General features: G+C 35.2%; 104 protein-coding genes, 1 tRNA gene and 1 pseudogene (2 of these 106 running past the window's edge). 72 read left to right on the top strand and 34 right to left on the bottom strand.

Features of this window, described 5'->3' with window-relative positions:
- A protein-coding gene (locus CAR_RS08960) for an ABC-F family ATP-binding cassette domain-containing protein (RefSeq protein WP_013711401.1) crosses the window boundary here: on the bottom strand, positions 1-264 show its 5' portion. Its footprint begins 1,683 nt before the window's first position; only the first 264 of its 1,947 coding nucleotides appear in the window; its start codon is at positions 262-264; the stop codon falls past the left edge of the window.
- A gap of 316 nt (positions 265-580) precedes the next feature.
- Between CAR_RS08960 and CAR_RS08955 the strand changes: the two genes are divergently transcribed.
- Positions 581-1,222, top strand: coding sequence for a redox-sensing transcriptional repressor Rex (locus tag CAR_RS08955; RefSeq protein WP_041556509.1), 642 nt, complete (start codon positions 581-583; stop codon positions 1,220-1,222).
- 257 nt (positions 1,223-1,479) lie between these two features.
- Here CAR_RS08955 and CAR_RS08950 read toward each other — a convergent pair whose 3' ends face one another.
- On the bottom strand, positions 1,480-2,130 hold the full coding sequence (locus CAR_RS08950; protein WP_013711398.1) for a CPBP family intramembrane glutamic endopeptidase: 651 nt from the start codon (positions 2,128-2,130) through the stop codon (positions 1,480-1,482).
- Between the two features lie 351 nt (positions 2,131-2,481).
- On the opposite strand from CAR_RS08950, the gene groES reads away from it, so the two are divergent.
- Together groES and groL are read left to right on the top strand one after the other, a co-directional pair.
- The gene (groES, locus tag CAR_RS08945; protein ID WP_013711397.1) at positions 2,482-2,766 is read left to right on the top strand and encodes a co-chaperone GroES; all 285 of its coding nucleotides are present in this window, start codon (positions 2,482-2,484) and stop codon (positions 2,764-2,766) included.
- 52 nt (positions 2,767-2,818) lie between these two features.
- Positions 2,819-4,444: a chaperonin GroEL gene (gene groL / locus CAR_RS08940; RefSeq protein WP_041556508.1), complete on the top strand. Its 1,626-nt coding sequence runs from the start codon at positions 2,819-2,821 to the stop codon at positions 4,442-4,444.
- Between the two features lie 119 nt (positions 4,445-4,563).
- Here the strand turns inward: groL and CAR_RS08935 are convergent, their stop codons facing one another.
- The 4 genes from CAR_RS08935 to CAR_RS08920 all read right to left on the bottom strand — a co-directional run bounded on the left by CAR_RS08935 (position 4,564) and on the right by CAR_RS08920 (position 6,430).
- Positions 4,564-4,875, bottom strand: a complete 312-nt coding sequence (locus CAR_RS08935) for a hypothetical protein (RefSeq protein ID WP_013711395.1) — start codon at positions 4,873-4,875, stop codon at positions 4,564-4,566.
- Positions 4,876-5,139: 264 nt separating this feature from the next.
- On the bottom strand, positions 5,140-5,331 hold the full coding sequence (locus CAR_RS08930; RefSeq protein WP_013711394.1) for a helix-turn-helix transcriptional regulator: 192 nt from the start codon (positions 5,329-5,331) through the stop codon (positions 5,140-5,142).
- A complete protein-coding gene (locus tag CAR_RS08925; protein WP_013711393.1) occupies positions 5,331-5,696 on the bottom strand; it encodes a hypothetical protein in 366 nt (121 codons plus the stop codon). The genes CAR_RS08930 and CAR_RS08925 overlap by 1 nt, the downstream gene beginning before the upstream one ends.
- A gap of 245 nt (positions 5,697-5,941) precedes the next feature.
- Positions 5,942-6,430, bottom strand: a complete 489-nt coding sequence (locus tag CAR_RS08920; protein WP_013711392.1) for a DUF6241 domain-containing protein — start codon at positions 6,428-6,430, stop codon at positions 5,942-5,944.
- Between the two features lie 310 nt (positions 6,431-6,740).
- Here CAR_RS08920 and CAR_RS08915 point away from each other — a divergent pair.
- Positions 6,741-6,824: transfer RNA gene (locus CAR_RS08915), tRNA-Leu, on the top strand.
- Positions 6,825-7,167: 343 nt separating this feature from the next.
- On the opposite strand, the gene CAR_RS08910 is transcribed toward CAR_RS08915, so the two are convergent.
- Entirely contained in the window at positions 7,168-7,821 is a 654-nt protein-coding gene (locus CAR_RS08910) for a DUF4352 domain-containing protein (RefSeq protein ID WP_013711391.1), read from the bottom strand.
- 407 nt (positions 7,822-8,228) lie between these two features.
- Entirely contained in the window at positions 8,229-9,152 is a 924-nt protein-coding gene (locus tag CAR_RS08905; RefSeq protein ID WP_013711390.1) for an AEC family transporter, read from the bottom strand.
- A 208-nt stretch (positions 9,153-9,360) separates the two neighbouring features.
- Between CAR_RS08905 and CAR_RS08900 the strand changes: the two genes are divergently transcribed.
- The 3 genes from CAR_RS08900 to gloA all read left to right on the top strand — a co-directional run bounded on the left by CAR_RS08900 (position 9,361) and on the right by gloA (position 10,757).
- Entirely contained in the window at positions 9,361-9,897 is a 537-nt protein-coding gene (locus CAR_RS08900; RefSeq protein ID WP_013711389.1) for a GNAT family N-acetyltransferase, read from the top strand.
- Between the two features lie 22 nt (positions 9,898-9,919).
- The gene (gene gloA2 / locus CAR_RS08895) at positions 9,920-10,300 is read left to right on the top strand and encodes an SMU1112c/YaeR family gloxylase I-like metalloprotein (protein WP_013711388.1); all 381 of its coding nucleotides are present in this window, start codon (positions 9,920-9,922) and stop codon (positions 10,298-10,300) included.
- Between the two features lie 76 nt (positions 10,301-10,376).
- On the top strand, positions 10,377-10,757 hold the full coding sequence (gene gloA, locus CAR_RS08890) for a lactoylglutathione lyase (RefSeq protein WP_013711387.1): 381 nt from the start codon (positions 10,377-10,379) through the stop codon (positions 10,755-10,757).
- 81 nt (positions 10,758-10,838) lie between these two features.
- Here the strand turns inward: gloA and CAR_RS08885 are convergent, their stop codons facing one another.
- Positions 10,839-11,264 (bottom strand): hypothetical protein, encoded by a 426-nt coding sequence (locus CAR_RS08885; protein WP_013711386.1) that lies wholly within the window; start codon positions 11,262-11,264, stop codon positions 10,839-10,841.
- 575 nt (positions 11,265-11,839) lie between these two features.
- On the opposite strand from CAR_RS08885, the gene CAR_RS08880 reads away from it, so the two are divergent.
- The 3 genes from CAR_RS08880 to CAR_RS08870 all read left to right on the top strand — a co-directional run bounded on the left by CAR_RS08880 (position 11,840) and on the right by CAR_RS08870 (position 15,502).
- Complete coding sequence (locus CAR_RS08880) at positions 11,840-13,117, top strand: alkaline phosphatase family protein (RefSeq protein WP_013711385.1); 1,278 nt, start codon at positions 11,840-11,842, stop codon at positions 13,115-13,117.
- Positions 13,118-13,125: 8 nt separating this feature from the next.
- A complete protein-coding gene (locus CAR_RS08875) occupies positions 13,126-14,400 on the top strand; it encodes an MFS transporter (protein WP_013711384.1) in 1,275 nt (424 codons plus the stop codon).
- A gap of 166 nt (positions 14,401-14,566) precedes the next feature.
- Positions 14,567-15,502: a dipeptidase gene (locus CAR_RS08870; protein ID WP_148229411.1), complete on the top strand. Its 936-nt coding sequence runs from the start codon at positions 14,567-14,569 to the stop codon at positions 15,500-15,502.
- A 71-nt stretch (positions 15,503-15,573) separates the two neighbouring features.
- Here CAR_RS08870 and CAR_RS08865 read toward each other — a convergent pair whose 3' ends face one another.
- Positions 15,574-17,232, bottom strand: coding sequence for a peptide ABC transporter substrate-binding protein (locus tag CAR_RS08865; RefSeq protein ID WP_013711382.1), 1,659 nt, complete (start codon positions 17,230-17,232; stop codon positions 15,574-15,576).
- 202 nt (positions 17,233-17,434) lie between these two features.
- Here CAR_RS08865 and CAR_RS08860 point away from each other — a divergent pair.
- The 3 genes and pseudogenes from CAR_RS08860 to CAR_RS08850 all read left to right on the top strand — a co-directional run.
- Positions 17,435-17,761 (top strand): annotated as a pseudogene (locus CAR_RS08860) (YrhK family protein); the annotation flags it as partial.
- Between the two features lie 286 nt (positions 17,762-18,047).
- Entirely contained in the window at positions 18,048-19,586 is a 1,539-nt protein-coding gene (ptsG, locus tag CAR_RS08855; RefSeq protein WP_013711380.1) for a glucose-specific PTS transporter subunit IIBC, read from the top strand.
- 1 nt (position 19,587) lies between these two features.
- Positions 19,588-20,280, top strand: coding sequence for an N-acetylmannosamine-6-phosphate 2-epimerase (locus tag CAR_RS08850; protein ID WP_041556506.1), 693 nt, complete (start codon positions 19,588-19,590; stop codon positions 20,278-20,280).
- An 89-nt stretch (positions 20,281-20,369) separates the two neighbouring features.
- Here the strand turns inward: CAR_RS08850 and CAR_RS08845 are convergent, their stop codons facing one another.
- Together CAR_RS08845 and CAR_RS08840 are read right to left on the bottom strand one after the other, a co-directional pair.
- Positions 20,370-21,176 (bottom strand): MurR/RpiR family transcriptional regulator, encoded by an 807-nt coding sequence (locus tag CAR_RS08845; RefSeq protein ID WP_013711378.1) that lies wholly within the window; start codon positions 21,174-21,176, stop codon positions 20,370-20,372.
- 119 nt (positions 21,177-21,295) lie between these two features.
- The gene (locus CAR_RS08840; protein ID WP_013711377.1) at positions 21,296-22,165 is read right to left on the bottom strand and encodes an alpha/beta hydrolase; all 870 of its coding nucleotides are present in this window, start codon (positions 22,163-22,165) and stop codon (positions 21,296-21,298) included.
- 179 nt (positions 22,166-22,344) lie between these two features.
- Between CAR_RS08840 and allC the strand changes: the two genes are divergently transcribed.
- The 7 genes from allC to arcC are packed head-to-tail and all read left to right on the top strand — an operon-like array spanning position 22,345 to position 30,383.
- Positions 22,345-23,571: an allantoate deiminase gene (gene allC / locus CAR_RS08835; RefSeq protein WP_041556504.1), complete on the top strand. Its 1,227-nt coding sequence runs from the start codon at positions 22,345-22,347 to the stop codon at positions 23,569-23,571.
- A gap of 18 nt (positions 23,572-23,589) precedes the next feature.
- Positions 23,590-24,375 carry a (S)-ureidoglycine aminohydrolase gene (gene allE, locus CAR_RS08830; RefSeq protein ID WP_041556503.1) on the top strand — a complete coding sequence of 262 codons (786 nt, stop codon included), beginning with the start codon at positions 23,590-23,592 and terminating at the stop codon, positions 24,373-24,375.
- An 11-nt stretch (positions 24,376-24,386) separates the two neighbouring features.
- The gene (gene allD / locus CAR_RS08825; RefSeq protein WP_013711374.1) at positions 24,387-25,457 is read left to right on the top strand and encodes an ureidoglycolate dehydrogenase; all 1,071 of its coding nucleotides are present in this window, start codon (positions 24,387-24,389) and stop codon (positions 25,455-25,457) included.
- 32 nt (positions 25,458-25,489) lie between these two features.
- Entirely contained in the window at positions 25,490-27,253 is a 1,764-nt protein-coding gene (gene fdrA, locus CAR_RS08820; RefSeq protein WP_013711373.1) for an acyl-CoA synthetase FdrA, read from the top strand.
- 15 nt (positions 27,254-27,268) lie between these two features.
- Complete coding sequence (locus CAR_RS08815) at positions 27,269-28,534, top strand: DUF1116 domain-containing protein (protein WP_013711372.1); 1,266 nt, start codon at positions 27,269-27,271, stop codon at positions 28,532-28,534.
- A 35-nt stretch (positions 28,535-28,569) separates the two neighbouring features.
- Positions 28,570-29,427, top strand: a complete 858-nt coding sequence (locus CAR_RS08810; protein WP_013711371.1) for a DUF2877 domain-containing protein — start codon at positions 28,570-28,572, stop codon at positions 29,425-29,427.
- 11 nt (positions 29,428-29,438) lie between these two features.
- Positions 29,439-30,383: a carbamate kinase gene (arcC, locus tag CAR_RS08805; RefSeq protein WP_013711370.1), complete on the top strand. Its 945-nt coding sequence runs from the start codon at positions 29,439-29,441 to the stop codon at positions 30,381-30,383.
- 72 nt (positions 30,384-30,455) lie between these two features.
- On the opposite strand, the gene CAR_RS08800 is transcribed toward arcC, so the two are convergent.
- Positions 30,456-32,084 (bottom strand): PucR family transcriptional regulator, encoded by a 1,629-nt coding sequence (locus CAR_RS08800; RefSeq protein ID WP_013711369.1) that lies wholly within the window; start codon positions 32,082-32,084, stop codon positions 30,456-30,458.
- A 172-nt stretch (positions 32,085-32,256) separates the two neighbouring features.
- On the opposite strand from CAR_RS08800, the gene CAR_RS08795 reads away from it, so the two are divergent.
- The 5 genes from CAR_RS08795 (at position 32,257) to CAR_RS08775 (ending at position 39,485) form a co-directional block, all read left to right on the top strand.
- On the top strand, positions 32,257-33,471 hold the full coding sequence (locus CAR_RS08795; RefSeq protein WP_041556501.1) for a pyridoxal-phosphate-dependent aminotransferase family protein: 1,215 nt from the start codon (positions 32,257-32,259) through the stop codon (positions 33,469-33,471).
- Between the two features lie 250 nt (positions 33,472-33,721).
- Positions 33,722-34,984: an MFS transporter gene (locus tag CAR_RS08790; protein WP_041556499.1), complete on the top strand. Its 1,263-nt coding sequence runs from the start codon at positions 33,722-33,724 to the stop codon at positions 34,982-34,984.
- 129 nt (positions 34,985-35,113) lie between these two features.
- Positions 35,114-36,349 (top strand): dicarboxylate/amino acid:cation symporter, encoded by a 1,236-nt coding sequence (locus CAR_RS08785; RefSeq protein WP_013711366.1) that lies wholly within the window; start codon positions 35,114-35,116, stop codon positions 36,347-36,349.
- Between the two features lie 241 nt (positions 36,350-36,590).
- Positions 36,591-37,964, top strand: a complete 1,374-nt coding sequence (gene allB / locus CAR_RS08780; RefSeq protein ID WP_013711365.1) for an allantoinase AllB — start codon at positions 36,591-36,593, stop codon at positions 37,962-37,964.
- A 198-nt stretch (positions 37,965-38,162) separates the two neighbouring features.
- The gene (locus CAR_RS08775) at positions 38,163-39,485 is read left to right on the top strand and encodes an FAD-dependent oxidoreductase (protein ID WP_013711364.1); all 1,323 of its coding nucleotides are present in this window, start codon (positions 38,163-38,165) and stop codon (positions 39,483-39,485) included.
- Between the two features lie 207 nt (positions 39,486-39,692).
- Here CAR_RS08775 and spx read toward each other — a convergent pair whose 3' ends face one another.
- Positions 39,693-40,097, bottom strand: a complete 405-nt coding sequence (spx, locus tag CAR_RS08770; protein WP_013711363.1) for a transcriptional regulator Spx — start codon at positions 40,095-40,097, stop codon at positions 39,693-39,695.
- 268 nt (positions 40,098-40,365) lie between these two features.
- On the opposite strand from spx, the gene gcvT reads away from it, so the two are divergent.
- The 4 genes from gcvT to gcvPB are packed head-to-tail and all read left to right on the top strand — an operon-like array spanning position 40,366 to position 44,716.
- Complete coding sequence (gene gcvT, locus CAR_RS08765; RefSeq protein ID WP_013711362.1) at positions 40,366-41,478, top strand: glycine cleavage system aminomethyltransferase GcvT; 1,113 nt, start codon at positions 40,366-40,368, stop codon at positions 41,476-41,478.
- Between the two features lie 31 nt (positions 41,479-41,509).
- The gene (gene gcvH / locus CAR_RS08760; RefSeq protein ID WP_013711361.1) at positions 41,510-41,908 is read left to right on the top strand and encodes a glycine cleavage system protein GcvH; all 399 of its coding nucleotides are present in this window, start codon (positions 41,510-41,512) and stop codon (positions 41,906-41,908) included.
- Positions 41,909-41,912: 4 nt separating this feature from the next.
- The gene (gene gcvPA, locus CAR_RS08755; protein ID WP_013711360.1) at positions 41,913-43,259 is read left to right on the top strand and encodes an aminomethyl-transferring glycine dehydrogenase subunit GcvPA; all 1,347 of its coding nucleotides are present in this window, start codon (positions 41,913-41,915) and stop codon (positions 43,257-43,259) included.
- Positions 43,256-44,716: an aminomethyl-transferring glycine dehydrogenase subunit GcvPB gene (gene gcvPB, locus CAR_RS08750; protein WP_013711359.1), complete on the top strand. Its 1,461-nt coding sequence runs from the start codon at positions 43,256-43,258 to the stop codon at positions 44,714-44,716. The genes gcvPA and gcvPB overlap by 4 nt, the downstream gene beginning before the upstream one ends.
- Positions 44,717-44,830: 114 nt before the next feature.
- Here the strand turns inward: gcvPB and CAR_RS08745 are convergent, their stop codons facing one another.
- Together CAR_RS08745 and CAR_RS08740 are read right to left on the bottom strand one after the other, a co-directional pair.
- Positions 44,831-46,195, bottom strand: a complete 1,365-nt coding sequence (locus CAR_RS08745; protein ID WP_013711358.1) for an FAD-binding oxidoreductase — start codon at positions 46,193-46,195, stop codon at positions 44,831-44,833.
- 235 nt (positions 46,196-46,430) lie between these two features.
- Entirely contained in the window at positions 46,431-47,165 is a 735-nt protein-coding gene (locus tag CAR_RS08740; protein ID WP_013711357.1) for a YjjG family noncanonical pyrimidine nucleotidase, read from the bottom strand.
- 126 nt (positions 47,166-47,291) lie between these two features.
- Between CAR_RS08740 and CAR_RS08735 the strand changes: the two genes are divergently transcribed.
- The 5 genes from CAR_RS08735 (at position 47,292) to CAR_RS08715 (ending at position 50,153) form a co-directional block, all read left to right on the top strand.
- Positions 47,292-47,621 (top strand): DUF6054 family protein, encoded by a 330-nt coding sequence (locus tag CAR_RS08735; protein WP_041556497.1) that lies wholly within the window; start codon positions 47,292-47,294, stop codon positions 47,619-47,621.
- 135 nt (positions 47,622-47,756) lie between these two features.
- The gene (locus CAR_RS08730) at positions 47,757-48,404 is read left to right on the top strand and encodes a CAP domain-containing protein (protein ID WP_013711355.1); all 648 of its coding nucleotides are present in this window, start codon (positions 47,757-47,759) and stop codon (positions 48,402-48,404) included.
- 159 nt (positions 48,405-48,563) lie between these two features.
- Positions 48,564-49,148 (top strand): cob(I)yrinic acid a,c-diamide adenosyltransferase, encoded by a 585-nt coding sequence (locus CAR_RS08725; protein ID WP_013711354.1) that lies wholly within the window; start codon positions 48,564-48,566, stop codon positions 49,146-49,148.
- A 47-nt stretch (positions 49,149-49,195) separates the two neighbouring features.
- Positions 49,196-49,615, top strand: a complete 420-nt coding sequence (locus tag CAR_RS08720; protein WP_013711353.1) for a DUF4430 domain-containing protein — start codon at positions 49,196-49,198, stop codon at positions 49,613-49,615.
- On the top strand, positions 49,602-50,153 hold the full coding sequence (locus CAR_RS08715) for a metal ABC transporter permease (RefSeq protein ID WP_013711352.1): 552 nt from the start codon (positions 49,602-49,604) through the stop codon (positions 50,151-50,153). The genes CAR_RS08720 and CAR_RS08715 overlap by 14 nt, the downstream gene beginning before the upstream one ends.
- 67 nt (positions 50,154-50,220) lie before the next feature.
- On the opposite strand, the gene CAR_RS08710 is transcribed toward CAR_RS08715, so the two are convergent.
- Positions 50,221-51,726 (bottom strand): M23 family metallopeptidase, encoded by a 1,506-nt coding sequence (locus tag CAR_RS08710; RefSeq protein ID WP_013711351.1) that lies wholly within the window; start codon positions 51,724-51,726, stop codon positions 50,221-50,223.
- Positions 51,727-52,001: 275 nt separating this feature from the next.
- On the opposite strand from CAR_RS08710, the gene CAR_RS08705 reads away from it, so the two are divergent.
- Together CAR_RS08705 and CAR_RS13400 are read left to right on the top strand one after the other, a co-directional pair.
- The gene (locus CAR_RS08705; protein WP_013711350.1) at positions 52,002-52,901 is read left to right on the top strand and encodes an ROK family protein; all 900 of its coding nucleotides are present in this window, start codon (positions 52,002-52,004) and stop codon (positions 52,899-52,901) included.
- 145 nt (positions 52,902-53,046) lie between these two features.
- Positions 53,047-54,816 (top strand): ammonium transporter, encoded by a 1,770-nt coding sequence (locus CAR_RS13400; RefSeq protein WP_013711349.1) that lies wholly within the window; start codon positions 53,047-53,049, stop codon positions 54,814-54,816.
- Positions 54,817-54,876: 60 nt separating this feature from the next.
- Here CAR_RS13400 and CAR_RS08695 read toward each other — a convergent pair whose 3' ends face one another.
- The 3 genes from CAR_RS08695 to CAR_RS08685 are packed head-to-tail and all read right to left on the bottom strand — an operon-like array spanning position 54,877 to position 57,106.
- Entirely contained in the window at positions 54,877-55,494 is a 618-nt protein-coding gene (locus CAR_RS08695) for a hypothetical protein (protein ID WP_013711348.1), read from the bottom strand.
- Positions 55,494-56,495, bottom strand: a complete 1,002-nt coding sequence (gene floA, locus CAR_RS08690; RefSeq protein WP_013711347.1) for a flotillin-like protein FloA — start codon at positions 56,493-56,495, stop codon at positions 55,494-55,496. Before floA ends, CAR_RS08695 begins: the two co-directional genes overlap by 1 nt.
- Positions 56,492-57,106, bottom strand: coding sequence for an NfeD family protein (locus CAR_RS08685; protein ID WP_443101006.1), 615 nt, complete (start codon positions 57,104-57,106; stop codon positions 56,492-56,494). Before CAR_RS08685 ends, floA begins: the two co-directional genes overlap by 4 nt.
- Positions 57,107-57,600: 494 nt before the next feature.
- On the opposite strand from CAR_RS08685, the gene CAR_RS08680 reads away from it, so the two are divergent.
- From CAR_RS08680 to CAR_RS08645, 9 genes are all read left to right on the top strand, one after another.
- Positions 57,601-58,611, top strand: coding sequence for an FUSC family protein (locus CAR_RS08680; protein ID WP_013711345.1), 1,011 nt, complete (start codon positions 57,601-57,603; stop codon positions 58,609-58,611).
- 260 nt (positions 58,612-58,871) lie between these two features.
- Positions 58,872-60,782 (top strand): 1,4-alpha-glucan branching protein GlgB, encoded by a 1,911-nt coding sequence (glgB, locus tag CAR_RS08675; RefSeq protein ID WP_013711344.1) that lies wholly within the window; start codon positions 58,872-58,874, stop codon positions 60,780-60,782.
- A gap of 54 nt (positions 60,783-60,836) precedes the next feature.
- A complete protein-coding gene (locus CAR_RS08670; RefSeq protein WP_013711343.1) occupies positions 60,837-61,985 on the top strand; it encodes a glucose-1-phosphate adenylyltransferase in 1,149 nt (382 codons plus the stop codon).
- Positions 61,975-63,147 (top strand): glucose-1-phosphate adenylyltransferase subunit GlgD, encoded by a 1,173-nt coding sequence (glgD, locus tag CAR_RS08665; RefSeq protein WP_041556495.1) that lies wholly within the window; start codon positions 61,975-61,977, stop codon positions 63,145-63,147. The genes CAR_RS08670 and glgD overlap by 11 nt, the downstream gene beginning before the upstream one ends.
- A gap of 4 nt (positions 63,148-63,151) precedes the next feature.
- Complete coding sequence (gene glgA, locus CAR_RS08660) at positions 63,152-64,588, top strand: glycogen synthase GlgA (protein WP_041556493.1); 1,437 nt, start codon at positions 63,152-63,154, stop codon at positions 64,586-64,588.
- A 115-nt stretch (positions 64,589-64,703) separates the two neighbouring features.
- Positions 64,704-67,139, top strand: coding sequence for a glycogen/starch/alpha-glucan phosphorylase (locus CAR_RS08655; protein WP_041556491.1), 2,436 nt, complete (start codon positions 64,704-64,706; stop codon positions 67,137-67,139).
- Between the two features lie 43 nt (positions 67,140-67,182).
- The gene (locus CAR_RS13030; RefSeq protein ID WP_013711339.1) at positions 67,183-67,689 is read left to right on the top strand and encodes an amylopullulanase; all 507 of its coding nucleotides are present in this window, start codon (positions 67,183-67,185) and stop codon (positions 67,687-67,689) included.
- A gap of 16 nt (positions 67,690-67,705) precedes the next feature.
- Complete coding sequence (locus CAR_RS08650) at positions 67,706-69,043, top strand: glycoside hydrolase family 13 protein (RefSeq protein WP_013711338.1); 1,338 nt, start codon at positions 67,706-67,708, stop codon at positions 69,041-69,043.
- Between the two features lie 236 nt (positions 69,044-69,279).
- A complete protein-coding gene (locus CAR_RS08645) occupies positions 69,280-70,557 on the top strand; it encodes an NCS2 family permease (protein ID WP_238526685.1) in 1,278 nt (425 codons plus the stop codon).
- 97 nt (positions 70,558-70,654) lie between these two features.
- Here the strand turns inward: CAR_RS08645 and CAR_RS08640 are convergent, their stop codons facing one another.
- Positions 70,655-71,389: a membrane protein gene (locus tag CAR_RS08640; protein WP_013711336.1), complete on the bottom strand. Its 735-nt coding sequence runs from the start codon at positions 71,387-71,389 to the stop codon at positions 70,655-70,657.
- Between the two features lie 134 nt (positions 71,390-71,523).
- On the bottom strand, positions 71,524-72,150 hold the full coding sequence (locus CAR_RS08635; RefSeq protein WP_013711335.1) for a DsbA family oxidoreductase: 627 nt from the start codon (positions 72,148-72,150) through the stop codon (positions 71,524-71,526).
- Positions 72,151-72,337: 187 nt separating this feature from the next.
- On the opposite strand from CAR_RS08635, the gene CAR_RS08630 reads away from it, so the two are divergent.
- Positions 72,338-74,011 carry a peptide ABC transporter substrate-binding protein gene (locus CAR_RS08630; RefSeq protein WP_013711334.1) on the top strand — a complete coding sequence of 558 codons (1,674 nt, stop codon included), beginning with the start codon at positions 72,338-72,340 and terminating at the stop codon, positions 74,009-74,011.
- Between the two features lie 109 nt (positions 74,012-74,120).
- Here the strand turns inward: CAR_RS08630 and CAR_RS08625 are convergent, their stop codons facing one another.
- Both CAR_RS08625 and CAR_RS08620 read right to left on the bottom strand, forming a co-directional pair.
- The gene (locus tag CAR_RS08625; RefSeq protein ID WP_013711333.1) at positions 74,121-74,477 is read right to left on the bottom strand and encodes a hypothetical protein; all 357 of its coding nucleotides are present in this window, start codon (positions 74,475-74,477) and stop codon (positions 74,121-74,123) included.
- A gap of 140 nt (positions 74,478-74,617) precedes the next feature.
- A complete protein-coding gene (locus tag CAR_RS08620; protein WP_148229408.1) occupies positions 74,618-74,992 on the bottom strand; it encodes a DUF4828 domain-containing protein in 375 nt (124 codons plus the stop codon).
- Between the two features lie 317 nt (positions 74,993-75,309).
- On the opposite strand from CAR_RS08620, the gene CAR_RS08615 reads away from it, so the two are divergent.
- Positions 75,310-76,662 (top strand): aspartate kinase, encoded by a 1,353-nt coding sequence (locus CAR_RS08615; protein WP_041556489.1) that lies wholly within the window; start codon positions 75,310-75,312, stop codon positions 76,660-76,662.
- Positions 76,663-77,024: 362 nt separating this feature from the next.
- Here CAR_RS08615 and CAR_RS08610 read toward each other — a convergent pair whose 3' ends face one another.
- Both CAR_RS08610 and CAR_RS08605 read right to left on the bottom strand, forming a co-directional pair.
- Positions 77,025-77,849: an undecaprenyl-diphosphate phosphatase gene (locus CAR_RS08610; protein WP_013711330.1), complete on the bottom strand. Its 825-nt coding sequence runs from the start codon at positions 77,847-77,849 to the stop codon at positions 77,025-77,027.
- Positions 77,850-77,985: 136 nt separating this feature from the next.
- Positions 77,986-78,969, bottom strand: a complete 984-nt coding sequence (locus tag CAR_RS08605; RefSeq protein ID WP_013711329.1) for a YeiH family protein — start codon at positions 78,967-78,969, stop codon at positions 77,986-77,988.
- Positions 78,970-79,148: 179 nt separating this feature from the next.
- Between CAR_RS08605 and CAR_RS08600 the strand changes: the two genes are divergently transcribed.
- The 4 genes from CAR_RS08600 (at position 79,149) to CAR_RS08585 (ending at position 84,674) form a co-directional block, all read left to right on the top strand.
- Positions 79,149-81,305 carry a glycoside hydrolase family 3 N-terminal domain-containing protein gene (locus CAR_RS08600; RefSeq protein ID WP_041556488.1) on the top strand — a complete coding sequence of 719 codons (2,157 nt, stop codon included), beginning with the start codon at positions 79,149-79,151 and terminating at the stop codon, positions 81,303-81,305.
- A 143-nt stretch (positions 81,306-81,448) separates the two neighbouring features.
- Positions 81,449-81,952 carry a PTS sugar transporter subunit IIA gene (locus tag CAR_RS08595; RefSeq protein WP_041556926.1) on the top strand — a complete coding sequence of 168 codons (504 nt, stop codon included), beginning with the start codon at positions 81,449-81,451 and terminating at the stop codon, positions 81,950-81,952.
- Positions 81,953-82,268: 316 nt separating this feature from the next.
- The gene (locus CAR_RS08590) at positions 82,269-82,991 is read left to right on the top strand and encodes an ABC transporter ATP-binding protein (RefSeq protein ID WP_013711326.1); all 723 of its coding nucleotides are present in this window, start codon (positions 82,269-82,271) and stop codon (positions 82,989-82,991) included.
- A 27-nt stretch (positions 82,992-83,018) separates the two neighbouring features.
- Positions 83,019-84,674, top strand: coding sequence for a hypothetical protein (locus CAR_RS08585; RefSeq protein WP_013711325.1), 1,656 nt, complete (start codon positions 83,019-83,021; stop codon positions 84,672-84,674).
- Between the two features lie 59 nt (positions 84,675-84,733).
- On the opposite strand, the gene CAR_RS08580 is transcribed toward CAR_RS08585, so the two are convergent.
- From CAR_RS08580 to CAR_RS08560, 5 genes are all read right to left on the bottom strand, one after another.
- A complete protein-coding gene (locus tag CAR_RS08580) occupies positions 84,734-85,354 on the bottom strand; it encodes a flavin reductase family protein (RefSeq protein WP_013711324.1) in 621 nt (206 codons plus the stop codon).
- A gap of 64 nt (positions 85,355-85,418) precedes the next feature.
- Positions 85,419-86,408, bottom strand: coding sequence for a ring-cleaving dioxygenase (locus CAR_RS08575; RefSeq protein ID WP_013711323.1), 990 nt, complete (start codon positions 86,406-86,408; stop codon positions 85,419-85,421).
- A gap of 1 nt (position 86,409) precedes the next feature.
- On the bottom strand, positions 86,410-87,315 hold the full coding sequence (locus CAR_RS08570; protein WP_013711322.1) for a VOC family protein: 906 nt from the start codon (positions 87,313-87,315) through the stop codon (positions 86,410-86,412).
- 178 nt (positions 87,316-87,493) lie between these two features.
- Positions 87,494-88,552 (bottom strand): lactonase family protein, encoded by a 1,059-nt coding sequence (locus CAR_RS08565; protein ID WP_013711321.1) that lies wholly within the window; start codon positions 88,550-88,552, stop codon positions 87,494-87,496.
- Between the two features lie 129 nt (positions 88,553-88,681).
- The gene (locus CAR_RS08560) at positions 88,682-90,787 is read right to left on the bottom strand and encodes a CDP-glycerol--glycerophosphate glycerophosphotransferase (RefSeq protein ID WP_041556486.1); all 2,106 of its coding nucleotides are present in this window, start codon (positions 90,785-90,787) and stop codon (positions 88,682-88,684) included.
- Between the two features lie 195 nt (positions 90,788-90,982).
- Here CAR_RS08560 and CAR_RS08555 point away from each other — a divergent pair, with 195 nt between their 5' ends.
- On the top strand, positions 90,983-91,351 hold the full coding sequence (locus CAR_RS08555) for a PTS glucitol/sorbitol transporter subunit IIA (protein ID WP_238526684.1): 369 nt from the start codon (positions 90,983-90,985) through the stop codon (positions 91,349-91,351).
- Positions 91,352-91,393: 42 nt separating this feature from the next.
- Positions 91,394-92,599 (top strand): AI-2E family transporter, encoded by a 1,206-nt coding sequence (locus tag CAR_RS08550; RefSeq protein WP_013711318.1) that lies wholly within the window; start codon positions 91,394-91,396, stop codon positions 92,597-92,599.
- Between the two features lie 90 nt (positions 92,600-92,689).
- Here the strand turns inward: CAR_RS08550 and CAR_RS08545 are convergent, their stop codons facing one another.
- Positions 92,690-93,313, bottom strand: coding sequence for an NAD(P)H-dependent oxidoreductase (locus CAR_RS08545; RefSeq protein WP_013711317.1), 624 nt, complete (start codon positions 93,311-93,313; stop codon positions 92,690-92,692).
- A 275-nt stretch (positions 93,314-93,588) separates the two neighbouring features.
- Here CAR_RS08545 and CAR_RS08540 point away from each other — a divergent pair, with 275 nt between their 5' ends.
- The 6 genes from CAR_RS08540 (at position 93,589) to manA (ending at position 101,286) form a co-directional block, all read left to right on the top strand.
- Positions 93,589-95,310: an ABC transporter ATP-binding protein gene (locus tag CAR_RS08540; RefSeq protein WP_013711316.1), complete on the top strand. Its 1,722-nt coding sequence runs from the start codon at positions 93,589-93,591 to the stop codon at positions 95,308-95,310.
- Positions 95,310-97,169, top strand: coding sequence for an ABC transporter ATP-binding protein (locus CAR_RS08535; protein ID WP_013711315.1), 1,860 nt, complete (start codon positions 95,310-95,312; stop codon positions 97,167-97,169). The genes CAR_RS08540 and CAR_RS08535 overlap by 1 nt, the downstream gene beginning before the upstream one ends.
- Positions 97,170-97,280: 111 nt before the next feature.
- The gene (locus tag CAR_RS08530; RefSeq protein WP_013711314.1) at positions 97,281-97,904 is read left to right on the top strand and encodes an MBL fold metallo-hydrolase; all 624 of its coding nucleotides are present in this window, start codon (positions 97,281-97,283) and stop codon (positions 97,902-97,904) included.
- 387 nt (positions 97,905-98,291) lie between these two features.
- On the top strand, positions 98,292-99,146 hold the full coding sequence (locus CAR_RS08525; protein ID WP_013711313.1) for a VOC family protein: 855 nt from the start codon (positions 98,292-98,294) through the stop codon (positions 99,144-99,146).
- Positions 99,147-99,295: 149 nt separating this feature from the next.
- Entirely contained in the window at positions 99,296-100,318 is a 1,023-nt protein-coding gene (locus CAR_RS08520) for a serine hydrolase domain-containing protein (RefSeq protein ID WP_013711312.1), read from the top strand.
- Positions 100,319-100,341: 23 nt separating this feature from the next.
- On the top strand, positions 100,342-101,286 hold the full coding sequence (gene manA, locus CAR_RS08515; RefSeq protein WP_041556921.1) for a mannose-6-phosphate isomerase, class I: 945 nt from the start codon (positions 100,342-100,344) through the stop codon (positions 101,284-101,286).
- Between the two features lie 126 nt (positions 101,287-101,412).
- Here the strand turns inward: manA and CAR_RS08510 are convergent, their stop codons facing one another.
- The gene (locus CAR_RS08510; RefSeq protein ID WP_013711310.1) at positions 101,413-102,090 is read right to left on the bottom strand and encodes a type 1 glutamine amidotransferase; all 678 of its coding nucleotides are present in this window, start codon (positions 102,088-102,090) and stop codon (positions 101,413-101,415) included.
- A gap of 1 nt (position 102,091) precedes the next feature.
- A complete protein-coding gene (locus CAR_RS08505) occupies positions 102,092-103,441 on the bottom strand; it encodes a MurT ligase domain-containing protein (RefSeq protein WP_041556484.1) in 1,350 nt (449 codons plus the stop codon).
- Between the two features lie 240 nt (positions 103,442-103,681).
- Between CAR_RS08505 and CAR_RS08500 the strand changes: the two genes are divergently transcribed.
- From CAR_RS08500 to atpD, 13 genes are all read left to right on the top strand, one after another.
- Complete coding sequence (locus CAR_RS08500; protein ID WP_013711308.1) at positions 103,682-104,263, top strand: thymidine kinase; 582 nt, start codon at positions 103,682-103,684, stop codon at positions 104,261-104,263.
- Positions 104,264-104,335: 72 nt separating this feature from the next.
- Positions 104,336-105,412 carry a peptide chain release factor 1 gene (gene prfA, locus CAR_RS08495; protein ID WP_013711307.1) on the top strand — a complete coding sequence of 359 codons (1,077 nt, stop codon included), beginning with the start codon at positions 104,336-104,338 and terminating at the stop codon, positions 105,410-105,412.
- Positions 105,402-106,250 carry a peptide chain release factor N(5)-glutamine methyltransferase gene (gene prmC, locus CAR_RS08490; RefSeq protein ID WP_013711306.1) on the top strand — a complete coding sequence of 283 codons (849 nt, stop codon included), beginning with the start codon at positions 105,402-105,404 and terminating at the stop codon, positions 106,248-106,250. The genes prfA and prmC overlap by 11 nt, the downstream gene beginning before the upstream one ends.
- Positions 106,251-106,310: 60 nt before the next feature.
- Entirely contained in the window at positions 106,311-107,330 is a 1,020-nt protein-coding gene (locus CAR_RS08485; RefSeq protein ID WP_041556920.1) for an L-threonylcarbamoyladenylate synthase, read from the top strand.
- A 65-nt stretch (positions 107,331-107,395) separates the two neighbouring features.
- Positions 107,396-108,637 carry a serine hydroxymethyltransferase gene (glyA, locus tag CAR_RS08480; RefSeq protein WP_041556482.1) on the top strand — a complete coding sequence of 414 codons (1,242 nt, stop codon included), beginning with the start codon at positions 107,396-107,398 and terminating at the stop codon, positions 108,635-108,637.
- Between the two features lie 136 nt (positions 108,638-108,773).
- Entirely contained in the window at positions 108,774-109,403 is a 630-nt protein-coding gene (gene upp / locus CAR_RS08475; protein ID WP_013711303.1) for a uracil phosphoribosyltransferase, read from the top strand.
- A 754-nt stretch (positions 109,404-110,157) separates the two neighbouring features.
- Positions 110,158-110,901: a F0F1 ATP synthase subunit A gene (atpB, locus tag CAR_RS08470; protein WP_041556481.1), complete on the top strand. Its 744-nt coding sequence runs from the start codon at positions 110,158-110,160 to the stop codon at positions 110,899-110,901.
- An 84-nt stretch (positions 110,902-110,985) separates the two neighbouring features.
- Complete coding sequence (gene atpE / locus CAR_RS08465; RefSeq protein ID WP_013711301.1) at positions 110,986-111,198, top strand: F0F1 ATP synthase subunit C; 213 nt, start codon at positions 110,986-110,988, stop codon at positions 111,196-111,198.
- Between the two features lie 107 nt (positions 111,199-111,305).
- A complete protein-coding gene (gene atpF, locus CAR_RS08460) occupies positions 111,306-111,821 on the top strand; it encodes a F0F1 ATP synthase subunit B (protein ID WP_013711300.1) in 516 nt (171 codons plus the stop codon).
- On the top strand, positions 111,808-112,350 hold the full coding sequence (gene atpH, locus CAR_RS08455) for an ATP synthase F1 subunit delta (protein ID WP_041556480.1): 543 nt from the start codon (positions 111,808-111,810) through the stop codon (positions 112,348-112,350). Before atpF ends, atpH begins: the two co-directional genes overlap by 14 nt.
- 24 nt (positions 112,351-112,374) lie before the next feature.
- Complete coding sequence (gene atpA, locus CAR_RS08450) at positions 112,375-113,922, top strand: F0F1 ATP synthase subunit alpha (RefSeq protein WP_013711298.1); 1,548 nt, start codon at positions 112,375-112,377, stop codon at positions 113,920-113,922.
- Positions 113,923-113,937: 15 nt separating this feature from the next.
- Positions 113,938-114,852, top strand: coding sequence for a F0F1 ATP synthase subunit gamma (locus CAR_RS08445; RefSeq protein ID WP_013711297.1), 915 nt, complete (start codon positions 113,938-113,940; stop codon positions 114,850-114,852).
- A gap of 20 nt (positions 114,853-114,872) precedes the next feature.
- On the top strand, positions 114,873-115,343 hold the beginning of the coding sequence (gene atpD / locus CAR_RS08440; RefSeq protein WP_013711296.1) for a F0F1 ATP synthase subunit beta. It continues 936 nt past the right edge of the window; the window shows 471 of its 1,407 coding nt (coding positions 1-471); its start codon is at positions 114,873-114,875; its stop codon lies off the right edge, out of view.

Below are 115,343 nucleotides of genomic sequence, written 5' to 3'. Positions count from 1 at the left end.
TAACATTTCATCCCAAATGCTTTTTTCAGAAGATAAACCAGTATTTTGAGCTAAATAGCCAATGGTCACTTGTTTTCCTTTGACAATCTTTCCGGCATCAGGCTGCTCGATATCTGCAATCATTTTTAGAAGTGTTGATTTTCCTGTACCATTTCTACCCACCAATGCAATGCGTGAGTTATCTTGAATCTCTAAATAAATATTTTCAAACAACACATCTGCTCCAAAATAACGAGCAACATGTTGCGCTTGTAATAGAATCATAGTTTTGGTCCTCATTTCATCATTCTCAATAATAGTTTAGCACATATCGAGGTCAAGGGAAATTACAATCCAATAAATGCTAACTTTTTAGAAGCGGCTTCACAATCTTTCTTGTGAATTTTGATAAGATGATAAATAGAGCGAAAAATGCTTATTATTATTTTTTGAAATTAGTGGTAGTATTAAAACTAAAAAATGATATAATAAGAACGTTCACTAAAAAAAGATTGTGAAGAAAAAGATATAGCGATTTGCTTGTGAAAAGAAACAACAAATCAATCAAGAAAGTAGACTAATGACTGATGGAGGAAAAAGAATGGTAGAGAAGAAAATACCCAATGCAACGGCTAGGCGATTGCCGATATATTATCGCTATTTGCGATTCTTACATGATTCCGGAAAAGTACGTGTTTCTTCAACAGAATTGAGCGACGCTATTAAAGTGGATAGTGCAACAATTCGAAGAGACTTCTCTTATTTTGGTGCTTTAGGAAAAAGAGGATACGGATACGATGTTGAAGATTTAATGAATTTCTTTAGCAAAACACTTAAACAAGACCGATTAACCAATGTTGCCTTAATCGGAGTAGGGAATTTAGGACATGCTTTATTGAATTACAACTTTCATCAAAGCAACAACATGCGAATAAGTGCAGCTTTTGATATAAATGAAGAAATTGTTGGCACTATTTTAAGTGGTGTTCCTATTTATCATATGAATGATATGGTTGAACAATTGAAAATTCAACAGATAGAAATTGTGATCATCACTATTCCATCAGATGTAGCACAAGCAACTGTAGATAGTTTAGTTGAAGCAAATGTAAGAGGAATTTTGAATTTTACTCCTATTAGAATATCTGTACCAGACAATGTGAGAGTTCAAAACGTTGATTTGACAAATGAACTGCAAACATTGATTTATTTCTTAGATCATTACAAACCAGAAAATGAGTAAAAAAAGAGCCCAAACCGTTTATGGTTTGGGTCCTTTTTTTATTTTAAAGTATACTTCAAGTATTTTTGAAGCTCTAACGAAATAACTTGTAGAAAAAACGACATAAAGGACAGAAAAAAATGTCCAACCGGCATCCTGTACAGAACTGATCGCAAACCAGATGAATACTCCTGACATCAAGTAAGTAAAAACAATTTGCATTATAAAATTACGTTTATTTATCAAGTGAAAATTCCTTTCTAACACTTAGCACATACTTATAATAAATTTACTAATATAACTACTGTGTTCATAATAATATGGGTGATAATGGGAGTGGCAATATTTTTAGTTTTACTATATAGAAAACAAAAGACAAAAGCCATAGCAGAGTACAATAAAATATGTCCATCAAAATGCATGAAAGCAAAGATAAGAGAACTGATCACCGCAGCACCTATTCCACCAGTGAGATCATATAAAAAACCAAAAATAACTTTTCTGAAGACAAATTCTTCCATAATTGGTCCCATAATAGAGACAACAATTATGTAAATTGGATAATTATCAACGAACACTAGTATATTTTGAGTATTAACAGAATCTATTGGAATTCCTAATAGTAAAATTTCAATTAAATTTGCGATGTATTGAGCGAGTAGCACCAGAGGGATTCCGGCAATACCCCAATAGATAACACTCTTTCTAGGTAATGATGGGCTTAATGTCAAAGAATTTCGTATGGTAGATTTTCGATTAAGTAAGAGCATAACTGCTGCGCCTAAAGTAAAACTAAAAATCGTCCCATAAACGGAAGCTTCAGTCTGTAAATTTTTTGGAGCTAGGGAAATAATGATGACCGGTAAAAATTGAGCAATTAAATAAAATAAAATAATTAAAATCGATGTGTGACTCGTAAGTTTCTTCATATAATTAAAACCTTCTTTTTTTTCGAGATAGTGTACACTCGTTTATATACAGTTTAGTAGATAGCGACCATAGTATCTAATAGAAAAAAATTCTAATAAAGAAGCCGACTCTAATCTATGTAAACTGAAAATAACTTCGCTTTTCAGTATAACATAAAAGGTGTAAAAAGGGGTATAGCAATAGATGGCACCGAATCCTTTTCAATATAACGATTCCTACTTAAAAAGGAATAGAAATCAAGATGAAAATTCTTGCAATCTTTTTTATATTTGTTATTATAAAGAAGTAGTTTAGCACTTGATATGTTTGAGTGCTAAAAATGAAGAAATAATTTAGATGGAGGGATTTACGTGTTAAAACCATTAGGAGATCGTGTCATCATTGAAGTTGCTAAAGAAGAAGAAAAAACAATCAGTGGTATTGTTTTACCGGGTTCAGCTCAAGAAAAACCTCAAACAGGTTCTGTAATAGCTGTTGGGGAAGGTCGCGTTTTAGAAAACGGATCGACATTAGCTTTGTCAGTTAAAGTAGGCGACACCGTATTATTTGAAAAATACGCTGGAACAGAAGTGAAGTACGACGGAAAAGAATATTTAGTGGTCAAAGAGCACGATATCGTTGCAGTCATAGATTAATCAGATAAATAAAAACAAATGAACAAACTAAATGGATGAGGTGAAGGAAAAAATGGCAAAAGATATTAAATTTTCTGAAGATGCACGTGCATCAATGCTACGCGGAGTAGATATTTTAGCAGATATTGTTAAAGTAACATTAGGACCCAAAGGAAGAAATGTTGTTTTAGAAAAATCTTACGGCTCACCACTTATTACAAACGATGGAGTTACAATCGCAAAAGAAATTGAATTAGAAGATCATTTTGAGAATATGGGAGCACAACTTGTTTCAGAAGTTGCTTCTAAAACAAATGATATTGCTGGAGATGGTACTACAACAGCAACTGTTTTAACTCAAGCTATCGTTCGCGAAGGATTGAAAAATGTAACAGCTGGAGCTAATCCAGTTGGGATTCGCCGCGGAATCGAAATGGCAACAAGAGTTGCTGTAGAAGAATTGCTTGCTATTTCTAAAAAAGTAGACTCAAAAGAATCAATTGCACAAATTGCTGCTATTTCTTCAGGAAGCAATGAAACAGGAGAATTGGTTGCAGAAGCAATGGAACGCGTTGGAACAGATGGCGTTATTACAATTGAAGAATCTAAAGGAATCGAAACAGAATTAGGTGTAGTTGAAGGAATGCAATTTGATCGTGGTTACCTTTCTCAATACATGGTAACAGATAACGATAAAATGGAAGCAAACTTAGAAAACCCTTATATTTTGATTACCGATAAAAAAATCTCAAATATTCAAGAAGTTCTTCCTTTATTGGAACAAATTTTACAACAAGGACGTCCATTGTTGATCATTGCTGATGATGTTGATGGAGAAGCTCTTCCAACATTAGTATTGAATAAATTACGTGGAACATTTAATGTTGTAGCAGTTAAAGCTCCAGGATTTGGTGATCGTCGTAAAGCTATGCTTGAAGATATTGCTATCTTAACTGGCGGAACAGTTATTACTGAAGATTTAGGTCTTGAATTGAAAGATACTGAAATCAGTCAATTAGGACATGCAAGTAAAGTAGTTGTGACGAAAGATGCTACTACAATCGTTGAAGGAGCTGGCTCAAAAGAGTCTATTGAACACCGTGTAGCCTTGCTTAAAGCTCAAGCAGCAGAAACAACTTCTGAATTTGATAAAGAAAAATTACAAGAACGTCTAGCTAAACTTTCTGGCGGAGTTGCAGTTATCAAAGTTGGAGCTGCTACTGAAACAGAATTGAAAGAACGTAAATTACGTATTGAAGATGCTTTAAATGCAGCTCGTGCAGCTGTTGAAGAAGGAATCGTTTCTGGTGGTGGAACAGCTTTAATCAATGTTCAACGTAAAGTATCAGAAATTGAAGCAACAGGCGATGAAGCAACAGGTGTGAAAATTGTGATTCGTGCTCTTGAAGAACCTGTTCGTCAAATCGTGACAAATGCCGGTCTTGAAGGATCTGTAATTGTTGAAAAACTAAAAAGCGTAGACTTAGGCGTAGGATACAACGCAGCTACTGATGAATGGGTAGACATGATTGATGCTGGGATCATTGACCCAACTAAAGTAACTCGTTCGGCTTTGCAAAATGCAGCTAGTGTTGCAGCATTATTGTTAACAACTGAAGCAGTTGTTGCAAACCAACCAAAACCTGACGCTCCAATGGGCGGAATGGGAATGGATCCTGGAATGGGCGGCATGATGTAAGCTCATTATCTTGAGACTTAAACAGAAATTAAATTACACAAAAAAAGAGTTCTGACAAATGTCAGAACTCTTTTTATATGCAGATGGTGACTCCATTAAACTATTTTAAAAATATATCGTTATTCGAATTCTAGATCATTCATCATTTCATCTAAGTTTTCCAAAGCTTCATTCTTTTCAAAAAATTCAATCCAAGCTTGATAAGGGTCAGAAGACTTAGTGTTAATCGTTGTTTTGAATTTATCATAGATACTTCTAACGATATCTGTCCACATTCTATTAACTGCTCGTTCTAATTTTGCTTCATTCCATCTTTTTGCGGGTGCTCTTCTGCCATTACGTCTAATTTGATCATCCATAGCTTTTTCAAAAAATATACTTTTACTTCCCAAATTAGCGTCTAGATACGCTTCGAACTCTTTAAAATCCAATTATATCACCTTTCTAAAACTCGTTTTTTAAACCTTCATACCTAGTTCTGATTATCTATCTATCAGAGAATTTAATAGCGGCCTCTGTCGCTAAAATTAATTTCTTCAATCCTTTGCAACTTTCTCAACTGGGATAGTAGGTACCTTTAATCATACCATAAAGCATAAAGCAATAGAAAGCTACCGGGAAATAAAAGCGTCTGATAGACAGAATAATTAAAGGAGTATTACTCCAGACTGAATATCTATGAGAAACTATTCTATTCAGTCTGGAGTAAAGAGCTTATCAACTTCGGTGTTCAGTATTTTAGATAATGAAAAGGCCAATTGTAGAGTAGGGTCATATTTATTGTTTTCGATAGCATTGACAGTTTGGCGGGTTACATTACAGGCTTTTGCTAAGTCAGCTTGTGTCAGCCCTTTATCTTTACGTAATTGTTCAATTTTATTTTGCATTAGTCTCCGCCTGCTTTTCTCTTGTTGATAAATAAGCAGATTCCTAAGACACTCATCATTGCAGAGACTACACTAATAGAAGGATTAGAAGCTGCTATTCCAAAATGAAGTAGGTTCCAAAGACTAGTTAGTTGATTTACATTAGCAGCAGTTACAATAAGTTGTAGGATGTAATAGCTGAGATAAAAAATGAGCAGTATACTAAAAGCATGAGCTGTGCTGCGTAGAACAATAAATTTTTGGCGTTCATCTTTTGACTTGAAGTAGGCATAGTAAACGGCGTAAGCACCATAAATGGATGAGACCCATAGGACTAAAGTTAAAAGTACAAAAGAGATAAAATAACCAAATTGACCGATATTCATAATAATTCCTCCTTAAATGATATGTCAAATACTTTTTACATTTTATAGTTCAAACTATAAATAATTTTTTTTGTAATGTCAAAAGTTTTTGACTTTTAATCATCAAAGAATATCTTACGATTACATAAGTGTATGTTTACTTGATGATTTAGTATGTTTAACTACGCTACTATTTTGCCGTTTTAATCAAAGGAGTATAAAAGTAATAGAATAAGGTAAAAAAATAAGCCGGAAATTAATCCGACTTAAAAGTTATTTTCAACAAATAATTGTTCTTCCTCCGTGGTTAACAATCGTTTTGCTTTCCCGATTGAACCGTCTTGTGCACGCCATATCTTATTATGTACTTCAACTGCGTTTGAAAAGTCGCCATCTTTCCATGTAGTCAAGACTTCACGGTAATAGTCTTCGTCGTCATATTCATTTTCATCTAATAAAGATAGCATCATAGTAATATTTTCTTCGTTTGCTTCTAGTGCGCCCCATTTGTCATTAGCATATACTTTTTGGTGCGTCATATCATGAATTCTCTGCATGAATCCCGCTTCATTGTTTTTATATGGTTCGTCGTCAACAATTGCCAATGGTTGTGGTTCTGCTTCGGATTCTTTCGTTAGGTGACGCGCTGATTCCTCTACTAAGTTCTCTCTTGCGTTTTCAATCATTGGAAAGGATACAAACACCATTCCGCCTATCGCAAGTGCTACGACTATGCCGATTATAATTTTTTTCAAATCAATATCCTCCTTGTATGTTATGTATACCAATTAGATTTTGGTTCGGTCTATTCATCATAAAACAAAAATAGAAAAGGCGCAATCCTCTCAATAACACACTTTATTATTACTCTACTAAATAACTTCAAATGCAAAAGACGATAATATCGCAAAACGTGAGTAAGTATTCATTATTGGTAAGTGGAAAGAAAGAGGAATAAAAAAATATGTTTAGCCAGGATATTGGCGGGATCTTTTACAAAAAAGAGATTTCAACAAACCTTTACAATTGATTAATGCATTGATATAATAGTCTTTGTGATCATAAGCGGTCGTGGCGGAATGGTAGACGCGCCAGCTTGAGGGGCTGGTCAGGGTAACCCTGGTGGAAGTTCGACTCTTCTCGGCCGCATTGATATATCAAGGTTTATAAGGCCTCTAAGAAGTGTGTAACTTCTTGAATGCCTATTTTTTTGGAAAAGTTCCGATAAAGTTCCGACTTAGAATTTTTTTATCTATTTGGGTGTTAATTGAAACAGTTTGTTCCATTTTGAAAATATTTTGGTGTTTTGTTTTAGTAGTTTTCATTATTTTTTATTACCCTTTTGATAGCCGGGTGGGGCTTACAAAAAGAGCATGGTTTCAACATCTCTTTTATGCTAATATAAAAGTAAGAAAAAAAGGCCTTTAGTAGGGTCCATAACTGTTGCACCACTCAAACTTTGGTCGGGGAGAGTGGTGCTTTTTTTATTTTGTTATTGTAAGTTAATCAATTCAGTTTCGGTACTCCAGAAACCAGTTGCTACTTGTAATTGTTTTGATGAAGATTCGATTACAGCATCCGATACGTCGAATACAACCTTACCATCCATTGTCAAATCAGGATTAATTGATTCTAAAAAGAAAGAGTTGGTTTCATTGGCGTAAATACCAGCTGTAGCATCAGACTCATATGTTTTACCGTCATTTAAAAGTGTGAAAAAGTCATCACTAACAGTTAAAGCTTCAGAACCATTATTTGTAACAGAGATATCGATAATTAAGTAAGTTCCTTTTGAATTCTCACCAAATTCTCCACCAACATTAGTTGCCGTTTGTATATCTTTAACTACATACGTAACATCTCCAACACTTACTTCTTCTCCGACTGCATAAGCTTCAACGGCTGGTGCGGCTTCTTCTTCAGCTGGAGCAGATTCTTCTGTAGTAGCTTCAGTTGTTTCTACTTTTTTCTCGCTAGGTACTGCAGCAGCATTGCTCTCAGCGACTTCGTCTTCGCCACCCATACTACCAAAAGCACCTATAAGGATAACTACAACTGCCCAAAACCAAACTTTTTTGTAAAAAGGTTTCTTGATTTTACCTTTAACCTCGTTACCATTTTCGTCAAACAATCTTTTTTTCGCCATTTTTTATTCCTCCAATGTATATATATTTTTTATTATCCCTAATGATTGGCAACCAATAGGGGTAACTTAATTATATCTTTAATATTTAATAACGCTATGCTTTTTTTCTATATTACTAAATGCTGTATGTATTGAATAATGGATTATTTACGACAACTAAAAAATAGATTGATAATTTATATTTCTATGAGTAAATTATAAAGCTGATTAAACCAATTAAATATAGGTATTAAAATTAATTGAGAGTATTTAAAATCTACAAAATCAGCTTAAGGGATGTTGGGAGTATCTTTCGGGGAAGTTCGACTCTTCTCGGCCGCATTAAATAAAATACGTTATTACATATCGAGAAAGAAGCAACATTAAGAAGATATTCTTCTCAATGTTGCTTCTTTCTCGATACCATTTTAGTTCATTGAAAATGCAAATTCAGCAATTTGTAGGACCATAGGCATACTGATGATGGAAAGCAAAGTAGATAAAACCACTAAGCGCGCGCCATATTCATAATCTCCACCATAAAGTTGAGAGAATAAAGCCGTGTTTACAGCGATAGGAGCAGAAGTTGCAATGGCTAGTACAAAAAAGACTAAATAGTTATCTAAAGGCAATAGCCATAACACAAAGATACTGATAAGTGGAGACAGAATCAAAGATAAGAAAGTAGTCCAATAAGCTCGTGGATGAGTAAATACATCCATTAATTTAGACTGCGCCACATAACTGCCTAATAAAATCATAGCTAATGGCGTATTTAAATCTGCAATAGTAAAAAGAGAATCACTTAAAATAGTTGGCAGTTGTATTTGCAGTAAATAAAAAATCAATCCAGTAAGTGAGCCTAATGTTGCCGGGTTTAATAAAGCGTGCTTAGGAGTGATTAAAGAGTTATCTCCTGAAATAATATAAATGCCGTAAGTTCGTTGTAAAATATTTGTCACAGCACTATAAGCAGACACAAAAAAAACTCCTTCATAACCAAGAACGGCCAGAACTAGTGGAATCCCAATAAATCCTGCATTTGTAAAGGTTGTCGCATAGCGGTCTGTTCGAGACGCTTTACGTAGAAAAAAATAATTTACTAAAATACGCATTGCCATTAATAAGATTGTAATGGCGATTGTTGCTAAAAACCATTTAAATTGAGTAGAATCATATGATTGCTGAAAAGACATAAATAAAAGTACAGGTGTAATGAAATTTGCTAGCATGTTAGCAATTTGTTTTGTACCAGAGACATTTAGGACATTTTTTTTTACAAGTATGTACCCAAAAAAAATAAGAACAAACATACTGCCTAATTGTTGTAAAATAATGTTACTGATAGTCAATTGAGCATATCCCTCCTTATAAAAAGTAAACTATATGAAGTATACCGTAAATCATTCTGTTACGGCAAAAAAATGTTTCAACCTAAAGCACAGTAAGCTCGTGACAAATGAGTTATTTAGTGCTAATTTAGAATAGCCAAGAAAGTACAGCTGAGTATGGGGAAGAGCTGGATACTTTATTAGGGAATTAGAATAGAGGAGCAAAAGTATGAGATCGATTAAAGTTGAAAAATCTTCAGATCTTGAAGAGGTTCGTATTGAATTAGCAACTGCTGAAGATGTGGATGAAATTGTTGCAATTTGTACACAAGGGTATGCTTGTAACGCTGAAGCTGTAAGAGACAAACAAAAAGTACAAGAAAAAGTTGAAGAATACTATAATCCTAAAAGAATCCTGAATGAAATTGAAGAAGTATCGGCTAAATGGAGTGGATGGATCGTTGCTCGATTAGACGGAAAGGTAATTGGCGTTATCGGCGGCGGAATCGTTGATTCTAAAGTGGGGAAAGTTTTTGTTTTGTACATCGATGTTGATCATTTGAGAAAAGGTATCGGAACGCGTTTAGTAAATCATTTAACACAAATGCAGCAATTATTAGGAAACAATACTCAATTGGTTAGTTTTCTTAAGTCTGATAAAGAGAGTATTCAGTTTTATGAAGCACTTGGATTTCGTTATCTTCAAGATATTGAGGATAATAAGAACGTAGAATTTACTAGTATTGAAATGATTCGCGATATTTAAAAATTAATGGGAGGAGTGCTGTATGAATATTAAGAGCATTCATCATGTGGCAATCATTGCATCTGACTACAAAAAATCAAAACAGTTTTATACTGAAATTTTAGGTTTAGAAATCATACGAGAAAATTACCGTTCAGAGCGGGATTCGTACAAATTAGATTTAAAGTTAGGGAATAGTGAAATTGAACTGTTTTCCTTTCCTTATCCAACAAAGCGGCCAACTCAACCAGAAGCCGCAGGTTTAAGACATTTATGTTTTTATGTAGACGATTTTGACGAAGCCATTCAATCTTTGAATGAAAAAGGTGTTGAAACAGAGCCCGTTCGCATAGATGAGTACACGGGTGGAAGATTTACATTTTTTAAAGATCCGGATAATTTGCCATTGGAATTACATGAATGACTTATTTTTTGAACTCTTTATAAAAATGTATTAAGATAAGGAAGTACGAATGATCGTAATGAGAGGATGAAAATAAATGGCAAAAAAAATGTTGCACACTTGTGTGCGTGTGAAAGATTTAGAAAAATCAATGGACTTTTATACAACTGTATTAGGGTTTAAAGAAGTGAAGAGATTAGATTTTTCAGAACTTAAATTTACATTAGTTTATCTAGCTTTGGATGGAGATGACTATGAATTGGAATTGACGTATAATTATGATCAAGAAGAAGCTTATACCCTTGGAAATGGATATGGTCACATTGCAATTGCTGTGGATGATTTAGCCGCAACACAAAAAGAGTATAAAGCTAGTGGTTATGAAGTTACTGATTTAAAAGCTCTCCCAGATAATGCAGCAAATTTCTTTTTTATTACAGATCCAGATGGTTATAAAATCGAAGTTATTCAAAACTAGAATCAAACAATTTACTTTTAACTAAATTAAGGATAAAAAAAACGATTTCTAGACAATAAAGTCTAAAAATCGTTTTTTATGTTACTTAGATTCCTTAAAACCAAAGCGTTCAATTAATCGTTCCAGATTTTCTTTATGCCAAGGACAATCGGCAACTTCTTTAGGAACTTTGTATTTTTTTATGCGATCATCGGTAGCAGTAGCGTCGTTGTACTGAATTAGTAGGTTATAGAAATTGGATTGCTTTTTGAAATAAATAGATTTAACTTCTGTTAAAGGAACTTGGGCATAATCGCCTTCAATAGGAGTCATAGAATCTTTTTCAATTGGCAATATAACGAATTCTTTTTCAGCAAAATTCAGGTAAATTTTTTCAGTTTCATTCTTACCTAACAATGTAGCATACCATTTTCGATTCCGAGTTTTTCTTTCAACCAAAATGGTATCACCTGTTTTTGCATCTAAGCCGTGACGTTGTAGATAATTTATAATGACTTCTTCTTTCATAAAAAGGCCTCCTTAAATTAAAGTCTTGCCTAGGAATGAGAAAAACTCTTCTAGTGAATCAACCCTATTATAGAACAGCTTTTTTGTTAGTACCAATGATATGCATGGTGAGCGTCAAGAGAAAGGTCTGAGGAAGTCACAAAGGTGATAAAATCGCTTTTGTTCTAGTGCAGTAAAGAAAATTAAACTTTTTTGATACTTCCATGAATAAATAGTTGAAAACAACTTGTGTTTAGTGAATAAACATGGTAAAGTACATACATGCGATGAGTTGACCTCCAATCAGGTGACTTCGGTCATTTCGCTGCGGCGACAAGTGATTGGAACTTTAGACAGGGCACAACCGTACTTCGGTACAACTGCAAGATGCAGGTGTTTGGACCCCTCTGTTTTGTGGAATTCACGGGACCTATTTATGCAAATGAATACTGTCGGAAAAAACACTGATTTTATCAGTGTTTTTTTTTTATGTAAAAATAGATAAAATTTAAAATTCTTTACTTAAAAATAACACGGATCCTCTTTCTCAAAAAGTATGGTTGTGGGATAATAGATTAATCAAGGGGGAAGAATGAATGAAGAAACAACGTCTGTACATGATTTCTTTAGATGCTTTTGGTGCAAAAGATTTAGAATATGCCCAAACGCTTCCAACATTTAAGTATTTATTGGATCGAAGTGCAAGAGTAGAAAAAGTAGAAACGGTTTATCCATCTTTAACCTATATGGCTCATACGTCAATTATCACAGGGGTGTACCCTAATAAACATGGCATTACAAATAATACATATATACAACCAAAAAGAAAATCACCAGATTGGCACTGGTATGCCAAAGATATCAAAGTTCCAACTTTATTTGATGTTGCTCATGAAGCAGGATATACGATTGCTTCTTTTTTATGGCCGGTTACTGGTCGGAACAAAGCCATAAAGTTTAATTTAACTGAAATTTTCGCCAATCGTCCTTGGCAGTCACAAGCACTTATCTCTTTGTGGTCGTCTTCACCAAAATTTGTTTTAGATTTAGAGCGTAAGTTTGGAAAGACTCGTAAAGGTATTCAGCAACCAGAATTAGATCATTTTTTAACAGCTGGAATTGTAGACACGATTCACTCTAAAAACCCTGATTTAATGGCGATACATCTAGTTGACTTAGATAGTACAAGACATCATTTTGGTGTAAATTCCCAAGAAGCAAAAGCTGCTATTAGACGCATGGATGATCATTTGAATCAAATCGTTACCGCTATGAAAGAAAAAGGAATCTTTGAAGAAACAGTTTTAGCAGTATTTGGAGACCACTACCAACTAGACACACACACAGTGGTTAGACTAAATCAACTATTCAAAGAACAAGGCTGGCTAAAAGAAACTAAAGATGGACTGATCCAAGAATGGGATGTTTTAGCTAAGGGTGCTGATGGTTCTTGTTATATTTATACAAAATCAGAAGTAGATTTAGCTGAAGTACGCCAAATATTAACGCAACATTTGGACCAAATCGAAACGATTTATACTCAAGAAGAAGCCACTCGTTTAGGAGCAGATGAGACTTGCAGCTTTTTAATTGAAGCAAAAAAAGGGTATTACTTTATCAATGACAGCAATGGCCCTTTTATAGAAGAAATCAAAGCTGATAAATCAACACCTTTTCATAAAGGCACTCATGGGTATAGTCCTAAAAAAGAAAACTATGAAACAACATTATTTATTTCTGGACCAGGTATAAATGCTGAGGCACGAATACCAGTAGCTCATTTGATCGATGAAGGCCCAACTTTTTTACATGCAATGGGATTGGAATTTCCACAGGCTGTTGATGGAAAGGTTTTAGGGGAATTATTTAATTAATTAGTGAGGTGAGAGCAGTGGAAATAGGAAAAGAACGGTTTAAATACACAAAAATAGAAAAAAGTTGGATTTTACAAGATTGGGCTAACTCAGCCTATTCGATTATGATTACTACAGCTGTTTTTCCGTTGTTCTTCAAAGCAGTTTCTGAAGGAGCAGGTGTGAGTGCGGTAAATTCAACTGCTTATTTAGGGTATGCTAATGCAATTGGAACCTTAGTCGTTTCGCTGTTAGCTCCTATATTAGGTGCAATTGCTGATTATAAAGGTTACCGAAATCCAATGTTTTCTTTAGCTACAGGATTGGGCATTATTGCGACATTTAGTTTTGCGTTTATTCCAGATGAAAACTGGTTGTTATTATTGATTATTTACTCAGTATCTTCGATTGGTTTTGGTGCTGCCAACATTTTTTACGATGCATCTTTAATTGATTCTACAACATTAAATCGAATGGATCGTGTTTCTAGTGCAGGATATGGGTGGGGTTATATTGGTAGTTCCATTCCATTTGTTATTTTTATTTTCTTTCAATTAACCCAAATTCTTCCTATTTCACAAACTGCTCTTATTAAAGGTGGATTTGCAGCAACGGCTCTTTGGTGGTTGATATTTACCATTCCTTATTGGAAAAATGTCGAACAAACAACGTATATAAATAAACAACCACATGTTGTTAAAAATAGTTTTTTAAGATTGTGGGAAACACTTAGGAATATACGTCAGTATCGCAATGTCTTTTTATTTTTAATTGCCTATTTTTTCTATATTGATGGAGTAGGAACTATTTTTCAAATGGCAACCGCTATCGGATCAGACGTCGGACTAATGGCCAATGATTTGATCGTGGTGATGATGATCTGTCAATTTGTAGCATTCCCATTTTCTATTTTATATGGAGTATTAGCGGGTAGATTTGGCAATAAAAAAATGATTTATGTAGGAATAGCTACCTATACGTTTATTTGTATCTTTGCGTTATCGTTAGATTCTTTATTAACGTTTATTATATTAGCGGTTCTTGTAGGAACTGCTCAAGGTGGGGTTCAATCGCTTAGTCGTTCTTTATTTGGCCAGTTGATCCCTAAAGAAAATGCAAATGAATTCTTTGGTTTTTATAATATTTTCGGTAAATTTGCAGCAGTTGTCGGACCACTTTTAGTTGGAATCATCTCTCAAATAACGGGGAATTCTTTAAATGGGGTATTTGCATTGATCATTCTCTTTATTATTGGAGGATCCGTTCTTTATTTTGTGGAAGAACCTGTTCGTGAAATAAATTAAATAAGAGTAGCTAATGTTATTTTTGAAACAATCATAATCGATACAAATGATTTTAGACAGTCACTTTAGCTGTTTAAAATCATTTTTTATATTGCACTTCTATTATGGTTAAAGTATGATGAGAAAATATAAGATGAGTGCGTAAAAGCGGAAAGTAGGAATTCATTTGAATAGTATTGATATGCATTGTGATGTTCTTTATAAGATGCAAGTGAACCAAGGTAACTTAGATTTTAAAGATTCAAATCAATTAGAAGTAAATCTTAAACGTTTGAAAGAAGGAAAGGTTAAAGTTCAGGCTTTTGCTATTTTTATTGAACCAAGTTTGCCATCTGATCAGCAATTTGCAGCGGTTTTAGAACAAATTTCATTCTATCAAAATGACGTAATTGCTAAACATCCTGAAATAAAACAAATAAAAAAATGGTCGGATATTCATGAGTTGAAAGAAAATGAAATAGGATCATTTCTCACTCTTGAGGGTGTGTCTTCTATTGGTAATGATTTGGATAAGTTAGAGTATTTATTGGATGCTGGAATACTATCAGTAGGATTGACTTGGAATCCAGCTAATCTAGCAGCTGATGGAGTTGGAGAGCCAAGAGGTGGTGGATTAACAACATTTGGTTTTGAAATCGTCAAACGCTTGAATGAGCGGAAAGTCTTTACTGATGTTTCTCATCTAAGCGTTCAAGGATTTTGGGACGTTATGAAACATGCAAATTACCCCATTGCTACTCATTCTAATGTTTTATCTTTATGTAGTCATGTGCGGAATTTAAATGAGGATCAGATCAAAGCAATGGTTGAACGTGATGCAATGATTCATGTCATTTTTAATCCAACATTTACTATTGAAGACGGAGAAAATAATCCAGTAACAATAGCAGATTTGATTCCTCATGTTGAACGGTTAGTGGAACTAGGCGCCGTTAACAATATCGGTTTCGGTTCAGATTTTGACGGCATTAGTACGTACATTGAAGGGTTGTCGCATGCTGGAGAAACCCAAAATTTTATACAAGCATTACTTGAAAGGTTTACCGAAGAAGAAGTTCAGGGGTTTGCTTCTAAAAACTTCTTGAACCACTTACCAAAATAAAAAAGTTCAACAGCAAGAAAAATAGCTGTTGAACTTTTTTGATAGATATATGATCAAACTAAATTAATAAATTAGTCGATAATATATGCATCTTTATAGCTATATCTAGCGCCTACTGAATTGATGTTTACATTTTTAATTTTTGGATTTCGCAACATGGCTTCACCCTTTTGGTACAAGGGAATAAGTGCCGCATCGTCTAAAGCAATTTGATGAGCTTTCAACATGTCAGCCCATCTTAAACTAGGCTCATTCGCATGAATTCCTTTGGCGTCATCAATTAATTGATCTACTTTTTCATTTGAATAGCCTCCATTGTTATAAGAAGACGTACTATATAAAACATCTAACATGATCATTGGATCTGAAACATATCCGCTCCAACCAGATGAAATTAAATCAAAATCACCTGCTGCAGCTTTAGCTAGTCGAGCGCTGAAGGGAACATTTAAGAGGGTAATGTTTACACCTTCTAAATTATTCTGTATTTCTCCTTGAAGGTATTCCATAACACGCTTACTTGTTTCATCATCATCCCCAAGTAGTTCCAATTCAATCGTATCTACTCCGAGTTCAGCTTTAGCTTCTTCTACTAACTTTTGGGCTTCAGGCAGATCATAAGTATAAAAATCTCCGGCTTCTTCAGCAAATTCAGTACCTGATTCAGGATTTTTAACAAAATGATCTGGAACCAATCCATTGATTGGTAAAGAACCATTATTTAGGACGACTGAAGTCAATTCTTCACGGTTAATAGCAAGTGCTAGTGCTTTTCTGAAGGTTTCATTTTTTAAATAGGGGTTGTCCGTTTGATTGACTTCTAAGTAGTTGGTTCTTGAAAAGTACTCAACTGTGTAACTAGGATTTTTTTGAAATTGTTTAGCGTACTCACCAGACAATAACGCATTATCAACATCACCTTTTTCAAATAAGTTTACTCCAGTGGACACATCTTTGATTACTTGATTCGTGATTTTAGTTAAGTGAACATTTTCTGCATCCCAATAAGCTGGATTTTTTTCATAATTCCAACTTTCATCCAATCCATTATCCCATTCAGATAACAAGAAAGGACCATTTGTTAGAGTGGTCTCGCTGCTGGTGCCGTATTGATTACCAGCATTTCTAACAAATGCTTCATTTTGTGGGAAAAACGAAACAAATGACATAAGAGAAGGGAAATAAGCAATAGGTGTTTCAAGTGTGACTTCTAAAGTTGTATCATCTAATGCTTTAACTCCAAGTTCTTCAAGCGGCAGTTGTTCAGCCATGATGTCAGAAGCATTCTTTATATCTTCAAATAAGTACGCATAAGCTGCACCAGAAGTGGGGTCAACATTTCTACGCCACGAAAACACAAAGTCATGTGCAGTAACGGGTTCGCCATTTGACCATTTAGCATCGTTTCTTAGATGAAAGGTATAGGTTAATCCATCTTCTGAAATATCTTCACTTTCAGCTAAGGCAGGGATAGGCTTATTATTTTCATCTAACCGATAGAGTCCTTCGATAAATTGATTAACGCCAGCAAAAGTAATATTTTCAGCAACCAAAACAGTGTCTGTTGTCGCTAATTCACTTTCGACAGTTAAGTGCATGACTTGTTCAGCATCAAGTATAGCCTCTGCTGATTCTTTCTTTTCACCAAGTTTTTCGTTTGATCCGCAAGCACTTAAAAAAATTAATAAGGTAAAAAATATCAAGTGGGATGTTTGTTTCTTTGTATTCATAATTATTTCCTCCAAAATTTTCTTAAACAGTTTATTTCTCAACTTATCAATTTTAGTACTAGAATAAAAAACGTGCAAGTTCTCATTATTCAATAGGCATTTTTTAATGACATAGGTTACTGATTCATTTTTTTTGAAAGGTGATTCGGAATTTTGTATACTATCTATTATACAAACATGAAAAAAGCGAGGATAAGCCAACATGCCAAAAATAGAACGGAAAAAACATGACGTTATTCCTGACAAAGAAGAAGATATTGAAATCAAAACTGGACGTTTTCGCTTGTATTTTCAAAATCGATACACACTGATATCATTAACAAATGATATCTTAACAGGTATCTTTTATATGATTGGAAGTTTAGCGACACTAACACCTATTCCAGATGTTTATGGAACCTATCTTTATCTCATCGGTGGATTTTTTCTAACTGCGCGACCAATTCTAAAAATTTTCCATAATGTCTTTATTTACGACGATGAAAAACTAGCTCAAAAAGAAGAGCAAGAAGCAAAAGAAAAAGAAGCAAAAGAAAATGACCCAGAAGAAGAGCAAGAATACAATGAAGAGTATTACGGTAGAGATAATGATCAAGAATATGAAGATAAAGAGCAACAACTTGATGAAAAGTAAATAAATAAAAGGTTGAGCACTGATGTGAAATTTAAAAGTGCTCAATCTTTTTTTTGTTATTAACATTGATAGAAAGGTATTTTTCGTTTTATGGAAATATTTTCTTTTAAATTACATTGACGAAAATGTTTTCATAGTATAAACTAACAATAAATCAAAAAGAGAAGAGGAGAATAAGAAAATGAAAACGTTTTTTGAGAAAGCTCAGCAATTTGGAAAATCCTTTATGCTGCCAATCGCAATTTTACCTGCTGCAGGATTACTTTTAGGAATCGGAGGATCATTATCTAATCCCAATACAGTTAGTGCTTATCCTGTTTTAGATGTAGCTTGGTTACAAGCGATCTTTACAATTATGAGTAGCGCTGGGAATATTGTTTTTAGTAATTTACCCGTTATATTTGCGGTAGGGGTAGCAATAGGGTTAGCAAGATCAGACAAAGGAACAGCAGCATTAGCAGCATTGATTGGCTACTTGGTCATGCACTCAACAATAAATGCTATTTTGACTATTACTGGATCATTAGCTTTAGATAATCTTGCCGCTGTTGGTCAAGGAAGCACATTAGGTATTCAAACACTTGAAACAGGAGTATTTGGTGGGATTATTGTTGGGATCTTAGCAAGTTATTTACACAATCGCTTTAATAAAATTGAATTGCCAACCTATCTTGGATTCTTTGGTGGTTCGCGTTTTGTTCCAATCATTACGTCATTTTCAGCAATTATTTTAGGCGCTATTATGTACTTTGTATGGCCTGTATTCCAAGGGTTGATTACAAATGTAGGAGATGTGGTTAATGCTACTGGTTATTTAGGAACATTCCTATACGGATTTATCTTACGAATGCTTGGACCTGTTGGATTGCATCATATTTTTTATCTTCCTTTTTGGCAAACAGCTGTTGGAGGAACAATGGAAATTGGTGGAGAACTTGTTCAAGGAACACAAAATATTTTCTTTGCACAATTAGCTGATCCAGCAACACAAGAATTCTTTAGCGGAACAGCACGCTTTATGTCAGGACGTTTTATCACAATGATGTTTGGTCTAGTTGGTGCAGCATTTGCCATCTATAGAACAGCAAAACCAGAAAATAAAAAAGTAGTTGGAGGGTTGATGTTGTCAGCTGCTTTAACATCCTTTTTAACAGGAATCACAGAACCGCTTGAATTCTCATTTTTATTTATAGCACCTGCATTATATGTTGTGCATGCCGTGTTCGACGGTCTTGCATTTATGTTAGCGCATATCTTTGAAATTACAATTGGACAAACTTTCTCAGGTGGATTTATTGACTTTATCTTATTCGGAGTCTTGCAAGGAAATGAACGAACAAACTGGATTATGGTTGTAGTTATTGGGGTAGTTTGGTTCTTCTTATATTACTTTACATTTACATTCCTAATTAAGAAATTCAACTTCCAAACACCTGGTAGAACAGATAAAATAGAAGTTGCTGGCAATAAAACTAAAGTAGAAGGTCGTGCACTAGATATTATTAATGGTCTTGGTGGCGAAGAAAACTTAGTGAATGTTGACAACTGTGCAACAAGATTACGTGTTACAGTTAAGGACGAGACTTTAGTTAATGAAGAATTATTAAAAGAAACTGGAAGCCAAGGATTGATCAAAAGAGGAAATGGAATTCAGGTCGTTTATGGTCCACAAGTGTCGGTTATAAAAAATGAAATTGAAGAAATGTTAGGAGACGAATAAAATGAATATGTTAGATAAAGTAAAATCGGAATTAATTGTTTCTTGCCAAGCGTTGGATAATGAACCTTTGCATAGCTCATATATTATGGGAAGAATGGCAGTTGCTGCTGAAGAAGGCGGAGCAAAAGGAATTCGTTCAAATTCAAAAGAAGATATTATTGAAATTAAGAAAAATACTGAGTTGCCAGTTATCGGAATTGTAAAAAGAGATTATGATGATTCAGAAGTTTTTATCACGGCAACGATGAAAGAAATCGATGAATTGGCTGAATCTAAATGCGATATGATAGCTTTAGATGCTACAAGTCGTGTTAGACCAAATGGCGAAACACTTGAGTCATTTGTTCAAGCTATCCATGCAAAATACCCTTCAATTTTATTAATGGCTGATACAGCAACTATTGATGAAGCGATTGAAGCAGAACGATTAGGCTTTGATTGTGTCTCTACTACTTTAATGGGGTATACTAAGGAATCACAAGGTGACAATATTGCGGATAATGATTTTGAACGCTTAAAGATCATTTTAGAATCCGTGAAAGTTCCTGTCATTGCTGAAGGCCACATAGATACACCTGAGAAAGCTAAGAGATGTAAAGAGCTTGGTGTTCATTCTATCGTTGTAGGGAGCGCAATCACTCGTCCTCAATTGATTACGGCTGAGTTTGTTGGAAAAATGAAAGAAGTAAAGTAGAAGTATAAATTAAAAAGTTAGCAAGTTAGTGGGATTAATGCCACTAACTTGCTAACTTTTTTGATTTTAGTTGAACTACCAGCATCTTTTTAATGTGAGTCTAAAGCAGATAACGTTTTTTTGCGGTTATTTTTATAAGATTTATTTTCTAACAAGACATAGCACAATACATCTAAAATAAAATGAATCGGCAATTGGCTATTAATAAATTGATCATCTGGAATAGATGTTCGACCCGAAGCAAATAATACTTGATCGGCAATATTTGTTAAAGGAGTGTGATTTTGATTGGTAATGACAAAAACGGTAGCATGTTCTTTTTTTGCTATCGTACAGGCATCAATGACAGCTTGTGTTTGTCCATAATTCGAAATAGCTATCATCAAATCATATTTTTTTAACAATACGGCATCCATTAACATCATATGCGGATCGGTTACTACATCAACGATCAATCCCATTCTAACTAACCGATACTTTAATTCCATAGCACTCAATCCAGAATTACCCACTCCACAAATTAAAATTTTATTGGAAAGATGAATCGCTTCCACAAAATCAGTAATTTGTTGCGTTTCAATCAGTTGAGATGCAGAGTTGATCAATTGTGTGTAATAGCTGGCAATTTTAACAGGTACTTGTAAGGGCGCTGGGTGTTCACCTAATTCTTGAGTTACAAATGTTTTAAATTCACTAAAATTTCGATAGTGTAATTTTGAACAAAAACGAGAAATAGTAGCATTGGAGGTCTCTGTTAAACGCGAAAGATCTTTAATATTCCAAGACTCCACATCATTTTTGTGTTCCAGTATAAATGCAGCTACTTGTTTCTCTTTTTTTGATAGTAGTGGATAATTTTGATTGATTCGATTAGAAAGATCAAGATTGTTTGCCATAAGTAAAATAACCTGCCTCTAAGTCTTTTTTTTAAGGATACCATTTATAACGGATGTTTACAAAAGGCAATTCGCTGTTCTTCTTTTAGATACAATTGAAACGAACAGTATATAATAATTTAAGCACGATTATTCACTACTTGAAGCTGGTCTAACCAATTAATGGCAGCTTGGTAGACACGTTTTCCAGCAGGATTAGTGGTATCTGCGTCAAAATCGTGTGGCAATCCTAGCACGGGATGAAACTGTACTTTAGGAATGATCTGAGAGAGTTGCTGAGAAACACTATAGGGCACATCTTGATCAGCAGAACTAGCCGTTAGAAAAACAGGCGGCAATTTTTTTAACTCTACTTCATTTAGACTGTAGTCGTTTAATAAAGACCTATCAGATAATAGCAATGATAACCAAGAACCCATCTGCCTAGCTCTAAGGTATATGGGAAAACGGTCTTGAATAGAGGCATTTGCTTGGCGTGTCGTTTTTATCAAATGAGATATACTACTGTTGGTTACTTTAGGAAATTGATTGTAATAAGAACTAGGATTAGTAAAGCTAGTTTCTATTAGCGAAGAATAACCATAAAAACTTATGATACCTTTTGGAGAAATAGGAAGTAATTGTTTAGCAAGCACAAAACTAAGATAGGCACCAGCAGATCTTCCGAATAAAACGTAATCTGAAGATTGTGATTTTAAAGTATTTTTGGCATGTGTACTGAACCAGTCGATTCCTTCTATGATAGACTCTACTATAACAGGTAAAGGTTCTTCGGGAGCGAGTGGGTAATCAATGGTTAAGATGGAATAACCTGCACTTAAAAACATTTCTCGATAAAGAATGGGAAGATCGTCTCTTTCTCCATAAATAAGAGCACCACCATGTAAATAAAGCAATGTACAGTGTTTGTCATATTCAGGAATAGCTGGGAAGAAAGTCATTTGTAAAGGTGAATCATTATCTTTGGTATAAGTATAAATAGTAGACATTAGCGTCATCCTTTCATAAGTAGGTAAAGTTCAGTATGTTAATAGTACAGAAAATAATTAACATTACAAACTGTTTAACTTGCACAAAAAGACTATTCAAATTGTCAATTATGATAGTGTTATAGATTTTAGAAACGCTTACAATGAATATATGATAAGAAATCAAGGAGGTAGAAATGATGGATATTAAAACTCTATTAAAAGAAAATATTGATTTATTTACAAGTATTGGGAATGACCCTACAGGTGGCATGACTCGCTTGTTGTATTCAGATTCTTGGTTAGAAGCACAAAATCAATTGAAAGCCACCTTAGAAGAAAGTGGAATGACGACTCATTTTGATGAGATTGGCAACTTATTTGGACGCTTAGAAGGTTCAACGTATCCAGAAGAAACGATTTTGTCAGGTTCACATATTGATACAGTTGTGAATGGCGGTAACTTGGATGGACAATATGGAATCATTGCTGCCTACCTAGCTGTACACTATTTAAAAGAAACTTACGGTCAACCTTTACGTTCACTAGAAGTAATCTCAATGGCTGAAGAAGAAGGCAGTCGCTTTCCGATGGCATTTTGGGGCAGTAAAAATTTTGTTAATGAAGCTAACAAAGAAGCTGCCAATGAAATGGCTGATTTTAAAGGGGTAAAGTTTGTTGATGCTATGAAAGCATGCGGATTTGATTTCAAACCTGAAACAGCCACAAAAAGAACGGATGTTAAAGCATTCCTTGAAATACACATTGAACAAGGAAATGTATTAGAGAACAAGAAACTTCAAATTGGTGTGGTAAACAATATTGCAGGACAGAGACGATATACAGTTACTTTAAAAGGGGAAGCAAATCATGCTGGTACCACTCCAATGGGTTACCGAAAAGATGCAGTGTATGCATTTAGTAAAATTTGTTCAGAAGCGATTGGTAAAGCAGAAGAAGTTGGAGATCCTTTGGTACTAACATTTGGAAAAGTTGAACCTAAACCAAATACGGTCAATGTTGTGCCAGGTGAAGTATTGTTTACAATCGATTGCCGTCATACAGATAAAGAAGAGCTAAAGAACTTTACTGAATCCCTAGAAAAACGAATGCAGGAAATCGCTGAAGAAATGGGAATGACAATCGATATTGATCTATGGATGGATGAAGCTCCAGTTCCAATGGATGAATCAATTGTTTCAGTTATTGAAGAAGCCGTTAAAAGTGAAAACATCGATTACTTAATCATGCATAGTGGTGCAGGTCATGATTCACAAATCATTGCGCCACACTATCCTACAGCCATGATATTTGTTCCAAGTATCAAAGGGATTAGCCATAATCCAGCTGAAGAAACTAAGTTAGAAGATTTAGTTGCAGGAGTCAAAACTTTGGCAGGAGCTTTGTATAAGTTAGCTTACAAATAAAAAGAATGGGTGATAAAAATGGGATACAAAAACAATGTACAAGGGTATAGAGACGGGTTGCTTGAGTCACGTTCCGTTATTAAGAGACAAAACTATGCGCTGATTCCACATGATGGATTAGTAAAAAATGTTGTGCCAGGATTTGAAAATTGTGATCTAACGATACTTGCTTCACCAAAACTTGGAGCAAATTTTGTTGATTACATTATTACCTTGCACGAAAATGGTGGAAATACACAAGGATTTGGCGAAGATGGTGTAGAAACGTTTGTTTATGTTATTGAAGGAGCCTTAAAAGTAGGCGATGGTACTCAAGAACAAACCCTTACAGCTGGTGGGTATGCTTATGTACCAGCGGATTTGAAAATGTATCTTGAAAATGCACAAACGCAAGATACAGAGATTTTCTTATACAAAAAACGGTATGAACCACTAGAAGGTTATGCTGCGCATACCTTATTCAATAATGTTGAACACCTTGAAGCGACAAACTATGAAGACATGGAAGATGTTCTCATATGGGATTTATTGCCCAAAGATTTAGGTTTTGATATGAACTTCCATGTTTTATCCTTTAAACCAGGCGCCAGCCATGGTTACGTCGAGACACATGTGCAAGAGCATGGTGCTTATATATTATCTGGTCAAGGAATGTACAACCTAGATAATGAATGGATGCCAGTAGAGAAAGGCGATTATATTTTCATGGGCGCTTATAATCCACAAGCTGCCTATGCTGTTGGTCGTAATGAATCATTGAGTTACGTTTACTCTAAAGATTGTAATCGCGATCCAAAAATTTAAAGGGAGGGTGAATGAATATGAAAGAAAATACAGTAATTGTACCCTCTTCGGATCTGCATCAATTAATCAAAGACAAACTTGAAAAAGCAGGATTATACACTGAACAAGCACAAGAAGTAGCCAATCACTTAGTATTTGCTGATTCTTGCGGAATCCATTCACATGGAGCCGTTCGTGTAGATTATTATGCAGAACAAATCGCTAAAGGTGGCGTTACATTGGATCCGCAAACAGATTTTGAAGTAACAGGACCAAGTACAGCTATTTTCCATGGGGATAACGGAGTAGGTCAATATATAGCAAATAACGCATTAGCAGAAGCGATTCCTTTAGCTAAAGAATCAGGGGTTGCTGTAGTAGGAATATCAAAAATGAGTCATAGTGGTGCACTATCTTACTATGTCAAAAAAGCAGCTGAGCAAGATTTGATTGGCATTTCAATGTGTCAATCGGACCCAATGGTTGTGGCATTTGGAGGAACAGAGAATTATTATGGGACCAATCCAATTGCATTTGCAGCTCCCCGAAAAACGGGTGCTCCCGTAGTCTTTGATATGGCGACAACCGTTCAAGCCTGGGGAAAGATCCTAGATGCACGATCAAAAAATTTAAAAATCCCTAATACTTGGGCAGTAGACAAAGATGGCAAACCGACAACGGATCCTCATGCTGTAAATGGTTTGTTGCCGATTGCTGGACCAAAAGGATACGGCTTGATGATGATGGTTGATGTCTTGTCTGGAATTCTTTTAGGACTGCCGTTTGGAAAACACGTTACTTCTATGTATGACAAAATTTCTGAAGGACGTGATTTGGGACAATTATTTATATTGATTGATCCAAAACGCTTTACGGATCTCGATTTATTTAAAGAAAAAATGGATCAAGTTGTTTCAGAATTGCATGAGACGAAACCAGCTGATGGTTTTGAACAAGTCTATTATCCAGGGGAACTCAGTCAATTAAATTACGAAAAGTACCAAAAAGAAGGTATTCCGATTGAAAAAAGTATTTATGATTACTTAACAAGCGAAACTGTTCATTTTGATCAGTATGGCGGGAAAAGTGCATTTGCTGACTAAATAATGATGAAATGAGAAAGAGGGGCCACACTATGTTAACGACGATTATAAAAAACAATAGTTACCAAGATTCGATTGTCCTAATGCTATTAACGAACAAAATCAATACAGTTGAAGGCGTAAATAATGTGTCAATTATGATGGGAACACCTGCTAATAAAGACATCTTTAAAACAGGAGGTCTGTATACACCAGAATTAGAAAAAGCATCAGCTAATGATATGGCTGTCGTTCTAGATGTGAAAGACGAATCTGTTGTTCCAAACGTCATGGAAGAGATCGATGTGTTTTTAGAAGAACAATCAAAAGGGATGGATAATAGTGACGCTCAAGAGTCTGTTCGAACATGGGATAAAGCCATCAGTTTATCTAAAGATGCGCCAGTTGCCTTAATCTCTATACCAGGGACACATGCGCCTTTAGAGATTGAAAAAGCTTTGGATGAAGGCAAACATGTATTTTGTTTCAGTGACAACGTTTCGATTGAAGATGAAAAGCGCTTAAAGCTAAAAGCACATGAAAAAGGACTCTTATTAATGGGACCAGATTGTGGCACAGGTATCATCAATGGCATTCCATTAGCCTTTACAAACGTTGTTCGAAAAGGCGCTATTGGAATTGTAGGAGCTTCCGGAACAGGAATCCAAGAAGTTTCCACGATCATTCATAAACTGGGTGGCGGTGTAACGAATGCGATTGGAACAGGAGGACGTGATTTAAAAGAAGAAATTGGCGGAATTACATTGATGGATGGCATTGTAACACTTGAAAATGACCCGGATACTGATGTCATTGTCGTGATCTCAAAACCACCTGCTCCAGCTGTTCGTGAAAAAGTGTTAGCGCTATTACGTAAAATTACTAAGCCAGCTGTAACAATTTTCTTAGGTGAAAAGCCGACTTATCACGAAGAAAACCTTTACCATGCGTATACATTAGAAGAAACAGCTAGAATTGCAGTTCAACTATTAAACAACGAAGCTGTATCCGTTGAGGAACAAGCTATAGAACTTCCTGAAGTAGCTTTTTCATCTGATCAAAAATATATTAAAGGATATTACTCAGGTGGAACACTAGCCAATGAAGCTGCGATGCTGATAAAAGAAGGACTAGAATTAACCGGTAGTGCTGATAAAAAAGAAGGCTTTATTTTAAAAGATGCGGGATATGAAATCATTGATTTAGGTGATGACATCTACACGCAAGGAAAGCCACATCCAATGATTGATCCAGATAAACGAATTGAAATGATTGAGCAAGCAGCAGATGATTCTGAAACTGCCATCATTTTATTGGATATCGTATTAGGATATGGAGCGCATATCGATATGGCTACTGAATTAGCTCCAGCGATTAAGAAAGCACAAGATAAAGCTAAAGAAACTAACAAACAGCTAGTCTTTATTGGAGCAATCGTAGGAACGGATGAAGATCCTCAGGATATTAAAAAACAAAAAACGATTCTTGAAGAAGCTGGCGTTATAGTTGCTGACAGCAACAACCAAGCTGTTCGTATGGCATTAAAATTAGTTTCTATCTCATTAGATGAGGTTGAAAAGACTATTCAAACGGTTGAAGCACCAGCTTTTGAAGAAGAATTGATCCCATCTGAACAAATGATGGATATGTTAAGAACAAAAACCTTCTTAAATATTGGTTTACGCAGCTTTTCTGACGCTATTCGTGAAATGGGAGGTACTTCTATCCAATTCGATTGGCGTCCAGCAGCAGGTGGGAATGTTACATTACAAAAAGCGCTATATTTCTTGAAAAATTACACGAATGAGAACAACTAAGGGAGGAAATGAATAATGAATTATCAAACAATCGATGAAGCTAACCAGGCTGTTATTTCTAAAATTGTAGCTGGATCGCCTTTCTTATTAGATGTGGTTCCAGCAAATACCGTTATTAAAGAATTTAATGAAGGAAAAGTATTACTTCATGCAGGTCCTCCTATTACTTATGATAAGATGGTTGATCCTATTCAAGGTGCATGTATTGGTGCAGTATTGTTTGAAGGATGGGCAGAGAATGAAACAGATGCTCGTAAGTTACTTGAATCTGGCGAAGTGACATTAATGCCATGTCACCATGTAAACGCAGTAGGACCTATGGGAGGCATTACTTCAGGAAACATGGCTGTCTTAGTTGTTGAAAATCGGACGGATGGCAACGTTGCTTATTGCACAATGAATGAAGGAATAGGAGCTGTTTTACGTTTTGGTGCTTATTCTGACGAAGTAGTCACTCGTCTGCATTGGATGCGTAATGTACTTTGTCCAGTATTAAGTAAAGCATTAAAGACAAAAGAAAGTGGTTTGAATATTAATGTAATGATTGCTAAATCCATTGCAATGGGGGATGAATTTCACCAACGCAATATTGCAGCATCATTAGTATTTTTAAAAGAAATGGCACCTAGTATTGTCGCTTTAGAGATTGATCAAAAAGAAAAAGAAGAAGTCATCAAATTCTTAGCAGACACCGACCAATTCTTCTTAAATATTATGATGGCTGCAGCTAAAGCTGTAATGGATGGGGCACGTATGATCCAAGAAGGAACGGTTGTAACCGCAATGTGCCGGAACGGATACGAATTTGGTATTCGGATTGCCGGAATGGGAGACGAATGGTTTACAGGTCCTGTAAATACGCCACAAGGTTTGTACTTTTCAGGCTTCACCGAAGAAGATGCTGCACCAGACATGGGAGACAGCGCAATTACTGAAACGTTTGGGGTTGGAGGAATGGCGATGATCGCTGCTCCAGCAGTAACACGCTTTGTGGGTTCAGGCGGTTTCCAAGATGCCTTAAATACCAGCAATGAAATGAAAGAGATCTGTATTGATCAAAATCCTAACTTTACTGTTCCAACATGGGATTTCCAAGGGATTTGTTTAGGAATTGATGCGGCTAAAGTTGTTGAAACGGGAATCACTCCAGTTATCAACACCGGAATCGCTAATAAAAAAGCTGGTTTAGGTCAAATTGGAGCAGGAACAGTTCACCCACCAATAGACTGTTTTGAAAAAGCAGTCTTAGCCTATGCTAAAAAACTTGGTTTTAATGAGTAAAATGTAAAAAATGCGTGAACACAGGAGGGGCCACGATGTTTGAAAAAGCTATTTTGTTTGACGAGGCATTAAGAGAAACATTATTTTCAACTAGTGAGTGGTCTGTCCAAAGTGTTTTCGACAAAAGCATTAATCTGCAAAATAAGAAAAAGAACGAATTGATTTTAGTTTGTGGCTTAGATTATCCAAAACTGCCACATGCCATTTATGTTGAAAAAGAGTGTTTACAATCGTTAATCAAAACCACAATGAAAAATGAAAGAGTAAAAATTGCTGGTGGGTGGGTCAGAATAGGCAATACTCAACTGAGTTTGCACAATTCTGATCACTACTCTTCAGTTTTTGAAAGTGAGAGTAAATTAAATTCAGCTAGTGTTGAAAAATTATTCCATTATCTGCATCAAATGACTGATTTAAATGGGTTCACTTTTTCCTTAAGCGAATTAGGGTATGTAAAGGACTTTAATAGTAGATGGGAATTGGATGCATTAAAAAAAATAGTATGTGGAAATGAAAGAGAACAGACGAGTGGTCTTGATTATTTGTTAGGCAGAGGAAAAGGACTCACCCCTTCTGGAGATGATATGCTGATCGGTTGCTTAGCAGCAGATCTCTTTTATAAAAGGTTGGATTCTTTTTTTGAAGAAACGTTAAATCTAAAGCTAATTGGAGAACCGGTTCGTACCACTACTGTAAGCATTCATTATTTAAATTGTGCGCTTCAGAAAAAATGGAATGAACCGATTCATCATTTAATTCAAGTCTTATCAAAAGATTCAACTGAAAATGAAATCGAGGAAGTCATTCAAAGTATTATTAGAATTGGTCATACTTCTGGATTGGATATGTTAACAGGATTTGTAGCAACCATAATTTTATTTGATAAAAATTAAGGAGGAATATAATGGCTAAACGTGTAGTGATCGCTTTGGGAGGAAATGCAATATTACGACCAAACCAAGAAGCGCTTTATGAAAACCAGTTAGAAAATGTGAAAACAAGTGCAGAATTGATTGCAGAAATTGATAAATTGGATTATGAAATCGTCTTGACTCATGGAAATGGTCCACAAGTTGGGAATATTCTTCGTCAAAATGAAGAAGCAAAAGACGTTGTGCCTCCATTTCCTTTAGATGTATGTACAGCAGAATCTCAAGGGTTTATAGGGTATATGATGGAGCAATCTCTAAAAAATGTATGGATCCAAAAAGGTCTAACCAGCAATATCGTTAATTTATTAACGCAAACAGAAGTTTCACCTGATGATGAAGCTTTTCAAAATCCAAACAAACCAATTGGTGTATTTTATTCTGTTGAAGAAGCCGAAAAAATGAAGAATGAAAAAGGTTGGACAATGATGGAAGATGCTGGTCGTGGATACAGAAGAGTCGTACCGTCGCCACAACCCTTAAAAGTACATGGTGTAGAGTCCATCCTTGCACTCTTAAAGCAAAATACAGTCGTTATTGCCGCTGGCGGAGGCGGAATCCCAGTAGTACTAGGTGAAGACAATCAGCTTAGAGGAATTGAGGCCGTTATTGATAAAGACCGCACAGGCAAAAAGTTAGCAGAACAAGTTGACGCCGATGTTTTTATGATGCTAACGGATGTACCAAACGTGTACATTAATTATGGGAAATCAAATCAAGAACGACTAGATGAAATTACTCTCGAAGAAGCTCAAAAACATTTAGCAGATGGTCAATTTGCTGCTGGGAGCATGGGTCCAAAAATGGAAGCAGCCATTGATTTTGCTAAAAAAGGGAAAACAAGTATTATTTGTTCACTTGAACAAGCTGCTGATGCTGTAAAAGGAAATGCCGGAACACGTATTGTGGGAATTAGTTAAAGAAAATTAAGACTAATTTGTTATAGAAAAAGAGGTGGAGACAAAAGTCTTCACCTCTTTATTTCTTAATGTCTAGTAATCCGTATCTTTCTGTGACAAAGAAAGAGCTAAACGTAAGCTCAAGCTAGTAGTTGGATCAGCAATAGGAGTACCAAGTATTGTTTCGCAATGATCGATGCGGTATTTGACCGTATTGCGATGGATGAATAATTTTTTAGCCGTTTTAGCAATTTCACATTGGAAATCAAGATAAGCTTGCAATGTTTTTCGCAACTCGATAAGCGAATCTTCTTTTGGATAAGCTAAATCCTTTAAAATCGTTTGACAAAAGTAGTGAACTTCTTCTGATTCTACACGTTCAAATAAATTGATCATTCCTCTGTGGTGGTAGTAATAAAAAGTAGGTTGATGATCCATGCTAGAAGATTCTTCATAAGCTAATTTTGCTTCGATATAAGAATTTCCAATCTTATCTACACTTTCATGTGCATTTCCAAATGAAAAAGCTAATTGTATTGGCAGTGCTTCACTGAGGTCATTTAGTGTGTCCTCCAGAATACTCTCTACATCTTCTTGTTTCTTTTGAAAGAGAATGGCTAGATGAGTCGTATTTTTTAATCGGAAAACAACGGTATCTCTAACAGCAGCAGGTAAGGTTTCATCTAACCATTGAGCAGCAAGATTTACCATCTCTTCTTGATAGGTAAAAGGAGTGCTACTACCAACTTTATTTATACAATTAACATAAACTACTTGATAGTAGTTAGAGCGATGCATACCAAATTTGCTTCCCAACTCAATCCAATCTTTTTGTTTAGGTTGAGTTGATTGTTGAGTTTCGACCAGCTCAGCAAAATAATCACTTTTTAGTATTTTTAAGGATTCGTCTACCTTTTCATTTTTAAAGATAATGAACGAGAGTACCAAACAAGCTTGATCAATAGCAAATTCAGATATAGGATAAGGAATTTGTTCAGGCCGTAAAATTAACAAGTAAAAAGGGAAATGGTTATTTGACTGAACAGGATAAACGGAAATTTGTGCTTCAATATCGTCTGTATCTTTAATTAAGAATGCATCTGTCTCGTTTGCTTTCCATTGTTGTTTTCGCTGAATAATTTGATTGACAAAATATTCAGCAGGTTTACTTGAATGACTGAAATGTTTTGAATGAGCAACAACTTTTCGAAATGGATCAAGCAAAATGACAGGGGTTTTAACTAATTTACCAAATTCTGCAATGAAACGAGCATAGCTTGCATCATTCATTAAAAGAGTGGAAAACCGCTTTTGAATATCTAAAGCATATGAAAGTTGCTCAGTTTTTGTATTCCATATATAATTTAATAATTGATGCAATAGAGAACCCAAAGGAACAGTGTTTGGGATTTGGATAATCGGAAAGCTGAGTTCATTTGCATAGTCTAAAACAGATTGATCGATTTTATCTATAAAGCGACCCACTTTAATACCTAAACCAGCAGAATTTGCTCGTTTAAGAGAGTCAATTAAAGGAATAAGCTGAGTCTGATTATCTTTATAAATCATGGCTGTTGTAAGAATAAACGCGTTCTCAGGGATGTAAAATGCAACATCAGGCGTTTCGGTAATTTCTATGCTATCAACCTTATGTTCAAGATGGTTGATAGACGTTAACGATTTTAAAGTTGAAAAGCGGGGAACATCTAATAAATCTTTCATGATAATCACAAAATCACCTCTTGTCTTTAGTTTAAAGGAAAGAAGCGTTTACAGCAATTGTTTGTGCATTGAAAACAACTTACTTGGAAAATTAGTTGAATTGCCCAATGAAGTTTTGTTCTAGTTTGGTATTATAGTCTAGAGATAATATAAAATAATGGGAGGCAGTTATATGTATAATGAATTGAATACACCTATTCGCACAATAATGACCCCAGGACCTGTGGAAGTACACCCGCGAGTAAGACAAGCGATGAGTACACCGATTCTAGGACAATTTGATCCAGTATTTTTGAAAATTATGAATGAAGTTAGAGAAATGATCAAGGTACCTTTTGGAACAAAAAATAAACAAGCTTTTGCTATCGATGGAACTTCCAGATCAGGTTTGGAAGCAGCTTTAATTGGGCTGATTGAACCTGGTGATAAAGTGTTAATACCCGCTTACGGTCGTTTTGCCTATTTATTAGGTGAAATTTGTGAACGTGCAAAAGCAGATATTGTATATATAGAAAAAGAATGGGACAGTGCGTTTGAGCAAGTTGAGATTATTGAAGCTATTGCTAAGCATCAACCAAAAATTGTTGCCATGGTTCATGGTGAAACGGCTAATGGACAAATACAAGCTCTAGACCAAATTGGTGCCTATTGTCAAAAAGAAGGTATTTTCCTCGTAGTTGATACAGTTGCGACTTATGGTGGAGTTCCTGTAAAAGTAGATGAATGGGGAATTGATATTGCGATTGCCGGAACACAAAAATGTGTCGGTGTACCTGCTGGCCTTTCATTGATCACTTATAATGATCGTGTGGAGAAAGTATTGACTGCTCGTTATCAAAAAGAATTAGGATTAAGTAAAGACTTTCGTAATGAAAGACATATCAGCAGTAATTACCTTGATTTGAGCCAATTGCAACGCTATTGGGACGGAAATCGGATCAATCATCATACTGAAGCGACAAGCATGATTTACGCTTTGCATGAAGGATTACGTATGATGTTACAAGAAGGCATTGAAAATGGCTATGAAAGACATCAATTAAATGATAAAGCTATTCAAGCTGGAATAAAAGCTATGGGGTTAAAATTATACGGTGACCTTGAAAGTAAAATGGCAACTGTGACTCCAATTATTATACCTAATGGGATAGATGGTGAGGCTGTGAAAAATACATTGTTAGAATTATTCGGTGTAGAAATTGCCTCTTCTTTTGGACCGTTGAATGGTAAGATATGGCGATTCGGAAATATGGGATTCAGCAGTCGCAGGGAAAATGTTCTACATGTATTAGGTGCATTTGAAGCAACACTCTTACACTATGGAGCTGATATTCAAACTGGAAAAGCTGTACAAGCTGCATTAGAAGTTTATCTTTCAGAAAAATAACTAATAAAAAACAACTATAAGATTTGTTTATAGTTGTTTTTTTATTAGTTTCTTAAATGACCTTTTTTTGTGTAGTTAGCACAAGTAAATCCATCTCTTTGTGAAAAATGCCAATGATTAGAAAAGTAATAACGCTTACAATTGAGTTATCAAACAAGTTAGAAGGGAGATAAATAGTTTTTATAGCACTTATTGATTATATATAATAGAAATTAAATTTTTGTTAGAAAGAAATGGAGGAGGATTTACAATGGAAAAAACGGAGACTACCGCTAAAAGTGGAATGGAATACTGGAAGAAAATAATTATTTTACTATGTGCTGGGTGGGTAGCTATTTGGATCTATCGTGCAGCTTTAACGCCTTTATACCCACAGATAAATCAATCCTTAGGTGGAAATATTTCAGATACAGCGTTAGGATCTATCTCAAGTTTTTATTTTATGGGATATGTTTCAATGCAGATTCCAGCAGGTTTTTTAGTAGATAAAATAGGGAAGAAAAAAGTTTTGATTCCAGGATTCATTTTATTTGCGATAGCAGCATTCCTTGTTGCACAAGCATCAAGTTTAACAATGATTTATGTGGGTAGTTTGTTAGCTGGTGTTGGTACAGGTTCATTCTACGGAGCTGCATATTCTTTGACTGCACAAAATATTCCTGCAAACAAAAAAAGTTTTTCAACAGCTATTGTCAATAGTGGTTCAGCGGTAGGGTCTGGTTTAGGAATGATTTTATCCAGTTACTTAGTTGTTCAGTTAAAAATGCCTTGGCAGACTATGATGTATCTTTCTATTGTACTAATAGTATTTATGATTATAGCTTTTGCTTCTGTGATTAGAAGCAGCAAATTAGAAAAAGAGTATTTAGTTGAAGCAACTGTTCAAGAAAAAGTAAAAATTCCAAAAGAAAAAGTCTCATTAAAAACTTTGTTAGCTCCACGTATGCTGTTCTCATATATCTTATATTTTGCAACTTGTTATGCTTACTACATGACGGTTACTTGGTTACCGAATTTTCTAGCAACTGAACGTGGTTTTGAAGGAGCAGCAATTGGATTTTCTTCTTCATTAGTTGCATTTGCTTCAATTCCAGGAGCATTAATGTTTAGTAAATTAGCAGACAAATATATGACACATAAAGTTAAATTTATTGTAATACTTGAGTTACTAGCAGCAGGAATGTTATTGTTGACAGTACAAGCTACAAATTCAACCTTTTTATTAATTTCATTAATTATGTATGGTTTTTTAGGGAAATTAGCAGTAGAACCAATAATTATCTCATGGCTTGGTGAAAATGCTCCATCTGTAGGGATTGGAACAACTCTTGGAGTCTTTAACTTCTTTGGAATGATGTCATCTGTAGTTGCTCCAGCTTTGACCGGTTTGATCTCGGATAATACTGGTTCAAAAGTATTAGGGTTTTATATTTCAGTAGGCTTACTAGTTATTGGAGCGTTATTATTCTTAATGGCCAATTTATCAAAAAAGCAAAGTACAATTAAACAATAACTTATTCTTTTAAAAATTCTAAAGGTGTTAGTGATTTCCGCACTAACACCTTTAGTTTTATAGTATTATTTTTGGTAACGCTAACAAAAGGAATTGCATCCTACTGGATAATATAAGAGGTGATTAATTATGGCAATAGTAAAAAAAATTAACATGACAAATCAAATTATGATAGCAATGGTATTAGGTATAGGTGTTGGACTTGCAGTAGGGCCATCTATTGAACCGATAAAAATTTTTGGAGATATTTTTCTTAATTTAATCCAAATGTCTGTTGTAGTATTGGTTATGGGAGCTGTAATAGAAGCAGTCGGAGATTTAAATGCCAAAGGACTAGGGAAACTAGGATTGAAAATGGCGATTTGGTTTATGGCTTCTACTTTTTTAGCAGCTGCACTTGGTATTATTTTAGGATATCTTATACAACCTGGAACTGGAGTAGAAGCTCAACTTAGTGGCACAGTAGTAGAAACCAGTAATAGCAGTTTAAGTGAAATCATTTTAGGCTTTTTTCCTACAAATATCATTGAGTCTATGGCTAATGCAAATATGATTCAAGTAATCGTGTTTGCAGTTTTATTTGGACTTTCAATTAGTATTGTTTCTACGAAAATGGATGTCTCGATTTTAAAGACAGGTATCAAACAGTTTAATGTTATTATTTTACAAATTGTTAAAATGATCATGGTAATTGCACCTTTAGGAATATTTTCTTTGCTTGCATGGGTAACGGGAACAATTGGAATAGCTGTAATCATTCCTTTAATTAAATTTTTAGCGGCGATGGCTATAGGCACGATTGTATTTCTAATTTTATGGATCATTATAACTGCAGCATATGTTAAAGTTAATCCTTTAACATTAGGGAAAAAATTATCGAATATGACTCTTGTTGCATTTACGACGACTTCTTCAGCAATCGCCTTGCCTACAAAAATGGAAGATCAAGAAACGAAATTGGGTATTAGTAAAAGAATTTCTAGACTGGTAGGTCCACTTGGAATGGCTTTAAATAGTAATGGACTAGCTCTTTATTTATCTTTAGCCGCTATTACTTTAGCTCAGTTTTATGAAGTGCACTTTACATTGACGGATATGCTACAAATAGTAGTTCTTTCAACTCTAGCTTGTCTTGGAACTGTCGTTGTACCAGGTGGTGGACTTGTTGCGTTAGCCATAGTTATACCATCGCTAGGTTTACCTACTGAAAGCATTGCTTTATTGGCAGGGATCGATTGGTTCTCTGGAATGTTCCGTACAGTACTGAATGTTGATGCAGATGCCACAATTGCAATGATTCTTGCTTATGACGAAAATGAATTAGATTATTCCATATTTAATGAAGAAAAAGTAAAAGAACTGTAAGACTGGTTTCTTATTAATGGATGTTAGTGGATAAAATCACTGACATCTATTTTTATTTATAAATAAAACTCTTGCAGAAGCAACTAACCTCTTTATCAAAAGCTCATTGAAAGATTTTGTAAGACAGATAAATTAAGTCGTTCATGATACACTTAAATTAGAATGGTGACTAAATGTGAGTTAAATAAGTCAACACACTACGTTGATTTAATAAAGAACAGCTATTAGGAGGAATTGATTTATGAGATATGATTTGATTATAAAAAATGGTTTAGTTATTTTAGATGAAGGTGAAGTGAAAATTAATGTGGCGGTAAAAGATGGGAAAATAAGTGCGATAGGTACTGATTTAGGAGAAGCTGTAGAAGTAATTGATGCTAAGGGACTTGTTGTAAGTCCAGGTATGTTAGATGCTCACGTTCATATCACAGACCCAGGTGGTAGTTACCGTGATGATTGGGAAGGATATTTAACTGGAACAAAAGCAAGCGCTAAAGGTGGCGTAACTTCTTTTATGGAGATGCCTTTAAATCAACTTCCAGCAACTGTAGATCAAAAATCATTACAAATAAAATTAGATGCCGGCGTTGATCGATTAACAGTTGACGTTGCTTCATTTGGTGGTTTGGTGCCGTTTAACTTAGAAAATGGGATTCAAGAATTACACGATGGTGGAGTTGCAGCTTATAAATGTTTTATGGCAACTTGTGGAGACCGTTCAATTGAAGGAGATTTCATGAATTCAGATGATTACACGCTTTATGAAGGAATGAGACAAATTGCTAGAACAGGTAAAGTATTAGCAATCCATGCAGAAAATGCCACAATTACAGATAGATTAGGTGAAATTGCCTATCAAAATGGTGAAACAACCTTAAAGGCTTATGCTAAAACTCGTCCAGTCTTTGCTGAAGTTGAAGCTATCAGACGTGCCATTTTTTTTGCTAAAGAAACAGGCTGTCGTATCCACATTTGTCATATTGCTTGTCCAGAAGGTGTGGAGGAAGTAACACGTGCACGTAAAGAGGGCATAGATGTGACGTGTGAAACGTGTACACATTATTTATATTTTGATGTAGACGAGCTAGATGCTATTGGACCAATTGCGAAATGTTCACCGCCAATCCGTGATGAAGAAAACCAAAAAGGTATGTGGGAAAAATTAGTAGCAGGAGAGATTGATTTTGTTACATCAGACCATTCTCCATGTACACCAGATTTAAAAGATACAGAAAATGCTTTTGAAGCTTGGGGCGGTATTGCAGGAGTTCAAAATAATGTGGATATTTTATATGATGAAGCGGTTCAAAAGCGTGGGATGTCATTGAAACAATTTGCTAATATCATTGCTGCCAATCCTGCAGATCGTTATGACTTAAATACAAAGGGACGAATTGCCATAGGTAAAGATGCAGACTTTGTTTTCATCAAACCAAACGCTCCTTATACTTTAAAAACAGAAGATTTAGAGTACAAAAATAAAATCAGTCCATATGTTGGTCGTGAAATTGGGGCTCAAGTAGCACGTACCATTTTAAGAGGTCAAACAGTATATAGTCTTGAGGAAGGGGTTGTCGATGCTAGACCTGGCAAATTTATATTTGTTAAACAATAAGGAGTAATAAATAGAAATCTGTTATTGTCCTTCTTTAACAGGATTGATTTCAGATGCAATAGAATCAAAGTATATGTCTTTTATCTTTCAGTAAAAATTTTAGTAGGCTAATCAATTTTTACTTTTCATCTAGAATGTTATACTAAATTTATATTAGGAAAACGAATACAACTAAGGTTAGAAAGGAACGGTGTTATTTTGAAAAAGTATGATGCGATTATTATTGGATTTGGACAAGGTGCTCGTACCTTGGCAACTAAGTTAACAACGAATGAATGGAAAGTAGCATTGATTGAGAAAAATGAATTGATGTATGGTGGTTCTTGTGTAAACATCGGTTGTATCCCTACAAAAATTTTAGAACACGATGCCAGAGAACAAAAAGATTATACTACGGCATTAAAACGGAAAAATGAAGTGACCCAAAGAAATCGAAACACAGAGTTTACAAGCATGCAAAAAAATGAACGGGTTGATTTATACACCGGAACAGGTTCATTTAAATCGAATCATGTCATAACTGTCGATTTAGGCGATAAAAAGGAAGAACTTGAAGCAGAATATATTTTCATTGATACTGGTTCAGAAAGCAATTATCCGCCTATTGAAGGGCTAAAAGAGACCAAGAAAATCTATAATAGCACAGAGCTCCAATCATTACCGGAAGTACCTAAAAACTTAGGTATTATTGGTGCAGGGAATATCGGTTTGGAATTTGCTTCTATCTATGAAATGTTTGGGTCGAAAGTAACTCTTTTCGAAACGGGCGAACAATTTATGCCAAAAGAAGAACGCGAAGTAGCAGAAGCTGTCCAAAAAGTTATGACAGATAAATCGATTGATATACAACTAAACGCAAGAGTAAATAAACTCTCAAACGAAAACGAACAAGTTAAGATCGAAACAGAGGAAAATGAATCCTTTTTATTTGATGCTGTTCTAATTGCGACAGGGCGAAAACCTAATACGGCTTATTTAAATCTAGATGATACAGATATTGTAATTGATGAAAAAGGCGGAATCGAAGTCAACGACTATTTAGAAACCGCTGTAGAGAATGTTTTTGCTTTAGGAGACGTTAGAGGAGGCTACCAATTTACGTACATCACCATTAATGATGCGAAACTCATTGCTGATTATGTATTAGGCAAAGGTAACCGGAAACGCTCTGAGCGCCAACATGTTCCTTATTCCATTTTTATGGAACCCTCATTTGCTCGAGTTGGTTTAACTGAAACAGAAGCAACAGAGCAAGGGTATCAAGTCATTACTAACACTGCTCCAGTTAGCGGAACAACTCGCTCAGATGTTATTAATGATACTAGAGGATTGTATAAAGCTGTTATCAATAAAGAAACAGACGAGATTTTAGGAGTCACCCTTTTCGGTGATCAAGCGCATGAATTGGTCAATCAAGTTAAGATGGCAATGGATAACCATATTCCGTACACCTATTTGAGAGATCAGGTTATTACTCATCCTGTTATGTCTGAGATTTTTAATACTTTATTTGATCTATAAAGATAAAAAATTTCTTTTCACTTTAAATAGTGAAGAGATTTTTTTATCTATAAAATCCGCTAAATTTCTCTTGGATAATTAACTATGTACAAATGAATAATCTGTCCAAGAAACAGAAAAAGTGGGTAAGTTCTGCGAATTTCCGCATAAACTTATCCACTAAGAGAAATGACAAACCAAATACTTTTATAGTTTGTTTCATGGTCATTAGTAATTAACTGGTAATTGGTCGTGTAATTTTGATAATTCAAGTTTTCTAATTTCCCTAGGCAAAAAGCAACGGATGTCTTCTTCGTTATAACCGACGAGTAACCGTTTATTATCGACAAGAATAGGACGACGCATAATACCCGGATGTTGCTGAATGAGTTTCAACACTCTTCCTAAAGGCATTTCTTCTATGTTGATATTCAATTCTCTGAAAGCTTGAGAACGTTGCGAGATGATTTCATTTGTTCCATTTTCCGTTAGTTGCAAAATAGCTCTCAATTCCTCATCCGTTATTTTTTCAGTGAATACATTCTTTTCAGTAAATGGAATGTCATGTTCTTCTAACCATGATCGGGCTTTGCGACAAGAGGTACAACTAGCAGACGAATATAACGTAATCATGTGTAACCCTCCTTCTCAATTTCATTGAATAGTAGTATACTGTATCAATAAACGCAAACGTTTTCAATCAAAAGCTTAAGTGAAATGCTCTTAAAAAGCAATCATTTTGCCTACAGTGAAATAGATGAATAATTCATTATTTTTAACAAAGTGGATTAGGGTCTATGAAAGAGTTTGTTAAAATGGTAAATTTAATTTATTAGGTCTATTAAAAGTGATCGACAACAGAATTGAGTGCAGCATAATATGATAGAATGAGGGAGATAAAATGGGAAAAGAATTGAAAAGAACGCCTTTATTCAATTATTATAAAGAGAATGATATTAAATTAATAGATTTTGGAGGTTGGGCTTTACCTATTCAGTTTTCCAGTATAACAGATGAACATAAAAGCGTACGTGAAAAAGCTGGTTTATTTGATGTCTCACATATGGGGGAGATCCTCGTAAAAGGAACAGGATCCGAAGGGTTTCTTAATCATTTATTAACGAATGATGTTTCAAAACTCACAGTTGGTCAAGCACAATACAACGCCATAGTATATGAGAATGGTGGTACAATTGATGATTTAATTATTTTTAAATTAGATAAACTAGGATACTTAGTAACTCCTAATGCTTCGAACACAGAAAAAGTTTTTCAATGGATGAAAAAAGAAATAGTCGAAGATGTTATTTTGGAAAATAGGTCTGAGGATATTGGATTGATTGCACTTCAAGGGCCATATGCTGAGCGGATTTTGCAAAAACTAGCAGATGATGATTTAAGTAAACTTAAACCGTTCCATTTTTTTCAGCATGTTGCTTTAAAAGATATTACGTCGGTACTGATTTCTCGCACAGGGTATACTGGAGAAGATGGTTTTGAACTGTATTTAGAAACGGATGAAACTGAGAAATTATGGCATCTCATATTAGAAGCCGGTATGGAAGAAGGTTTAAAAACTTGCGGATTGGGTGCTCGTGACACTTTGCGTTTAGAAGCGAGTTTATCTTTATATGGAAATGAACTATCAGATGAGATTTCCCCTCTTCAAGGAGGAATTGGATTTGCTGTTAAGACTAAAAAAGAAGCTGATTTTATTGGTAAGGCGGCTTTAACAGCTCAACTAAAAAATGGAGTGGACAAAAAAATAAAAGGTCTTGAACTCATTGGAAAAGGCATTGCACGACATGGATACAAAGTGTTTGATGAGGGTGGTTCAGAAATAGGGGTAATCACTTCAGGAACAAAATCTCCAACACTTAGCAATAGTATTGCATTAGCTTTATTGTCTACAAGTGGCAATGAAGTTGGGACAAAAGTGAAGATTGAGATCCGTAATAAATTGGTGGATGCTGTAATCGTGCAACTACCGTTTTATAAAAGAGAAATCGATTAAAAAAGAATGAAGGATAAGGAGTGTTTTAATCATGAAAGAAAATAGATTATACAGCAAGGAACATGAATGGATTTTACCATTAGGGGAAGATGCAGTACGTGTAGGGATTACAGATTATGCTGTTAAACAACTTGGAGATGTTGTTTATGTAGAAGTACCAGAAGTGGATGCGGAAGTTTCAATTGGTAGTGAAATGGGCACGGTAGAATCCATCAAATCAGCTTCAGAGATTTTTGCGCCAGTCACAGGAATTATTCTAGCAGTTAACGAAGAATTAGAAGATGCTCCAGAATTAGTGAATGCTTCTCCTTTTGAAGAAGGTTGGTTTGCTGAAATCCAATTAGAAAACCCAGTTGAATTAGAGGGGTTATTAAGCGAAGAAAATTACCAAGCCTATGTTGCAGAACTGGTAATTGAAGAGGAGGCATAAGCGATTGAATGAATTTAGATACCTGCCTGATACTGAGCAAGATCAAAAAGATATGTTAGATTTTTTAGAAATTAAGTCTGTTAAAAAATTGTTTTCAGATATTCCGACACACATCACCTTAAACGAAAATTTAGCCATTCCATCTGCTCTTCATGAATCGGGGCTAACAAAAAAGATGAGGAAGTTAGCAGCTAAAAATGCTACTGCACATGAGTACAGCCTCTTTTTAGGAGCAGGAACATATGACCATTACATTCCAAGTGTAGTAGACCATGTGATTTCACGTTCTGAGTTTTATACGGCCTATACGCCTTATCAAGCAGAAGCTAGCCAAGGAGAACTTCAAGCGTTATTTGAATTTCAATCAATGGTGTGCGAATTGACCGGTATGGATGCAGCAAATTCTTCTTTGTATGATGGATTTACTTCACTGGGAGAAGCTGCAACGTTAGCTATTGGAGCTACAAAGCGTTCTAAAATTCTTATCTCTAGAGCTGTTCACCCTCAAGGGAGAGAAATTTTGCAAACTGTTGCAAAGGGTCAAGAATATCAAGTTGAAGAAATTAGTTTACTTAATGACAGCACTAATTTGTCTTTATTAGCAGAACAACTAGATCATGAAACAGCAGCAGTTGTTGTTCAATATCCTAATTTTTTTGGTTCAGTTGAGGATTTGGCGGCAATTAAAGAACTGGCAGCAGCAAAAAAAGCTTTACTTATTGTTATGGCAAATCCTTTAGCTCTAGCCTTACTAGAATCACCTGGCAAGTTAGGAGCGGATATTGTTGTGGGAGACATGCAACCCATGGGATTAGCCATGAACTTTGGCGGACCACATTGCGGTTATTTTGCAGTTAAGAAGAAATATATGCGTAAAATCCCCGGACGTATCGTTGGTCAAACTACGGATACTGATGGGAAGCGTGGTTTTGTTTTAACTCTTCAAGCACGTGAACAACATATTCGGCGTGAAAAAGCGACTTCCTATATGAGTTCAAATCAAGCATTAAATGCTTTAGCGTCATCTGTTTTTATGTCTGCTTTAGGTAAAGAAGGCTTACAAAAGATGGCTCAACTCAATGTTGAAAAAGCAGCTTACATGGCGAAACAATTGGAGAGTAAAGGTTTCTCAATAAAGAATAAAGCAGCCTTTTTCAATGAATTTATTATTCAGCTGAATAAACCAGTCGGAGCAACCAATCGGGAATTACTTGAAAAAGGCTTTATTGGTGGATATGATCTGGGGCCTGATTATGGCTGGGAGAATGAAGTCTTAATAGCCGTTACGGAGCAACGTACAAAAGAGGAAATCGATCAGTTTATTGAAGCACTGGAGGGGATGACTAAATGACGGAATACAATGAATTGATTTTTGAAATAAGTCACCCCGGACGTACTGCTTCTAGCCTTCCCGAAAGTGATGTTCCTTCAATTGATTTGATGGATAAGTTTCCGGAACACTTGATTCGCCAAGAGCCAGCCGAATTGCCAGAAGTATCAGAACCTCAATTGATGAGGCATTACACTTCTTTATCAACGAAAAACTTTGGTGTGGATAATGGCTTTTACCCACTGGGTTCATGTACGATGAAATACAATCCAAAAATTAATGAAGACGTCGCTCGTTATGACGGATTCGCAGCGATCCATCCGTTTCAACCGATTGAAACAGTCCAAGGAGCTTTTCAGTTACTTTATGAATTACAAGAAGATCTGCAAGTTATATCAGGTATGGATGCCATTACTTTGCAACCAGCTGCTGGTGCTCAAGGGGAATGGACGGGTTTAATGATGATGAAGGGCTATCACACTAAAAAGGGTGATGAAGCAACTAGAACGAAGGTTTTAGTTCCAGATTCTGCTCATGGAACCAATCCTGCTAGTGCTCATGCTGCCGGTTTTGATGTAGTCGAAATCCCGTCTAATTCGAATGGAACAGTGGATTTAGTCGAACTAAAGAAACAAGTTGGCGACGATACTGCTGGGCTGATGTTGACCAATCCGAATACATTAGGTATTTTTGAGAAAGACATTATCGAGATGGCTGAAATTGTTCATCAAGCGGGTGGACTTGTTTATTATGATGGAGCAAATTTGAATGCTATTTTAGGTCAGACAACTCCAGGAATGATGGGATTTGATATTGTCCATTTGAATCTACATAAATCCTTTAGTACTCCACATGGAGGAGGAGGTCCGGGTTCTGGTCCAGTAGGGGTCAAAGAATTTTTAATTCCTTATTTACCGATCCCACGAATTGAAAAACAAGAAGGTCAGTACGTCTTAAATACGGACTATCCTGATTCTATTGGTCGAGTAAAAGGATATTATGGAAATTTTGGGGTTAATGTTCGTGCGTATACGTATATACGCACGATGGGTCCTGAAGGATTAAGACAAGTATCCGAAAGTGCCGTATTGCATGCCAATTATTTGCGTAAAAAATTAGAACCTCATTACGATACACCTTATACTCAATACAGCAAACATGAATTTGTTTTATCCGGGTCAAGGCAAAAAAAACTTGGGGTTCCAACGACTAGTATTGCAAAACGGATTCTTGATTTTGGTTATTACGCTCCAACGGTTTATTTCCCTTTGATTGTGGAAGAAGCATTAATGATTGAACCAACGGAAACGGAAACAAAAGAGACGTTAGATGCATTTGCAGATGCACTGATTCAAATTGCTAAAGAAGTTGAAGAAACACCAGAGTTAGTGTTAACAGCACCGCATACAACTTTTGTAAAACGGTTAGATGAAGTGAAAGCTGCAAGACAGCTAATTGTTAAGTACTCAAAGGAATAGAATAAAAAAACAACCCAACCTCGTAAAATTACGAAATTGGGTTGTTTTGTTTTAAAACCAAACTTAATGGTCTATAGATATATGGACCGATACATTTTTTATACTACTAACGATTTACATCACTTTTGTTGGATTCAAACGTCCGTCTGGATCAAAAACTTGTTTGATTTTACGCATGTAAGTTAAATAATTTGGATCAGTCATTTTAGCAAGATAAGGTTTTTTGATAATTCCGATACCATGTTCTGCAGAAGGCAGTCCACCAAGTTCTTTAATTTTTGCATACATTTTTGTCAACACATCATCACGTTTCGTTTCCCACTCTTCTTGACTTTCTATCGTTCCACGAGCAACACAAGTGTGAAGATTTCCATCCCCAGCATGTCCAAAACTAATCATGCTTAGCCCACTTTCAGCTTCTAATTGTTTTGTATATTGGTAAAGTACAGAAAGTTGATTGATAGGAACCGTTTCATCCATTGTTACTTGTTCAGTATAATTTACAACTGCTGTTAACAAAGAATCACGTAATGCCCATGCCGTTTTCTCTAGCTCAGGTGTGTCTAGAATAACGATCTCTAAAACATTGTGAGGCTGAACACTTTTTTCAAGCAGTAGAACACGATTCATAATCGCTTCTATGTTGTCGCCATCTAATGTCATTAAAAGATACGATTCTCCTTGTTGACTAGGAAAAAGGAACCCATTTTCTTTTTCACTCAAGTGGATTGTTTCTCTTTCAAAAAATTCAAGAGCAGTTGGATCAACTCCATTTTGAAGAATTGATAAAACCGCATCCGTCGACTCTTTAAGAGTGGGAAAAGCAACAATAAGGGATAAACTAGCTTTAGGTAATGGAATGACCTTTAACTTGATTTGAGTAGTAATCCCAAGTGTTCCTTCAGATCCAATAAATAAATCTTTTAAATCATAACCAGAACTATTTTTGATATTTACGCTGCCTAAAGTCAATTCTTCACCAGTTGCTAAAACGACATCTAATTGACGAACATAATCTCTTGTTACGCCATACTTAACAGCACGCATGCCACCAGCATTTGTAGCAATATTCCCACCAATGGAAGAATTTTTTGAGCCAGGATCAGGTGGATAGAAGAAACCTTTACTTTCGACGAACTCCTGGATTTCATGAAGCAATACACCAGGTTCAACGGTTAAGGTCAATGTTTCTAAATCTAAATCAATGATTTGGTTCATTAGGTGTAAATCAATAATCAATTCATTTTGAACTGGAGCAGTTGCACCAGATAATCCTGTACCTGCTCCACGAGCAATAATAGCTAAATTTTCTTGATTAGCAAATTTAACTAACGCAATAACTTCAGCTTTTGTTTTAGGCAATGCAACGCCATAAACGCTCTTTGCACGACCTACATATTCATCAAATAAATATTTTTCAGGAACTTCTTTACCTTCAAAAATACGGGTTGAGTCGTTAATGATCTCTTTTAATGACATAAAAAATCTCCTTTTTGAGTATAAATTAGATAAGTATTTTAGTTCTTACATTAATTAGTGTAGCACTTAACTACTAGAAAATGCAATTAAATTATAGTATGAAAATGCTCTTAAATGCTGCTAAATCAATGGTTTCAGAAATGGTATAGGTCGATTTTTTGAAAAATTAATGTATCATTCTTTTAAAAAAAATAAAAAAGGGTAGAGAAGTAATTCTCAAACCCTTTTTAACTGTCTAGAAAGTTAATACAGAATGTGTAGTAGGTGTTTCCTTTGTAGAATTAGGTGTTAAAAGCATATTTTCTAAGGTTTGTAGTCGGTGAATCTCATAAGTTGGATTATGTGTTACGTTCATAGGTCCTTTAGGATTAAACCAACATGTATCGATTCCAGCATTGATTCCGCCTTGAATGTCAGAAGTTAAAGAATCTCCAATAATTAATGTCTTATCCGCAGAATGGTGAGGGATTTTTTCAAAAACATGATTGAAAAATTCTTTCATAGGTTTTTGATAGCCAACTTCCTCAGAAACAAAAATATCTTTGAAATAAGTGGTCAGTTCTGAGTTGTTTAGACGGATAAACTGGGTACGTGCAACACCGTTTGTTACTACATAAAGGTCATACTGTTTGGCTAATTTTTGAAGTAATAATTTCGCACCATCAATCAGTACAGCACTTTCTTCTAAATATTGTCTGTATAAGTTATCCAAATGGACCCCGTTTAATGTTAATCCAACTTTTTTAAATAAAATTGAAAAACGGGTATGCAATAATTCTTCCCGTTTAATTTCTCCTTTTTCAAAAGAAGACCATAATTTTTGGTTCATTTTTTGATAAAAGTGCTTAATATCATCTGTTAAGACAACATTATGTTCGTTAAATAATTTTTGTAAAGCATAATTTTCAGCGGCTTTAAAATCAAGCAATGTATCATCTACATCAAATAAAAGTGTTTTGTATCGTTTCAAATGAATGAACCTCCTTAATAAATTAGTTGTTTTAAATATTCTTTAAAAAGTATACCATTTATCTTGTGTACAGGTAGAATGTTCAGCATAATAAAGCTAACTAAACAAATTTAAAGGGTGGGCGAGATGAAAGAAAAACAAATTATATTGAATGGAAATAGTTCTAATATTTTAGAATATTTTAAACAGAATTTAACTGCTGATAATTATGAACAATCGATTACATATGGATTTGATTTTGAATATGGAAAAGGTTACCTAACCGTATTTGAAAGATACTTTATCAGAAATGACAGCGTAGCAAGTTTGACCCTTCATATACACCCTTTAGAAAATGAACAAGTTGAATTAACAATGATCGTATCAGGCAGTGAAACTGGGATTTTAAAAATAGATTGGTGGATAGGAAAATCTATTTTTAAAACAATGGATCAGCTGATAGAGGAACTTAGATAGATAGAAAAGTAAGTTAATCAAATTTCAATGTGAAAACAACACAATCGTTTTCCTTTTAACGTATATGTGTACTCAATCATTTTTGGTATACTACAAGCAGTAAGTGAATGAGAACATAAAGAAAGGTTTGATGGAATGAGAAAATTTTTCTCATATAGTTTACTATTGATCGTATTGATTGGTTTTGGCTACTGGCTTGGCAGTTCGACTATTTTAGAAGGTACAAAAATTAGTGATACTATCTTTCTAATGGAGAATAAATTAAAAGATAATCCATTAGTACTTGTAGAAGAATCCCCAAACATTAGTGAACAAGAACAATCAACGAGTGTGGATTCAACAAGCACGAATGAGTTAACAGAAACCGATGAAATTGACGTTGCAGTTGTGGAGAAAAGAATGTTAGAGCTATTAAATGATTTAAGAAGTGAAGTGGGTGTTGCACCTGTAAGTTCAAATGATCAATTAAAAAAAGCAGCTAATATACGAGCAATTGAAACAGAAGAATCATTTTCTCATACACGCCCAGACGGAAAAGCTACTTTTACCGTATTAGAAGAGGCAGAAGTTAACTATTCATATCGATTAGCGGGAGAAAATTTAGCAATGGGAACTTATTACCTAGCAGAAAAAGAAATGGCTGAATGGTTGTTTAAAGGATTAAAAGATAGTCCAGGACACTATGAAAATATGATAAAGAAGGATTTTGAGGAAGTGGGAATTGGGGTTCATTATGATGGCACCAATCTTTATATTGTTCAAATATTTGGAACACCCTTATAAATGACTTACGCATAAATTTATTAGTTGAATAGCAAAAAAAAAGATTGAGTTAAACGACTCAATCTTTTTTCGTTAACACTACATGTTGTGGTTGTAAAATGAATATATCTGATATATAGTGGTTTTAAGGAGATGTAACAAAATGAAAGGGGAATTTTTGTGCAACTTTATACAAAGACGGGCGATAAGGGGTATACAAGTTTAATTGGCGGCGAGAAGGTAAGAAAAGACACAAATCGAGTGAATGCCTATGGAACAATAGATGAACTAAATTCATTGATTGGATATATTGTGAGCCAACTAGAAGAAAGAGATTCATCGTTAAAAGCAGAACTTATTGAAATGCAACAGAATCTATTTGATTGTGGAACAGACCTAGCTACGCCTCATGGAAAAGGAACATATAAAGTAACAAAAGAGATGGTACAAAACTTAGAAATGAGTATTGATAGTTACTCTGATAAATCTCCGGAGATTTTATCATTTGTGTTGCCAGGGGGACATCCGATAGCTAGTCTTTTACATATGGCACGAACAGTTGTTAGAAGAGCAGAAAGGTCCATCGTGAGTTTAGCCACTGAACAATCAATAAATCAATATGCAGCAATCTATATGAATCGATTATCTGATTATTTTTTCGCTGTTGCCAGAGCTGTTAATAATCACTACAGCGTAAAAGAAATTTTATATGAAAGAGGAGGAAAAGTTTTTCATCCTGAATTAAAGAAAGAAGATTTGAGTTAAAAAGAGTAGCTAAGCATAGTTATTCGATAATTGGAGGAATAAGTAAGATGAAAATAATTAAATTAGGACTTATTGGATTAACAGCTTTTAGCTTAGCAGCTTGTGGAGAAGTTACTATGCAAGAATCAGAATCTTCTGCTGCAAAAAACACTTCTTTAGTGGAAAATCAGACAAAAGAAACTCTTTCTATTGTTATTGCATTAGAACAAGACGGAAAAGAAGTTGCTACAGCTACAAAAAAATTAGAAGTATCCGAGGGCACTACGGTCTTAGAAGCCCTTAAAAAAGAATATGAAGTAGTTGAAGAAGGCGGATTTATTGCTTCTGTTGAAGGAATGAAACAAGACGAAGAAGCAGGAAAGTATTGGATGTATGAAGTAAACAATACAGAGCCAACTGTAGGAGCAGCCGAATACGAGTTACAAGATGGAGATCAAGTGAAGTGGTTTTTAAATGCTTTGCAATAAAAGTACTGGAAAACTATCCATTCAAAGAATAACCTTACTTGCCTTTTTGACAGCACTTTGCCAAGTTAGCCGTCAATTGCTTCAGTTCCTGCCAAATGTCCAGCCGGTAACCGTTATCTTAATTATTTTAACGTTAACAGTAGGGATAAGTGATGCACTAATTGTAGCTGTATTGTCGATTCTTTTATCAAATATGACACTTGGAATGGGTGTTTGGACAATTGCTCAAATCGTTTCATTCTTTGTAGTGGTTTTGGTTACTGGACTAATGATCAAACCTATATTTAAAAAAATTCCTTTTGCCCTGATGGTTTTTTATGCCGGATTTACAGGCTATTTATACGGATTCATTATCTCCTTGATTCAAGCTCCCTTTTTTGGTATTCAAAATTTTTGGATTTATTATGCTTCGGGTATTCCTTTTGATACAATGCACGCAGTAGGGAATAGCGGATTTTATTTGATCCTAGCGCCGATTTTATTTCCTTTACTAAACAAATTTCTTAACAAGTACTATTCCAACGGTGATTGGAAATAAAACAGATAAAAAGACAGAAAGTTCATTGTAAAACTGAACTTTCTGTCTTTTTATTTAACTTTTCTATTTATAAATAAGAAGCAGGGTTAACACGGCTCCCGTTTTTGTACATTTCAAAATGTAAATGTACTCCAGTAGAAGATCCAGTTGTTCCCATTGTTCCAATTTGTTGGCCTTGAGAGACCTGTTGCCCTGGAGAAACAAGTAAACTTCCTGCAACCATGTGAGCATAAAGAGTTTGCATACCATTTCCATGGTCAATCTTCACATAGTAGCCCCATGAGGAATCATATCCTGCAATGACAACTGTACCACTCTGAGCAGCTACAATTGGTCCACCACCGCCAAAATCAATTCCACCGTGTAATTTATGCTCACCCGTAATTGGATGTATACGGTAACCATAAGGTGAGGTTGAGTACCCACCACTAGGATGAATAAAACCTGAATTAGCTGATGGTTTTGATTCTGGTTTAGGTTCTGGTTTAGGTTGTGGTTTGGGTGTAATAGCCGGTTTTTTTGACGAACTAGAGTTACTTGAAGATTTTGAATTACTAGAACTGTTTGATGAACTGCTCGATTTATTAGCACTTGTTGATTTATCAGGAGAAGAGCTAGCAATTGTTGTTTTTTGTTCGGCAGCTTTTTTAGAAGCTTCCTCTTGCTCTGTTTTTTCTCGTTCAGCTTTTTCTTGAGCCGTAACGGCAGCTAATCTAGCTTCTTCCTCAACAGCAGCTTTTTTAGCTTCTTCTTCAGCAGCTTTTTGAATCGCTAACTGTCTTGCTTGTTCTTCTTCAATAATACGTTGACGTTCTTCTTGCATTTCTTCAGATAAAGTACTTGTTTGAGTAGCGATTACTTGCTGTTCTTTAACAAATGTATTTTTTTCTTCTTCTGTCATATCATATTGAATAGCAACTTGGACGATTTTATCATCCATTTCAGCTTTTTGGGCGACTAAGTTATTTTTTGATAATTCAATAGCATTTTTGGTTTCTTCAATAGCAACTTTTTCAGCTTTTGCTTCTGCTTCACTCGCTTCTAATGTTGTTTGATCCGTTTCTTGTTCAGTCACAATAGTCTTATTAGCTGTAACAAGTTGATTAACAATACCTATGCGGCCTACTAAGTCTGAAAAACTTTCAGCAGTTAAAATAAGGCCTATTAAATTAGAAGTACTCCCATCCGTTTGTACAGAACGCGCTTGGTTTTCCAGTTTGCCTGTTCGTTGAGCAATTAATTCTTTTAAAGCTTCAATTTCAGTTTTTAATTGTTCAACTTTTGCTTTAGACTCTTCTAATTTTTGTTCTTGATCATGTAATTTCATTACTGTTTCGTCAATTTGAGATTGCAGTGTAGTGATGTCTGATTCTAAATGACCTTTTTCTGTTTCTAAGTCGTTTAGGGTTTCGTCTTGTTCTTTGATTCTATTATTAAGCTCTGATGATTGTGAGTCAAGTTCGTTTTTTTGTTGTTCCATTTCTTCCAACGTATCAGCTTGAACAACAGTTGGTAAAAATGGGCTAGCGAACATCATCGAAGCCATAATTCCTGTTAATATTTTCTTTTTCAATAGTCTACCCCCATAAATCGTCTTGCATTTACATACTTAAAAAGTATAGCATAGATAGTAAGCAGATATGATGTTAGTTGTGTAACAAATAGCTAGAATAGTATTACATAACAGTCGTAAGCTGAAATAAACAACGGCATTCATTTTGATAAGAACCGCAATAAAAACTCAGAAATTAAAAAGCAGATAGTCTGTAACCGTTCTATTCATTAATAGATAGTGGTAAACTGAAGGTAGTGAAAAACAGAGTAGAAATGATGAAGGAGGCGAAAATAGTGTATTATTTAGGCGTCGATATTGGAGGAACAGAAACGAATTATGGGTTAATTAATGAACAAGGTGAATTAGGGGAGATTAAGTCAAGAAAAACACCTATGCAATCGTTAACACATTTCCTAGACATGATGGGAGATATTTATGATGAATATGCTCATCAAATTGAAGGCATGGCCATTAGCATGCCGGGAATTATTCATTCCAAAACTGGATATGCTGTTCATGGTGGATCATTAAATTACATTAAGAAAATGAATATGATTGAGATGTTGGAAACGAGATGTCAAACGACGATTCATGTAGAAAATGATGGCAAAGCTGCAACCCTTGGAGAATTATGGAAAGGGAATTTAAAAGGAATTCAACATGGAGTCATGCTGAATCTTGGAACGGGTATCGGTGGAGGAATAGTAGTAAACGGTGCAGTGTTGAAAGGACAGCACTATTCAGCCGGAGAATTTTCATTTATTAAAACGAATACGGCTAGAAGTAAGGATGCATCCTACATGTTTGGGTATCAAAATGGAATAAGGTACTTGTTTAAAAAAATAGCTTTTCAATGTAAAATACCATTAGAATCTATGGATGGTTTTAAGATGTTTGAACTAATTGAAGCTGGAAATGAAAAAGCCGCATCCTGTTTGAATGACTACTGCTATACGTTAGCTATTCAATTGTTCAACTTACAAACTATTTTAGATCCAGAAAGAATTATTATCAGCGGTGGAATCAGTGGAAATCCATTATTGATTCAACTGATTAAAGAAAACGTAAGGAAAGTGTACGAAGAGGAGTTAGGTGATGGCTTGTTTATTGTACCTGAAATAATGAAAAGCAAGTTTGGAAACAATGGAAATATTATTGGTGCTTTATACAATTATAAATTAAATGAAGAATAAAAAATAAAAAGCTTTCAATCCGAGTTATATCATATAACATGGATTGAAAGCTTTTTTAGGTTATTTTTGCAATTTAATTTAAAACGCTTGTTTTGAGCTTTTTTAAATGTTAGGTTTTATAACATATGAAAAGGGAGGTAAGAATATGTTTTCATCTGTGGATACGTTATGGGTTCTTGTTGGAACAGTATTAGTATTTTTTATGCAAGCAGGTTTTGCAATGGTCGAAACTGGATTTACTAGAGCAAAGAACGCTGGTAATATTATCATGAAAAATTTGATGGACTTTGTATTAGGTTCTTTAATGTACTGGATCATTGGTTTTGGAGTAATGTTTGGTCCCAGTATAGCTGGGTTATTTGGAACACCGGATTTATTTGTACAAGGCAGTTATGACACTACTATACCAAGTTATGTATTTTTGATGTTTCAAACGGTCTTTGCTGCAACTGCCGCAACAATCGTTTCTGGATCAATGGCAGAAAGAACAAAATTTAGTGCATACCTAGTTTACACATTGGTTATTTCTACTGTAGTTTATCCTATTTCTGGACATTGGATTTGGGGTGGAGGATGGTTAGCACAATTAGGATTTGTCGATTTTGCTGGTTCGACAGCTGTTCATATGGTTGGCGGAGTAACAGCCTTGATCGGAGCAAAAATTGTAGGGGCTAGGATTGGAAAATACGATACAGATGGAAAAGCAAAAGCTATTCCAGGGCATAGTCTAACATTAGGAGCTTTAGGAGTTTTCATTCTTTGGTTTGCTTGGTTTGGGTTTAATGGAGCTTCAACGGTCTCTGCCACGGGTGACGAAACATTAGCTCTTATTGGGACGATATTTTTAAATACAAATCTATCTGCAGTAACGGCTACATTAGTTGCTATGGTGATCACGTGGACAAAATACGGAAAACCGGATATTTCTATGACGCTAAATGGTTCGCTAGCTGGTTTAGTAGGAATTACAGCTGGATGTGCGATAGTTTCACCATTTGGAGCTGTAGCGATAGGGGCAATCTCAGCAAGTGCATTAGTTTATGGAATTGAATTTATCGAAAAGAAAGCTAAAATTGATGACCCAGTTGGAGCTTTTGGAGTTCATGGAATCTCGGGTGCTTTAGGAACGATTCTAGTAGGTGTTTTTGCAACAGACAGAGGTCTGCTTTATGGCGGTGGATTTAATCTCTTAGGCATTCAACTAATAGGAGTAGTATCTGTGGTTGTATGGGTGACGGTCACAATGGTTATTACGTTTAAACTCATTGATAAAACAATTGGGTTACGAGTAACAGAGGAAGAAGAAATTGCAGGGATGGATATTTCAGAACATGGATTAGAATCAAGCTACGGTGACTTTGTAACGGTTCCTTTTGGACAAAAATCTCTATTCGAAGGTTTGAAAATTGAAAGCTCAGAGCCTGAATTAGCATTTTCAGGTGTAGGACCTCTTGCTATCAATAAGGAAGATAGACATGAGACAGTTAAAGTTCACCAACAGCTAAAACAACCTTTTACTACTGGCGAAAAGGAAGAGGCTAGTTTAATGAAAGTGGACATTATAACAAATGAGTCTAAATTTGAAAAATTAAAAAAAGCTTTAAATAGCATTGGTATCACAGGTATGACAGTAACAAAAGTTCAAGGATACGGCCTGCAAAAAGGACAAACAGCTTATTATAGAGGAGTTGAAATCGAAGCAGATTTACTTCCTAAAATAAGATTAGAAGTAGTGGTTAGTAAAGTTCCTGTTTCTTTGGTTATAGAGACAGCTCGAAAAGCACTATATACGGGCACAGTTGGAGATGGTAAAATTTTTGTCTATAATGTTGAGAATGTCATTCGAGTCAGTTCTGGAGACCAAGGAACAAAAGCTTTAGAATATGATGAAGAGAGAGAAGAAGTTAGGGTATAATCGAAAAAAAAAACCAATAAATAAGTTCCCTAAAGAACTTTCTTATTGGTTTTTTTGTGCTTATTTATTGTTTCTTAAACTAACAGGTTTATCTAAAATTTCTTTGTAGATGATCCCTTTTACATAATCATTATCATTTTGTAAATGAATTTTCTTAGCTTTAACCTCAGTCTGATAACTTGATTTTCTGGTAGAAGTTACCTTATCAATTGGGGTCAATGATGTTAAATCATCTCTATCAAAAAGCGTTTGACTTTTACTTTTGTTAATGTCATTTTCATTAAATAGAGTTGATTTTGGAGCTGTAGAAGATCGAACGGGTTCTGGTTTTCTTTTAGTATTTTGTTGCAGGTTTTCAGCTCTTCTACGGGCTGCATCTTGTTGCATGCGACTAGACAATTGCTTGGCATGCGCTTGTTGGTTTCGTTTTTGTGAAGTACCATTAGCGTTGCTTGCATACTTTTGTCGAGTGGCATTATTTGTTAGAAAAGCATCTTTTAAGGAAATAGAATCCTTATTTGTTAACTCTTCTCTTTGATAAGTTTGCCTTTGATTACTTTTTGATGGAGAAGAGTTGCTTCCGATAGACGCAATGAAAAAGCGATAAATAGTAGCGATAATAGAAAAGAATGTAGTCCCTATAAGAAATAAAACGACAAGGGCTATTAAAGTATTCATTATCTATCACTTTCTCTCTCAGTAGAATCTGAAATAGAGTTTCTCATTTTAGTATCGGCATTAACATTATTCATATTGTAATAATCCATTGCACCAAGGTTTCCTGATCTCAAAGCTTCGGCTAATGCTAAAGGTACTTCAGCTTCGGCTTCAACCACGCGTGCGCGCATTTTTTGAACTTCAGCAATCATTTCTTGTTCTTGTGCAATCGCCATAGAACGTCTTTCTTCTGCTTTAGCTTGTGCAATATTCTTATCTGCTTGGGCTTGTTCCATTTGTAAGCTGGCACCGATATTACGACCAACATCAATATCTGCAATATCAATTGAAAGAATTTCAAAAGCAGTACCAGAATCTAATCCTTTTCTTAAAACAGTTTTTGAGATAGAATCCGGATTTTCTAGTACATCAGTATGTCTTGCGGCACTACCAACAGTGGTTACGATACCTTCACCAACACGAGCAATAATGGTTTCTTCACCAGCACCACCGACTAAGCGTTCGATATTTGCACGAACAGTTACTTTAGCACGAGCTTTAACTTCGATACCATTCATTGCCATTGCAGCAATTTGAGGTGTTTCAATTACTTTAGGGTTAACACTGACTTGAACAGCTTCAAAAACATTTCTTCCTGCTAAGTCAATTGCGGCAGCTTGTTTGAAAACTAAATCAATATTTGCACGTTGTGCGGCAATCAAAGCGTCTATAACTTGGTTAATATCTCCACCGGCTAAATAATGGGCTTCTAGCTCATTAATATCAATGTCTAAACCAGCTTTAGTTGCTTTAATTAATGGACGGATGATGTCTTGTGGAGCTACTCGTCTTAATCGCATTCCTACAAGTGTTCCTATATTAACTTTAACGCCTGAGAAATAAGCAGTAACCCATAATCCAACGGGTACGAAACGGAAAAATAAACTAATAACGATAATAACGATAATGGCTATGAATAAAAAGCCAATCCAATTTGTGGGGCTCTCTGCAACTGTTGTCATGTTTTATCCACTCTCCTAACAATAATTTTATATCCTTCTACTTTTGTGACAATAACCGAAACATCTACGTCTATGTGTTCGCCTGTACTGACAACATCTAACTCTGTATCTTCGAATGCTACTTTTCCAGATGGTCTTAGAGGAGTAGTTGTTTTTCCAATTTTTCCTAAATAAGCTGAAGCGTCATTGTTGCTCGAAAACCCGCTTTTTTTATCTAAGTTATTATTAAGAACAAGTTTTTGTAAATGCGTCAGCGAGTAGCCTCTTCTGATAAGCATAATCACTAAGAATGTAGAGGCGACCACAGCGATACTTAAATCCCGCAAGGTTGTTCCTAAATCATTATTGGTTAAATAGATACCACCAATAATTAAAAGAAAACCAATTATACCTGCTACACCAAAGTCTGGTACAAAAACTTCAAAAATCAGCAGACAGATTCCTAAAATAAAAATAATGATTGGAATCCAATTTTCTAGATTATTTAAATAAAAATAGCCACCAAAACTTGCTAATGCTAATAGTCCACCTAAAGCGGATTGAGGCGTTAATGCCGCTATTACTAAACCAATAAAACCAACAGTCAATAATAGTATTTCCAATCTGTTCACCCCCTTTACGATAAGCTCCTTTAAATAGTTGCCTGACTAATTTGTAGTTGGACTTACCTACCATCATTTTACCATTAGTAACACCGTAACGCACTTTTAACTCAACATTTTCTAATTTTTTTTAGTATTCACTTAGTGGCATCTTATTTCTTTAATTAATTTTTAGACAGATAAAAAGATGACTAGTGAAGTTGAATTTCTGAAGGAATACAAGTTAGCCTGTGGTTATGCAAAGAATTTTATTCAAAGACTAAAACGTTAGCTTTTAAGTTAGCTCAAGAAGGAGGACATTGAAAAAAACAGAAAAGAGGTATAAGCTAGAAAGGAGCGTGTAATACAATGCTACAGTAAGAACGACTCAGAAAAAACTGCTTCTTCAACGCAGTTTTTTTCTGTATAAGTATAAATAATTTAGGAAGAAGGTTGCGAAAATAATAAAGAAAAATAGTATAATTAACGAAATTTTTCACATCAGACAAACGGATGATCCTATAATGCGAGTGTTGGGAGCAGGTATGAGTGTGGCTATACCTTTATTAATTGGATATGTTGTAGGAAATATGAAGATTGGTACCTTTGGTAGTTTTGGAGCATTTGCTTTTATTTCATATCAACCATTACCTTTAAAAAAATTGGGATTGCGAATTGCTAAAGCTGGTGCAGCTATCTTAGTTGCTTTGTATGTAGGAATGATTGCTACTTTACTTCCATGGACAATACCAATCGTAATTGGCTTAGTTAGTCTATGCGGTTTTTTAACGGTACGCATATTGCATATTCCTAATCCAGGTGCTTTTTTTGTGATTATGGTCTGTATCATGGGAACTGGAACAACAGTAGCTTTTAAGGATATGTTTACAACGGTAGGATATGCAAGTATTGGAGTTGCAGCAGCCATTTTAGTAGCTTTATTGGTTGGATTTATAAATCAAAATTTTTTTCATATACCAACTTATGATGTCACTGCTACAAAACAAGAACTTTTTTTAGAATCAATTGAAAATGACTCTATTTTATTGCTTTCATCTGTTCATCATGCTGCTATTATTTTCTTTTCGGCATATATCAGTCAGTCATTAGGTTTTGGAAATGCTTATTGGATTACAATTTCTTGTGCAGCTGTTCTACAAGGACGAAACTTAGGAATGGTTTTTAACCGTAATATTCAGCGTATTATTGGAGGGTTTATAGGCTTACTTATTGGTGGTTTTTTTTTATCGCTTCATTTGCCTACGATACAAGTTGTTTGCCTAATTATTTTACTAAATATACTAGTTGAATACTGCATGGTAAGAAACTATGGATTGGCTAATTTTTTTACAAATCCACAAGCATTGTTACTCTCAAATCTATCAAAGGCTCAATTTACACTAGATTTGGTTCAATTTCGATTAGCTGGCCTTGTTATAGGCAGTCTAATTGGTTTACTCGGTGCATTAGTCATTACGTATGCCATTAAATTATATGATAAAGAAGCTCAATTAATAAAATATAAAAACAATTAAGTGTTTTTATTTTATTCCCCTAAAAAAGTGCTAGTACTTTTTTAGGGGAATTTTTTTTAAATTAAAACCAATATAATATAAAAGTAAGCGTTTTCTTTAAATAGTGGTATACTATCTACATAGTTAAATAGTTGGTCAATTTAAAAGAAAATAAAAAATAAGTCGATTATTAGGTGAAACCATTGTAAAATGAAAATAAGATTAAGAATAGATGAAAATGTGAAAAAGAGTTGGGAGTGAATTAATTGACGAATCAATCTATGAATGAAGACATTGAGGGCAAACTTGAAAAAGAATTGTATTTATTTAATAAAGGAAAACACTTTGATAGTTATTTAACAATGGGATGTAAACAGGAAACTTATGAGGGGAAAGTTGGTTTTCGCTTTACTGTCTGGGCTCCCAATGCAAAGAGTATTGGTTTAGTAGGAGATTTTGCAGATTGGCATGTAGGAATTGAAATGGATAAAATTGGCAAAACTGGTTGCTGGACCATATTTAGTGAACAGGCTACTGATGGGCAATGTTATAAATACCGTATAGAACAACCTGATGGTACGGTAAAGTTAAAAATTGATCCTTATGCTCTAGAATTTGAAGTAAGACCAAAAGATGCTTCAATTGTAAAAGATTTGCCGAAAAAGAAATGGAGTGATGGATTATGGACGGCAAATAAGAAACGCTTCCCCGTTTATGAACGGCCACTGAATATTTATGAAGTGCACCTCAGCTCATGGAAACACCACGATGACGATACTTGGTATACCATACCTGAATTACAAAATGAATTAATTCCTTATGTAAAAAAAATGGGTTATACGCATATTGAGTTTATGCCTTTGATGGAACACCCTCTTGATGCATCCTGGGGATATCAACTGACAGGCTATTATGCGCTGTCTTCAAAATTTGGCACAATGGAAGAATTTCAAAATTTTGTAGAAGCGGCACACTTGGCCAATATTGGGGTAATAATGGATTGGGTCCCAGGTCACTTTAATCGCAATGATTATGGAATGGTTTATTTTGATGGCACACCACAATATGAATATTCAGATAAAAATAAAGCGGAAAATAATCGTTGGGGGACCATGAATTTTGATTTAGGAAAAGACCAAGTTCAAAGTTTCCTGATTTCTAATGCGTTTTATTGGATCGAACAGTTTCATCTAGATGGTTTAAGAGTGGATGCAGTGTCGAGTATGTTATATCTGGATTATGATTTAGGAGAGTGGACCCCTAATGAAGATGGAAGCAATCATAATAAAGTTGGTGTAGAATTCATAAAGAAATTAAATGAAAAAGTATTTGAAAGGTATCCTGACACACTTATGATAGCTGAAGAAAGTACCGCCTGGTCAAAGGTCACAAAACCTGTCTATATGGGGGGGTTAGGATTTAATTACAAATGGAATATGGGATGGATGAATGACACCTTAAAATTTTTTGAAATGGATCCGTTATTCCGTAAAGATCATTTCAACTTAATTACCTTTTCTTTTATGTATGCTTTCAACGAAAATTTTATTTTACCATTTTCTCATGATGAAGTTGTCCATGGAAAAAAATCATTGATGCATAAAATGCAGGGCGATCGTTACAACCAATTTGCCAGCTTGCGTACGCTAGAAGCGTATATGATGGTTCATCCAGGGAAAAAATTAAATTTTATGGGAAATGATTTTGGGCAGTTTCTAGAATGGCGCATCCATGAAGGCTTAGAATGGGAAAGCTTGGATGATGAAATGAATGCTAAACATTTGTACTTTATGGAATCATTAAATATGATGTATAAAAAGGAACGCGCACTTTGGGAAGTAGATCATCAAGAGGAAGGCATTCAAATTCTAGATGCGGATAACTCTGCTGAAACACTTTTGTCGTTCATTCGTAAAGGAAAAAAACCGCGTGACTTTGTATTAGTCATTTGTAACTTTGTTCCAGTTGAACGTAAAGGGTATAAAATAGGCGTTCCTTTTGAAGGGGTTTACGAAGAATATTTAAACACTGAGATGCATGAATATGGAGGCGTTTGGACAAGCAATCAAGGACCATTGAAAACGATAAAAGAAACTACTCATCAACAAGAACATACAATCGAATTAATTGTACCGGCAATGAGCGTTTTGATTTTACGACCAAAAAGAATTTTTGGAGTGCCAAAAAATTAATGGATAAAAAGGAGGGTAGAGGAAGAATGGCAAGGTGATTCTTCCAACATCATAATGAAAAAAACTGAAACGTTAGCTATGATTTTAGCAGGAGGACAAGGAACACGGCTTGGTAAATTAACTAAAGACATTGCTAAACCGGCTGTACCATTTGGTGGGAAATATAGAATCATTGATTTTGCGTTAAGCAATTGTGCTAATTCTGGAATCAAGAATGTTGGTGTTGTGACTCAATACCAGCCTCTTGAATTAAATACTCATGTCGGGAATGGCGAAAGTTGGGGACTAAATACGCACGATGGCGGAGCAACTATTCTACAACCCTATTCAAGTGTTGATGGAGAAAAATGGTTTAAAGGAACGGCACATGCTATTTACCAAAATATTGATTTTATTGATCGGTATAATCCAGAGTATCTGTTAGTTCTTTCAGGAGATCACATCTATAAAATGGATTACCAAGATATGATTACATTTCATAAAGAAAAAAATGCTGCCTTAACAGTAGGGGTAATTCCAGTTCCCATTGAAGAAGCACCTCGTTTTGGAATCATGAATACCGATCAGACAGATAGAATTATTGAATTTGAAGAAAAACCTGCAGAACCTAAAAGTAACTTAGCTTCGATGGGAATTTACATTTTTGATTGGTCTATGCTAAAGCGTTACCTTATTGATAACCATGCTAAAAATCGGACGATGGAAGATTTCGGAAAAGATGTAATTCCAGCATATTTAAGAAATAGTGAAAATATATTTGCTTATGCATTTAAAGACTATTGGAAAGATGTTGGAACAATTGAAAGTCTCTGGGAAGCGAATATGGAATTTTTAGATCCGAATCATGCATTAAATATTAGAGATACATCATGGAGAATTTATACTCAAAATCCTTCTGCTCCGCCTCAATTTTTAACTAAGTCATCAAAAGTTGCTGATTCTATGATTGCGGATGGGTGCTACATCGCCGGAGAAGTCAACCATTCAATTTTATCTCATAATGTTAAATTGGGTAAAAATTCAAAGGTTAAAGACAGTTTGATTATGGCGAATGTAACGATAGGAGAGAATGTAACGATTAATTGTGCCATTATTGGAGAAAATGCAAAAATCCATGATGGAGCGCAAATTATTGGTGACGAAAAAAATATTACGGTTGTTGGATACGCTGAAGAGATGGGAGGGTTAAAAGATGAAGACTAATGAACAGCTATGCGCAGTAATAAACCTAGATGAGTCAGAACCACAGTTGATGCCTTTAACCAAAAGAAGAGCAGTGGCTGCACTGCCATTCGGATCACGTTATCGCCTGATTGATTTTCCGCTTTCTAGTTTATATAGTGCAGAAGTCACTTCTGTTGCTTTATTTGTACGGGGCAGTGCAAGAGCTTTATTGGATCATGTCCGCAGCGGCTATCCTTGGGGAATGGAATCCACAGTTGGAGGTGGATTGTTTATTCATTCTGGAGCCGAAATAAAAGAAGCCCTAGAGTCGTTAGAGCCAGGTCAAATTAGTAGTTATTATCAAGATCAAATTGATTTTGTGGAACACTCAGGAAAAGGGTATGTAGTAGTTATGGGTAGTAAAATGCTTTGTAATGTTGATCTTAAGGCAGTTTTAAGAAGTCATATCGAAAGTAAATCCGATATTACTGTTGTGTATAAGAATGTTCCAAGAGAATTTTGTTCACTGGAGTCTATCGACACTTGTTTAACTTTTGAAGTAGAGGGAGAAAGTAAAGTAGTTGATTTACTTCCTGCTCGCGAACTTCCAAAAGAAGAAACGAAAATAGCTATAGGTATGGGAATAGCGATTATGAGTGTCAAAAAATTTATTGAATTAACGAGAGAAGCAGCAAATAACCGAATAAAAGGTGAAATCAATGTCTTAATTAGACATAGTTTAAAAGAAAATACCGTTGATGGTTATGAGTACACTGGATATTTGAAAAATATCGAAAATATTTCAAGTTATTATCAAGCGAATATGAATCTGTTAGAGGAAGATAATTATAATGCATTATTTTATCGTAGCCAGCCTGTTATTACAAAAGTCAAAAATGGGGCACCTACTTACTATTCAAAAGAAGCTGACATCAGTAATTCTCAATTTGCAAGCGATTGTGTGATTGATGGAACAGTTGAGGATTCTATTATTTTTCGTAAAGTCTTAATAGAAAAAACGGCAATAGTTAGAAACTCATTAATTATGCAAGGCTGTAAAATTGCTCAAAATGCAGAATTAGATTACGCTATTCTTGATAAAGGCGTAAAAATTGGTCCAGGAGTGAAATTAACAGGAACAAAAGAGAATCCAATAGTTATTACAAAAAATAGTGAGATAACAGTTGAAAAGGAGAGCTGAAAAAATGAAAGTTTTATTTGCTGCGGCAGAATGTGCTCCTTTTTTTAAGACCGGAGGATTAGGGGATGTCGCAGGTGCTCTGCCAAAAGAGTTGAAAAAACAAGGCATAGATGTACGTGTTGTATTGCCTTTGTATGGTACAATGCCTCAAAAATATAAAGATCAATTAGTAGATGTAGTGCAGTTTGAAGTGAAGGTTGGTTGGAGAAGTCAATATTGTGGGATAAAAAAATTAAAAAAAGATGATATTGACTATTACTTTATTGACAATTTATATTATTTTAATCGCCCTAGCATTTATGGTTTTGATGATGATGGCGAACGATTTGCTTTTTTTGCGCAAGCTATTTGTGAGATGTTGGAAAAAATAGATTTTATCCCAGATGTTTTACATGTGAACGATTGGCATACGTCTATTATTCCTGTTTTGCTAAAGGATAAGTACCAATGGATTACAAGTTATCAATCGATAAAAACGATTTTGACTATTCATAATATTCAATTTCAAGGTGTTTTTGATCAACTTGTGTTATCTGATCTATATGGAATTGGTTACAACACCTTTCACGAACATGGCTTAAAATATTATGATGATATCAATTGTTTAAAAGGTGGGATTTTTTATGCGGATCAAGTCACAACGGTTAGTCCAACATATGCACAAGAAATCCAAACACCTCAATTTGGGGAAAATTTAGACGGTGTATTACGGTTCAATAGTTATAAATTAAGCGGCATTTTAAATGGGATTGATTATGAGGTCTTTGATCCTGAAACAGATAATGCTATACCCGCTCATTTTTCCACAAAAAATTTAAAAGGAAAGATGATTAATAAAACTACTTTGCAGGAGCGAGTTGGATTACCAGTAAATGAGAAAATAGCACTAATGTCTATGGTGAGTAGGCTAACGACTCAAAAAGGCTGTAACTTATTGCGTGATAAAATCGATGAACTGATGCATCGTAATATTCAAGTTCTCATATTAGGTACCGGTGAAAAAGAATACGAAGACAGTTTCAATTATTTCACTTGGAAATATCCAGAAAAATTTAAAGTGATTGTTGATTTTGATGTGGCTTTAGCCCAACACATCTATGCAGGAAGCGATTTGTTTATTATGCCGTCAGCATTTGAACCATGTGGATTGTCTCAACTCAACTCACTTCGGTATGGTACATTGCCAATCGTTCATGAAACGGGTGGATTAAAAGACACCGTTCAACCTTACAATCCATATACTGGAGAAGGAACCGGCTTTAGTTTCAATGATTTCCGTTCATCTGTCATGGTTGAAACGATCGACCGTGCATTGACGGTTTATTATGATGAGCCAAAAAAATGGATATCATTAGTAAAACAAGCAATGTCGAAAGACTTTAGTTGGGAAAAATCCACTAACGAATATATACAAGTTTATACAATAATGGTTAAAGCATAATGAAGAGCTTCAACAGGCACATAAAAATAGGCAACTATTCTTATTTTGACTGTTGAAGTTTCTTTATTTATTAGAAAATTCATTAGCTTAATCAAAAAAGAATGCGAGGATAAAAATAATGTTAACAACTACTGAATTTAAACAAGAATTTGAGAGAATAATTGAAGTGCTTTATGCCTCGAATTTAGAAGATACTTCTTCCGTACAGCAATATACAGCTTTAGGCAATTTTATAAAAAGTTATTCTTCTGATAATTGGAACCAAACCAATCAACTGTATTTAGAAGAACAAGTGAAACAAGTCTACTATTTTTCAATGGAATTTTTACCTGGGCGTATGTTGAAAAGCAATTTGTTGAATCTAGGTATTTTAACTACTGTGCGAGATGGAATTGCTGAAATGGGGTTAGATTTCGAAGCGATTGTAAAATCAGAAGTAGATCCAGCTTTAGGTAATGGTGGATTAGGTCGATTAGCTTCTTGCTTTATGGATTCCATTGCCTCTCTTGGTATTCCAGGTAATGGAACAGGTATCCGCTACCGGTATGGTTTATTTCAACAAAAATTTGTAGATGGGTATCAAGTTGAATTGCCAGAAAACTGGCTACGCAACGGAAATGTTTGGGAAGTCAGAAAAGAAAATAAAGCTGTCATGGTTCGTTATGGCGGCGAGGTGTATTTGAAAGAAGATGGCGAAAATAAACTGCGCCCTATCTATTCGAATACTCAAAATATTTTAGCAGTTCCTTATGACACCGGAATGATAGGATATGAGAATGATGTTGTAAACAATCTTCGCTTATGGTCAGCTGAAATTCCCCCTGAAGAAGAGATACGTTACAAGACGATTGCTGAACGAGAAGTAGTCAACCAGATTACAGAGGTACTTTATCCAGATGATTCAAATTATGAAGGACAGCTTCTTAGATTGAGACAAGAGTATTTTTTTACATCTGCAGGTATTCAAAGTATTGTACGATTTTTCAAAAAACAGCATCAGCCATGGAGTGAGTTTCCAAATAAAATCGCTATTCATGTAAATGATACACATCCAGCTTTATGTGTTCCAGAATTGATGCGTATTTTATTAGATGAAGAAGGACTTAGTTGGGAAAATGCATGGGATATTACGAAAAAAACTATTAGTTATACTAACCACACTATTATGCAAGAAGCTATGGAAAAATGGCCGGTCGATATGGTTCAAGGGTTGCTGCCTCGTATTTATCAAATCATTGAAGCAATCAATCAACGCCATATAGATAGAAAAATCCCCTTATATGGAGAAGAACTGACGTATCGGACCACTATTATTTCGGACGGCTATGTTAAAATGGCGCACTTAGCTATCATTGGAAGTCACAGTGTAAATGGGGTTGCCCAATTACATACAGACATTTTAAAAGAAGAAACGTTGCACGATTTTTATAAAATGTATCCATCTAAATTTAATAATAAAACAAACGGTATCACACAAAGACGATGGCTTCATTTAGCTAATGAAAAATTAACGCAATTGATCGATGATAAAATCGATCAAGAGTGGAAAACGAATCCAGCTGAATTAAGACAGTTTAAGGCCTATTCAAAAGATTCAGAAACGCTAAAACAATTGTCTGATATCAAACTTGAAAATAAAAAACGATTTGCAATTTATGTAAAAGAAAAATACGGTATTGAAATTGATCCTACAGCATTATTTGATGTGCAAATAAAAAGATTACATGCTTATAAGCGCCAATTATTAAATGCGTTGCATATCTTAGACCGTTATTTGAAAATCAAAGAGGATCCTACCCTTGAATTGCAGCCAAGAGTCTTTATTTTTGGAGCTAAAGCAGCTCCAAGTTACATTTATGCAAAGCAAATCATAAAATTTATTAACTCACTAGCTCAATTGGTAAATAATGATCCAGATGTAGGCAACAAAATAAAAATCGTTTTTGTAGAAAACTATGGTGTTTCATTAGCAGAGATGATCATTCCAGCTGCAGATATCAGTGAACAAATATCATTAGCAGGAACAGAAGCCTCTGGAACAAGTAATATGAAATTGATGCTGAATGGTGCGTTGACCATGGCAACTTTGGATGGAGCTAATATCGAAATTAAGGATTTAGTAGGAGAAGATAATATTTTCTTGTTTGGTTTGACGAACGATGAAGTTAATCAGATGAATCGAGAAGGAAATTATTCTTCGATAGCCGTTATGGAAGCCAACCCGCGTTTGAAACGAGTCCTGAATTGCCTAATTAATGGCACTATTCCAGGTATCGAAGAAGAGGGCCGAGTAATCTATGACTCATTAACGCTATTTAATGATGAGTATTATGTTTTGCAAGATTTTGCAAGTTTTGTTGCAGCTCAAGAAAGAGCAGATAACTTATACCAAGATCAACAGGCGTGGAACCAAAAGGCTTTGATCAATATCGCAAGTTCAGGTCCATTTTCTGCCGATTTTACGATCATGCGCTACGCTGATGAAATATGGAATGTTAAAGGGAAAGCTGAAAAACATGTTTCTTTTTTAAAAGGCAACCAGCCAATATAAAAGATTAAGGAAACGGCAACTACAATAGAACTGAGGAAATAAAATGACTGAAATGATTTATTACAATTCGTGGTTATCAGAATACAAAAAACCATTTGGAGCTGTACCGATTAATGAGAAAGTAACATTTACGATTACTTGTAAATGGCCGGTAGACGAGCCAATCTACCTGATTGTACAGAAGGATTTTGGAGATACATTTGAAGTCAAGATGCGTTCTATTGGACGGTTTCAATATCAAGTTACGATTCAATTAACGGAAGGGCAAGGATTGTATTATTATTTTTTTAAAGTATCGGTTCAAAAAGACCAACAAGTCAAAGTCGTTTATTATGGGAACAATCAACGGTTCAAGGGTGGAGAAGGCCAAGTTTATGAACAGGAACATGATGTGAAGCCTTATCAACTAACGAGTTATTTATATGCAGACCCTTCACCTAAATGGTACCGTGAGGGAATAGCTTATCATATTTTTGTAGATCGTTTTTACAATGGCAATGAAGATGGAAAAGTGCTGAATCCTAAAAAAAAATTCCTTTCTCTATGCTAATCAAGAAGACCTGCCCATGTACATTAAAAATGAAGATGGGGAAGTTGTTCGTTGGGAATTTTATGGTGGCAATTTAAAAGGAATCATCCAAAAATTACCTTATTTAAAAGAAATGGGTATAACTATTCTATATCTTAGTCCGTTATTTGAAGCTCGAAGCAATCACAAATACGATACAGGCGACTATTTGAAAATTGATCCAATGTTTGGCGATCAAGACACGTTTAATGAACTTATTCAACAAGCCAAAGAGTTCGGGATGCGGATTATTTTAGACGGGGTATTTAACCATTCAGGTGCAGACAGCCGTTACTTCAATCGATATGGAACGTATCCTGAGATGGGAGCTTATCAATCTAAGGAAAGTCGTTATTTTGATTGGTATACGTTTAAAAAATTTCCGGATCACTACGAATCATGGTGGGGTGTAAAAGATTTACCTAAGTTGAATACAGAAAATCCAAAGGTCCAGTCCTTTTTGTATAAAGATCAAAATAGTGTAATCCGCAAATGGTCAAAATTAGGATTAGGCGGCTGGCGTTTGGATGTAGCTGATGAATTATCTGATGATGTACTAAAAGGGATACGGTTGGCATTAGAAGAAACAGTTGAAGATTCAGTATTGATTGGTGAAGTGTGGGAAGATGCCTCAAATAAAATTGCTTATAATAAACGCCGTCATTACATTGAAGGAGGTCAGTTGCATGGGGCGATGAATTACCCTTTTCGGGCAATTATCATTGGACTTCTTCAACGGTCAATAACTCCGCAAGAAGCTGCTGAGAAGTGGATGAACTTAAAAGAAAATTATCCTACTGAAGCTTTCAAAAGCAATTTAAATAATATTGGCACACATGATACCGAGCGAATCTACACTGTTTTAAATCAGAATATAGCAAAGTTAAAGCAAGCAATGGCATTATTATTTATCGTTCCAGGAGTTCCTTGTCTTTATTATGGGGATGAAGCAGGTGTAAAAGGAAAAGAAGATCCTGATAATCGCCGAATGTATCCGTGGGGAAAAGAGAATAAAGAGATTCAAACTTTTGTGAAAAAATTAGCTGCTGTCCGTAGCAAAGAAACCAGTTTGAAAGAAGGGGATTTTTATTCCTTTTCACAGGGTGAATTAATGGGAATCGTTAGGTTGAGCAGTCAAGAAGAGTTTGTCATTATGCTTTTAAACACAGCTAATAAAGAGAATCGTTTAGAAACATCTGCTATTCCAGAGCAGTATGATTTTAAAATCTCATCTTTTTTGGACAAAAATCAACTGAATCATATCCAAATACAGCCCAACAAAATAGTTCTTCTGATAAAAGAACAAGATCAAGAGGCAAAGATTACTATATTTTAAGCAACGATAAGTGAAGAAGTATTCATAGAGAAATATATTTCTCTATGAATACTTCTTTTGTCTTTCTATCGTATAAAAAAATACATGACTTTTTGTACTGTAGATGTTAAAATGAAATGTTGGGGCGTGTAAAGAAAAAAACTTTCTTTTTTGCTGTGCAAGCTTTAAAAAGACTGCAGCCCATGTCTCCAGATTACTTGTGTTTGAGAAAACACATCGAAAAGGAGAAAAAAATAGTGAATTTTTTTAAATTGAAAGAAAACCAAACAAGTATTAAACAAGAAATGATAGCGGGTATTACATCATTTTTCGCGCTATCGTATATTATTATAGTCAATCCATTAATATTGGCTGAAGCAGGGATTCCACCTGAGTTAAGTGTGTTCGGTACGATTTTAGTTTCTGCTGTTGGAAGTATTTTAATGGGTTTATGGGGAAATGCTCCACTGGTGCTCACTCCTGGTATGGGAGTTAATGCTTTCTTTACGTATACAATTGTAGGTTCATTGGGGCTATCTTGGCAGCAAGCCTTAGCTGTAGTTTTTGTTTCTGGAATAATTTTTACTGGTATTGCCTATACTTCTATCAGCAAGTTGTTAGTAGATGCGATTCCCGATTCATTAAAACACGGTATTACAGCCGGAATCGGACTTTTCTTAGTCGTAATTGGACTGGAAAATGGTGGTATTCTTACGGATGGAGGAGCCAACTCATTTATTACGTTAGGAGATTTGTCTCAGCCGCTTGTCTTACTCGCTGTCATTGGGATTTTATTATCCGGTGTGCTTTATCTAAGAAACGTACCAGGAAGCTTTTTTATTGGAATTGCAGTTATTACTATTATTTCATTGGTAACTGGCGTTCATGAAGCAGGAGCCTCTTCATTTTCATTGAGTAATCTATCAAATTATCCCGCACTTGTAGGAGCGTTTGATTTTTCAACAATCCTTAGTGTGCCTTTTATTTTAGCAGTATTTTCTTTGACAATGATCTTAATTTTTGAATCTATAGGTTTGTTTGAAGGCATGTTAGAAGATAAGACTCGTTTTACGAGCGCTTTTAAAGTCAGTGGAGTCATGACGCTTGTATCAAGTTTACTTGGAACGAGCCCGACTATACCAGCAGCTGAAAGTGCATCTGGTATTAAAGCTGGCGGGAAGACCGGGTTAACAGCTGTGTTTGCTGGAGGACTATTTTTACTTTCGTTAGTTTTTACCCCTTTGTTGTCTTATATTCCAAATGCTGCACTATCACCTGTTATCGTAATAACTGGAGCGATTATGATGGAAAACTTAAAACATATTCCATTTGATGATTTTAGTGAATGGTTCCCTGCCTTTTTAATTATAGTGATGATTCCTTTAACATCAAGTATCGTTGATGGATTAGCTTTTGGTTTTGTAGCCTATCCTATTTTTAAATTAGCAAATGGCGAGTTTTTCTTAGTAAAAAAAGCGATGAAAGTCGTATCCTTTTTATTCTTGCTTACGATGGTTGCTATTGCAATTATCTAAGCCTAACAGTACTAAAATGCGTGAAAAAAACTATACAGAAAAACCTTGGAATCAGAACTTTGATTGCAAGGGTTTTTCTGTATGTTCAAAATGAATTTTAAAGGAAAATTAGCAGAAGAGAGTAACCGAAAGAGCCTACCAAAAAACTGCCTATGCTGCTTTCTTGTTCTTGAGGAAGTTCTTCTTTCATGACATTGAGGATAACCCCACCAGCTATGAAGGCTTGTAAAATAGATAAGAGTAGTTCATTTAGTTCTGTTAATGCTCCGATAAGCCACCCCAAAAGAATAGCAATAGTTAAAAGAACTCTACCATATTGATCATAGATGTGCTGATGGTCTTTGCGTAAGCTCCAGTCATTGGTTAAGAAATGGACACCTAAAGCGATAAAATAAAATAGCATTCCTAGAACAGTATTGAATTCTTCTTGTACTAGCAAATAGCCAATAATGGCGTTGTAAATAAAAAAGGAACCAATATGAAGCCAGAAGATACCAGAACTAGCATTTTCAGGTTGTTTAAAATGAGGACTATTTTTTGAAATCTTAACTACTCGTTCTAACGAGTAGAACAATGCTAGTCCAGCTAAAGCAATGACATAAATATGATGTTCTAAGTACCTCCACGGACTATCTTTTAGTTCATTCATTAAAGCTTCTTGGTAGTGATTTAATTCGGGCAATAAATGGACAAAGACATAGGCAACAGAAACTCCAGCTGAAAAAGATAGAAATTTTATTCTTGGCACTTCATTCACAAAACGGAAAGATTTAGAGAAAAAATGAATCAAAGCAAAGCCTACTGCACAAAAAAAACTGAGCAAAATATACATGATGTTCCTCCTATCTCGTTAATCCTATTCTAGCTTTCTAGCGGATTAAACAGAACTATTTTGTCTTATGTTGGAGAATAACAGATAAAAAAAGGAGCTGAGAATAAATTCTCAACTCCTTTTTGGTGGTCTAATTATGATTTAGCATCAATTTCTGCTAATACTTGCTCGAATACTTCAATAGGTTGAGCACCACTAACACCATATTGTTCATCAATAACAAAGAATGGAACACCTTGAACGCCAATTTCAACTGCTTGAGCTTGATCTAAACGTACAGCATCTAAATAAGCATCTGAAGTTAAAATTTCTCTAACACGTGTTTCTTCTAATCCAATTGATTCGGCTAAGTGAATTAAGAAGTCATCATCATTTAACCATTTGCCTTCAATAAAATAAGCTTTTTTAGCTAATTCCATAAATTCATTCCCTTTACCTTGTTCTTTGGCAAATTGAAATAAACGATGTGGTTTTAACGTGTTACCATGTTGAATAGTATCATAATGGTAATCTAAATCAACGTTGTTAGCCATTTGAGTAACTTGATCAAACATTGATTGAGCTTGATCAATGCTCATTCCTTTGTGTTCAGCAAAATACTCTTCCATAGTACCTTCAACCTTTTCAGGTGCTGTTGGATCTAGTTCATAACTATGAAATTCAATTTCTATGTCTGTGCGGCCTTTTATTGCGGCTTCTAAATGACGTTTTCCAATATAACAAAAAGGGCATACGAAATCCGACCAGATTGCAATTTTCATCTTTGATCACTCCTTAAAAATACTTACTAATGATAAGCATAAAGGTAAAGGCTCTAAAAAGTCAATTAAATTTGATTTCTAGATAAAAAAAAGCTTGCAAATAATAAATGAAATGTGTATATTTATTATTAAGTTCTAATTTAATTAAAATAAGGTTAAAATAAGATTAAAAACGGGGGATTTAGTTATGGAGAAGAAAACATGGTGGAAATCTGGAGCTTTATTATTAACAGCAGGTATTTTGGTAGCTTGTGGAAATGAAGCAGATAGTGAAACATCTTCATCAAGTTCAGGCGAAGGGAATTTAGCAGAAGAACAAGTACTGAATTTAGTTGAGATTGCAGAATTGCCTACAGGAGATACAGCATTAGCTACAGATACAGTTAGTTTTACCGTTTTTAATAACGTCAATGAAGGTTTGTATCGTCTTGATAAAGATAGCCAACCCGTTCCAGCTTTAGCTCAAGAAGAAGCTACTGTCAGTGAAGACGGTTTAGAATACACATTTAAATTACGTGAAGATGCAACTTGGTCAAATGGGGATCCTGTAACAGCTAAAGATTTTGTATACGCTTGGCAAAGGGTTGTTGATCCTGAAACAGCCGCTTCTTATTCTTACTTATTTGAAGGAATCAAAAATGCAACAAATATTATTGCTGGAGAGGCTGAACCTGAAACTTTAGGAGTGGAAGCTGTTAGTGATTATGAATTAAAAGTTACAATGGAAACACCGGTACCTTACTTTATTTCATTAATGGCTTTCCCAACATTCTACCCTCAAAACCAAGAATTTGTTGAAGAACAAGGAGACAAATATGGTACTTCAGCAGAAACAATGGTCTTTAATGGTCCCTTCACATTTAGCAAATGGGATGGAACAAACCTAAATTGGACCTACGAGAAGAATGAAGATTATTGGGATGCTGAAAATGTTACTTTAGAAGAAATTAATGTTGAAGTCATTAAAGAAACGTCTACAGCTCTAAATTTATACGATTCTGGTCAGATTGATCGAGTTAATTTAACCGGTGAGTTTGCTAAACAATACAAAGATAATGCAGATTATACTGTTGAAACAGAAGCAAGAACGTCTTATCTTCAATTGAATCAAGAAAAAAATGGAGAAGAAACACCATTAGCTAACGAAAACTTGCGTAAAGCAATTGCAACTGCTTATGATCATGAATTATTGGTCAGCGAAATCTTAGCAAATGGTTCTCAAACAGTAGGGGGACTTGTTCCTTCTGAATTAGCATCAAATCCAACTTCTGGAGATGACTTCCGTGCAGAATCAGGAGACTACCTAGCATTTGATGCTGATGCAGCTAAAGAATATTGGGAAGCAGCTAAGTCTGAACTAGGCACAGATACTGTAACCTTAGAATTACTTGGCGATGATGATGAAACAAATAAAAAAGTTGGAGCTTACATGAAAGACCAAATTGAAACGAATTTGCCTGGTGTAGAAGTGACCTTGAAAAACGTTCCTTTTAAATCTCGTTTAGAATTGCAAACAAAACAAGATTACGATTTTGCTTTAGGTGGTTGGGGAGCTGACTTTGCTGATCCAGTAAACTTTATTGATTTAATGACATCAGAAAGTCCATACAACCGTTCTAGCTACAGCAATGCAGAATTTGACGAACTAGTTGCTTTGTCTAAAGGAGAGAACGCAACAGATGTTGACGCACGTTGGACAAACTTGCTTGATGCAGAAAAAATCTTATTAGAAGAAGCAGGAGTTGCTCCTCTATTCCAAAGAGCTGCAGCAACTTTACAAAAGGAATATGTTAAGGATATTTACAACCACCAAGTTGGAGCTAAATACACTTACAAAGATGCTTATATTGAATCTCATTAAAAGGTGACTAAGTTTAAATCGTTCTTTGGTAAGCAAGACTAAAATAAGAAGAGCTCTAAACAAAGATTCTTAATCTTTGATTTAGAGCTCTTTCTATTTAACTACGTATTTAGGATTGATTCGCTTTAGTAACGATACGATTTGTTTGTAGATCAAATAGAATATTGCAAACAAACAGAGCAGCTAAAATGAAGACACTCACAGCTGTATTACCTCCCAAGTAAAAGTGAACAAAGAGAGAATAGATGATTATTTTTGCAATAAGTTGGAGGCTAAAGACTTGCTTTAGTTTTTTAACTAACGATACAGTTGGTTTTTCTTTGATATTTTTTATGATCCTACGATCATTCACAAGAAAAATGCGAACAAACTGATTCTCAAAATCATAGGCACTAAAATGACGTAAGGCTAATAAATTACCCATCACGTAGAAAACGATCAATCCGATTAAAAGGTATTGAAACAAGTGCAGTACTCCTTTCTGAGCTGTAGAAAATAATTTGAATAGTCATTATATCATAACGTTCGCAGAATTTTTTTCAATAGTAACGACCAAAGAAATAAAAAAGTAAAACCTCTCCATGAGGCTAGTATCATGGATGGATTTTACTCTGTTAAAACAAATAGATAATTTTTTTCATCAGCATCGTCATAAAAAGATAATGTGTTATTTTGGTGACGCTTAGCAATCAATTCATACCCATAATGATCAGTGAAGACAAGTTGCTGTTTGGAGATAGAAGTAATGCTACCTAAAATTGGTTGGTCATTAATGATAAAATCACCTTCGTTTGTTATTTTTAAAAGACGCTGTTTTTCGTCTATTTCTTGATTACTCCAAGTCCCGATGAAAGGGGAAAGAGGATCTTGCATAGAGATAGTTTTAGATAAGCCATTCTTTTTCTTTGAAACAGAATTTCCCAGCAATCCTGCAATAACAGAAAATCCCAGGAAAAGATTAATATATTTAGTCATTTTCATATTTTTTTCTCCCATAATAAGTAATAGAATAAGTGCGTTTATAAAAAAAGGCGTTGAATGTCAACTACTTTATTATTATATGCTTATTTTGGCGAATTAAATAGGGACTAAAGTATTATTTTGATGTCAAATTGATGTTAAATAGATTACTAAAATGGTAAATAAGATAGAATAAAAAAATATTCTTACTTTTTTACTTAAATAGATAGAAAGACTTGATTCTCAACGAAAAACAGTCCAAAATGTAGGAATATACTTCTTTCCCTTGTCTAGTGATAAATGAAAGCAAATAAAAAATAATAAAGGATGTTACTTTGATGAACGTGATTAAATTTGGTGGAAGCTCATTAGCTTCAGGAAGTCAGTTGAAAAAAGTAGTACAAATCGTAAAAGAGGATGCTGCAAGAAAAATTGTTGTAGTATCAGCTCCTGGCAAGCGTTCAGCAGAAGATGAAAAGGTCACAGACCTGTTGATTGGATTTGGTATGAAAGCTCTTGTCGGGCATGACTTTAGTGCAGTATTGGGTAAGATTATAATGCGCTATCAGGACATTGCAGAAGAATTAGGGTTGGGAACGGAAATCATTGACGAAATCAGAACCGATTTAGAAGGTTTGGTTAAGGGTAATAAAGACGAACCCGATTATTATTTAGATGCATTTAAAGCAAGTGGAGAAAATAACAATGCAAAGTTAGTTGCAGCTTATTTTAATCATGAAGGCATTCCAGCTCGTTATCTGGATCCTCAAGAAGCTGGATTAATGGTAACGAACGAACCAGGAAATGCACAAGTTTTACCTGAGAGTTATGAAGAGTTATATAAATTGCGTGCTAGTGAAGAAGTCATTATATTTCCAGGTTTTTTCGGGTACACAAAAGATGGAAAAGTGTGTACTTTTTCAAGAGGCGGTTCAGATATTACCGGATCGATTTTGGCAAATGGAATCCAAGCTGAACTATATGAAAACTTTACAGATGTAGATGCTATATTTGCTGCTAACCCTCATGTAGTTGAAAGTCCTATCGGTATCAAGGAACTGACTTACCGTGAAATGCGTGAACTTTCGTATGGTGGTTTTTCGGTTTTACATGATGAAGCTTTGCAACCAGCATTTAAATTAGGTATTCCAGTTCAAATTAAAAATACAAATAATCCATCTGCTCCGGGAACTCGTATCATGAAAGAAAGACAAATGACTGAGCAAGGCGTGATTGGAATTGCTAGTTCTAGTGGTTTTAGCAGCATCTATATTGACAAGTATCTAATGAACCGTGAAATTGGTTTTGGACGTAAGGTACTAGAAATATTGGAATCAAGAGGTATCAGTTATGAACATATGCCTTCAGGAATCGATAATTTAACGATTATTTTGCACAGCGATCAAATGACTACAGAAGAAGAACACTCTTTATTGGTACAATTGAAAGAAGAGTTGGATGCAGATAGCGTAAAGGTTGAACGCAATATTGCATTGATCATGATCGTAGGAGAGGGCATGCGTGAAAAAATGTTTACGATGTCCAAAGCAGCAACAGCGTTCTCTGAGAACAACATCAATATCGATATGATCAACCAAGGTGCTTCGGAAGTTAGTGTCATGTTTGGTATTCAAGCTAAACACGAAGACCTAGCAGTAAAAGCATTATATGAAGCCTTTTTTGTGAAATAATAGTATCTTAAAAAATGGAACATTTCTAAAACTATAAAAACGGTCAATCTCACTCTTCCTTGGAAGAGTGAGATTTTTTTTTGCTTCACTTGTCCATGAAACCAGTCTTCATGGACAAGTGACACCTTTTTTTTGCTTCACTCTTCCGTTAAGAACCATTTCATGGATAAGTGAGCCCGATTTTCCGCTCCAGTTGTCCGTCAAAAGCCATTTCATGGAAGAGTGGTGCCAAATGGACATTAGAAAATCTTTATAGAATATTTCTTAAATCAAAAAAACTCATTCGCACTTCTGATGAAAAAACATCAAAAGGAGGAATGAGTTTTTGAACTAGGACGTTTGTCCTGATCCATTTATTACTGTTAACCAAATAAAAGGAAATAAGCGATAACAAGTACACCTAAAATAATTCTGTACCAACCAAAAGCTTTAAAGTCATTATTTTTAATGTAGCCCATTAAGAATTTAATCGAGATAATAGACACTACAAAAGCAACTATCATTCCGGTTAAAAGAGTAGCTACTTCCATACCCGTAAAGTCAAATCCAAACTTAAAGATTTTGAGGAAGCTTGCGCCAAACATGATTGGGATCGATAAGAAAAATGAATATTCTGTCGCAACGAAACGAGAAGTACCGATTAAGATAGCTCCTAAGATTGTTGCTCCGGAACGAGAAGTACCGGGAATCAATGAAAGAACTTGGAACATCCCAATAAGAAAGGCCGTTTTATACGTCAAATCTTTAAAAGAAGTAATAGAACTTTCTTTTCCTTTATTCCGATTTTCAATAACAATAAATAAAATTCCGTAAACAATTAGCATGATGGCAACTGTCCAATAATTGTATAAATGCTCATTTAACCAGTCATCAAATAGAAAACCTAATACGGCTGCGGGAAGAACCCCGACGATTACTTTATACCAGATAGAAAGTGTGTCTCTCTTTTCTTCTGTCGTTTTCTTGGGTGAAAAGGGGTTTAACTTATGGAAAAAAATCAACACTACTGCCAGAATGGCACCTAGTTGGATGACGACAAAAAACATTTCTTTAAATCCTGCTGAAGCATCTAAATTAATAAATTGCTCTACCAGAATCATATGACCTGTGCTACTAATAGGTAGCCATTCCGTAACTCCTTCGACAATTCCTAAAAATGCCGCTTTTAATAATTCAATAAAAATCATGTTGTTCTCCTTTCAAATCAAAACGTGAATTAAGACTCACAAAAATAAGTATACCTAAATTTAGTTCGTTATCCTATAGTCTTTAGACAAAATTAAGGATTTTTTTTATCAGACTACTAGTAGACTTCATACAAAATTAAAGTTGCCCTTGAATGAACTGGACAAGTAAACTACTGGCTGCAACGAAGAACCAGGTTATCAGGCCAAGTAAAACTGGCTTTGCACCTGTCTTTAAGAGCTCCTTGAAATTAGCAGATAAACCAATTGAAGCTAGTGCCATTGCAATCATAAAACGTGAAAGCCATTTGGCAGAAGTAATGAAAACTTCAGGAAGTATGCCTGTACTGCTGACTACAGAAGCAACTATAAACCATAAGATAAACCAAGGGAATATTTGCTTTAAAGAAACTTTCTCAGCACTGCGGCGCTTCTTGTAGAGTTGGATGCCAGCAATTAGTAATGAAACAGGTATAATCAACGTAGCTCTGGTTAATTTTACAATTGTAGCATAGTCTCCAGCAGATTCACTATAACTGTAACCTGCAGCTACAACCGAAGAAGTGTCATTAATAGCTGTTCCTGCCCATAAACCAAAACCACTATCCGTTAAATTCATCAAATGCCCTATGAATGGAAATAGAAAGACGGCTACAATATTAAATAAGAAGATGGTCGAGATAGATAAAGCTACCTCTTCATCTTTTGCATCAATGATAGGTGAAACAGCAGCGATTGCTGAACCTCCACATATGGCCGTTCCTACTCCTATTAAAGTTGTAGTGTTCATCGGAATATGTAACCATTTCCCAATTAAAAAAGCACTGATAAAAGCTATAACAATCGTAATAAGCGTCACGCTTAGAGAGGAAAGCCCCGTTGATTGAATATCTTGAATGGATAAACTAAAACCTAATAAGACAATCGAAGCTTGTAAGATTTTTTTTGAAGAAAATTTAATACCCGGCTGAAAGTCAGCAGGAGTACCAATTGTGTTATTCAATAATAAACCTATAATAATAGCAAATACAGCACTGCCAATAATAGGAAATACATTTCCCAGTAGCGTAGCAATAAGTGCAATTGCAATGGAGAGAAAAAGCCCTTTACTAATTTTTTTCATCTATTGATCGTCCTTTCTCTAAGATTTATTTTAACTATAGCATATTTTTAAACGGGTATCGTTTGAGAAACAAAAAAATTGATGATACAGTGAGTTTGTGAAATCGGTTTATCTGATGGGGTTATCAATTTTGACGAAACTATTCCTTACAGATAAAAAAATTAATAAGGAGGATTTCTATGGACTCAATTCACCTTCAGCATTTGCTAAGTAAAATGACAAGAGAAGAAAAAATTGGCCAAATGGTTCAATTAGCAGGCGAATTTTATAAAGAAGAAGATAGTGAAAATACTGGTCCCATGCATGAAATGAATTTATCTCCAGAGAAGATGACTACAATTGGTTCAGTACTGGGCATATCTGGTGCCCAAACATTAATAGACATCCAAAAGGAACATTTAGCAAAAAATCGTCTAGGAATACCGCTATTGTTTATGGCGGATGTCATACATGGATACCGTACGATTTTTCCAATACCTTTAGGCATGTCCAGTACATGGGATCCTGATTTAGTTGAAGAAAGTGCTCTTCTATCTGCAAAGGAAGCAGCTGTTTCAGGATTACATGTTACCTTTGCGCCCATGGTCGACTTAGTACGTGATGCACGCTGGGGAAGAGTCCTTGAATCTACTGGAGAAGATCCTTATCTGAATCAACTATACGCACGTGCTTTTGTCAGAGGCTACCAAGGGAAAGATTTAATGAATAATAAACTGAGTGTAGCAGCTTGTATCAAACACTTTGCTGGATATGGTGCACCCGTAGCTGGCAGGGAATATAATACTGTTGAATTGTCCGAACGTACTTTAAGAGAAATGTACATGCCCGCTTATCAAGCAGGAATCGATGAAGGCAGTAAATTAGTTATGACGGCATTTAATTCACTTGACGGTGTCCCGGCTACTGCCAATAAATCTTTGATGCGTAATATTCTGCGAAAAGAATTTGGATTTCAAGGTGTTCTGATATCAGATTGGGCTTCAGTTGGAGAAATGATTCCGCATGGGGTTGCAGCTGATTTAAAGCAAGCTGCTGAGTTAGCGATAGAAGCAGGCGTGGATATCGAGATGATGACAGGCGGATACTTAAACTATTTACATGATTTGATTGATGAAGGGGAAATCTCTGAAGCTCTTCTTGATGAAGCGGTATGGCGCATTTTAACTTTGAAAAATGAGTTAGGTTTATTTGAAGATCCTTACCGCGGAGCAAGTAGTGCAAAAGAAAAAACAATGGTATTTAGTTTAGAGCATCGAGCAAAAGCAAGAAAAATAGCCGAAGAATCAATGGTATTATTGAAAAATGAGAAACAAGTATTGCCTTTAAATATCAAGCAAAAAATCGCATTATTTGTTCCAGAAAGACAATCCAGAGATGTTCTAGGTGCATGGTCTTGGAAAGGGCAGCAAAATGAAAGTGTGTCTGTCTATGAAGGTTTGTTGCAACATGTTTCAAAAGAATCGATAGTGCTGAAAACTTATTCTCCTTTGAAAAATGAAAATCAAAATGACTGGCTAACAGGTGTTGAAAATGTAGATGTGGTAGTAATTGTTGGTGGAGAATCTTCCTATATGAGTGGAGAAGGAGCAAGCCGAAGTAACCTTAAATTACCAGTAGAACAAATTCAATTAATCAAGAAACTTCGTACTTTATCTATGCCCATTAGTTTGATTCTATTCAATGGCAGACCTTTAGATTTGACGGATATTATTCAGGATGTGGATAGTATGATTGAAGCTTGGTTTCCAGGTACAGAAGCTGGATCTGCAGTCGCGAATCTTCTATTTGGACTAAAAAATCCAAGTGGCAAATTAACGATGTCTTTTCCAAGAGCAGTTGGGCAAGTTCCTCTTTATTACAATCAAGATAGTACTGGGCGCCCGTTGACACCATATAATCAAGATGATAAGTACCTTTCAAGATATTTGGATGTAGAGAACAGTCCACTTTTTCCTTTTGGTTTTGGATTAAGTTATACGCAATTTAAGTATAGTCCAATGCAGGTTACTGTAGCTGAGTCTAAGGAAGAGGTCAGTATAGAAGTTACTATTACAAATAAAGGGGACCTGTCAGGTGCTGAAATCGTTCAGTTATATGTTAGAGATAAAGTAGGCGAAGTCGTTCGTCCAGTTAAAGAATTAAAAAGATTTAAAAAAGTGTTTTTAGAACCAGGTCAATCAAGTGGAGTTTTATTTCAGTTGCAAAAACAAGATCTTGAATATGTTCATCAAGATTTATCTGTGTCTGTTGAAACTGGGGAGTTTGATGTAATGGTAGGCTCTAATAGCGAAGAACTGGAAATTGAGACAATTTATTTAGATTTTAAAAAGAAATGAATAAAAATGCATTAAATAGTCAAGTAACAACCATTTTTGTTCTCTTTAAGGTGTTTTTTATGGTATCATAAGGTGCAAACTTCTTATTGTTCAATTGATAAGAAGCAGACTATAAAATAGAGAAAGTAGGAATTGAAATGGGAATGTTTGATTTTTTGAAAAAAGATAATAAAAAGGAAAATAACGCAGCAGCAAAATTATTTGCGCCTGCAAATGGGACAGTTGTAGCTATTGAAGAAGTAGCGGATCCAGTTTTTTCACAAAAAATGATGGGTGACGGATTTGCTGTTATTCCAACAGATGGAAAAATTTATTCTCCAGTAACTGGGAAAATTGTCAGTGTATTTCCAACTAAGCATGCAATTGGAATTGAACTTCCAAATGGAGTAGAAGTACTCTTACACATGGGTCTAGATACTGTTGAATTAAATGGTGGACCGTTTACTAATTCAGTAGTTGAAGGAGACCAAGTAACACCGGAAACATTAGTTTCTACAGTTGACTTAGTTGCTCTTGAAGCTGCAGGTAAAGATAGTGCAATGGTAGTTGTCTTTACAAACATGGATAAAGTAGCTGATTTCACTTTAAGTGGAAAAGGACAAGCATCTGCTTCAGCAGAAATTGGAACACTTACAGCTAAAGCATAAAATAATTGTAAAAAGTTATTTTTAAATCAAACTTGATATGATACACCCCGAAAGCTAGAGTGAATTCTAGTTTCCGGGGTGTATTTGTATAGCTAAAGAAACTAATGCCAATATATGTATTCGATAGTTTGTTCGAAATAACTAGATAAGTCTAATTTACTGATAAAAATTGCTGTAAAGTAGAGCAAAAAGGACTATGATTATCTATAGTAGACTAATAAAAAATCAATACTACATACTACAGAACAAAAATAAAATGTAATAAAAAAATTAAAATATTGGCGAACAAGCTTATAGAACAGGGAGGAAGTATGAAATGTTAACAATCAATCATTTCAGTAAAACCTATAAAGGTGAAAAAAAAGCAGTAGATGATATCAGCCTTAAAGTAGAGGAAGGGGATATTTTTGGTTTCATTGGTCATAATGGAGCAGGTAAAAGTACAACAATCAAATCGATAGTGGGCATTCTTGATTATGAAGAAGGAGAAATTTTCATTGATGGTCACTCAATGAAAACAGAACCACTTTTATGCAAGCAAATTATTGCCTATATACCAGACAACCCTGATTTGTATGAGCATATGACTGGAATTCAGTATTTGAGTTTCATAGCAGATGTCTTTAGAGTTCCTACAACTATTCGAGAAGAGAAAATAAAGAAATATGGAGATTTATTTGAAATTACTGGAAATCTTGGAGACCTAATTTCTTCCTATTCACATGGTATGAAACAAAAACTTGCTATCATTTCTGCTGTGATTCATGAACCAAAGCTACTCGTATTAGATGAGCCTTTTGTTGGTCTGGATCCTAGAGCTGCTGTTATATTAAAAGAAATCATGCACGAATTGTGTGCACATGGAAGTTCCGTCTTCTTTTCAACACATGTACTTGATACTGCAGAAAAATTGTGCAATAAAGTTGCGATGATCAATCATGGGAAACTTGTTTTTTCAGGAACTATGGAAGACATGTTGAAGGAGAAAGTTGGGAGTTCCTTAGAGGAAATCTTTATAGATATTTTGAATCAAGAATAATCAAAAAAGAGGAGAGTACTTTAAGGTATGAATACTAAAGACGTGAAAATAAAACGGAATAGTTTAAGTTGGCTCCTTGCTAAAAATAGATTGATAGAGCAACTTGGCCTAAATGTTTTTCGTTATGAAAAGGATAGACGTAAAAGAAACAGTAAAATTGCAGTGACAATAGCTATTGGTATGGTTTTACTTATGATTATTACTTATTGTGGTGGGATGGCATACGGCTACGTTTATTTAGGATTGACAGAACTGATTCCTAGTATTGCTATCTTCATCAGCAGCCTGTTCATTGTAATTTTTTCATTATTTAAATCAAATGGAGAATTTTTTGGTTTTAGTGATTACGATCTGGTTATGTCTCTGCCAATAACGGTAAGGACAATTATTAGCAGCCGATTTTTGAATATGTATATTTGGAATACCTTTATTGCTTTTCTGGTTATGTTTCCAATGGGATTGATTTATATGTTGTTTGAACAGCCTAATTTTATGACTTATCTTATCTGGTTTATCAGCATCTTTTTAGTTAGTTTAATTCCTACTACTATTGCCGCTATTTTTGGAGCTGTGGTTACAGCAATCGCTTCTAAATTTAGATACACAAGCGCGGTAGTTACAATTCTTTCTATAGGATTAGTAGTAGTTTTCATGAGTTTCATGATGACTGCTTCAACAGCAGATTTCGGTTTTGGAGAACTCTTTGATTTTCAAACAGGGACCATAAATGCTGATGCATTTTCAACCTTAGCCCCTTTTATTTCTGATAGACTGAACCAGCTATACCTACCCACAAAACTCTTCAAGGAAGCAGTTGTTGATGGAAAACTCCTTTCTTTTCTGATCTTTGTAGTTGTTTCTATTGGTTTGTATTTCCTCTTTTTACAGCTGTTGTCTTTAAAATACAAACAAATCAATACAGCACTGACTTCACATAGTAGCAAGGGTAATTATAAAATAGGGGTGTTGCGTCAGAGTGGAGTGCTTTTGGCATTGTATAAAAAAACACTGATGCGTATTTTAAAGTCAACAGTAGCTGCCACAAATTTATTGATTGGTTGTGTCCTAGCTATTCTATTGGCCATTAGTACATTAACCATTGGGCCAGAGAAAATATTACAGAGCCTTGAGTTAGCTGAATACTTTCCAATCTTAAAAAATGTTGCTGGTTACGTTATTGCGGCTATGGTTTCTATGACTAATACGGCCACTATCTCACTTGCATTAGAAGGGAGAAACGTCTGGTTGATTAAATCATTACCAATTTCTCCAAAGACCCTGTATGACAGTTATTTATTAACCAATCTGACGTTTACTATTCCAACATCGATTGTCTGTTCACTATTGTTTAGTATCTCATTAAAAACGAGCTTCATTGAAACAATTTTGATAATTGTTACACCACTTAGCTTTTTACTATTTACAGCAGTAGGAGGTATTTTTATTGGAAATAGGATGGCCTATTATGACTGGCAAGATGAAACACAACTCGTCAAGCAGAGTATGATGAGCCTAATAGGAATGTTAGGTGGTATAATTATCATTGTATTTTTTGGAATAATAGCTAATATAGGCATTCTTCCATTAGAAATTAAAACCATTACATTTAGTATAAATCTATTTATTTTAATTTTTACAGTCTTATTGTATTTACATGAATGCAATCGTCCAATAAAACAATAAAAATTCGAAAAAAAAGAGCCGCTCAAGAATTTTTTTCTTCTTGAGCGACTCTTTTTAGTTTACGTTGGACGTACAATAGTGAATTCTTTATCTAGTGTAGCGTATTGGTTACCGGCAAGACGAGCAACGGGGTTTAATTTATCCGTTAAAATATATTCTTTTTCTTGATCAAAGACCGTTTCATCAAAAAAGAAATCTGTTACCCGGATGAAAAAGAAATCCGTTACAATGTCGTCGTTCTCATCCTTAATTGGTACGTATTGATGTAAGACACCTTCAAAACGAATTTTAGCTTCTACGATAGAAGGAACTTGTACGCTTAGACTATCAATCAAAGTTAAGTTCGTTTGGTCCAACTCACTTTCGTCTGGTGAAAGTGGGGCAGATGTTTGATTCATATCTTCAATAACAGTTTGATCAACAATGTGTACAACCGCTTCTTTTCGATCAAGAATATTACGAGCGGTATCTTTAATAACGCCATCTTTTCTTAAGATAGCAACTGTTAATAAAGGTAATTCATTGGATGCTGCACTGAAGAAGCTGAAAGGAGCAGCATTTACCACTGAACCATCTTTTGACAAAGTGGTAACCCAAGCGATTGGGCGTGGAATCACGCTTCCGCTAACAAATTTGTACTGCTGTTTTTTGTTTAATTGTTCTGCTGTATAGTGAAACATAATTAGTCACTTCCTAAGGGTTAATTTTTTTAAATAAGGTATAGCTTAATTTGGCAGTTTAATTTTAATCTAAATACTCTTTTTGAAATACTTTTGTACTGCGAACGGTATCTATCGGCCGAACTAATTTTTCTATCTCAGCACGTTGATTCCTGAATTTTGGCGGTAAGGCTAAGGTTTCACCCAATATTTCATAACTTTCTTCATCGTCGATAAAACCAGGACCATCTGTTGCAAATTCAAACAAAATACCTGGAGATACACGGGCATAAAGAGATTCAAAATAAAAACGATCGACATAACCAGAAGTTGGCAAACCAAATTGATTCATTCGTTGAATCCATTCTTCTAAAACAGCACGATCTTCTACACGAAATGCAACGTGATGCACATTTCCATAACCTTGTCGTGCATCAGGAAGCAGAGCGCTATACTCAACAATTACTTGCGCGCCATTTCCGCCTTCGCCAACTTCAAATTGGTGATAATTGCCTTCTTTAGCTATTTCTTTAAACAGTAATACTTTTTCCAATATTTCTTTCATAAAGTCAAAATTTTTCACACGTAAAAAGATAGGACCTAAACCAGTAATAGCAAATTTATCTGGAACTGGGCCTTTATGCCATGGAATACCAGAGGCTATGCCTACATTGTTTTCATCTGAGATCAATTGATAGTGTTGATCATCAAAATCATGAAAAGCCAACACTTTGACTCCAAATTGTTCTGAGATTTCTTTATGAGCTACATTATATTTATCAAATCGTTTGACCCAATAGTCTAAAGCAGCATCACTTGGCACGCGTAAAGAAGTCTTTGAGATATCATTGGTTCCTTTTGATCCTTTAGGAATACCAAGGAAATCAAAAAATGTCATATCTGTACCTGCGCTGCCTTTATCATCTGAAAAGAAAAGGTGATACGTTTGAATGTCATCTTGGTTCACTGTTTTTTTTACTAAGCGGACACCCAAAACGTTCGTAAAGAAGTCATAAATTTTTTCCGCACTACTTGTAATAGCTGTTACGTGGTGAATCCCTTTTAATCCATTCATATTAAAAATCCTCCAACTGAGCTTCGATTGCAGCTCGTTTATTTTCTAAGAAAGCAGGTAGTGCTAGTGTTGTTCCTAATGTATCAATTGGTTCATCAAGTATAAAGCCAGGAGTTTCAGTGGCTAATTCAATTCTTAGACCGTTTGGTTCTTTTACATATAAGCTTTTAAAATAACCTCGTTCAACATATTGATCAATGGGTAGTTCCATTCGTACAGCTTTTTGATACATCTCTTCTAGCTCTTTAGATGAATGAACGGTATAAGCAATATGATCAATAGATCCTCTTCCCATTCGAGATAAATCTGTCTTGCCGCTAGGAATAACAGATGTGAAAACATCTTGCTGATTAATTTGAACGCGTTTTCTTGGAATTGATAAAGATAGACCTAAATAATCGGTTAAAAAAGAAAGAGTGTCTTCAGGACGCTCAACTTTAAGAAAACTCTCAAAAATTCCTATAATCTGATTTGCGGGTGGGACATCTGAATGCTTAGTCGCATTTTCAGATAGGATCACGTCATCAACTTCTATTAGGGAGAGTTCAAGGTGATCAGGATCTTTAAAGAATAGAATCGGTTCGTTCTGATCTACTAATGTGGTTGCAATTGAATAACGCGCTAAACGAGATTCCCAATAAGATAACGTGCCTTTAGGAATTTTTAAGGCAACTGTGGAGAAATAATTATTTTCAGGATAAGCACTGCCAGCATTCTTTAATTCAAAAAAAGTCAGTAGAGTACCAGGGTTTCCTTGATAATCTCCATAAAACAAATGGCGTAAAGCTATATTTTCTTGATGGACTGTATTTTTCACAAAACGTAATCCAAGAACAGAGGTATAGAAAAAATGGTTCTCCCTAGCTGATTTAGTGAAAGCTGAGATATGATGGATGCCTTTGATCACGGAATAAAATCTCCTTTCGTCTAACAATGGATCATTGAAATGAATCTATATCGTAACTATAACATATCGCAAAATGGCTTACAATAAATAAGTTTAATTAGAGATAAATTGTACTGAGATAAAAATGAAAAAACTAATCTGAACCTGTTTAGAGGTTCAGATTAGTTTTTATTTAGTGTTATTCAAATGTGACACAAACACATTCTGGAGCATAAACATCTTTTTGAAGCAGAGACAACAGACCAGTTTCTGCATCTCTTTCAAATAAAGTTAGCTTATCAGAATTTTGATGGCCAACGACTACGAATTGCTCAGAAGGGTCTAGTGCGAAATCACGAGGAGTATCTCCTTCAGATGAAATCAACTGGATACGCTCAATAGCATCTCCCGTTTCATTAATTGCATATACCGCAATTGAATTATGGCCACGATTAGAAGAGTACAAGAAACGACCATCTTCAGTAACGCGCACAGCTGATCCACTATTGAAAGTAGTATGTGTGTCTGGAATAGAAGAAACGGTTTGTAGGGTTTCAAATGAACCATCAGCAGCATTGTAAGCTAATACAACAATTTCGCTCGTTAATTCTCCGACAAGGTAAGCAAATTTACCATTTGGATGAAAAACTAAGTGACGAGGACCCGTACCAGGCTTAGCCGTATACGTAGATGCTAAATCTAATTTTCCATCTTCAGAAACTTTGTAAGTGTAAACTTTGTCTGTCCCTAAATCACAAGCTACAACATAGTTGCGATCCGGCGTAAGATTCAAGTAATGCGCATGAGCTTTTTCTTGGTTCTCATGAATGCTTGACCCTTCATGTTGTTTAACATCTGTTAAAGTTAAACCGCCTTTATTATCTGTTTTGTAAACAGAAACAAAGCCATCATGATAGCTGGTTGTATAAACTAATGAGCGATCGGCATCGTAAGCGACGTAACATGGTGGAGCAGCATTTTCTTCAATTAACTCACATGTTTTTTCGAAAAAAGTTGCCGTATTTTCATAAGTTGTTGCTGGTTTTTTCTTGAATGCAGCAAGTCCGCCACCAGTAGCCGTTTTACTAACAGAATAAATGATATCTTTTCCGTTTGATAAAGCTAAATAAGTAGGATTGCCTACTTTTGCTAAAAGTTTTGCTTCTTCTAATTGTTTTGTCTGAGTATTTAAGATGATTTCATAAATGCCTTCACTGTTTCCTTTAGTATAGGTTCCTAAATAAATGGTTTCTTTCATTGATAAAGCCTCCTTGGTTTTATGTAACAGGTTTCAATTTCAAGTATAGCACTTGCTGATTAAAGAATTAAAGCAAAAAGACACTTTTTTTATAAAAAGTGTCTTTTTGCAATGATTGGAATCATTCTATTAATGTAGAAGATCTGTAATCGCTTCATAGATTCGTTGATTCGATTGAGTATCATGATAGTAAAGCAGTGCATCTGCTTTTTGTTGGTTTTTACGGGAAACTTGAAATTGATTTATACCGATCTGTTCCAGCAAATGAATCAAACTTTCTTCAGAAGTTGTAATTTCACCAGGCAACTCATTTAAATAAGTATGGGTAGAATTAAACGGTACTTCAGAAGCCAGGGTTTTAATATCTGGTTGATAAAATAAAACCGGTTTTAAAAGGAAACTAAAATCAAAAGCAATAGGATCTGCATCAGTGATCAAAAGACTGCTTTCTTTAATCAATTGCTGAATGTCTTCTTGACTTTGAAGCAATACAGTACCATTACAGTCAGTGAAAGCTGCTATATAATGAAGCATTGAAGTAGGAAGAGCCGCTACAACCTCAAGCTGATACTGGTGAACAAAGTCTAAAAATGTTGGGTTTTTCAGCAGAGAAACAAACGATAAAACCATGTGTTCAATGACGTCAGATTGATAGTATAAACCAGAATCATGATTCATTGGAAAAATGAGTAGCTTTTGTTTTTTTTCTGAAAGAGTCTCGTCCATTAAGAGTTCGTCAAAACGTGGTAAACCAGTAATAGAAACTTTATCTTCAGGAAAGTTTAAGGTTTCGATTGCAAGGCGTTTTTCCGTTTTTGAACTGACAAAAAACAAATCTGCTTTGAATCGCTTAGCATTGTATTCTAAACTAGCTTTTATATCTTGCAATCCAAGGACATTTTTCTGCAAAACAACGTTCTTAGCACCCAACTCATCTAGCCACAAAGGATTGCGTGTTGGTAAGATAGCGAAAGGTTCTTCAGTTGTGATGAGTAATTGTGCCATTAATAAAGTCCAAATGTATTTTTTTGATTTAAAGATCAACAGGTGATCTTCTCCTAAAGCCGCTGCTTTAGCATAATCAGGCGAGGTTCTATCAATGACATAGTAAACCTCTTTTTCTGGATGGTGCTGTCTCATGTAACGGTAAAAAGCCCAACCATTATTTTTAGCTTCCATAGGAGTTTCACCGATAATCCAAATACCTCGACTGCTATAAAAAGGGCGTAAAACAGACGCAAATGGAAGGATTTCTTTCATATATTCGACAGTTTCGTTTTCAAAATTTGTCACAGAAAGAATAAAGTTATTTGATTGTCCAGTAAAATTAGGAGCCAAAAGCTTAGTTTTTTTTCCGTAAGAATAAGAAAAACAAGCATAATTTTTCTTGGCATTTGCATCGCTGGGATTAGAGACACGAATAATGGTCGGATCAAAAAAACCATTTAAATACAATTCAAAGTATAAATCAAAATCTTCGTCGTTTGTATTGCTGATAAAAAATTCGCGTGCACATTCTTCTAAATCTAAATTAATTTGATAATCATAATAATGGAGGTGCGTCCCATCTGTTGAATCCGTAAGTTGATGATCTGAATGAATAACTTGACGATGGCCGAATTTTCTTCCTACCATCACAGTATCGACTCGATTAATGGGAATTGCTTTTGTTATGATTGTACCCGTTAGACCAAGCGTGTCTTTTTTCAATTGGACAGTATCAATTTTTGAATCTTGAATATAGCGCACACTGCGTACTGGAATATTGATGCTAAAACAAAAGCCTTGCGTCTTACGACTAAAATAAGGGTAAAGATGATGATCGCTATCTTGTACTTCCGTCAATCCATAGGACTCGTAATGAATAAAACGATTAAGAGATAAAGGTTCATCTTTTTCGATTTCATGACCGTCTATTAAATAACGAACAGTAAAATAAAATTCAAAATGTTCCTTTGGATCCTCGGGAACATATTTTTTAATAAAAGAGCGTATATCAACTGAGAAAGTATAGGTTCCATTAATACTATCTGCTGTAAAAGAATATTTTTCCCCGGTTTCTCTATGTAAGATGAAAAATTCTTTGAATTCCGTTGAAATATCTTTCGCTAGAGTGATAGAGGTAATTAAGTCATCATCTTGTTTTTTAATACTAAATGATGGATGACGAAGCTCTTTGATTATTTTTTCAGTTTGTTCTAATTTTAAGTGTTGCTCATTAGTAGTAGAATTCATAAAATCCACCTCCATTATTGGGTAGTCTAGTTTAATTTATCATACCAGTCTCGCCAACAGGTAGCAATCACTATAAGTGTTTTTTAAAGGAATGAGTTATTTTTTGTTTAATAGGTAGGTTACCATTTAGTAACCTTTAGAAGAGAGAATATGGTAAAATAAATAAGAATAGAAGAATATGAAAATGAGAAAGGAATGGATAATATGTTAATTGGAACAATCACTGCAATCGGAGAAAATGCTATTAGCAAAAAAGATCCAATGATAATTTTATTTGGAGAGCAAGCTACAGAGGAAATTCGCACGGTAGCCATTATTCAATCTTTTGAAAAAGATAAAGAAACGATAAAATTACAAGCAGGAGACACTATTTCATTTGATGAAAAGGTGTATACCATTGAAACAGTCGGAAGTTTAGCAAATGAAAATTTGAATACCATTGGACACATTACCCTTTCGTTTTCAGAAGTTCCAGGAGATGATCGAATCGAAAGCGGCATTTATTTATCACCACATGAATTACCAGAAGTATCTGTGGGTACTAAAATAACTTACAACAAGTAGGTTCATAAGTGTATAGGAGAAAATGAGAGAGGTGAAGATGTGGTGGAAGAAAAAATAAAACATACAACTAGTGAGAAAACTACGTGGTTTCGGAAATGGATTTTAAATAATAAAGTCGTTTCAATTTTGTTGATTACACTTTTGGTTTTTTTAAATCTATTAGTATTTCCAAAAATTGAATATGTATTTTCACCCATTAGAGATTTTTTAAGCATCATTGGATTACCGGTGATCTTAGCAGGAGTGTTATATTACTTAGTTAATCCTTTAGTGGATTGGATGGAGCGGAAAAAAATTCCTCGTTTGTTAGGTATAACTTGGATATTTATTGTTATAGGAGCTTTAATTGTTTGGGGAATTACAACGTTGATTCCAATCATTCAGGAACAGACTATTAGTATCATTGGAAATTGGCCAACTTATTGGGATAATATTGTCTCACAAATAGATAGTTGGTTAAGAAGTGATGTACTATCTGAATTTCAAACAAGATTATCTGATTTCAATACAAATCTAATGTCCAATGTTTCTGACCAAGCAGATGGATTCGTAGGTTCAACTTTCGCTAGTATAGGAAGCGTGGTAGGTGCATTGACAAATGTTATTATTGCAATTATCACCATGCCTTTTATTTTGTTTTACTTACTGAAAGATGGAAAAAACCTTCCTTATCATGTGATGAAAATTGTTCCTTCAAAAATGAGAGTTAGTATGTATCAGTTGTTATCCGAAATCAATATGCAAATTAGTCAATATATACGAGGCCAATTAATGGTAGCTTTTTTTGTTGGTTTAATGTTTTGGTTAGGATTTGCTATTATTGGATTAGAATATGCTGTAACTTTAGGGGTACTGGCTGGATTCTTAAACTTAGTCCCTTATCTAGGCTCCTTTTTAGCGACTGTCCCAGCTATTGTGATTGCTCTAGTAGACTCACCAAGTATGTTGATTAAAGTATTGATCGTATTTGCTATTGAACAAACGATAGAAGGAAGAGTGATCCAACCGCAAATATTAGGGAATAACTTAGAAGTTCATCCCCTTACAATCATCATCGTCTTGCTGTCCGCTGGGAAAATTTTTGGTGTTCCTGGTGTAATTTTAGGTATTCCTGGATATGCCGTTTTAAAAGTTATCGTTGTTCATTTCTTTAGATGGTATAAAGACTACACTGGTTTATACGAGGATGATGAGAATCCGGCCCCGCCACCAGTTGTAGCGGTAAATAAAAAAGCTAAAAAAGACTAGTATTAATAAAATATAAGTATACAAAACAGACTGGGAAAAAGCTACTACAGCTAATTTTCCAGTCTGTTTTTTTGAAGTTAAATCAACTAGCTAAAATGTTTTACCTAGTGCAGTTGCCTTTTCAATGCCTTCAGCTACAATATCTGCTGCTTTGTCAGGCGCATAGTCCATACCTTCAACAAATAATTCTTGGAAATCACTAACACCAATATAATTTAAAATAGTTTTTAAATATTGATTGGCGGGATCTTTTCCATCGTAAACTCCGCCATTTGCTTGAATATGTAAGACTTTTTTATCACCAGCAAGCCCAACTGCTTCGCCTTTTTCATTGTATCTAAATGTTTTTCCAGCAACTGTGATAGTATCGACCCATGCTTTTAAACGAGCGGGAACATTTAGGTTCCATAGAGGGTTTGCGATAACAATTTTATCAGCATGTAAAAATCCGTTTGTGTATCCATTAAATAAAGTGATTTTCTGCTGTTTAGTTTCAGATAATTCATCAAAAGCAGTACCAGTACCCAATTCTGACCAAGCTTGTAATAAATTACGGTCGATATCTGGAACAGCTAAATCATATAAATTAATGTCTTCAATTGTATCTTCAGGGTGACCATCAGTATATGATTTTACGAAGGCATCAGTCACTTGCATCGAACGAGAAAGCTCGCTATCTAATGGGTGTGCACGAACAACTAATAAATGTGTCATAAATAGAATCCTTCTTTCAATTTTATTGTGAGAGCCTTTTCTCACTGGTCTCTTTAGTAGTTTACTAAAGTTGACTTCAAACAACAAGAGTCAATGTCTATAAGGAAAGGATAGTTAGTTGAAAAAGAATAAATTGTTACCTATAATAGGAATCATAATTTTGATTTGTTTTTAATGATATAAAATAAAGAATACGACTTGAACTTGCTGGACTCATTAGACGACAAAGTAAGCATAGAAAGTATTAAACCAAAGCGTAGCTCAAGGAGGAAAAGATGTTTAATTTATTAAAAAAGTTGAATTATTGGGCTGTTTTTTGGGCTGTTGTCTTTATGGTCATTCAAGTTGTTGGAGACTTGTATCTTCCGACCTTAACAGCGGATATTATTGATAATGGAGTAGCGACCGGGAATGTAAATTATATTATCTCAGTAGGCGTTAAAATGTTAGGGTTTTCATTTGTTAGTATACTTGCTGCAATTGCCAATGTTTATTTGGCTGCGCAACAATCCCAACAATTAGGAAGAAATTTACGCAATGAAATTTACCAAAAAGTTTCTTATTTTTCTAACGATGAAATAGATAAAATAGGAACGTCTTCTCTCATTACTAGAACGACAAATGATGTAGAACAAATTCAATTGGTGACAATGATCATGCTGAGGATGATGATTATGGCTCCCATCATGCTTGTCGGAGCAGGGATATTGGCTTATAGCCGTGAACCGAAATTGGCTCAAGTCTTTATCTATGTTATTCCTGTATTAGCAATTTTTATAGGATTGATCCTATATTTTGCAGTGCCTTATTTCAGATCATTGCAAAAGAAAACAGATCGTTTAAATCTAGTATTTCGTGAAGGCCTCACAGGGATTCGAGTTATTCGTGCGTTCAATCGAAATGATTCTGAAATGAAACGTTTTGACGAAGCCAATAAAGATTTTGCTGAGACATCTATTAAGGCACAAACCATTATAAGTTTTATGATGCCTGTTATGATTTTAATTGTTAGTGCAACGAATATAGCCATCATTTGGTTTGGTGGGGAGTACGTCAGTGTTGGAGATATGGAAGTTGGGAATTTAGTGACTTTTCTGACTTATGCCATGCAAATTTTGATAAGCGTTATGATGTTATCAATGGTTTTTGTATTCATTCCACGGGGACAAGTTTCGGCAGCGCGCATCAATGACGTTTTAGCTATGGAAAGTACCATTAAAGATCCTGAACATCCAGTTGCTATTCAAAAGAAAGATGTCGGTTCGCTATCCTTCGAAGACGTGAATTATCGTTATTTTGGAGCAGAAAAACTAGCTTTAGAAGAAATTAGTTTTGAAGGTAGAAAAGGTGAGGTAATTGCAATTGTCGGGGGAACAGGTTCTGGTAAAACAACTATTGCAAACTTACTCACACGTTTTTATGATGTTGAGTCCGGAAGCATTGCTATCAATGGAGTTGATATCCGCAAAATGAAGCAGTCTGAATTGCGCAGTTTTACAGGATATGCTCCGCAAAAAGCTTTACTGTTCACTGGAACGATTCGTGAAAATTTACAATACGGAAAACCAGACGCAACGGATGAAGAAATGTGGCATGCATTAGAAATCGCACAAGCAGCTGATTTTATTTCTGAATTGACAAATGGTTTAGATTCATTAGTAGAACAAGGTGGTGGGAATTTTTCAGGCGGACAAAGGCAACGGTTAAACATTGCTAGAGCAATCATTTCTAAGGCTGATATCATGATCTTTGACGATTCTTTTTCAGCACTAGATTTTAAAACAGAAGTAACTTTGAGAAAAGCTTTGATTCCAGAAACTAGAAGTTCAGTAGTTTTGATTATTGCCCAAAGAATCAGTTCGGTTATTCAAGCGGATACCATTATTGTTTTAGAAGAAGGAAAGATGGTTGGTAAAGGAACACATGAAGAATTAAAGAACACCAATGAGACCTACCAAGAAATTATGAGATCTCAGATGAAAGAGGAGGAGATGTAATGAGTAGAAATAGTCCCGCTCAAACTAAACCTCTTCGTGAAAATAAACCGAAAAATTTTTGGAAGACGATAAAAAGACTGCTTGGCTATATGTCCAAACGGTTGATTGCGCTAATAGGTGTATTCATTTTAGCGATTATAGCGATTGTATTGCAGTCTCAAACACCAAAAATTTTAGGTGAAGCAACAACTGAAATATTTAAAGGTGTGATGGAAGGGATGCAGTCACAAGAAGCTGGACAAATAGTTGAGGTTTTGCCGATCGATTTTAATTCAATTGCTAGCATCTTGGTAACTGTGGCAATACTTTATCTTTTTTCTGCACTTTTTACTTACTTTCAACAATTTACAATGACTCGTGTAGCTCAAAGAACCGTTTACGACTTACGAAAAGATTTAAAGGATAAAATGAACCGAGTTCCGATGAATTATTATGATACCCATTCAAATGGCGACATTATGTCTCGTGCAGTAAACGATATGGACCAAATTGCCAATACATTACAGCAAACTTTGACTCAGTTTGTCAACAGTATAGTAACTTTTTTTGCAGTGGTGTACATGATGTTTACTATTAGTGGAACCTTAACGCTAGTCACCTTGATTACTGTTCCAATAAGCGTTGTGACCATCAGCCTAATCGCCCCAAGGTCACAAAAATTATTTGCAGTGCAACAAAGAAGTTTGGGGATTTTGAATAATCAAGTTGAAGAGACGTATGCAGGGCATGTTGTAGTGAAAACTTACAATCAAGAAGAAACAGAAATGGTAAAATTTGAAGAAAAAAATGATCAACTCTACCATGCTTCGCGAAAAGCGCAGTTTTTATCTGGATTGATCATGCCACTAATGGCCTTTATTCGTAATTTAGGTTATCTGGCTGTTGCTGTAGTTGGTGGAATATTTGTTGCAAATGGAACAGTAACATTAGGAAATGTACAAGCGATGTTACAATATTCGAATCAATTAAACCAACCTATTCGTGAAATGGCAAATCTTATCAATATGATTCAAGCAACCGTGGCTTCAGCAGAGCGTGTTTTTGAGGTGCTAGATGAAGAAGAGATGACCAATGAGCCTTCTTCTATTCCACCTGTAGAGAACTCCCCTTACAAGGTTCAATTTGAGCATGTTCAATTTGGTTATGGCGGAAAAGATGAACCATTATTGATGAGAGATTTTAATTTAAACGTTGAAGCTGGGCAAATGGTTGCTATTGTAGGACCAACTGGTGCCGGAAAATCGACTTTGATAAACCTGTTAGAACGTTTTTATGATGTGAGCGGCGGAAGCATTAAGCTTGATGGTGTGGATATTAGAGATCTCTCCAGAGAAGAAGTACGGTCACGTTTTGCTATGGTTCTACAAGACACTTGGTTGTTTAATGGTTCTATTATCGACAACATTCGGTATGGGAGTGCACTATACGGTCAAGATGACAAGCGTGTTTATGATTCAGCGAAAGCAGCTCACGTAGATGATTTTGTGCGAAAACTTCCTAATGGATACGAGACCATACTGAATGAAGAAGCCAGTAATATCTCGTCAGGTCAAAGGCAATTAATTACCATTGCGCGTGCTTTTTTAGTGGATCCAGAAATTTTGATCTTAGATGAAGCCACCTCGAGTGTAGATACAAGAACAGAAGTGTTGATTCAAAAAGCAATGAGAAAATTACTGAAAAATAGAACCAGTTTTGTGGTAGCTCACCGACTTTCTACTATTCGAGATGCTGATAATATTATTGTAATGAACCATGGAGATGTTATCGAAACAGGTACTCATGACGAGTTGATGGCCAAAAACGGATTTTATGCTGATTTATACAACAGCCAATTTGTTCAACAAGTAATTAGTTAATAGACTCTTTTGGTAAGTTCATTATAAATGAGTTGAAACCGTAGTTGTGTTTCTTTTTTATAAATTCTGCTAAACTAGTCCTATACGTTATGATGAAAAGGAGTTTAAACAATGACACTGATCAAAAAAATTGTTACTGGAATGATTGGAGAAAACTGTTATGTCATTTATCAAGAAGGAAAGGCGTTGATCGTTGATCCTGGGGATGAATTTGTAAAGATAAAAAAAGTTTTAGATGAATTAAAGGTGACACCCGTTGCTGTTTTATTGACACATACGCATTATGATCATATCGGTGCTTTGGAAGAAGTCAGAAAAACTTATTCTATTCCCGTTTATGTTAGTAATTTGGAACAGGCATGGCTTGGCAATCCGATATTAAATCTTTCGATTCACTCAGGCCATCCAATTACAGCAGAACCTGCTGAAAATGAATTTGAATTACTAAAAACATATGATATTGAAGGGTTTGAGTTTAAAGTTGTCCCAACACCAGGACATTCACCGGGTGGTGTCAGTTTTATTTTCGCTGACTTTGTGGTCTCTGGTGATGCATTATTCAAAGGCAGTATTGGTAGAACGGATTTGACCGGCAGTGATTCTGAAGCCTTATTAAAAGGTATTAAAGAGCAGTTGTTTCGTTTATCAGATGATTTGCGTGTCTATCCAGGTCATGGTGAGGAAACGACAATCGGCTATGAAAAGAGAATGAATCCTTTTTTTAGCGAAGATTAGTATAATAAAAAGCTGGGATGAGATTGTCTCAGCTTTTTATTATGCAAAAAAACCACTTTAGCGGGGAACGCTAAAGTGGAAAGGGTAAGGTTTCTTTTTACTTTGGAGGAGTAAAAAAGAAAATATGAAAAAGTTGGTTTGTTGTTTTGGTATATACATAGTATAGTACTCAATTATGAAAAAAGTGTGACGAAAAAATAGAAATTAAGTGAAAATCTTCTTTTTAACGTATAAATGTCAGACTAAAAAGAGATGTAGCACGTTCCAGTAGAAATAAGTTTGTGGAAAATACTTGTAAATAAAAGTCATTCCTAGTATACTTATTAAAAGTAAGTAATGAGCGAATAATTAGATGAATCAATAAAAAAAGAAAAGAGGAATAAATAAATGATGCTATCAGAGAAGACGATTATTGGAAAAGTGGTATTAAACGTTGAAAATATGGAGGATATGAAAAATTTCTATACTTCTATAATTGGTTTAGATATAAAAAAGGAAACAGAACAAAGCCTTAAACTAGGTGCTTTTGGTGATGAACAAGTCCTATTGGAATTACAACCTGTTGCACCGGTTGGTGAAAAACCAAACGCAACTGGATTGTACCACCTGGCATTTTTGTTGCCAACTCGTAAAGATTTAGGAGAAATTTTGTACCACCTTTTAGTATCTAAATACCCGTTAACTGGAGCAAGTGATCATGGTTATAGCGAAGCTCTTTATTTAGACGATCCAGAAGGCAATGGTATTGAAATCTATACCGATAAGCCGAAATCAATGTGGGATATCAGAAAAGATGGTCAAATCGCTGGAGTAACAGAGCCGATGGACGCAGAAGGTGTAATAGGAGAAGCAAAAGAAGAATTCCAAGGAATGCCTAAAGGAACGTATATGGGACATGTTCATTTATTTGTAGCCGAATTGGAAGAAACTGAAAAATTTTATCAAGACGTTTTAGGGTTTGATTTGAAATTTAAATTTGGTCCTCAAGCAAAATTCTTCGCAGCAGGCGAGTATCATCACCAAATTGGAGCCAATGTATGGGCCGGAAAAAATATTCCAGCCGCTCAAAAAGGCTTAAGAGGACTAGATTACTTTACTATTGTCGTCTCTGCTGATGAATTCACACAAGTAAAAGACAACCTTGATGCAAAAGAATATGCTTACCAATTAGATGAATCAACACAAACACTTTCACTGGAAGATACTAATGGGATAGCAATAAAAATTACAACAACTAATTAATAGATCATCAAACCGGCAAACTTCTTGCCGGTTTTTTTTGTCGTAATAAAAATAACGATTAGAAGTCAGTATAGAAGAAAGCAGCTACTTCCATTATAATGATGAAACAGGAAGTAGAAGTATAAAAAAGATCCAGAAAGGATAATAAAATGTATCCAAAAACAAACGCGTTTATTCAGCAATTAATTGAAGATGAATTACTTCCGGGAGCAAGTTTTGGTTTTATTAAAGATGGTAAACAACTAAACTATTATGAAGGGTTATCTGCTATTTTGCCGGAAAAAGAACCCATTAGAGAAAATTCTATCTACGATATTGCCTCTTTAACAAAAGTAGTTTTAACGACAACGATTATCTTGCAATTGTGGCAAGAAGGTAAATTAGCTATTGATGATAAAGTCAGCCAATATTTGACAACTTTTTCAGCCCAAGAGGTAACGATTAGACATTTGTTAACTCATACATCTGGACTAGAAGGTTATATTCCCAATCGTGATTCTTTATCTGCAAATGAATTGAAGCAAGCCATTCTTCATTTGCCAGTAGGAAAAGACTTTGGAGGAGAAGTACGTTACACAGATACAGGGTTCATCTTATTAGGGTTTATTATTGAAGAGATTGTGCAAGACACTTTAGCCAATGTATTTGTTAATCGAGTTAGCGGGCCGTTGAATTTGAAGGAGTCTTCTTATCATCCTATTGATTTACAAAAATGTGTTCCAACAGAGGTAGATAAAAAGAGAGGACTGATAAGAGGAGAGGTTCATGATCCTAAAGCGTATATATTAGGAGACCACTGTGGAAGTGCTGGATTATTTTCGACGCTGACAGATTGTTTGACCTTTAGTCACATGATGTTGAATAAAGGAGAATTTAATGGAAAACGTATTCTTAATGAAACAACTGTGCTATCATTATTAACAGATTGGATACCAACTGGTAAGCTGAACCGGTCTTTAGGATGGGATATCAAAAAAAACGGTAATAAAAACTATTTGTTTCATACTGGATTTACAGGAACCTTTATTTTGTTAGACATCAAAGAAAAAGAGGCATTCGTTTTTCTGTCTAATCGTGTCCATCCAACTAATGATAACAAGTCAGAATATCTTAGCCAACGAGACCTTTTAATAAAGTGTTACTTAGCAGAAAAGGAAGCCATGAATAAATAATGTATTTTAGGAGGAATAAAATGATGAATGAACCATTGATATTAGCGCCTGTGTTGCAAGAAAAAATTTGGGGCGGAAAAAAATTGCATGACGTATTTGGCTATGATTTGCCAAGTGATAAAACTGGAGAAGCATGGGCCATCAGTGCACATCCAAATGGACCGAGTACAGTGAAAAATGGACCTTATCAAGGAATGACCCTAGCTGAAGTATGGGATCAACATCGTGAAGTGTTTGGCAACGCAAAAGGAGAAGTTTTTCCTTTACTGACGAAAATATTAGATGCGGCAGATGATTTATCGGTTCAAGTTCATCCGGACGATCAATACGGTATGGAACACGAAGGTGAATTGGGCAAAACAGAATGTTGGTATGTTATTGATGCGGATGAAGGTTCAGAAATCATTTATGGGCATCATGCTAAGACAAAAGAAGAATTAGAACAAATGATTCTTGATGGGAAATGGGATGCGTTATTACGTCGCATTGAAGTTAAGAAAGGAGACTTTTTCTTTGTACCAAGTGGAACAATCCATGCGATTGGTGGAGGTATTACCATTCTGGAAACACAACAATCTAGTGATACAACTTATCGAGTGTATGATTATGACCGTAAAGATGAGCAAGGAAACACAAGAGAATTGCATGTCAAACAATCAGTTGATGTAACAACTGTTCCACATATTGACCCGACTCCTGAAATGAACAGTGAGAAACAGGAAGACGCAACAATCACAACATTTGTAAAGACTTCATTTTTTGATGTCTATAAATGGGAAGTGAATGGCAAAGCCGACTTTGTTGCAACTGCTCCTTATACCCTTGTTAGCGTGTTAGATGGAGACGGTAAATTGATTGTCGAAGCAGGAGAGTATGAACTAACAAAAGGAACTCACCTAATCTTGCCAAACGACATCAAAGAATGGACAATTGAAGGCAATTTAGATATTATTGCATCAAATAACTAGGATGCTGAACTTCCTAGTTAGACACACAGCGATTTTTAATCATTTTATCTATTTGACCCAATATGAGTAAATAGATAATAAAAAGAGAAGGAAAAATGAGTTAACTCATTTTTCCTTCTCTTTTGTCTAGGCAAATAATTCTTCTGCTTCTTTAGGGAATCGTTTTTTTACGGCTTCTTTCAAAATACGATCGGTTAATGTTGTATTTCTAACTAATAATGGTCCATGGAAGTATGAACAGTAAGTTTGCTTGTAATGCGCACCTTCTGTTTTATCTTCGCCATTATTGCCATAACCCATTTCAACAACACCCAATGGTTTAACGCCTTCACCAAGAAAAGTACGGCCATTATGGTTTTCAAAACCTTTGTAGGTTTCACCAAACTCATCATTTTTAATGACAATATCGCCAATAAAGCGATTGTTGTCTTGATTCAAGGTGTAGTGATTCAAAGCACCGATACCGTTGATTCTATTTCCGGCAGCATCTACATAATAGTGGCCTAACAATTGGAATCCGCCACAAATACCGACTGTAACGCCATCGTTTTCGATGTATTCAGTAATGGCTTCTTTTTTAGCTTGGATATCTTTTGAAACTATTCTTTGCTCAAAATCTTGTCCGCCGCCGAAGAACACTAAATCGTATTTATTGGCATCAAATGAATCATTTAAACTAACGATCTCGATATTAAACTGAACGCCTCTTTTTTTAGCACGGTGTTTTAACATCAACAAGTTGCCGTTATCTCCATAAGTATTTAATAAATCGCCATAAAGATGACAAACATTTAATTCTATCATCTTACATACCTCCCTCAATATAACCTTGGTTTGCTAACTCTTTACGCAATTGTAAGACAGCAGTATAAGTAGCTAGTACGTAGATTTTTTTTGTTGGCGCATTTTTAAAGCTCTTAATTATTTCAGGTATGCTCGGGATAACTTGAAGTTCTTCTTCAGGAATTCCAGCAACTTCTAAACGAGCAGTGATATCTTCTACTCGTTCACCACCAACAGTGACTTGTTTGATATTCATATTAGGAACGATCTCGTAATTTGCATCCCAAATCCAGCTGACATCTGTTCCATCCGCATAGTTTGCATTTAAAATTGAAACGAGAGAGAACGGTTCTGGAGTTAAGTTGATCATATCCAAGACTTGGTTCAAACCAACAGGATTTTTAACTAAGTTAATCGTAATTTCTTTGTCATCGATTTGAATGACCTCTTGACGACCAAAAACTCGTTTTGATGCGGCAAATCCAGCGCGAATTTGATCAGTAGAAACATCTAATATCCGACCAACACTATAAGCAGCTAAGGCATTATAGATATTGTATTGTCCACCAATTTTAATTTCAAAGTCTTCTCCGTCGATTTCAAATTTAGACGATTCATGATCCATATGAGTCAAGTCCGTTAAACGATACGTCAATTCTGGACGTTTGAAATCGCAATTAGGACAATAATATTTCCCTAGATTGCTATACGTTAAAAATTTGTAATGTAAAATATTGTTGCAATGTGGACACAAGACACCATCGGTATTGTAATGAGCTTTTAATTCCCCATCTGGAAGGTGGTCAAAACCAAAGTATACACGTTTGTTAATGGTTTCTTTTGAATTGAAAATTGGAGCATCTCCATTACTAACAATTAAAGCATCTGGAGCTAACGCTGCACCATTCAACATCATTTGATAAGTCGTATAAATTTCACCATAGCGATCCATTTGATCACGGAAAACATTCGTAAACACAATCGCTTTTGGTTTAATATATTTTGTTACATGAATCAAACTGGCTTCATCTACTTCAAGAACGGCAGCCTTTTTCTCAGTGTTATTTGTGTAAGAGTGATGTTCAAGAAAAGTTGAAATGATTCCTTGCAGCATATTTGCTCCAGTAGGGTTTGTAATAATTTCAGGGTATTTTTGTTTTAAAACTTGATAAGTCAATGCGGTCGTTAATGTTTTACCATTAGTTCCGGTAACAATAACAACATCGTAATTTCTTGATAAAGTACCTAATACGGTAGGATCTAATTTCTGTGTTAGTTGACCGGGATAACTACTTCCGCCTTTAAAGAACGTATGAAGTCCCCATTTAGTTGTTCTTCCTACTGCGATGGCAAATGCACTACGTATACTCAATTGAGTTTCCTCCAATTACTAAAAATACTTTTTTTTGCTACTTTGATATTCTAGCACATATTTCTTGTGAAATTGTTAAAAATCACCTAACTTGTTCATTTTAAAGACAAACTTAATCTCTTTTCTCACAATTGGTGTAAGATTCTTCTATATATAAATCGGGAGAGAGGCTTCACTTTTACATAGTTTTAACGTATAATTCATAATGGATTCCTACGAGAGAAATGAGGAAAAAACAAGATGGCCCAACTTTTTTTTAAATATGGAGCAATGAATAGTGGAAAGACTATTGAAATTTTAAAAGTAGCATATAATTATGAAGAACAAAACAAACCTGTCGCAATTATGACAAGCGGTTTGGATGATCGTGATGAGATTGGTGTAGTATCCAGTCGAATTGGCTTAAGACGTGAAGGAATCGCGATATTTGAAGAAACAAACGTTTTTGAAACGATAAATGCATTGAATTATGTACCGGCATGTGTACTAATTGATGAATCGCAATTTTTGAAAAAGGAACATGTTCTTCAGTTGGCTCATATTGTGGATGAATTAGATATTCCCGTTATGGCATTTGGATTGAAAAACGACTTTAAAAATGAACTGTTTGAAGGTTCAGAGTACTTATTGCTATACGCGGATAAAATTGAAGAAATGAAAACTATTTGTTGGTATTGCCATAAAAAAGCAACGATGAACATGCGTATGATTGACGGAAAGCCAGTTTATGCAGGAGCACAAATTCAAATAGGGGGCAATGAAAGTTATTTCCCAGTTTGTCGCAAACATTACTTCAATCCGCTATTGAAGGACGACTTGTAGCGTTCTTAGTGTTGTGAAAGACAACTAAAGACACAACGATGCAATAGGCTTAGAAGAAAAGGAGAATAACTTATGTTTGATAGATTAGAAAGCGTTGAAGGACGTTATGAAGAACTAAATGAATTGTTGAGTGACCCAGAGGTAGTCAGTGATACAAAACGATTAATGAAACTGACTAAAGAAGAAGCTGCTATTCGTGAAACAGTTGCAACTTACCGTCGCTACAAAGAAGTCAGCCAAGATATTTCGGATACAGAAGAAATGCTTGGTGAAAAACTAGATTCTGAGATGGCTGAAATGGCAAAAGAAGAATTAAATGATCTAAAAAAAGAAAAAACAGAAATTGAAGAAAAAATGAAAATATTAATGTTGCCAAAAGATGAAAATGATGACCGCAATATCATTATGGAAATACGTGGAGCAGCTGGCGGAGACGAAGCACAATTATTTGCTGGAACTTTGTTTAATATGTATCAAAAATACGCTGACGCACAAGGCTGGAGAACTGAAGTGTTAGATGCTAACATTACGGGTATCGGTGGATACAAAGAAATCACCTTAATGATCACTGGAGACAATGTTTATTCTAAATTGAAGTATGAAAATGGCGCTCATCGTGTTCAACGTGTTCCGTCAACCGAATCACAAGGACGTATCCATACTTCTACTGCAACTGTAGTAGTTATGCCGGAAGCTGAAGAAGTTGAATTGAATCTGCCAGATAAAGATATTCGTACAGATATCTACCATGCGAGTGGAGCCGGCGGACAGCACGTTAATAAAACAGCGTCTGCCGTTCGTTTGACTCATTTACCTACAGGAATTGCTGTAGCGATGCAAGATGAACGTTCACAAATCAAAAACCGTGAGAAAGCGATGAAAGTTTTGCGTGCTAGAGTATATGATCATATCCAACAAGCAGCTCAAAGCGAGTATGATGCTGAACGGAAATCAGCTGTTGGAACCGGAGACCGTTCAGAACGTATCCGTACGTATAATTACCCACAAAGCCGTGTTACCGATCATCGTATTGGATTGACCATTCAAAAGTTAGATCAAATTTTATCTGGTAAATTAGATGAAATCATTGATGCTTTGATTTTAAATGATCAAACAGCCAAAATGGAGCAATTGCAACATGAAGAGTAAGACAACTTATAGAGAAGTCCTGAAATGGGCTTCTTCTTTTTTAGAAACATGTAAAAGAGAACCTGTTGCTGCAGAGATTTTGCTAAGAGAACGTCTGAATTGGTCAAAAACGGATATCATGATGCATTTAAATGAAGAAATGCCGTCGGATGTGAAACACCAACTCTTACAGGATGTATCGAATCATGGGTCTGGTATCCCTATTCAACAATTATTAGGTTACTGCTGGTTCTATGACCGAAAGTTTAAAGTAACAAAAGACACTTTGATTCCACGACCGGAAACAGAAGAAATTGTAGATATTTTTTTGAAAAGTTCTTCTACAGAACAGAAGAAAACCGTTTTAGATATTGGAACAGGAACAGGAATCATTGGAATCACAATAAAAAAGGAACGGCCGCTTTTCGAAGTAACCGCAACGGATATCTCTTCTAAAGCTCTAAAGGTAGCTCAAGAAAATGCGACGGCATTAGAGGCAGATGTTCGCTTTCTAGAAGGTGATTTAACGGATCCTGTAAAGACTGAAAGCTTTGATGTCATTCTTTCGAATCCACCATATATATCTAACGACGAAATCAGTTATATGGATGAGAGTGTTTTGCACTATGAACCGCATTTAGCGTTATTTGCTGAAAACAATGGTTTAGCTATGTACCAAAGATTAGCAAAAGAACTTCCAACTATTTTAAATCCAGGTGGTGAAGTATTTTTAGAAATTGGATTTAAGCAAGGGAAAAAAGTTCAAGAGCTTTTTCAAGAGGCTTTTCCATTGGCTGAAGTAACCATTGAAAAAGATATGAGTGGAAATGACCGCTTGATCCAAGTTAAAACAAAATAAGGATTCAATACCATTTAAATAAATGTGATGAGTTTTCTTGAAATGAACGGAGGAAAAACTGTGGAGACTATTATATACCGACCATCTGAGGTGCTTAAAGCAGCTCAAAAAATTCAACAAGGTGAACTGATTTCTTTTCCCACAGAAACCGTTTATGGATTAGGGGCTGATGCAACAAACGAAGCAGCAGTTAAAAAGGTTTATTCAGCAAAGGGGAGACCAAGCGACAACCCATTAATTGTGCATGTCTCGACTATAGAAGAAGTTGAGCAGTATGTACAGGAAGTACCCGAAGTGGCTAAGAAACTGATGCAAACTTTTTGGCCAGGTCCATTGACACTGATTTTTAAAGTGAAGGATCATGTTTTTGCGCCAACCGTTACGGCTGGTCTAGCGAGTGTAGCTATGCGGATGCCCGATAATGAGGTGACTTTGCAGCTGATTCGTAAATCAGGTAAACCCCTTGTTGGGCCAAGCGCCAATACATCTGGAAAACCAAGTCCGACAACTGCAGATCATGTTTACCACGATCTGAAAGGGAAAATAGCAGGTGTTCTGGATGATGGAGACACCGGATTAGGATTGGAATCAACTGTTTTAGATATTACTGATCCAAAGCTACCCACGATATTGAGACCAGGGGCAACAACTAAAGAAGCTTTGGAAAAAGTCATAGGAACCGTTTTTGTTGATCGTCACTTAATTTCAAATGATGAAGTTCCTAAAGCGCCAGGTATGAAATACAAGCATTATAGCCCTAATGAACCTGTTGTTATTGTTGTTGGAGAAAGTGAAATCTGGCAAAAAGCGATTAAAACGTATCAAAAGCAAGGTGAAAAAATTGGTCTTTTAGCCAACCAAGATCTTCTAAATCAATTTCAAGACACCGTTACAGCTACTTATTCATTAGGAGAAAATAAAAATATCCATGATGCTTCAAGACGATTGTATTCAGGATTAAGATACTTCGAAACAACAGATGCCACACTTATTTTAGCCGAAGCTCATGAGCAAAAAGGATTAGGTGAAGCCTATATGAATCGGCTTCAAAAAGCAGCGGGTAACCATTTTTTTGACTAATCATAAATCAGTAGATTTAACTAATTAAAAAGCGTTTATTATAACTATTGAAGGGTGTGGCCTATATGAATAACAAAAAATTTGACAAAGAGATCTTTGATGCCATTGAACAAGAAAGCAAACGACAAGAGCAAAATATTGAATTAATCGCTTCAGAAAACTTTGTATCTGAAGCAGTACTTGCTGCACAAGGGAGTATTTTAACGAATAAGTACGCAGAAGGCTATCCGGGTAAAAGATATTATGGCGGATGTGAATTTGTTGATGTTATTGAAAATTTGGCTATTGAACGTGCAAAAAAACTTTTTGGAGCAGAATATGTAAATGTTCAACCGCATTCAGGTTCTAGCGCAAATATGGCAGCTTTTAATGCTTTGATAAATCCAGGAGACACTGTATTAGGCATGGATTTAACACATGGTGGGCATCTAACACATGGTTCTCCCGTGAACTTCAGTGGCAAAACGTACCATTTTATCTCTTATGGTGTAGATAAAGAGACAGAAGAACTTGATTATGAAGTGGTTCAAAATTTGGCCAAACAACATAAGCCTAAATTGATTATTGCAGGAGCTAGTGCATACTCTAGAAAAATAGATTTTGCACGATTTAGAGCAATTGCGGATGAAGTTGGAGCTTACTTAATGGTTGATATGGCTCATATAGCAGGATTGATTGCAGGAGGTTTGCATCAAAACCCAGTTCCTTATGCAGATGTTGTCACAACAACTACACATAAAACATTAAGAGGACCACGCGGTGGAATGATCCTAGCTAAAGAAAAGTATGGCAAAGCAATAAATAGCGCTATTTTCCCAGGCATTCAAGGTGGTCCTTTAGAACATGTTATAGCGGCTAAGGCAGTGGCTTTAAAGGAAGCATCCACTCTAGAATTTAAGGAATATGCTGCTCAAATCATTAAAAATGCAAAAGCCATGGAAAGTGTTTTGAACGCATCGATTGGTCATTTAATTAGTGGCGGAACAGATAATCATCTTTTATTGTTTGATGTGACCAACTTTGGATTAAATGGGAAAGAAGCTGAAGTTCTTTTAGACAAGGTCGGCATTACTGTCAATAAAAATACGATTCCTTTTGAAACATTAAGTCCTTTCAAAACAAGTGGTATTCGAATTGGAACACCAGCTATTACAACAAGAGGTTTTAATGAAGCAGACTCTAAAAAGGTAGCCGAATTAATTGTTGAAGCATTGACAAGTAATAGAGATGTTGAAAAAATGGCGGCGATTCAAACACAGGTTCATCAATTGACTGCTAAACATCCATTGTATAAATCTAAAGTATAATGTAATAAGTAATTGTTCTTAAAATAGATGGAAAACACAAAATAAAAAAGAAAAACACTAAAAGGGTAGCACTAGACGCTAATATCCTTTACAATAGAAATGTTTAAAAAATAATGAAAAATGAGGGCTGAATACAATGTCGAAAGTTCAAGTTATGGATCATCCATTAATCCAACACAAATTAACTATTCTTCGTGATAAGAATACAGGTACGAAAGATTTTAGAGAAGCAGTTAATGAAATTGCACGCTTAATGGCATTTGAAGTTTCGAGAGATATGCCTTTACAAGATGTAGAAATCGAAACGCCTTTAGTTAAATCTATTCAAAAAGAATTAGCGGGTAAAAAAGTTGCGATTATTCCAATTTTAAGAGCTGGATTAGGCATGGTTGATGGGATCTTAGATTTGATCCCTGCAGCAAAAGTTGGACACGTAGGAATGTATCGTGATCATGAAACATTAGAACCGGTAGAGTATTTTGTGAAATTACCATCAGATATCAATGAACGTCAATTGCTTGTTGTAGACCCAATGCTTGCTACAGGCGGATCAGCTATTGTTGCTATTGATTCATTGAAAAAACGCGGTGCGACAACAATCAAATTTGTTTGTCTAGTTGCAGCTCCAGAAGGCGTAGAAGCGTTAGAAAAAGCTCATCCTGATGTAGATATCTATACTGCAGCATTAGATGAACGTTTAGACGAAAATGGTTACATATTACCAGGCCTAGGCGATGCTGGTGATAGATTATTTGGTACAATGTAATTTTTAAGATTGATTAAATAAAGAGCCGTAAACCAAAGGATAGAATTCTTGGTTTACGGCTCTTTTTGTATAGATGATAGATTTAATTTTTTTTCTGTTGGATAAGAATTAAATGATAAAAATAAGATAAATCTTATTTACCATAGGAGATACATAAATAATTAAAACAGTAACTGATTTCAAAATGACAAAAATGAGTAGGTTGTATTTTGCGCTCTCTTGAAGAAAAGTAAAATTGGTGCAATTAAAATAGAAAAAGTAGGGTGAAATAGAGGATTTAACGAAAAAGTAAAAGTTATATGAAACCAATAAAGAATTTAAGGTACTGTGAAAGTCGGGAAAATTGTCATTGGAGAAAGAGTGGTTAAATGAAAAGTTAGATTTGATAGTTAGAAATCTAGAGTAGTCAGTGGAAATGTGTTATCATTTTTTTGAATAAAAACGCTAGAAAACCCGTTTTAATAATGATTTATTGAAAAAAAAATTGTTTTTCATTTTCTTTTGTATTTTAAATCGAATGGTGGTATGATAACAAATGCCAGTGAAAAAAAGAAGAATTGTTTTAGAACTTAGTCAGTATTTTTTACATTGCCAAATGAATAAAAGCAAAATTGTGCCTAAATCCATATAGATAGGAAAGAAAGCAGAACTATGCTAAAATGGGCGTGTGAAATTAACGTAGATGATAGTTTCACAAAATATATTTTTTCCTGTTTGCAATTATAGATTTTAATTATGGAAAGAGGTGAACGTTGTGGATCACGAAAATCCGATTGTTACATTTTTGGGCTTAGATTTCAATGTCACCAACAATTTTGTAACAGTATCAGCGTGCGTGATTGTATTCTTGATTGCGTTTATTTGTACGAGGAATCTACAAATTAAGCCAACAGGTAAACAAAACTTTATAGAATGGATAGTTGATTTTGTAGGGAATATCGCTACAAGTGCAATGTCTAAACAACAAGGTGAACGGTTTAAACTATTTGGTTTTACTATTTTAACCTTTGTATTTGTTTCAAACATTATGGGGTTGCCATTAATTTTAATTGCTGAACCTTATCAAATATGGAAAAGCCCAACTGCTGATCCGGTGGTTACTTTAACATTAGCAGCTATGGTAATTGTTATGACACATTATTTTGGTGTACAAGAACAAGGAGTCAAGAACTACTTTATGAATAGTTTTATTAGACCAGTCCCATTCCTGTTTCCAATCAAAATTTTTGAAGAGTTTACAAATACATTGACTTTAGCTCTTCGGCTTTATGGAAATATTTATGCAGGAGAAATCTTGCTTGGATTGATAGCTTCGTTAGCTCAAAGCGGAGGGGTCTTTACTTGGATAATTGGTATTCCTTTAGAAATGGCTTGGCAGGCATTCTCACTATTTATCGGAAGTATACAGGCTTTTGTTTTTACAACACTGACAATGGTTTATCTTTCTCATAAAATTGAACACGAAGACAGTACAGATCACATCAAAGAAGCAACGTAAGCGAATCAGGTTAATAGAGGATACATTAATAAAATAAAGTAGAATATATAGATAAAAGATAATTATATAGGAGGAAAATGAATTATGGGTTTAATAGGAGCAGCAATAGCAGTAGCAGGAGCAGCAATAGGAGCAGCACTTGGTTCAAGTAGAGTAGTATCAAAAACAATTGAATCAATCGCTCGTCAACCAGAAATGAAAGGTCAATTGCAAACATTGATGTATATCGGGATCGGTTTAGTAGAGGCCATTCCTATCATGGCAGTTGTTATTGCCTTTATCTTAGTTTTCCAATAAAAGCTAGCAAGAAAAACGAGTATTAGAAATTGACAGGTAGAGAGAATATTATTCTCTACCTGTCAATTTTAAAGCAACATTGAAGTATAGGTGGAGGAGTGTGGAGAATGGTCAGTCCATTGTTTGTAGGACAAATAACAGCTGGAGATTCTATTGTCACTTTGGTCTCATTTTTACTATTAATGCTAGCATTAAAGATGGTTGCTTGGAAACCTCTGATGGCAATGATGGAGAAACGAGAACAATTGATTGCAGGAAATATCGATAGCGCAGAATCAAAAAAATTAGAAGCGGATCGATTGCTTGCAGAACAACAACAAGAATTAGAAGAGACAAGAAACAAAGCGAGTGCAATTATTGAACAAGCAAGAGACACCGCTGATAAAGTTGAACGAGAACAAATAGCATCCGCTAAAGTAGAAATAGTACGCTTAAAAGAAGAGGCTAAAAAAGCCATTGAACTAGAAAGAAAACAAGCTTTGGCAGGTGCGCAAAATGATATTAGTCGTCTGTCTATGGATATTGCAGAGAAATTGATTGGCAAAGAATTATCTAATGAAGGGCATGCTGAACTAATCGAAGAGTATATTGAAAGGTTGGCGAATAATAATGAAATTAAATAGAAATATGAACAATCGCCAACTTGCAGATGCTTTTTATCAAGACTCTAAAGAAAAAGGGATAGTTGATGTTGCGTTTGATAATATGATGGACGTTCGTCAAGTATTAGAAACGATTCCTAATCTAGGAACAATTCTAGTAGATCCTCGTTTGGAAAAATATAAACGAGATCATCTTTTAGCAGACTTGATTCAACACTTTGATATCAATACACAAAGTTTCTTGCATATGCTTTATGATTATCAATTAATCAGTGACATTAGAGATGTAGTAAATGAGTTTGAAAAAATTTATGATTACAAAAATAGGACTGTAGTTGCTAAAGTGACTACAGCTGTTCAATTAACCGAAAGTCAAAAGGAACGTTTAATCGACGTTATGAAACAAAAATTAGATGCGAAAAAAGTATTATTGCATACGATCGTTGATGAACATGTTCTTGGTGGAGTAGTTATTGAAGCCGAAAGTCAAGTTTATGATGGCAGTATCCGTTCTAACTTGGAAGCATTAGAAAAACAATTAATTCGATAAAAGAAGTTATGAGGTGAATCGTTTATGGGCGTAAAAGCAGAAGAAATTAGTTCACTGATCAAAAAGCAAATTGCAAGCTATCAAAGTGAATTAGTAATAGATGAAGTAGGTACAGTTAGTTACGTAGGTGACGGAATCGCTCGTGCTTATGGATTAGAAAACGCAATGTCAGGAGAACTGTTGGAATTTGCTGACGGTACTTTTGGTATGGCACAAAATTTAGAAGTAAATGATGTAGGGATTATCATCTTAGGCGAATTTACAGGGATTCGTGAAGGCGATATTGTTAAACGGACAGGTCGAATTATGCAAGTTCCAGTTGGAGAAGCAATGATTGGACGTGTAGTAAATCCACTTGGACAACCAATTGATGGTTTAGGTGAGATTGTTACAACTAAAACTCGTCCAATCGAATCTGAAGCTCCAGGAGTTATGGATCGTCGTTCGGTTAACGAACCTTTGCAAACAGGAATCAAAGCAATCGACGCATTAGTTCCTATTGGCCGTGGACAAAGAGAATTAGTTATCGGTGACCGGAAAACAGGGAAAACAACCCTAGCAATTGATACAATTTTAAATCAAAAAGGTCAAGATACAATTTGTATTTATGTAGCCATTGGACAAAAAGAATCAACTGTACGTAATCAAGTTGAAACATTAAAAAAATATGGCGCAATGGATTACACGATCGTTATGACAGCAAGCGCCTCTCAACCGGCTCCATTACTTTATATCGCACCTTATGCAGGGTCGGCTATAGGGGAAGAATTCATGTATAACGGCAAACATGTCTTGATTATTTTTGATGATTTAACAAAACAAGCTGCAGCTTACCGCGAATTGTCTCTCTTATTACGTCGTCCTCCAGGTCGTGAAGCTTATCCAGGAGATGTCTTCTACTTGCATTCACGTTTATTAGAACGTGCTGCAAAATTGAGTGATAAACTAGGTGGCGGTTCTATGACAGCTATCCCATTTGTTGAAACTCAAGCAGGCGATATTTCAGCGTATATTCCTACAAATGTTATTTCCATTACAGATGGTCAGATTTTCTTAGAAAGTGATTTATTTTACTCAGGTATTCGGCCAGCCATTGCAGCGGGATTATCAGTATCACGTGTTGGAGGATCTGCTCAAATCAAAGCAATGAAAAAAGTTTCTGGAACATTGCGCTTAGATTTAGCTAGTTTCCGTGAATTAGAAGCCTTTACTCAATTTGGTTCAGATTTAGATGCTGCTACTCAAGCAAAATTAAACCGTGGACATAGAACAGTTGAAGTTTTAAAACAAGGGTTGCATCAAACAATAGCTGTTGAAAAACAAGTGATGATTTTATATGCTTTAACACATGGTTTCTTAGATACAGTTCCGGTTAGTGAATTAGGTCGTTTTGAAATTCAATTTTATAACTTCTTAGATAACCAACATGCTGACATCTTAACTGAAATTGTTGAAACTAAGGATTTGCCAAGAACAGAAAAACTGGATGCGATCATCAGTGAATTCATTACTAATTTTTTTACTAATTATATTGATTCATCAGCTGATGTGAACGACGGACAAACCAATTAAAGGCGGTGAATAAGAATGGCAGCCTCTTTAAATGAAATTACAAAAAAAATAAGTTCAACAAAAAAGACTAGTCAGATCACAAATGCCATGCAAATGGTATCTGGTGCAAAATTGGCAAAAGCGGAAAGTATAGCAGCTGGTTTTCAAATTTATTCTCAAAAGGTAAGAGAAATTGTTACTCATTTAGCGCAAAGTCAACTTTCTTTGATTGAAAATGAAATGATTGGAACGAATTCACCTTCTAATATTGATTTTCACGATATGTTGGTTGAACGCCCAATTAAAAAGACTGGATACATTGTTATCAGTTCAGATAAAGGGTTGGCCGGTGGATACAATAGTTCCGTTATTAAATCAACCGTTGATATGATCATCAGAGATCATACTTCTCCAGAGGAGTATGTATTTATGGCTGTTGGTTCAACAGCGGCTGATTTCTTTAAAGCCAGAGGGATGAATGTTGCTTATGAATTAAATGATATCAGTGATCAACCGTCTTTTGAGGAAGTACGTACGATTGCTAGAACAGCAACTGAGATGTATAAAAATGAAGTTTTTGATGAGTTGTATGTTTGTTACAATCATCATGTGAACACGATTATGTTCCAATACAGAGCTGAAAAAATGTTGCCGTTATCCGATTTGGATGTAGCAGAAACAAAAGATTATGCAAAAGATTATATTTATGAACCATCTAAAGAAGAAATTTTAGATATTATATTGCCTCAATACGCTGAAAGTTTAATATACGGAGCAATTTTAGATGCTAAAGCTGCTGAACATGCAGCACGTATGACAGCTATGAAAGGTGCGACAGATAACGCTAAAAATATTATTGATGATTTAACGATTCGTTATAACCGAGCACGTCAAGCCGCTATAACAGAAGAAATTACAGAAATCATTAGTGGTGCTTCAGCGTCTAAGTAAGTAAATGGGAGGAATAACGAATGAGTATTGGACATATTGTTCAAGTTATAGGACCTGTTGTGGATGTCGAATTTCCAATAAACGATACTATGCCTGAAATTAATAATGCTCTCATTGTTGAAAAAAACAAGAGTAAGAATGAAACGGTTGTCTTAGAGACAGCACTATTGTTAGGAAATGGTGTCATTAGAACGATTGCAATGGAAGCGACAGAAGGACTGCAACGCGGTATGAGTGTTATTGATACTGAAAAAGCAATTTCTGTTCCAGTTGGGGAAGAAACTTTAGGACGTATGTTTAACGTTTTAGGTGAAACAATCGATGAAAAAGAACCATTTCCAGAAGATGTACAACGTAATCCAATCCACCGTAATGCTCCAGTATTTGATGAATTAAGCAGCAATACTGCTATTCTAGAAACTGGAATTAAAGTTATTGATTTACTAGCTCCTTATTTAAAAGGTGGTAAAATCGGTCTATTCGGTGGAGCA

The organism is Carnobacterium sp. 17-4 (assembly GCF_000195575.1).
In the GTDB taxonomy this organism is placed as follows: Bacteria; Bacillota; Bacilli; order Lactobacillales; family Carnobacteriaceae; genus Carnobacterium_B.
Note: the sequence above shows the minus strand (reverse complement) of the source record. Positions and strands in the feature narration are given on the sequence as shown.

Coding starts and splice junctions, on each gene's coding strand:
- CAR_RS08810 (WP_013711371.1), top strand. CDS start 28,570: ATGTTTGAAAAAGCTATTTTGTTTGACGAGGCATTAAGAGAAACATTA.
- CAR_RS08925 (WP_013711393.1), bottom strand. CDS start 5,696: ATGAATATCGGTCAATTTGGTTATTTTATCTCTTTTGTACTTTTAACT.
- CAR_RS08950 (WP_013711398.1), bottom strand. CDS start 2,130: ATGAAGAAACTTACGAGTCACACATCGATTTTAATTATTTTATTTTAT.
- CAR_RS08845 (WP_013711378.1), bottom strand. CDS start 21,176: ATGGCAAACAATCTTGATCTTTCTAATCGAATCAATCAAAATTATCCA.
- CAR_RS08610 (WP_013711330.1), bottom strand. CDS start 77,849: ATGATTTTTATTGAATTATTAAAAGCGGCATTTTTAGGAATTGTCGAA.
- CAR_RS08670 (WP_013711343.1), top strand. CDS start 60,837: ATGAAAAAAACTGAAACGTTAGCTATGATTTTAGCAGGAGGACAAGGA.
- CAR_RS08500 (WP_013711308.1), top strand. CDS start 103,682: ATGGCCCAACTTTTTTTTAAATATGGAGCAATGAATAGTGGAAAGACT.
- CAR_RS08695 (WP_013711348.1), bottom strand. CDS start 55,494: ATGAATACTTTAATAGCCCTTGTCGTTTTATTTCTTATAGGGACTACA.
- CAR_RS08635 (WP_013711335.1), bottom strand. CDS start 72,150: ATGAAAATTGCAATCTGGTCGGATTTCGTATGCCCTTTTTGTTATATT.
- gcvH (WP_013711361.1), top strand. CDS start 41,510: ATGAAAGAAAATAGATTATACAGCAAGGAACATGAATGGATTTTACCA.
- gcvT (WP_013711362.1), top strand. CDS start 40,366: ATGGGAAAAGAATTGAAAAGAACGCCTTTATTCAATTATTATAAAGAG.
- CAR_RS08800 (WP_013711369.1), bottom strand. CDS start 32,084: ATGAAAGATTTATTAGATGTTCCCCGCTTTTCAACTTTAAAATCGTTA.
- CAR_RS08595 (WP_041556926.1), top strand. CDS start 81,449: ATGTTTGATTTTTTGAAAAAAGATAATAAAAAGGAAAATAACGCAGCA.
- allC (WP_041556504.1), top strand. CDS start 22,345: ATGGATATTAAAACTCTATTAAAAGAAAATATTGATTTATTTACAAGT.
- CAR_RS08560 (WP_041556486.1), bottom strand. CDS start 90,787: ATGAATTCTACTACTAATGAGCAACACTTAAAATTAGAACAAACTGAA.
- fdrA (WP_013711373.1), top strand. CDS start 25,490: ATGTTAACGACGATTATAAAAAACAATAGTTACCAAGATTCGATTGTC.
- ptsG (WP_013711380.1), top strand. CDS start 18,048: ATGAAAACGTTTTTTGAGAAAGCTCAGCAATTTGGAAAATCCTTTATG.
- gloA (WP_013711387.1), top strand. CDS start 10,377: ATGGCAAAAAAAATGTTGCACACTTGTGTGCGTGTGAAAGATTTAGAA.
- CAR_RS08510 (WP_013711310.1), bottom strand. CDS start 102,090: ATGATAGAATTAAATGTTTGTCATCTTTATGGCGATTTATTAAATACT.
- arcC (WP_013711370.1), top strand. CDS start 29,439: ATGGCTAAACGTGTAGTGATCGCTTTGGGAGGAAATGCAATATTACGA.
- CAR_RS08535 (WP_013711315.1), top strand. CDS start 95,310: ATGAGTAGAAATAGTCCCGCTCAAACTAAACCTCTTCGTGAAAATAAA.
- CAR_RS08730 (WP_013711355.1), top strand. CDS start 47,757: ATGAGAAAATTTTTCTCATATAGTTTACTATTGATCGTATTGATTGGT.
- CAR_RS08865 (WP_013711382.1), bottom strand. CDS start 17,232: ATGAATACAAAGAAACAAACATCCCACTTGATATTTTTTACCTTATTA.
- CAR_RS08785 (WP_013711366.1), top strand. CDS start 35,114: ATGGCAATAGTAAAAAAAATTAACATGACAAATCAAATTATGATAGCA.
- CAR_RS08640 (WP_013711336.1), bottom strand. CDS start 71,389: ATGTATATTTTGCTCAGTTTTTTTTGTGCAGTAGGCTTTGCTTTGATT.
- CAR_RS08880 (WP_013711385.1), top strand. CDS start 11,840: ATGAAGAAACAACGTCTGTACATGATTTCTTTAGATGCTTTTGGTGCA.
- CAR_RS08525 (WP_013711313.1), top strand. CDS start 98,292: ATGATGCTATCAGAGAAGACGATTATTGGAAAAGTGGTATTAAACGTT.
- CAR_RS13030 (WP_013711339.1), top strand. CDS start 67,183: ATGACTGAAATGATTTATTACAATTCGTGGTTATCAGAATACAAAAAA.
- CAR_RS08745 (WP_013711358.1), bottom strand. CDS start 46,195: ATGTCATTAAAAGAGATCATTAACGACTCAACCCGTATTTTTGAAGGT.
- atpF (WP_013711300.1), top strand. CDS start 111,306: ATGGTCAGTCCATTGTTTGTAGGACAAATAACAGCTGGAGATTCTATT.
- CAR_RS08680 (WP_013711345.1), top strand. CDS start 57,601: ATGCGAGTGTTGGGAGCAGGTATGAGTGTGGCTATACCTTTATTAATT.
- spx (WP_013711363.1), bottom strand. CDS start 40,097: ATGATTACGTTATATTCGTCTGCTAGTTGTACCTCTTGTCGCAAAGCC.
- CAR_RS08615 (WP_041556489.1), top strand. CDS start 75,310: ATGAACGTGATTAAATTTGGTGGAAGCTCATTAGCTTCAGGAAGTCAG.
- CAR_RS08850 (WP_041556506.1), top strand. CDS start 19,588: ATGAATATGTTAGATAAAGTAAAATCGGAATTAATTGTTTCTTGCCAA.
- CAR_RS08575 (WP_013711323.1), bottom strand. CDS start 86,408: ATGAATGGATTAAAAGGGATTCACCACGTAACAGCTATTACAAGTAGT.
- CAR_RS08885 (WP_013711386.1), bottom strand. CDS start 11,264: ATGAAAGAAGAAGTCATTATAAATTATCTACAACGTCACGGCTTAGAT.
- atpA (WP_013711298.1), top strand. CDS start 112,375: ATGGGCGTAAAAGCAGAAGAAATTAGTTCACTGATCAAAAAGCAAATT.
- CAR_RS08715 (WP_013711352.1), top strand. CDS start 49,602: ATGCTTTGCAATAAAAGTACTGGAAAACTATCCATTCAAAGAATAACC.
- prfA (WP_013711307.1), top strand. CDS start 104,336: ATGTTTGATAGATTAGAAAGCGTTGAAGGACGTTATGAAGAACTAAAT.
- allE (WP_041556503.1), top strand. CDS start 23,590: ATGGGATACAAAAACAATGTACAAGGGTATAGAGACGGGTTGCTTGAG.
- CAR_RS08795 (WP_041556501.1), top strand. CDS start 32,257: ATGTATAATGAATTGAATACACCTATTCGCACAATAATGACCCCAGGA.
- CAR_RS08840 (WP_013711377.1), bottom strand. CDS start 22,165: ATGTCTACTATTTATACTTATACCAAAGATAATGATTCACCTTTACAA.
- CAR_RS13400 (WP_013711349.1), top strand. CDS start 53,047: ATGTTTTCATCTGTGGATACGTTATGGGTTCTTGTTGGAACAGTATTA.
- gloA2 (WP_013711388.1), top strand. CDS start 9,920: ATGAATATTAAGAGCATTCATCATGTGGCAATCATTGCATCTGACTAC.
- glgD (WP_041556495.1), top strand. CDS start 61,975: ATGAAGACTAATGAACAGCTATGCGCAGTAATAAACCTAGATGAGTCA.
- CAR_RS08790 (WP_041556499.1), top strand. CDS start 33,722: ATGGAAAAAACGGAGACTACCGCTAAAAGTGGAATGGAATACTGGAAG.
- CAR_RS08930 (WP_013711394.1), bottom strand. CDS start 5,331: ATGCAAAATAAAATTGAACAATTACGTAAAGATAAAGGGCTGACACAA.
- CAR_RS08555 (WP_238526684.1), top strand. CDS start 90,983: ATGGATAATATGTTAATTGGAACAATCACTGCAATCGGAGAAAATGCT.
- manA (WP_041556921.1), top strand. CDS start 100,342: ATGAATGAACCATTGATATTAGCGCCTGTGTTGCAAGAAAAAATTTGG.
- CAR_RS08620 (WP_148229408.1), bottom strand. CDS start 74,992: ATGAAAATGACTAAATATATTAATCTTTTCCTGGGATTTTCTGTTATT.
- atpH (WP_041556480.1), top strand. CDS start 111,808: ATGAAATTAAATAGAAATATGAACAATCGCCAACTTGCAGATGCTTTT.
- CAR_RS08445 (WP_013711297.1), top strand. CDS start 113,938: ATGGCAGCCTCTTTAAATGAAATTACAAAAAAAATAAGTTCAACAAAA.
- CAR_RS08650 (WP_013711338.1), top strand. CDS start 67,706: ATGTACATTAAAAATGAAGATGGGGAAGTTGTTCGTTGGGAATTTTAT.
- CAR_RS08955 (WP_041556509.1), top strand. CDS start 581: ATGGTAGAGAAGAAAATACCCAATGCAACGGCTAGGCGATTGCCGATA.
- CAR_RS08600 (WP_041556488.1), top strand. CDS start 79,149: ATGGACTCAATTCACCTTCAGCATTTGCTAAGTAAAATGACAAGAGAA.
- CAR_RS08720 (WP_013711353.1), top strand. CDS start 49,196: ATGAAAATAATTAAATTAGGACTTATTGGATTAACAGCTTTTAGCTTA.
- CAR_RS08520 (WP_013711312.1), top strand. CDS start 99,296: ATGTATCCAAAAACAAACGCGTTTATTCAGCAATTAATTGAAGATGAA.
- floA (WP_013711347.1), bottom strand. CDS start 56,495: ATGACAACAGTTGCAGAGAGCCCCACAAATTGGATTGGCTTTTTATTC.
- CAR_RS08580 (WP_013711324.1), bottom strand. CDS start 85,354: ATGTTTCACTATACAGCAGAACAATTAAACAAAAAACAGCAGTACAAA.
- CAR_RS08585 (WP_013711325.1), top strand. CDS start 83,019: ATGAATACTAAAGACGTGAAAATAAAACGGAATAGTTTAAGTTGGCTC.
- CAR_RS08605 (WP_013711329.1), bottom strand. CDS start 78,969: ATGAAAAAAATTAGTAAAGGGCTTTTTCTCTCCATTGCAATTGCACTT.
- CAR_RS08530 (WP_013711314.1), top strand. CDS start 97,281: ATGACACTGATCAAAAAAATTGTTACTGGAATGATTGGAGAAAACTGT.
- allB (WP_013711365.1), top strand. CDS start 36,591: ATGAGATATGATTTGATTATAAAAAATGGTTTAGTTATTTTAGATGAA.
- CAR_RS08540 (WP_013711316.1), top strand. CDS start 93,589: ATGTTTAATTTATTAAAAAAGTTGAATTATTGGGCTGTTTTTTGGGCT.
- atpE (WP_013711301.1), top strand. CDS start 110,986: ATGGGTTTAATAGGAGCAGCAATAGCAGTAGCAGGAGCAGCAATAGGA.
- groL (WP_041556508.1), top strand. CDS start 2,819: ATGGCAAAAGATATTAAATTTTCTGAAGATGCACGTGCATCAATGCTA.
- CAR_RS08910 (WP_013711391.1), bottom strand. CDS start 7,821: ATGGCGAAAAAAAGATTGTTTGACGAAAATGGTAACGAGGTTAAAGGT.
- CAR_RS08900 (WP_013711389.1), top strand. CDS start 9,361: ATGAGATCGATTAAAGTTGAAAAATCTTCAGATCTTGAAGAGGTTCGT.
- CAR_RS08735 (WP_041556497.1), top strand. CDS start 47,292: ATGAAAGAAAAACAAATTATATTGAATGGAAATAGTTCTAATATTTTA.
- glyA (WP_041556482.1), top strand. CDS start 107,396: ATGAATAACAAAAAATTTGACAAAGAGATCTTTGATGCCATTGAACAA.
- glgA (WP_041556493.1), top strand. CDS start 63,152: ATGAAAGTTTTATTTGCTGCGGCAGAATGTGCTCCTTTTTTTAAGACC.
- gcvPB (WP_013711359.1), top strand. CDS start 43,256: ATGACGGAATACAATGAATTGATTTTTGAAATAAGTCACCCCGGACGT.
- CAR_RS08565 (WP_013711321.1), bottom strand. CDS start 88,552: ATGAAAGAAACCATTTATTTAGGAACCTATACTAAAGGAAACAGTGAA.
- CAR_RS08630 (WP_013711334.1), top strand. CDS start 72,338: ATGGAGAAGAAAACATGGTGGAAATCTGGAGCTTTATTATTAACAGCA.
- CAR_RS08590 (WP_013711326.1), top strand. CDS start 82,269: ATGTTAACAATCAATCATTTCAGTAAAACCTATAAAGGTGAAAAAAAA.
- CAR_RS08815 (WP_013711372.1), top strand. CDS start 27,269: ATGAATTATCAAACAATCGATGAAGCTAACCAGGCTGTTATTTCTAAA.
- glgB (WP_013711344.1), top strand. CDS start 58,872: ATGAATGAAGACATTGAGGGCAAACTTGAAAAAGAATTGTATTTATTT.
- CAR_RS08545 (WP_013711317.1), bottom strand. CDS start 93,313: ATGACACATTTATTAGTTGTTCGTGCACACCCATTAGATAGCGAGCTT.
- prmC (WP_013711306.1), top strand. CDS start 105,402: ATGAAGAGTAAGACAACTTATAGAGAAGTCCTGAAATGGGCTTCTTCT.
- allD (WP_013711374.1), top strand. CDS start 24,387: ATGAATATGAAAGAAAATACAGTAATTGTACCCTCTTCGGATCTGCAT.
- upp (WP_013711303.1), top strand. CDS start 108,774: ATGTCGAAAGTTCAAGTTATGGATCATCCATTAATCCAACACAAATTA.